The following is a 104,172-nucleotide window of genomic DNA, read 5'->3' as shown; positions in this document are numbered from 1 at the left end:
TTGCTTCCACTGTTGAATCGTTTCCTCATCAATCCAGAATGTCAGTGAGCCACGATTGATTAGGGCTTGGTTATATTGTTTCCAGTTAGTTGTTCTGTAGCGAGGCTTTGGCATTGCTCTAAGTATGTGAGTGAACTTAGATGATCTGATCGTAGCTTTAAGCATTAGTTCCCTGATTTAGGAAACAAAGCCGTGTACATCTGCAATCGTGGAACTCTAGAAACAAGCTGACCTTCACGAAGAATAAAGTTAGTCACAAAGCCATCAGCGGGTGCATAAATCTTGGTGCTATCAAGATCCCATTTTGCTTTATTCACCTTCTGAATTGTTTCGTTAAAGTCTGACTGACGGGATTCAACCGAGAGTTCCGCTTTGGTTATTTGTAGCTTGGCTTTCTCTACATCAGATTTCTTTTTGCTCAGCTGTGACTCAAGCTTGGCCACAGTGTACACAGCAGAATCGGCGACCGTTTGCTGGTTATCAATCATGCTTTCAGTGATCGTATTACGCACGACTCGGTTTTGTTCAAGATAACGCTTCAACGTTCTTTTCTGTAAGTCTCTATTTGACTGAGCAGCTGAAAGCTCACTTTGTGTCATTTCAAAATCATGTAACGCTGCCTGATAGCTGGATTCAGCGATTTTTACTTCTTCAGCCGCAGTGCTAACCGCTACGTTTGCCGAGTCGCGCGAAATCTTCGCTTGTTCATAAGCAATTTGATAAGGCTCGTTTTCAATCTCATAGATTAACTGCCCTTTCTCAATGCGTTGGTTCGGGGTGATATAAATCTGGTCGACCTTGCCCGAGACATTGGTTGAGGTTGGGCGAAGCTGAATGTGAGGAGACTGCACCACAGAGCCTCCCGACAAATCCATTGGTGTATAGTTAATTAATCCTACCCACACAAATAACAACCAACCACTGCCTCCTAGATAAGCGAATGCTTTAGTCCCTGTGTTCCAAGGCATGCCAACAAGCCTTAATAAATAGATGAACAAACACCAAACCGCTAAACCTTCTAACATTTAGACATCCTCTGATTGATTAACTTGAGCCGGAGAATTCCATAAATCACGCAGTCGGATAATGGCTTTTTCAAAATCTACAAACGCAATGATAATGGCGAGCACCCACACCCAGTGCCAAATGAAGCCAATCCAAGTGAGCGCGGTAATCAACCCTATCTGATGGTGGTCAGTCTTATGAGCCTTTTGAATAGGGATCTCGTGAAGCTTCCAAAAACCGAACAGGCCAGCCGCTATGGTGCTGATCAGCACGATAGCGGCTGCTATATGTAAAACGGTATCTGCAGAGGTTTCTACATAAGGGATACTGATTAAACTCATTGCTCATACTCTTGTAAATTAAGACCAACACAGGATATATGCCACCCACTTACAACGGCAATTTTAGATAAATTACGTCATATAAAATAACATGATGATATAAATCACCAGATAAGGTGTGCGATATATCAAAGTAGCAAGGTATTAAGTTCAGTAGCCTGACGCTATTAAGGAGAGCTGATGAGATTCACAGCTAACGCTGCTTAAGTAGGTGGGAATGCCGATAGAAAGATTAGATAACGACAAAACATGGCAAGTCATGCACCAACGTAGATTAAGCAAAGTAGGTGATGTCTATGATGTCTGTTGAAGTGGCTTTTTTACCTATACAAGTTTAGGCAGCTATTTCCGAACACAATGTTTTTATCAGTAATGGTTTACACACCATAAATACTAGAACATTAAGCCAATGGAACATTATTCAGCAGACTTATACCTCAACAAAAACACAAAAATTTAACATTTAGCTCTAAAAACACCACGCAGCGCAAACAATCACCCTAAAAGTAAACTATTCCTAGACACCCTCTTAGATCCCGCTAATATGACCGCCCATTCCACTAGTGTATAGTTGGATTTGGTACAACTTTATAAAAAAATACATCACTATAATAAATTAACAATTGCAGGTATTTTATGCAAAATCACAACATGCTCGCCCGCATCGCTCGTGGAAATCTCGTTCTACAGATCCTTGCTGGTATTGTTTTCGGTGTCGTTCTCGCCATGGTTTCTCCTTCAGCAGCTCAAGATGCAGGCCTATTAGGTAGTCTGTTTGTTGGTGCTCTGAAAGCTGTTGCCCCAATTTTAGTATTCATTCTTGTTGCAGCTTCTATCGCAAACCAAAAGAAAGGTCAGCATACTCATATGCGTCCAATCATTGTGCTTTACCTGATTGGTACGTTCTCTGCAGCACTGACTGCTGTAGTACTGAGCTTCATGTTCCCAACCACTTTGACACTGGTTGCTGGCGCTGAAGGTGCTAACCCTCCTCAAGGTATCGCGGAAGTTCTTCATACGCTTCTATTCAAGCTTGTAGATAACCCAGTTAGCGCACTAATGAACGCTAACTACATCGGTATTCTTGCTTGGGCAATCGGTCTTGGTCTTGCTCTGCACCACGCATCAGCAACAACAAAAGCGGTTTTCGAAGACCTTAGCCACAGTGTTTCACACATTGTTCGCTTCATTATTCGTCTTGCGCCATTTGGTATCTTCGGCCTTGTTTCGACTACATTCGCAACAACGGGCTTCGATGCACTAGCAAGCTACGGTCAACTGCTAGCGGTTCTACTAAGCTCAATGCTGATCATTGCTCTTGTCGTTAACCCACTGCTTGTCTTTGTAAAGACAAAACAGAACCCATACCCACTTGTGCTGCAATGTATTCGTGAGTCTGGTGTAACGGCATTCTTCACTCGTTCAAGCGCTGCAAACATCCCAGTGAACATGAACCTTTGTAAGAAGCTAGAGCTAGATGAAGATACTTACTCTGTATCAATCCCTCTAGGCGCAACCATCAACATGGCGGGTGCTGCAATCACCATCACTGTGTTAACGCTTGCCGCTGTACACACAATGGGTATTGAGATTGATATCTTCACTGCGATTCTACTAAGCCTTGTTGCTGCAATTTCAGCATGTGGCGCATCAGGCGTTGCCGGTGGTTCACTGCTACTGATTCCTCTAGCTTGTGGCCTATTCGGTATCTCAAACGATGTAGCGATGCAGGTTGTAGCGGTTGGTTTCATCATTGGTGTGATTCAAGATTCGGCTGAAACAGCGCTTAACAGCTCAACTGACGTAGTGTTCACTGCGGCTGTATGTAAAGCTGAGCAAAACAAAGCTTAACAGCTCTTAGTATTAGGCTTTAGCTCTAAGCTCTAAGCTCTAAGCTCTAAAAGCAAATAGCACACAAATAAAAAGGGAAGCATTCGCTTCCCTTTTTTGTTGTCTTGGTTTTCTAGATTACGGCTAGAAGCTATATAGATTTATAGATTTATAGCTTCAGTCATTCTTGTCTAACTCATCAAAGCTAACCAACACGTTTTAGTGGTTGCTTTTCCAGCTCGGATCCACTGTTGCCTGACTGAAGTCTAGAGAGTTAGGGCTTGCTTCTTTGTTATGCGTTGCTTGATCGCTGGATGACCCTTGATTCGCAGCACCGCTTGGCGTCGCCTGCTGGCTGTAATCGACGTTAGAACCTTGCTCACTCGACGCTTTGGTCTCTAAATGACTACCATCGACATTTAACTCCTCACCTTCTTCATCGGACGCTTCTTTAACCTTCTTAGGGACAGGGACATTGCGTTTGTAGAGCTTGTTGAGCGCCTTAATGATTGAGTGCTTAGTGATCGCTTCTTGAGTCAACTTAGTCATGATCGGCTTAGTCAGAGCTTGTAAGCCCACGACGGCATCGACACCCAGTTCACCACCAACTTTATCCCGCAAATGCTTCGCTTCTGAGTAGCCAAAATGAGCAGACAAAAATAGCCAGATATAAGCAATCGCGTTGCCGTGTTCACCATGGTCAATCCAAGCTTCGCCAGCTCTAAACATGGCTTCTGCACTGTTCTTTTCTGCGGCAGTTTCAAACCAGTACACCGCTTCGCCGTGATTCGGTTCAACACCAACACCGTTCAAATAGCTCATACCCAGTTTGATCTTGCCGTCTAGGTTGTTTTTTTCAGCGGCCTTTTGGTACCACTCGACAGAGCTTTCAGCCGAGTAATCTGGATTCTCTTTATCTAGACACCAGTCACCGATAAACAGCATCGCTTCGGTATTACCACCAGCCGCAGACTCTTCAATATAGGTATAACCCTTAGGGATGTTCTTATCGGTTCCACGACCAAAGACGAGCGCTTTGCCCACCTCGAATTTCGCCGATACGTCATTGTCTAAAGCAGAGATTGCTAGCTGCCAAAAGTTGGCTTTCTCTCTTAAAATGAGGTCTTCTTTACGCTTCATGCTTAGGCGCACAATGCCGTACATGCCATTGATATTATCGAGTTGCGCCGCTTTGTCGTACCAATACAGAGCTTCCTTTATATTGTTACGTTCAGCTTCTTTTGCCAAATACAGAATCGACGGTACATGACCGGTTTCGGCTTTGAAGTGACGCTCTTTTTGCTCTTGTATGCGCGCTTTTTCAATCGCTTTTCGATAAGCGACAGCACGAGCCTTACGTTCTTGTTCCAAGCGCTGCTTTCTTAGCGATAAAGAGATCAGCCACACGGCGACAAGTATTAACGAAAGAGCCGTCGCACCAATTGCGATTCCCATTGTACTCATAAAATATTTAACCTAACTCGGCAGATACAAGACTCGACGTTGAGAGTGTGTTCTACCCATAGTGAATGTTATGTTTCGAATTACAGGGAAAAGTGCAGTTACTGGCACGTTCCGCCTTAAAATGAACTTAGTTCAGTATCTCAGGAATACATAGCGATAAAAAGTCTACTAAGACCTATCCTTATGCACTCCATAAATGGTGTGATCTTGCTTCAATAGAGTTCGATAATGAAGACCACCTTTGAGCAAAATAATCTTAAAAAACGACAACGAAATTGATGAATACCTATCAGCAATTTCATGTCGCTGTAGTTAGTTCAGTTGGCCGTATATGTAAGCCAGTTCAGCAACCGTTCTAGCAGAAAATTTCTTCATTAAACTCGCTCGGTGTACTTCTACCGTTCTCATTGCAATGCACAATTCATCGGCTATTTTCTGGTTACGCTTACCGTCGATAATTTGTTTGAGGATGTCTATCTCACGCTCGGTTAACGACGCGTACGCTTGGCGATACACATTCATGTGTAAGTGCTTTTCTGAAGCGTCCAAACCTTGCTTGATCGCCTCAGCTAACTCATTGCCTTTAACTGGCTTTTGAAAGAAATTCACCGCGCCGGCTTGTAAGGCTTCAACCGCCATTGGCACATCACCGTGCCCCGTCAGGTAAATCACCGACAGTGGGCTCTGCGCTTTTACCATCAACTCATGAACTTGCTGCCCTCTCATCTCTGGCATTCGGCTGTCTAAAACCACACAACCCGGCGCACTCAAGTCCACTGAGTCTAAAAAACTGGGGCCATCTTCAAAAGCTGACACAGTGAAATCATGCTCTTCTAATAAGAACACCAACGAATCGCGCATCGACTCATCGTCATCAACCACATAGACAGGAAGCCTTTGATGAAGTTCAGACATAACAAGATTCCTTATGAATCATTTGAAAGAGAGAAAGGCAGTGTCACCGCAACATGACATCCATGTGGGGTGAGTGACGTGATCGTCATTTGACCACTGTGATCTTCAATAACATCTTGGCAAATCGCGAGCCCAAGCCCCAAGCCATTTTCTTTGCTGCTCACAAAGGCTTGAGTCACTTCTTGTTCAGTGAAATCTAAACCGGTGCCGTTATCGATAATCGACAACATTATTTTATCCGGTTGATACTCGGTAATCACTTTAATTGTCGATGGTTCGTTGTTTTTGTTACCAATATCAGACGTAGCGCTTTGTTCGCGATGCATCTGAGCATTACACGCATCAGTCGCATTGTTGATCAAATTTACAACCACCTGCTGCAATCCGACGGGGTCAACATGTAGCGTGATAGGTTTACCCACGACATAACGTTCAATGGTTATCTTGTGTTTCTGTAATCGAAATTGCAGTAGCTCGATGGTATCTGTAAGAAGAGCTTCTATATCAGTTTGAGATTTATCTGATGAGCGTTTTTTGATCATGTTTCTTAAGCGCTGGATGATCGCATCAGCACGGTCCACTTGCGACTGGATCTTCTCAAATACAGGCTCTATGTCAGTCAGCGGTTTGTTCTTCGAAATCCGCAGTAAACCACCTTCGCTATAATTCCGAATAGCTGCCAAAGGCTGATTAATCTCGTGTGCCAAGCTACTTCCCAGTTCACCAACTACCGCGATTCGTTGTGAGTGCTCTAGCTGTTCACTCTTACTTTTCAGCTTATAAAGCGTCGCTTCTAGTTGCTTTTTGCTGCGACTGAATTTGTATTCTAGCCAGAAGTGGTAAGCATTCAGAGACACGACAAGAATAAAGAACGCCCATGCCCACTGTTGATTGTACTTGAGCCAGATTAACGCTTCTTTCCACCAAGGTTGTTGCAGTGGATGCATGTCGAGTTGTTGATATAGCTTGTCGATCGACAGCAAGCTTGTCGGTGAAGTCCAGCCCGATGCATTCGCTGCAATGGCTGGTGCACTGCTCTTTGGCATCGAAAACAGCACCTGACTCATTTGTTTAGCCAGTGCCGAAGAGGCTCGTTCTGTTTTGGCAAACGACCAATTAGAATACAGAGGTGTAGACACTTGGCATCGGAAGCCTTCAGGCGCTTGATTACCGATGATTCGATATTGCCCAGCCACCAGCAAACCTTCGCTGATCATGTTTTCAACCAAACAAGCAGGGACGACTGCCGCCTCAATGTGTCCTTCTCGCAGTTGGTACAAACTGGCATCAATAGGGAAACCCAAGAACTGAGTATTAGAGAAAAAGTGATTAGGGTTCAGCCCTTGTTGCATTACTTGGTAACGCATAGTCAAGTAACCGCCAAACGCATTTTCAGAGACAGCAGCAATCGGCTTTCCACTAAGTTGCTCAAACGAGATATACGGTGACATTCTTCTGACCACTAATGCAGAACCGATACTGCGCGTGCTGCTCACACCTTGATCGTCGTAATTGTGACTGGTCATGGTCGCCATCCAAGAGAGCGCGTATTGACGTCCTAATCGAACCGCCTGACCGGGGTTGGTGACAACAAAATCGACCGTGACATCTTTCACCGCTTCCGCCATCTCTTCTAAGTTGAAAGGCTTGAGAACAAAGTGTTTGCCGGGAATGCGCTCCGACAACCAATCCATCGTCGGCTGCCAACGCTGCTGCGCGGAAAGCTTGCCTCGAATAGCCAGCACACCGACCTCAATCACCTGTTCCGACTTAACAGTGTTTGATGTTGTAATCTCTTGCTCCGCTTGAGCGGCTAAACAGATTCCTGCAGTTAGACTCAACCAACAAAGGCTAACGATTGATATTAGGTTTCGGACTGTCACTAGAATCTCTTTCTCCACACTGATGGCATGTTCACACTCGAATAACGCATTGACGACACGTTAAATAGAGCCTTTAAACAAAGCATAACAGCTAGATTGGTAAAACCACATTTGTTCTAGATCAACTTTGATCTGGGTATGTGGAAATCCACAATACCTCGTGAACGGTCAAAAACTGACAATGAGCCTAACAGATCGAATACCCATTTATAGGTACCTCTATGGACTCATTGAAAAGACGGTTTCTCAGCCAATTCGGTAAAGTTTCCGCCGGCGCTGCGCTCATTCCCATTGCCGGAATCAACACCGCAGTCGCCAGCACAGCCATTCGCAATAACAACCAGCCTGACCGCAAGGGCGAAGTAGGTAAACGCTACGCCATGGCGATTGATTTGCGTAAGTGCGTTGGCTGTCAGGCATGCACTGTTGGCTGCAGCGTTGAAAACCAAGCACCAATTGGCCAATTCAGAACCACCGTAAAACAGTATGAAGTCTCCCTTGATGATGGTTCGACTGCTCAACAAGACGTGAAATCTTTCATGTTACCTCGTCTCTGTAATCACTGTGACAACGCTCCCTGCATCAAGGTTTGTCCAGTTCAAGCGACCTTCCAACGCGAAGACGGTATTGTCATGGTCGACAACGAACGCTGCGTAGCCTGTGCTTACTGTGTTCAAGCTTGTCCTTACGATGCTCGTTTCATTAATAACGACACCCTTACCGCAGACAAATGCACCTTCTGTGCACACCGCCTTGAAGACGGCTTACTGCCTGCTTGTGTAGAAACCTGTGTCGGTGGCGCGCGTGTCATTGGCGACCTTAAAGATTCAAACAGCGAGATCAACCGTCTGCTCAATGAAAACCAAGACGACATCAAGGTGCTTAAGCCAGAGCAGAATACCAACCCCCATGTTTTCTATATCGGCATGAACGAGCGATTCGTTAGTCACATTGAAGGCCAACCTGCGATTTATGAACCAGCCGCCATCGATAACTCATCCTCTAGCAAACAAGAATTGGCAATCGCGACACAAGGCAAACAAGGAGAGACAGCATGAATATCACTGAGGTGTTAGTCCCCGCTCAAGAGATCGCTTGGCTACCGTGGGCGGTTCAATATTTCTTCTACATAGGTTCAGCCTACGCGGCCGCTATTTTGTTCTTGATTGCACTGATCTTTAAAAACTCAACCAGTCACCAATTCCGTTCTGCCCTTGTGCTTGTGATGGCCATTGGCGCGATTGTTGGACCATTAGCATTAACCGGTGACTTGCACCAACCCGGACGTGCGTGGCACTTCTATGCTCATATTACGCCTTGGTCATGGATGTCATTGGGCTCTCTGTTTCTACCTTTATTTTCTGGTCTGGCTGTCACGACGGCTTGGGTTTACCTGCGTGACGACATCGCACAGCTTAAACAAAGTGAAAACCCATTTCTAAAACGTTTGTCTTGGCTGACGCTAGGTAAATGGCAAATATCATCAAAGCTGATGATTGCACTCGCTGCTGTGACGGCTATTTCGGGCCTAAGCATCGCGCTTTATACAGGCGCAGAGATTGCGATTTTGGCGAGCCGACCGCTTTGGCATCAACCGGCTTCTCCATTGCTTTGGTTCACGACTGCATTCTTTGCCGCAACGGGTTTAACTCTGTTGATTTGGGCTCTGCTGCCTTCAAGCAAACCAAGCTTAAAACCAACAGACCTAGCTCTGATACAAAGAACCATTACCTTAACAGGTGGCCTTGCCATCATTCTCACGTCGATTTGGGCATCTAACCATGGTCACTTCAATCTCTATGAGAACGACGCTTGGGGCATCAATTTAGGCATCATGACCACCAGCATTTTGGTGTGCATGATCTTGGTTCTTCCGCTGCAACGTTTATCTCAAAGCAAGTTAGGAATTGTCTGTGTTGCACTTGCGACCATCGTTTCAGCATGGGCGGTACGTTGGGTTACCATGATGGAAGTTCAAACCATTCCCCGTTTTGATGTGGGTGCATTCCCTTATGAACTGCCTATGGGTAGTGCAGGATTACTCGGCATCGTTGGTATGTGTGGTCTTTGGTTAGCACTTGCGTTGTTCGCCTCTGAGATCGTGTCTACTGGTTCTACACGAACAACTGGTTCTGCACCAAAGACAACATCGAAGCCAATCCAAAATACACCTTCACCACTTAACCGCTCACATAGCTTGTAGTCTGAGGAATCATCATGGATAACAAACGTCGTCAATTTTTGAAAACAGGCCTTGCTGCCGGTGGTGTTGGAGCTTTTGCTGCAGGTTATGCGACAACCACAAAACACATGGTTCACGGTGCTATCGATGGCACCGCGGGTAAGAAAACCAATCACATCCATCACGGTAATTCGCTAGAGACAGAATACAGTGTCGATGAGCAAGGTAAGATTTCGCCGAATCCAAACCAACGCGTGGCACCATCAATGTGTTTCGGCTGCTGGACACTGTGTGGCTTGCGTGTACGTATCGATAATCGCAATGACGAGATCTTGCGTATCTCAGGTAACCCGTACCACCCGCTATCAAGTGATCAGCAAATCCCGTTCAAAACGCCTGTAAAAGACGCCTACATTGGCTTGTCTGGTGAATCTGGTATCAACAATCGTTCGACAGCCTGCGCCCGTGGTAATGGCATGTTAGAGATCCAAAACAGCCCATACCGAATCACTCAACCCTTAAAACGTGTTGGTAAACGAGGTGAAGGCAAGTGGGAGCCGATCAGCTACGAGCAACTTATCTCTGAGATCACCGAAGGTGGTGACTTGTTCGGTGAAGGCAAAGTTGAAGGCTTGCGATCGATTCGCGACATCGAAACACCACTCGATCCAAATAATCCTGAATACGGACCGAAAGCGAACCAGTTATTGGTGACCAATGCAGGTAATGAAGGTCGTGACGACATCTTGAAGCGCTTTGCATTTAACAGCTACGGCACACGCAACTTTGGTCACCACGGCTCTTACTGTGGTTACGCGTTCCGTGCGGGTTCAGGTGCGATCATGAACGATCTAGACAAGTTCTCGCACTTAAAACCCGACTTCAACAACGCAGAGTTCATTCTTTTCATCGGTATGTCTCCGGCTCAAGCGGGTAACCCGTTCAAGCGTCAAGCAAGACAATTGGCTGAGGCTCGTACCAACGGAAAACTCAGCTACACCATAGTGACACCAAGCCTTCCAGCAGGATCGTCAAGCCTTGCGGCGGGCGATCGCAATAACTGGCTACCGATCAAACCGGGCACCGATTCAGCATTAGTTCTTGGCATGATCCAATGGATCATCGAAAACCAACGCTACAATCACGACTTCTTGTCTCGCCCAAGTGCGCAAGCGATGCAAAAAGCAGGCACCACCCACTGGTGCAATGCATCTCACCTCGTGATCAGTGACGAGTCGCACCCACAAAATGGGCGTATGCTTCGTGCATCGGATATGGGTTTGCTAGAAACAGGCGAACCGATGTCTGACGATGACGGATTTATCGCCCTAGATGTGACAACGTCACTATTAGCGTCACATATTCAGGTGAATGAAGCGGCGCTGTTCGTCGATCAAGACGTAGAAGTTGATGGTCAGACTGTTCGTGTTAAGTCTTCTCTACAAAGATTGAAGGAAGAAGCCTTCAAATATGACCTTGCATACTACAGTGAGCAGTGTGAAATCCCACAAGACCAGATTATTGCGTTGGCAAAACGCTTCACCAGCTATGGTACAAAAGCAGTCGTGGATACTCACGGTGGCAACATGCACACCAACGGCTTCTACAACTCGTTCTCTATTCTGATGCTAAACGCGCTGATCGGTAACATCAACGCGAAAGGTGGCGCGATGGCGAAAGCGGGCGGCTACCCAACTTCGGTTGCAGGTCCACGTTACGACTTTACCAAGTTCAAGGGTAAGACTAAGCCTCAAGGTGTATTCTTGTCCCGCAGCAAGTTCCCGTATCAAAAAACCAGCGAATACAAACGTCGCGTTGCCGCAGGTGAGTCACCTTACCCGACACGCGCTCCGTGGTACCCAATCTCTGCGCCGCTGTTAACCGAGCACTTATCAGCTGCGATTGATGGCTATCCTTACCGCGCAAAGGCATGGATCAACCACATGGCGAACCCACTTTATGGTGTTCCGGGTTTAGACAACTTGCTGGGTGAAAAACTTAAAGATCCCAAACAGCTTGGCTTGATCGTATCTATCGATGCCTTTATCAATGAAACGACTGCCTTATCGGATTACCTAGTGCCAGACACAGTGACCTACGAGAGCTGGGGCATGGCAACACCTTGGCATGGTGTCGCGACCAAAGCGATCACCGCTCGTTGGCCGATTGTTGAGCCTAAAACTTCCCGCACTCAAGACGGACGTGCCATCAACCTAGAGAACTTCTTTATTGATCTAGCGAAAACGCTTGGCCTAGGTGGCTTCGGCGACAACGTAATCAAAGACAATCAAGGTAACTGGCACGGTATTCATAGCGCTGAAGACTTCTACCTGCGCTCGGCTGCTAACTTAGCGTTCGTAAAAGGTGGCGTGCCGAATGTCGATGCGGAAGATATTGTTTGGTCTGGTCTAGAACGCCTAGTCCCTGTGATGAACAAAACGCTCAAGCCTGAAGAGATGCTCAAAGTAGCGTACATTTTTGCGCGTGGCGGCCGTTTTGAAGACGCAACCAATGCGTATACCAATGAAACCATGAAGTACAAATGGACCAAACCATTGGCTATCTGGAATGAAAAGCTCGGTACTTCTCGCAACACCATCAGTGGCGAGCAATACATGGGTTGCCCTACATGGTATCCACAAAAACTCGCGGACGGAACGCCACTAGCAGAGCAGTTCCCAGCAAAAGAGTGGCCGTTCACCCTAACCAACTTTAAATCCAACATTCACAGTGCGGTCTCTAATTTGTCACCACGCTTGGAATCGATTAAAGGAGTAAACCCTGTTTACATCCACCCGCAAGACGCCTCTTCTGTGGGTATCAAAACCGGTGACGTGTTTGCTATTGAAACACCGAGTTCAACCACACATGCGTTGGCGATGGTGATTGATGGCATCAAACCGGGCACATTAGGCTTTGAACACGGCTTTGGTCATAAAGAACTCGGTGAGCGTGCGCACTGGATCGGTAATACACAACAACCGGTGAAGATGAAGTCGAACGATGGCGTTAACATTAATGATATAGGCTTGATCGACCCGACGAGAGAAGGCAAAGGCGTGATGTTGGATTGGGTTGTGGGGGCAGCAGCAAGGCAAGCGCTTCCGGCTAAGATCTACAAGGTCTAGCTTAAACTCAGCAAGCTATAACTTAATCACTCATTCAAAACACTTCCTTATCTGATTTGCAGATGAGAACACAACAGGGCAACTTCGTCATTCGAGGTTGCTCTGCTTTTTCGTCCCCTTGATCTAGAAAAGCAGGCTATTTGGATAAACGTCCAATCTACATAAAGTACCCAATCTAGATAAAGCATCCGCTCTAGATAGAGTAATCAACCCAAAGCCATTAGGTAATCTTCATTTCACCACAACTTTTTTAGCCCGCATCCATAAAGCAGCTATGCTTATACAATCGGTGCCATAAAAGAGCCTTAACAAGCAGTTATACCGAGGCGAACATGGCAGTTCCCTTGCATTTCATAAACGGCAGTTGGATCAACCTATAGAAGTTCACATCAATACCATTATGGTGATTGAGGTTATTAATGTGAGACTCACCTCAAGTTCCAAGTGAATTAATGTGGAAATCCACAATAGCGCGAACAACCAATTATGTCGAAAATGCATGCATTACAACCAATAGCGACGCCTCATGACTAAGCTGACAATTAAAACTCAAACTCTAACGCTTTGCATCGCTGCTCTAGGAAGCCTTTCTTTATCCGCTTTTGCACAAGCAGCACCTAATCCAATGCCAGAAGCCGCAGAAACTTGTAGCGGCTGCCATCAAGCCGACGGTAAAGGCATGCCCAACATTGCCCCTATGCTTGCAGGGCTCAATGCTGACTATCTAGAACATCAACTGGTTCTGTTCTCAAGTGGTGAGCGTCAAAGCGCGATCATGAAGGGAATGGCTGACGGTGTATCTGATCCCGCAGTTCGTCGTGAGGTCGCAGAATACTTTGCATCACTACCTTCATACGAATTTACCGATTTAGAGCAGCGCGGCTCACAGGCTGATATCGATAACCCCTATCGTAAACTTGTATTCCAAGGCGATTGGGATAGAAACATTCCAGCCTGTGCAACCTGTCATGGGCCAAGCGGTATGGGCGTAGACAAATTCCCGCGCCTAGCAAGCCAGCATGCCGACTACATTCAGACTCAGCTCAATGCTTGGAAAAACGGCACTCGTAAGGGTGATGATTTAAACATGATGGGCAATATCGCCGGCAAGTTGACCGACGATGAGATCAAAAACCTCTCTTACTATTTCGCATCTTTCCGATACTAAAGGGCTCGCATGAAAACATTACTTCTAATTACCGCAACCCTTGCCTCTGGAATCACTTATGCCGAAGGTGAGTTGCCCGATCGCCAAACCGAACTGCCCGCCGTTGAAAAACCACAAGATAATAAATATCTGGTGCCACGCGACTTGGTAGATATTCCTGATGGGGAATTTGGTGACAAAGTAAAACTGGGCTATTCCCTGTTTGTCGATTCACAACAGATGCGTGGTACGTTCGTCGGCAATGAACAAAACTGTGTCAACTGCCACATGCAAGCGGGCATGAAGCCTAACGCTGCCCCTCTTTGGGGTGCGTACATGGCCTACCCTGCGTATCGTTCTAAGAATGACAAGGTAAACAGCTACGCAGAACGTATCCAAGGTTGCTTCACCTACTCAATGAATGGTCTGCCACCGGCTGAGGGTTCAAAAGAGATGGTCGCACTGACGGCGTATTCATACTGGCTGGCGATGGGCGGCATCTTAGACAAGAACGGCATGCAAGATACACCCGTTCCTGAGATTAGCGATGCCGACTTACAAGTCGGTGGTAAAGCGGAAAGCTTCCCTCTCCCTGAAGAGCTGTTAAGCAAATACCCAATCGATGGCCGCAGTAAGTTGGCAGGGCGTGGCTATCCTAAGATTGATAATCCTGAACAAGAGCCATCGATAGCGCGTGGTGAAAAGGTTTACCAAACCAACTGCCAAACCTGTCATGGTCAAAATGGTGAAGGTATTAAAGGGGCTGACGGACGTTCATACTTTCCACCATTGTGGGGCGAAAACGCGTATAACTGGGGCGCGGGTATGCACCGGGTGAACACCGCTGCCTATTTCATCTATGAAAACATGCCGCTTGGAAAGAGCCAGCAACTTTCGATTCAAGATGCATGGGATGTGGCTGCATTTGTGAATAGTCATGAACGCCCACAAGATCCTCGATACAAGGGTGATGTTGCTAGCAATGCTAAGCGCTACCACAATCACCAAGGTTACTATGGCAAAGAAGTTGATGGTCATGTACTAGGTACCAAAGCTTATCCGAGTGGTAAAGAAGTGATTCATGAGCATTAATAGGTATTAGTGAATATGAGCCGTTCACGCCAGCTATAGCTAAGCTTTACATTGTAAATCAGTGATAGCCGGAACAATTAAAAAGGAGCCAGATCGTGTGACGATCTGGCTCCTTTTTAGTTTGAACTATTAGAAACACAACTAACCTTGCTGCATCTTCTCCCAAATCGTCGGAGAGCCAATATAGTCTTGAACCGTAGTGATGAATTCTTTGACTAGTTTGGTTTGCTTACGGTGCGGATAGACAGCGTAGATTGCGGTATCAATCGTAGAGATCGGATAATCCGGCAGTAAAGTGACCAAGCCAAGTTCTTTCATTGAGGCATACAGGTTTGATTGATCAAGGAAGCCATAACCTAGACCATCTTTCACACAAGACACCATAGTACGAACATCACTCACCTTATAGTTGCCACGAATCGTTAGGCTCTGGAAGGTATTACCTCCCGGCTCTTCACTAATGAGCAGATGGTCGACCGTCATATCACCATTGGTATAAATCACCGCAGGTAGAGCGAGTAGATCTTGTGGCGTTTTCGGTTCACCGTGCTGCTTCACAAAATCGTTTGACGCGACCAACATGAAATTACTGTCGGCAATCTTCTTCGCAATCAAATTCGATTCAACAAGCTTACTGAAGCGAAACGCGATATCAAACTGCCCTGCAATGATATTGGCGATCTTATCGTCTAGTGAAAGTACGATCTGAACATCTGGGTACTTTCTCATGAACTGAGTGATGATAGGTTGCAAATATTGCTGCCCAAAATAGATCGGTGAAGTAATTCGTAGCACGCCTTTTGGCTCTGACTGGTATGAATCTGCAATGCCTTGAATCTGATTGATGGTGTCTTTCAGTACATAGGTTTGTGCGAGAATATCTTCCCCTGCCGACGTCAACGAAAACGAGCGTGTAGAGCGGTTCAGCAGCTGAACACCTAAATCTTGCTCGAGCTTTTTGATCTGTTTAGAGAGTGATGAGTTGTCCATATCATGTAAGGTTGCCGCTTTGGTAAACGACCCTTGTTGAACCACATCTAAGAACAATAACAACTGATTGGTATTTGGCACTGCGCCTCTCCTGAAATAAAACTCGACTAGCGTTCGTCTTTAGGGGTGTCCATCACAACCATAGTCGTAATAGATTTCACCTGAGCACATTCCCCAAGCACATCGGCATGAAACTTCTTATAGCCCGGTAGGTCTTTGGTTTCTACCCTTAGCAAGTACTCGTTGGCACCGGTAATGTTGTGACACTCCACCACCTCTTTTTCCATACTGACGTGCTGTTCAAACTCCAGCTGAGCCGCTTTGCTGTGGCTTGATAAACCAATCGAAACATAAGCAATAAAACCTACCCCCATCAGCCCATTATCCAGAACCGCACGGTAACCTTGAATGATACCTTTACGCTCAAGATCCTGGACGCGCCTTAAGGTCGCAGAAGCCGACAAGCCAATCCGTTCTGAAAGCTCAATGTTGGAGATTCTGCCGTCCAATTTAAGCTCTTGCAATATCCTTTCGTCAAATCTATCCATAAGTACTTATTATTGTGCATTTAGTGATAATAGAGGAAATAAAAGCACATAATTGCCTCACTTTCCACCTACTATGTTTCTCAACACGTGAAAGTCATGACCGGTCAGTCACTTCGTTCATTTTTTGCTGGAGAACCATAATGCCTTTAGAACAACTTAGCGCACTTGCCTTGTTTGCGTTCGTCTCGACCTTCACACCAGGTCCAAATAACATCATGCTCATGACATCAGGAGCAAATGTTGGCTTTGCCCGTACTATTCCGCACATGCTTGGCATTGCTCTAGGGTTTGCAGCCATGTTGCTGCTGGTTGGCTTCGGTTTAATGGGCATTTTCAACGCTTATCCGGTTACTCACCAAATCTTGAAATACCTAAGCCTTGCTTACCTCGTGTACCTTGCAATTAAGATAGCATTGAGCGGCAAAGCCAAAAGCACCGAGGCTTATAAGCCAATGACCTTCATCGGCGCGGCAAGTTTTCAGTGGGTGAACCCGAAAGGTTGGTCGATGGCGCTGACGGCAATTTCAGTCTATAGCAGCGGCAGTTCATGGTGGGAGCTTGCGATCATCGCAGGTATCTTCACGCTCGCCAACTTACCATCCGTGACATTCTGGACAGCGGCAGGTAAACAACTGCAACACTGGTTAACCACACCCGTCCGTATCAAAAGCTTCAACTACGGTATGGCAGGCTTGCTGTTAGCCTCAACGATTCCGATGTTATAACAAAATAGCTTTCCTATGATGGTTAGTAAGTGATTACTAGCCATCAATTTCATTACAAGTATCCAATAACCTCGCTAAGCCAACGTCCAAACGTCGCCTGCCCGCTCGGGGTTAGTGTCCACACAAACGCCGCAACATTCACTGCCACTGTCACCCAATATATGGCTCTGAACGGCTGCTTCTGCGTTTTATGACGCAGCTTATCTTGAGCAATCAACGCCCCTAGCCAGCCACCAGCAACAGAAAAAATATGCAGAGTTTTCTCTGGCACACGCCAATTGCCATTGATCGCTGCTCGCTTGTCCTTCGCGTACACAAAAAACGTCACGAAACCGATAACCAAATACCACACCAACAGCGCTTTAGAACTTTCCGCAAACAACACAGACACCGCCACCAGAACCAAATAGGTGATAACGATTTGAATAGATGAAGACAACATGACTCCTTTTGAGCAACAGCTCACATACTGTAGCAATTACGCCCTGTAGATTTTGATAAGGATGAGCAAGGCATATTGTAATTCGGTTAGCCTGCAAAGAATAAACAAGCCCTTTCATCCCTACATAACATGATGGAAGTTAAAGGAATTATAAATATGTACAACCAAAAGTACGCCATCTACCAAGTTTTTACGCGTTTATTTGGCAATAAAAACACCCAACATGTTCCATGGGGCACAATCGAGCAAAATGGCGTCGGTAAGTTCAGTGATTTTACCGACAAAGCGCTGTCTGAAATCCGCAAACTCGGTATGACTCATATTTGGTATACCGGAGTGCCACATCACGCCATCATCAATGATTACAAACACATCGGGATTTCAGACGATCACCCGAGCGTGGTAAAAGGCCGTGCAGGATCACCTTATGCGGTAAAAGATTACTACTCAGTCAATCCAGACCTCGCTGAGAATCCTGATCGCCGTTTGGAAGAGTTCGAGGCACTCATCAAAAGAAGTCACGACAATGGTTTAAAAGTGATTATCGATATCGTACCGAATCACGTTGCGCGTCATTATAAAGGCTTAAACAACCCAGAAGGTGTCAGTGACTTCGGCGCTCAAGATGACACAACGCTGGAATACCACAAAGACAATAACTTCTACTACATTCCCAACAGCACCTTTGAATTGCCAGACATAGAGCCCGCCTTTACGCCGCTAGGTGGTGAACAGCATCCCAACCTAAACTCCCCGTTTATAGAGACGCCCGCCAAATGGACAGGTAACGGCTCACGTTTAGCCAAGCCTAGTTTCGATGATTGGTATGAAACGGTGAAAATCAATTATGGCATGCGACCAGACGGTTCAAAAGACTTCCCTGAACTACCGAGTGACTATGCTCAACGCAATTACATGGATCATTTCCGTTTCTGGGAATCTGTTTATGTGCCTAACTCTTGGGCTAAATTCCGTGATATCGCCTTGTTTTGGTTGAATAAAGGTGTTGATGGGTTTCGCTACGATATGGCTGAGATGGTTCCAGTCGAATTTTGGAGCTACCTTAATTCATCTATAAAGATGAAAAACCAAGATGCCTTTTTAATGGCTGAGGTGTACCAACCGGACTTATATCGCGACTATATCCACTTAGGCAAAATGGACTACCTCTATGACAAAGTAGATCTGTACGACGGTCTAAAAGACATCATGCTAGGCAATACTTCCACGGCTATCATCCCCAAAATCCAACATCAAATGATGGATATTGAACATCACATGCTGCACTTCTTGGATAACCATGATGAACAACGCATCGCGTCTCCTGAATTTGTAGGTGACCCAAATATAGCGAAGCCTGCAATGCTAGTCAGCGCGTTATTGAGTAGTTCTCCAACCATGATCTACTTTGGGCAAGAAGTCGGCGAACCGGGCGCGGAGAATGCAGGCTTTGGACAGCCCTCACGAACTTCCATATTTGACTACATCGGAGTCCCACAACACCAAAAGTGGATGAACCACGGCGCATTCGATGGCGGGCTATTAGACGAAAACGAAAAGCAGCTGCGTCACTTCTATCAAAAGGTAATGAACTTTTCGCTAGAGCACTCATCGATAACAGGTGATTACCAAGACTTACACCAGTGCTGTAACTTAAGTGATTCAGTCTACGCATTTCTGCGCTCTGACCACCAAGAGCTAACCATTGTTGCAGCTAATTTCAGCCAACATACCACTGAAAATATTCACTTAAAGATTCCAAGTGATGTAATCCAAAAACTCAAATTAGTTGATGGTCGTTACATACTCAATGAATATATTGAAGGCATAGCGCAACAAGTGCTCGACATTGAGAACAGTGTTGGCAGTTTTAATATTGAATTGAAACCGCTGGCGTCTTTGGCTTGGGTGTTATCCTTAAATGGATGATATACCTATCAATATAAATTACCGAACAGCTCGCTTTTAGCTAATTGATAAATAACTTAATTTCCACATTAAATTAACACTCTCTCAATTCGATATATTACTCACAATAATAAGGATGAGCTCTCATCCTTATTAACTACGCCTAGCCTCTACGCCTTACATTATTGATATTATGCAAATGAGTCATTGATCCAATTAATTTAACAATAACCAAATACAAAGCGTGATATTGACACTAGGTTTCCTATATTTACGAATTTAAAATAACTTTATACATTGCCATCACAAATAGTTGACCTTGGTTAAAGCTAGGATATTCATCTTCATAAAAAGTGAAATATGGATATCAAAACGTGAACAACATAAATATTAATAAAATTATCTCTCTACGAAATACCTTCAACAATACCAAAAAGAAGAGCTTCAAACGCTCTACATTGGCCAAAGCAATGTTACCGCTCTTCACCGCTACTTTGATCGCGGGTTGTGGTAGTGATAATGATAGCGACAACGGTACAGCCCCTGGCAACAGTGGTTTATACCCTGCAGCTGAAAACGAAGTCGTTATTTACTACAAACGCGATGTTGCCGCTGCCAGCTCATCTGGCTCAACTTACGACGGTTGGGGGCTTCACCTTTGGAATGGTGAAGGCTGTACCAGCACAGACTTAGTCGGCATGGGGTTGAGTGAAACCGGAACCGATTGGAACAGCCCTTACGAATACGATGGTATCAGCGATACTTACGGTGCCTATTATGTGTTGAAAGTTGACCCAGATGCCTCTGACCCACACAAATGCATGAACTTCATCTTGCACAATGGTGATGAGAAAGCATTTGGCAGTGCGAACTCAAAAGTCGAGTTAACTAAGCTTGGCGATTCACAAGGCGTATTTGGTTTCCATGGCAGCAGCGAGTTGTACTACGACCCTATTTCAGAGCGACCAGTCAATATTGATGGTCAAAAAGCACACTGGCTAGATGCAACCACAATTGGTTGGGAAGCGGCTAGCAATGCAGACTCTGTGAAGCTTTTCTATGCACTAGACAACAGCATCACAATGAACGATGACAAAGAGATTGTCGGTGGAACTGCAATTGAACTAAGCAAAGACGGAGAGCTGTCTTCTGAATTGAAAGAGCGTTTCCGCCACCTTGCAAGCTTACCTGCCATGGCTATCGACGTTGACGACAGCACACTTCGCACTATTTTAAAATCTCAGATAATTCTTGTTGCTTACAATGCCAATGGCGATGTTACCTCTTCAACTGAGGTTCAAAAACCTGGAGTGCTTGATGCAGTATTTGCTAGCGAAGATGCTGGTAATGCAATGAGAGAAGAATTAGGTGCGATTGTTGAAGGCAGTGCCGCTACCTTCAAGCTTTGGGCACCAACAGCTCAAGATGTAGAACTCGTCCTGTACAGCGAAGATCTCCAGACCTCACAAGTCATCCCGATGACGGAAAACACTGAGACAGGTATTTGGGCGACTGATGCCGTGTCTAATGCAGTCAACAGTTACTATCGCTACCAAGTGAAGGTTTACCATCCAACCACTGGCAATATAGAAACTCGCCTAGTGACAGACCCATACTCTCTCAGCTTATCGAAGAATTCGGCATACTCTCAAGTCATCGACCTGAATGATTCAACGTTGAAACCAACGAACTGGGACGACTACGTACGACCAACCGTTAAAAAAGACGAAGATCATGTACTTTACGAATCACACCTTCGTGACTTTAGCTTCAGCGATAAGCTCGGCACAGCAAGTCTGAACGGCAAGTACCTCGCTCTCACAGAAGCCGATCGTGAGTCGGTCAAGCACCTACAAGCTCTGCAAGAAGCAGGTTTAACCACGCTGCATATCTTACCGGCATTTGATATCGCTACCGTTGATGAAGATACCGCCAGCCGTGTTGATATCACCGACACCGTTGGCAAACTGTGTGATGTAAAACCGACTGCTACCTTATGTGGAAACGAAGACGAAAATAAAGTCATCGAAGATGTACTCGATGGTTATGATCCTTCAACAGGCGATGCGCAAGCGCTAATGAACGACCTGCGTATGCTCGACAGTTTCAACTGGGGCTACGACCCATTCCATTACACGGTTCCTGAAGGAAGTTACGCGACCGATCCTAATGGTTCTCAGCGTATTCTCGAATTCCGTCAGATGGTCAAAGCCACGCACGACATGGATCTTAAGCTGATCATGGACGTGGTATACAACCACACCAACGCGTCTGGTGTGAACGATAAGTCGGTACTGGATAAGATTGTCCCTGGGTACTATCACCGTCTTAACGTCAACACTGGTGGCGTAGAAAACTCGACTTGTTGTGACAACACTGCGACCGAAAACCTGATGATGGGTAAATTGATGGTCGACTCACTTAAGGTGTGGGCTGACGACTACAAAGTGGATGGTTTCCGTTTTGACTTGATGGGCCACCAGCCAAAAGATGTAATGGTCGAAGCATTGGAAGAAGTGCGCAAAATCGACCCGAATACTCTGTTCTACGGGGAAGGCTGGGACTTTGGTGAAGTCGCCAACAACGCCCGCTTCGATCAAGCAAACCAAATCAATATGGCAGGTACTGAGATCGGTACATTCTCAGACCGTTTGCGTGACGCCGTTCGTGGTGGTAGTCCGTTCGACGGTGGCGTCGATTCAGCAGGCAACCACCCACTTCGCTTTAACCAAGGCTTTGGTAACGCAGCGATTGCCAATGAAGAAACCAAAGTTGATCAAGATTCGATCAATGGTCGTTTACATAACCAAGACCTTGTTCGTTTGGGGATGGCAGGTAACCTCGCAGAATACGTACTGATTGATTACAAAGGCGATACCAAATTGGGTAAAAACGTTGATTACAACGGCGCGCCAGCTGGTTACACCAAGATGCCTTCAGAGAACATTTCTTACGTATCGAAGCATGATAACCAAACGCTTTGGGATAACAACGCTTACAAAATCGCCACTGGTACTAGCTCTGCAGAGCGTGCTCGCATGCAGTCTGTATCACTCTCTACCGTGATGTTAGGCCAAGGCATACCATTCATCCATATGGGTTCTGAACTGCTACGATCTAAGTCTATGCAGCGCGATTCTTACGATTCTGGTGACTGGTACAACCGCGTCATGTTTGATGGGACGGACAACAACTGGAATGTTGGCTTACCTCGTGAAGATAAAGATGGTGCCAACTGGGATCTGATCAAAACAATCATTGCTGACAGCGCGGCTAAACCAGACTCAGACGACATTGAGCTGACTAAGCAGCAATTCCTAGAGCTATTAAAGATCCGTAGCTCAAGCGAACTGTTCCGCTTAGATACAGCTGACGAAGTTATGAAGCGTGTCGACTTCCGTAACGTTGGCGAAGATCAAGTCGAAGGCCTGATTGTCATGTCGATCGATGATGGCGTGTCTGCGGGCGACGATCTTGACCCTGCAAATGATGCGATTGTGGCAGTTGTAAACTCAACTAATAAATCTCAATCATTCAAAATCACAGGAGCAACCGGCTTTACACTTCATGACGTTCAACAAAACTCGGCTGACGACACAGTGAAAGGTGCAAGCTTCGCCGCTGAAACCTTCACAGTCCCTGCACTAACGACAGCTGTGTTTGTACAAGCACAAAACGGTGCTCAAGGCGCTGGTTTGCCGGTTGATAACTCAGACAAGGATGTATCTAGCATTCCTCCGTACGGTCAAACAACCGTCTACGTTAAAGGTGACATGAATGGATGGGGCGCAACGGATGATTGGGCAATGAGCTTTGTCGCTAATGGTGTTTATTCTGTGACAGGCAACTTGGAAGCGGGTAACTATGGCTTCAAGTTTGCTGATGCTGATTGGGTATCACCTAACTTTGGTTGCGATTCTGTAGAGCTTGCAAGCGGGTCAATCGATATTGGCACAGGTGGCAATTGCCAATTGAGCGTAACGGAAGCGGGCAGCTACACCTTCACCTTGAATGCCATTCACGAGCTTGACGACGATGTAGACAAAGCTGTGGTATCTGTCACTAAGAATTAAGCTCCAAGCTTAGGTTCAAGTAACAGATAATAAAACAAGCGAAAGCTAGCCTTTGGGAGACGTCAGTCTCCCTTTTTTACAACTATTGAACCCAGCAGATTTAAGCAAATAATAAACAACTGCATCGCCCATTAAAATTCGGGGCATTTCCAACCATACTTTATAGCCCCTACATTCGATTACATGGCTGAAAACTTAGAACTAAAGGGAAAGGATATTCCTTAGAACCGTTAAAACCAAATCTTAACGATATATCATAGTAGGAATGCCGCTCTCCCTTAAGTGAACAGAATTAATCCTGGCAGCCTTTTTTGAAGGGTTACGCCCTACAATTACGATTAAAATACATTCAATTCTCGATGTAATATTCTATCAACAGCAAAACACCGCAGTTGTTTGCGGTGTCGTTAAATTTTGATTAGGAAAACTTCCATGAACCGTAAACATATCATCAAAACCATCCAAATGGGCATCGTGACTACAGCATTGATGGGCGGGATGGCTTTGGCTAATACCACTGATCTTGTAGAATCTACCGACGCTGCTCGCGCCCTGGCACATACTCCTAGCACTGCAACAACGCAACAAATACAAGCTGAAAATGCCGCGCACAAACAGGCACTGCAAACACTTGAAAGCAACGGTAATGTTGATCAATATATGGAAACGGATAAAGCAGGGGAAACGACTACTGGTCACGTATCAAAATGCGAAAATACAGAAGTCCCTTTAGGCGAGAAAGTTGCTGAACATTGCAAATAAAAAGCATATACATTAAAGCGGTATTCGATAGGGTTCCTTAGAAGATGCTAACCGATGCTTAACTTACAAGCATTGCACTTTTAAAGGAACCCTTTATCTATATTACTTGGCGTTGACGGCTCGCACAAAGGCTTCTTGTGCACCTTCAATACCAAGGGCTTTTGCTTCATCTAATAAGCTAAGAGCTTTAGGAATATTGTCTTCAGTTACAGCTGTTTGAATCGCATTGTGATAGTAGGTTTGCGTTTCAGGTTGAATAGTATCGATTTTAGCAACAGCAGGTTTAGCATTAGATTCACTGTTTGATGAACCAATTGAGAAGAAGCTCGCTTTATCGATTGTAACTTCTATCTTACCAACGTTAGCATTTGGAATCGGGATATCTTTTACTTCAGGTAAATAATTACCACGGCCTTCCGCGTCCAAGCGAGCAGGATGGATCACATCAGTAAAACCACCAAGATCAGCTTGATCTGTATAGATAACTAAATAAACTGATTTTGCTGTTGTCGGTGGGTAAAAATCGTTCTCAGCAACGAGGCGGTTTCCTAAGTGTAGTCTTGGTTTTGCGTATTCGAAGCTCTCTTTACCATAACGCTCTAGCTCACGACCGTTTTCGTCATAGATGACCGCATTTGGAACAAACGCTGTGTCGCCGATAATGCTCGTGATATTAATCGAGTACTCACCGCGATCTGCAGGCAGTTCAACCGCGACTACAGGGCTGTTTATTCCTTGGTAATTTAATACTTGGCTATTTGGTGTCACATCAAAAATTGCCGAACTTGGTAGCTTCATAGGAGCAAATTGAAGACCAGCAATAGAGTTAACTTGTTCAGCTTGTGCAACTTGCACTTGCTCTACTACTTGCGCAGATTGGCAACCAGCCAATGCAACACAACCACTCAACATCAGAGCGCGAAAATACATAGTTCTTCCTTATTTTTATTTTTTTAAGAAATTTACTTAGTTAATTACCATAACGAAAATAATTAACCTAGGAAACCTTTTTACTAATCGTACATTCCTTAAAAAAATAGCCGACGTAAGCCGGCTATGAATTAGGACAGTTTAGGATTTTAAGCTAAGTGGCTTACCACCAAGCTTCAACTTGGATACCAACAACGAAATCGTTGTCAGCACCTTTAGCCTTTACAACACCATTTTCTTTAACTTCACCGAATGAATCGTTTTCTAGATCCATCAGGTAGCTACCGTATACGCGGATTTCAGGACGAGCCCAGAAGCTGTCACCCATTGCCCATGCTTGAGCAACAGTAAATTTAGCGCCACCAAAATCTTCTACACCAGTGCCAGCTTGATTAATCTGCTCACCCGCATTGTAGCCAGCTTCAAAAATAGTACGCATAGTGTTGTTCCACTTGTACATTGGACGAACAACTACAGAATATTGGTTGATGTCTTGCTTTGAAGCACCGATATCAGAACCAGCTAAGTAGGCAAGTTGGTGACCCATTTCCCAAGACTCGCCAAGGTTCATTACACCCCAGTTAAGGATTCGGTAACCGAAACCATCATCCTGGTCTCCAGAGCGGTCATAATAAGCACCAGAGCCCCACAAATTAGCCATTTGAACACCGTAACCAGCCGTACCTACTTGAACGACCGTTTGGTTAAAGCCATTGCTCATACCTTGGTGGATGATACCTGTAGCAAGTAGGCCGTCATCGCCATCGTATTTGCCATTCTTGTTTTCAGTACCGAAGTTGTATACAACTCCAAGCTCTAAGCTAGCATCTTCCCACAGACCGATATTCGCTAGGCGAGCATCAGCCATGTAACCAGCACCGTTCTCATCTTCGCCATCTTGAATAATTGCTAGAGAAAGTTTTTGATTACCAACTGAAATATTTTCAATACCACCACCAGTACCTGATGTATTTAGAAAGTAGAAGTCAGTGATGTGAATATCTTTACGTTGGTAGTATGTTTTACCAGCCCAAAGTGTCGCTTCTTCATCAAAAGATAAGACGCCAGTTGCTTTAACAGCAAACTGAGCAACGTTAAAGTCACCGTCTTCCCAACCATTTGCGCCATCAGCACCAGAAGCAATCATTGACTCTAAACGCCAAGTTTGCTCACCAGTTTTTAGTTCTTCAGCCAGACCAAACTCAGAATAGTTGTCGTTTTCATTACCTAGACGGCCAATACCATTCTTCATGAATGAAACGTCACCACCATCATTTCCGCTAATACCAGTACCAGCACGCATGTAGCCATTAAAATCTACAGCGAACGCAGAGCCAGCAGCTAATGTAGTTGCCACTGCAGCAGCAATCAAACTTACTTTTTTCATTCTTAACTCCATTAAGGACGATTTATTTTAGGTTTTTATATTTTTGCTCTCTTGCGGCAACCAAAGGCAGTAATGGTAGTCGTAAGATAGAGAGGTTTAGGGTTTCCCCTGATTCGTTTCAACGGGGTCAATATTAAGAGGGGATGACAAGTTTGACTTCCTCCGCCCCTAAGTTAATTAAGGGGGACTAGAGGGGAGTAGAAAATATACAGAATGGTGTTTTAAAGAGGTAGATCACTTAATATAGGAGGAGTAGACAGCACACAGATCTAATTATTCAACATAAGTGAGATCTAGCTCAAATATATAATTTGAACTTCATCGATGAATTATTTTTTTTACCGTAATTAATCTGTGAAGTTGCTTGACCTTATTGTGACAAAGCTTTTTACTTATAGTTCACTGATGTCGATAAACGAACAAGAAATCAAGCAATGACTAGAACGCTCGCTCGCCCTTATCCGCTAGGCGCAACGCTAGGTAACACTGGCTGCAACTTCTCTATTTATTCTCCTGACTGTAAATCTCTTTCACTCGCTCTTTTTGACGAGAACGACGAATTCACCACTTATAAATTGGAAAATGAATACGCTGATATCAGATATGTCTTTATTGATGGTATTAAAGCGGGGCAAAAATACGGCTTCATTGCCGAAACGGACAATGGCCCTATCCTGCTTTCAGACCCGTATGCCAAAGCAATAAGCGAACCGCTCGATTACGTCACGCCATATACCAATGAAAAAAGCTTTGCTATGGCGAAATGTGTCGTTGTTGATGACACCTTCGATTGGCAAGATGTAGAAAAGCCACGCATTAGCCGCGAAGATACCGTTCTTTTTGAAACGCATGTAAAAGGTCTATCTCAACTGCACCCAGAAGTGGCTGCCAATACTAAAGGACGCTACTTAGGGTTAGTGAGCCCTGAAATGCTTGCGTTCTACAAACAGCAAAATATCAACTCTCTACAGCTTCTACCCGTTGCTGCGTGCATGCATGAGCCTCATCTCTTGGACATGGATAAAGTGAACTATTGGGGATACAACCCATACTTGTTCATGGTGCCAGACCCACGCTACGCAGAAAAAGACGCCGTTAATGAACTCAAAACCGCCATTCGTGAACTTCACCGCAATGGCATCGAAGTCATTCTAGACGTGGTGTACAACCACACGGCAGAGGGTGGCGAAGGTGGTACCACCTTCAACCTCAAAGCGCTAGATAGCCGCTACTACATTAAACATGGCTGCCATTACGCGAACTTCACTGGCTGTGGAAACACCGTCGACCTTACCCACCAGCCAGCACTCAACTTAGTAATGGATACGCTTCGTTACTGGGTAAGCGAATTCCAAGTCGACGGCTTCCGTTTTGACTTGGCAGCGACACTGGGGCGCGAAGGTGACAACTACAACCCTGAGGCTGCTTTCTTTAAAGCCGTAGCTCAAGACCCTGTACTTAAAGAAACTAAGTTAATCGCAGAGCCGTGGGATATTGGTCCTAATGGTTATCAAGTGGGTAATTTCCCGCTTGGTTGGAATGAATGCAATGACAAGCTGAGAGACATCACACGTAGCTTCTGGCGCGGTGATCAGGGTTACCTAAAAGAGTTTGCTACACGCCTAATGGGCTCTCGTGATATCTACAGTGCAGCGCACTGGCCTTACAAACTCACCGTCAACTACATCACTTACCATGATGGCTTCACCATGCAGGACCTTGTCTCGTACAAGCACAAGCACAATGAAGAAAATGGTGAGAATAACCGCGATGGGCATGGTGATAACCGTTCTGAAAACTACGGTGTTGAAGGTGAAACCGAAAACCTGTTAGTTATCGCAACACGTGAAAAGCAGAAACGCAACTTCATGGCGAGCCTGCTGTTTGCTTTTGGTATTCCTCATATTTTGACGGCCGATGTGTTATCTCATACTCAAAAAGGTAACAACAACGCTTACTGCCAAGATGGCGTGACCAGCTGGCTTAACTGGGAAGATTCAGAGCGCAAGACTTACTTCAAGACTTGGTTATCTGAAATGATCTCTGCTCGTCAGCAATACATGGTGCCGTTTATTAAGGCATTCAGTGGCGAAAAGCGTAACTCTAACCGCATCTTCTGGAGCCGTGTCGATGGCACACTTATGGAGCATGACGACTGGAACCGCTTAAGCTCAGTCGCTTTGCATTTAGGTATTGGTAAAGATGGCGACGAGTTAATTTATCTTATCAACCAAACCAATGCGCCAGCACGTTTCTCGTTACCGAATGACCGTGAACAAAACTGGGTAACCATCTGTGATACCAACTCGCGAAACGTCAAACCCGGTCATGCAGAAGGTGAAATGTTGTTATCTCCAGCTTCAATGGCGATTCTGCACTATTCGCCAGACAAGACTGATTTAAGTTAAGTTAAGTTAAAAGCTAAGCCAGCTTAATAAAACACCGAAAATCATAGAAGCCAGTTATATTTACAGCTGGCTTTTTTGTTAGCTGAATATCACAAAAATCATTCATCCATATGGAATCATTTGCATTGATGTGGTTAATGAAACTGTTTAGTATTGCCGTACTATAAAAATGAATCTATAACGTCTTTGGATATCATGGCTTTACCTAAAACATTAATTCGGCTTTTTAAACCATACATTATTTTATTAACTGGAGGGATGCTCTATCTTGCTATGACTCAGCTTGAAAAAGTAGAAACAGCAGCAACAGAACAATCATCATCAAACATTCGTATCGCAAGCTCTACCATTCGTTCCAACATCGAAGCCACATTCGGCAAACTCTATTTTTTAGAAACCAGTCTAGGCTTGCCTAAAACGGCTCCAATCGGTGATAAAAAATTCAGAGAATTGAGTGATAATATTCTAAGAAGAACACCAAATTTCTCCGATATCGTTCGATACCAACCTAACTCCCAACATTATGTCTCCACTCGTGGCCTTCCTCTTTCCAATGAACAAATCGCCACAATACAATGGCATTCAATAGACGGTGTTGTAGAAGATTTTTACATCTCTTCCGTTTACCAAAAAGCCGATGGACGATGGGTTTTCGCCGTTAAACACACTGCAGAAAAGCTCAACGAAGAAATATGGATTGAGTTTGATTTAATGCATACCACGCAAGGTTTAAGAGATTTAAAAACGCTTAATAATGGCTATGTATTTGTTGTAGACAGAGCAACAGAGCGACTGGTATTCCACCCGGATCCACAGCGTATCGGTTCTAAATCCATCAGCTTCCATGCAGGGATCAGCCACCAACTCTCACAAGGTGAAACCGTTGGTAAGCACGAATATTACTATCAAGATAACTTCAAAATATCGGTATTTGACGCAGACAACAGCTTAAATTGGGTGTTCATTGCGGGCACTGACCGCCATGACATCTTAACCAGCTCACACCAATTTACGCTAACTGGCTTGGTACTTGGTTCACTGCTTCTATTGTGGATTGGCGCAAACTATTTGGCTTATCGTTTGAACGTGTCCTTGTCACAACTGAATAAAGTCGATGACCTTGTAAGCTTTAAACGAGAATTAAAATCCATACTGGATAGTTTCACCTACCAAAAAGGCATTCAATTCTGTCTCTATCAGCCTGAGAACCACGCATTCAGTACCATCGACTATCACGGAAACAAATCAACGGTACATTGTGACAAAGCCCTTGCCGAACGATTTACACCGGACACCATGGCTTACCGAAGCGGAAAGTACGCAGACCCATTAGCGTGTAAACTCAAAATAAACCAACGCCATTACTGTATTCCTTTGCACTCTCGCAAGCAGTTGATCGCAGTGTTGTACGTAAACGCAAACTTACCGATCAGCCAGAGTATTCTGCGTATGATCAGAGATTACACGGAAGTCTCACTGTCCAACTTACTGCTTCAGCACCAGTTGAGTAGCAAGGACTTGATGACGCAATTAGACAACAAAAGTAGCTTTAATATTGCACTGGAAAACTACGCCAACCAGCCTGAAACCTATATAGCTCTACTCGATATCGATAATTTTGACCACGTGAACCGTGCTTATGGTGAAGCTGTGGGTGACAAGATGATCAAGCTGACAGCAGAAGCACTACGCTCGTACTTTCCGAAGCCTAAAGGACTATGCCTTGCTCGTATTGGAGGCAAAGAGTTCGCAGTATTATTTAAAGCAAACGACGGCAACGACGCCAAGTTCCAACTAGACCAGTGCCGAATTGGCGTAGCAGAGAAAACTATTGTGACGCCAGACATCAGCCTCTCTTTAGGCGTGAGTGTCGGTTTTTCACAAATAGAGGGAGAGCCAGATACAGCTCTAGCACTGGCGGAGCAAGCAAAGTTGATTGCTCAACAGCTTGGAAAAAATCGAGTTGAAGGCCACATCAGGGCTGTTGCCAAAGCATCGTAAACCTATACTAACAATTCTGTAGCCACTACAAAGCACCTAGGATTCACACCCTAGATGCTTTTGTTTTTCTAGAAAGTCATTACAATGCGCCTTCGATAAGACAACACCCCTTTTCTAACGACGCGAACCTTATGAAGCTAAGTAACCGACTGCAAACTCTCCACTCCCTTGTCAGCAATGACTACCAGCATATTTGGGACTGTTGCTGTGATCATGGCTTTTTGGGTGTTCAACTGTTATCGGATAATAAAGCGCCTCAGCTTCACTTTGTCGATATTGTCCCGTCTCTTATGAGCGATTTGGAAAGCAAACTTACGCGTTACTTTCCGCAAGGTGCAATAGCAGAACAGAAAGTGACTAGCCAATGGCAAGTCTACTGTATGGATGTCGCCGCTATCCCGCTTGAGAAACATACTGGCAAACACCTGGTGATTATTGCGGGCGTCGGTGGCGATCTTACTCAAAAGCTCGTCGATGATATTCATCGTCAACACCCAGACAAAGCGATCGATTTCTTGCTTTGTCCGGTGCATCAGCAATTCGAGTTGAGAAGCCATTTAAAGGCGATCCATTTTGGTCTTATTGATGAAGTGTTGATTGAAGAGAACCGTCGTTACTACGAGATTTTATTGGTGAGTAATAGTCGCGGTGATTCAGAAAAGAGCCAAACCGTTAGCGAGATATCAAACGTCGGTGACAAGATCTGGACACCAAGTTGTGATGAACAAGTGAAGGTATCACAGCAATACAAAGCCAAAACATTGCAGCACTACTTACGTATCCATCAAGGACAAGAGAAGCAAGGCAAACCTAGCCAAGTAAAGCATATTATTGATGCTTACCAGGCGGTTAAGCCATAGTAAGTACTAACTTAATGGTTTGAATATTAAGAAAGTCAAATTAATAAAAAAGCCGATAGTTCAATGAGCTATCGGCTTTATTAATGCTATCGATTCAGTTTTAGCTTACTGTTCTTGTTTCTTATAAGCCACATCAGGCTCGTCAACTGTCTCTACCTCAGAAGGCTTATCAACCCCATAAACCGTATCAAGGTAGACGTCTTTCTCTTTCCACGTGCTGTTCAACCAATTGTGGAAGCGACGTTTAAAAGCCTTATCTTCAAAGTAATTACCGTTCACGTTCTCATCCATTGGATGCAATTTAATACGCACAACGACCTTAGTCATTTTGCCCTTCAGCATATCTTCAAACGGAGAGGTTTGGTTTTCAGGGTAAGCTAAGGTCACATCCACGATGCCATCCAAAATTGGGCCCATTGCAGATAAAGCAAATGCCACGCCCCCAGTTTTCGGCTTCAATAAGTGGCGATAAGGGGTCTTTGCTGACGCCAGTTTCTCGTGGTTTGCACGAGTCCCTTCAACAAAATTAACCAATGTTGTCGGTGCTAATTTGAACTTAGTACACGCTTTATTGATTGCATTAAAATCATCATTACGGCGTTCTGGGTTGCGTAATAGGAACTCACGAGAGTGGCGTCTCATGAATGGCATATCTAAGCCCCAGCAGGCCAAGCCAACAAATGGTACGTACAACAATTCATGTTTCAAGAAGTACTTCGTCATCGGCATTTTGTCTTTTAGGATTGAAGACAAAATCACAATATCTGCCCAGCTTAGGTGGTTAGACATCATCAAATACCACTGCTTGGTCGAAATATCTTCCCCCCCTTCCACTTGCCATTCGATATCGTTATTGGCGTTCAACATCCATAAATTAAGAGAAGCCCAACACCAGAATGTGAAGTTAGCGAGACGAGTACATGACTTCTGCACAACAGGGATTGGAAGAATTAGTTTAATGAGGCCAAAGAAGCTTACGGTAAACGCAGTCATTGCAGTATTGATGGTCACGAACAACACGTTCAAGGCCATACGAAGATTATCAAGCATAAAACACGGCTATATTGAGATCGAAAGCCGCCATTATACGCATCTATAAATTATTCTCTTCAGTAATTGATTGAATATCCTAGGGGTCAAACCACTCAACCTATGTTAACGATGTTCAACCAGCTAAAGTCTATTAAAACGAAACCAAAAACACATGTACGAGTCATTTGGACTCAAATAGTATATTGTCTTTTTGACAACATTCGACCCAATAATTAACCTCCAATCAGTATTGATAAGCATTCTCATTATTGGCGTGGTACATGCAACTCTAAAGTGTAAATAGTTGAGTATCCTTAATGAGATAACTTCTCTTCTTAAAGGTGGATGATATGACAGATATTCCTCATGGTTTAGTTACAGGCAAAGTCCTAAACAAAACAGAATGGACAGATCAATTGTTCTCACTCCAGGTTAGTGCACCTGTCTCTTCTTATCAGGCAGGTCAGTTCACGAAACTTGGCTTACTTAACAGTGAGGATGAGTTCGTAAGACGCGCCTATTCGATGGTGAACGCGCCAGAGCATGAGCAAGGACATCAGCATCTAGAGTTTTTGATTATTAAGGATCAGAACGGTCAGCTCTCGCCTCAACTTCACGAATTGCAAGCTGGTGATGACATCTTTGTCGGGAAAGACCCAAGTGGCTTTATGACATTAGATGAGATCCCAGAGATCGCCGACGATCTATGGATGCTTTCAACCGGAACCGCGGTAGGCCCATTTATCTCAATACTTGAGAGCATGCAGATACAGCAAAATGAGTTGGCTTCAGACAAAGCCTCTTCATTCAAGAATCTGGTTCTAGTGCATGCTGTAAGAACAGAGCAAGACCTGACTTATCGAGATCGTATCACTCAACTCGTTAATCACTTTCAAGGGAGACTTAAATATGTGCCAATTATTTCTAGAGAATCAGTTACCGGAACTTTGCGCGGACGAATCCCAAATTTGTTACTTGGAGGCGACCTCGAGCAAGCCGCGTCTGTCGCTTTCAATCAAACCCGCAGTTTTTTCTACCTTTGCGGCAATCCGCAAATGGTTCGTGACACAAGCGAAGCGCTAACTAGCTTAGGTTTCGAAAAGCACTTACGCAGAAAACCCGGTCAATTCAGCAGTGAGAACTACTGGTAAATAACAACCGCCACTCGTTAGACAGAAGCACAACTTTCAAAGAACAGTTAGAGAAGAGGTTTTATATGAGTCATTTACGTATTCCGTCACACTGGAAAATTCAACGTTCCACACCCGAAAGTAAGATTCATTCAATATTGATGAACTTATAAGCAAGCAACCTCGTAATGTGATTTTTAATGTTCAATAAGTGAAGACAAAAGATCAAATAACCATAGCAATTACAATGACTAATGGTGATAGACAAGAGAAAAAAACTCTAGCACACTGAACAGAGTTGTAGGGCATGTTGACCTATCGAGCTGATTTTTGCAGCCGTTTGTGGGTTATTTATACAAGGCAGAGAATTCGACGTGTAGCTCGCCTACATGAGAATTCGATAACGCTGTAGAAAGGAACCACAAACACTGCCCGAAGGGTTCGGCTAAAATCGTTTTACTCTTTGTTGAGAGGGTTTTGCTTAGAATGACTAGGCGGCAAACCTCTCGTCGCGATTAAAACGATTTTATCTCGAACAAAACTTAACCGCGAAAGGTCAACATGCCCTTGTTTTAATCCCGTTTCAGAGAATGAATCAGTGGGTTATTTATATTTTAGGTAAGAGAGGAAGCCATGCTCAACATTGCTTTTTTTAGCTCCAAATCATACGACGAAAAATCATTCGAACTGGCAAAAGGCGAACTCAACGCTGAGTTTCATTTTCACGATTTTCGACTCACCACAACAACAGCAAAAATGGCGCACGACAACGAAGTGGTTTGTGCGTTTGTAAACGATGACCTATCGCGAGACGTGTTAGAGATTCTTGCTCAAGGCGGCACCAAGTTAATCGCGATGCGCTGTGCGGGCTTTGACAAGGTCGACCTAGACGCAGCCAAAGAGTTTGGTCTGCAAGTGGTTCGCGTTCCGGCTTACTCACCAGAATCGGTAGCAGAACACACGGTTGGCATGATGATGTGTTTGAACCGTAAACTACACAAGGCATACCAACGCACTCGTGATGCGAACTTCTCTCTTGAGGGGTTAGTTGGCTTTAACTTCCACGGTAAAACGGTCGGTATGATTGGCTCGGGTAAGATTGGCCTAGCGACGATGCGAATTTTGAAGGGTTTAGGCATGAATATCCTATGCTATGACCCATATCCAAACCCGTTAGCTGTTGAGTTAGGCGCTAAATACGTTGAACTCGACGAACTTTACCAAGAGTCTGATGTGATTTCTCTACACTGCCCAATGAGTAAAGAGAACTACCACCTATTAGATGCGACTGCGTTTGAGAAGATGAAAGACGGCGTGATGATTGTCAACACCAGCCGTGGTGAACTACTGGATTCCACAGCTGCTATCGAAGCGCTTAAACAGAGTAAGATTGGCGCACTTGGTCTTGATGTGTATGACAACGAGAAAGAGCTGTTCTTCCAAGACAAATCAAATGACGTGATTGTCGATGATGTGTTCCGCCGTCTATCTGCTTGTCACAACGTGCTGTTCACAGGTCACCAAGCTTTCTTAACCAAAGATGCTCTGTTCAATATCGCGAACACAACACTCACCAGTGTTGATGCTTTCTTTGCTGGCAACACCAGCGGCAACGAACTCGTTTAATAACAGATTGAGTTAACAGCAGGCTGAGTTAAAAACAAACTAGGTCTACAGATACAAAGCCACGCTATTCTGAAGTGAACAGCGTGGCTTCGTCGTTTATTCAGTATTCTAAAACCGTTCCTAGACGCAGAAATGACAATCTTCAGTGTCTAAACCATAAACGCCTTTTCTAATAGCAAGGTGCTCTTCACCGGCTTTGACGCCCATCTCGTAACCTGTATTAAGAGTACTTTGATCCATAGTTAAACGCTTAACCGCGAAGGCTTCAGGTGGCGCTATCACTTTAATAGTCGCATCTTTGGGTGGGTTACGAATGAACTCCAGAGACTGGTTGTAGTTTTCAGCACGTACCGCCATCGACTCAGCAATATTCGGGAATTTCTTTAATAGTTTCTTCAGCATCCATTGGTGCTTTTGAGGCTTCATTCGGTAGCTCAATGGGTGAGACAGAATCACGGTAATATCGCGTGCGCCACGGCGATATGCTTCACGAACCGGAATCGAATCGGCTACACCGCCATCGGTATAACAGCCACCAGAGAAACACGGAGTTTCACGGTAAGCGATAGGTAAAGCCGTTGTTGCTTCAACAACATTAGAAAGGTTTTCTGGCTTAATATGGTAGTAGTCTGCACTGCCCGTATCGACATTTGTGACAGCAGCAATGAGTGGGATACTTGAAAACAACTCACCACAATCGAGCGGATAACGTTGATTGGATTCGTTCCATAACCATTTAACATCTACCAAGTTACCGCCTTTGGCAAAGCGAGCAGGATTAAAGAAAGTTTTATCCGTCGCCATCGTGGTGATCACATCATAACTGCGTTTTGGTGCATGAGATAAGTAGCCAACCAGATTCGACACACCTGCAGATACGCCGATGGCAAAATCATAAGGACGGAAATCGTCTTGCATGAAGGCGTCTAAAACTCCAGCAGCAAAAATACCTCTCATTGCTCCACCTTCAACGATTAATGCGCTCTTATTCATCTCAAACTCTTCTACTTTATAAACTGATAGTCGTAGAATAATCCCATCACTCTTACAAAGATAATGGGATAGATTTATCAATTCGATAGGTAAAAACTATCAATGTGGATTATTAAATTTTTCAATGATTTAGGGTTGCTTAATAAACAGCGAGATCAAAAAAGGCCGTTGAGTGATTCACTCAACGGCCTTTCAATTAACGAATCAAGATGATTTATTACGACTTAAATTCGCTCACGTCGATTTCAAGCAGTTTACCAATGCCTTCACCGTATGCAGGGTCAGCTTTGTAACAGTGTCTTAGGTGACGCAATTGAATCTCTTTTGGCACGCCGCCTAGGTTGCGAGCAGTGTTATCAAAAAGAATCGCTTGCTTCTCTGGTGTCATTAGGCGGAACAAGTCACCCGGTTGCGAGAAGTAATCTTCATCTTCGCGGTGATCCCAGTGTGCTGCTGCGCCATCTAGGTTCAGTGCTGGTTCAGCGAAATCTGGTTGCTCAGCCCATTGACCTTCGTTGTTTGGCTCATAACCTAATGTGCCACCGAAGTTACCATCGACACGCATCGCGCCATCACGGTGGTAGCTGTGTACTGGGCAACGAGGCGCATTCACTGGAATGTGCTGATGGTTTACACCCAAACGGTAACGTTGTGCATCACCGTAAGCAAACAGACGACCTTGCAGCATCTTGTCTGGCGAGAAGCTGATACCTGGAACTACGTTCGCTGGGTTGAATGCTGACTGCTCTACTTCTGCGAAGAAGTTTTGCGGGTTACGATTTAGCTCAAATTCGCCCACTTCGATCAACGGGTAATCTGCATGAGGCCAGATCTTAGTCAAATCGAACGGGTTGTATGGAACCTTCGCTGCATCCGCTTCTGGCATCACTTGTACTTTCAACGTCCATTTCGGGAAATCTTGGTTATCGATGCTGTCTAGCAAATCACGTTGGTGGCTTTCGCGATCATCACCGATCACTTGTGCCGCTTCTGCATCAGAAAGGTTCTTAATACCTTGCTGAGATTTGAAGTGGAATTTCACCCAGAAACGTTCGTTATCAGCGTTGATGAAGCTGAACGTGTGGCTACCAAAGCCGTGCATGTGACGGTAAGTCGCAGGGATACCACGGTCACTCATTACGATAGTAATTTGGTGCAGAGCTTCCGGCAAAGAAGTCCAGAAATCCCAGTTGTTTTTCGCGCTACGCATGTTGGTGCGTGGGTCACGTTTCACCGCGTGGTTTAAGTCAGGGAACTTAAGAGGATCACGAAGGAAGAATACTGGCGTGTTGTTGCCCACCATATCCCAGTTGCCTTCTTCAGTATAAAACTTCAATGCAAAGCCACGAATATCACGTTCAGCATCGGCAGCACCGCGCTCACCCGCAACTGTAGTGAAACGTGCAAACAAGTCGGTTTTTTTACCTATTTCAGAGAACAATTTTGCCTTGGTGTATTTTGTGATGTCGTGTGTAACGGTAAATGTGCCGTAAGCACCTGAGCCTTTCGCGTGCATACGACGCTCTGGAATCACTTCACGATCAAAATGGGCCAATTTCTCCAAAAACCAAACGTCTTGAAGAAGTTGTGGACCACGTTTGCCCGCCGTTTGAACATTCTGGTTATGAGCGACAGGACAACCTGCTGCTGTAGTTAGTTTTTTACTCATGATCGATTCCTTAGAGGGTAAATGTGCACAATCGTTGTGACACCGTAAATTTAAGTAGACCCAGCATTTAAACCATTGAATTAGTGTGGATAAAGAATAGGTCGGCATTAAAAATAAACATAATCGTTTCTATTTATCTTTGTTATAGATAAAACCTATCAAGTTGACTGTTCATTTCTTCACACGAGACTGAACAACAACATCCCCGCCAAAGTTGGCATAATCCCATAAGAAAGACCATGGTATCAGTTTGCGATCAAATTTCACTACTTGCATATTGAAATCATAGTTTGAGGGCATCGTTCAAAACTTTGGGCTTAGCAGAGTGGCGTTGAATTAATCGATGATGATATAGTCCACCATAATAAAATATATTGGATATTATCATGCACTCTAGCGACATTATGAAACTGGCAAATTTGGGCGTTAATATCGAAATTTCAAAAGATTCTTCATTGCATCCTTCTGATGCGTTAGAGGTCGTGAAGATTGTTGCTGAAATCGGTAGCCAAATCGTCATCAAGAAGAAATACCATACGGACTACCTAATTAAGATGGCTGAAGTAGGCCGTGATCATGTGACTATTGCTGTTTAAGAACAGCCACTATTTCGAAATTGACATAACCTCAGCTTCAACAGTTTAGAGCGACATGTTGATATAAAAATGCAGCATATTGGGGGGCAATATGCTGCATTTTCTCTTTTCGTTAGGAGCATTGAGAACGCAAAGAGAAACGGGTTAATCATTCTAAGTAGAGCTAGTGGTCAAACAACATCGGAACACCCGTTTGCACACATACCTCGTTCAAACGCTTTTGTGCCGTCAGAATATTCTCTTTCCAACGCTCATCTTGAGCCCACATCTCAATCACGAGTGGTACGACGCACTCAGTCTCTTTCAACGTTTCAAAAATGGCATTAAAGTCGACTTCACCATCACCAATCACTAAGTCTCGAAATTGACCTTTGTATTCGTCAGTCACTTTATAAGTGTCTTTGAGGTGGATCTGAGTGATATGAGGCTTGCTCAACTTTAGTTCCGTCACTATGTCGTAATTCCAACCGGAGATATTACCCACATCTGGATACGCCGTGAAATACGGTGAATTGACTTCACGACTCAGCACTTCAAACTTGCTCAAAGAGTTCAAGTAATCGGTATCCATGATCTCCACAGCGAGCATAACGCCCGACCTTTCCGCCAACTGCGCAGAAAGCTTCATGCCTTCAATGAACCTCTGGTGAGTCACCTTATCCGCAGGCTCGTAGTAAACGTCATACCCAGCCAATTGGATGGTACGAATACCCAATTTGTAAGCGAGTGAGATCGCTTTTTCCATATGGATAGCCGCTTGTTCACGAATCACCGGATCTGCAGATCCAAATGGGAACTTGCGATGCGCGCTTAAACACATGGATTGCAGCGGTACACCATGCTTTTCACACAGGCGACGTAAGACATACACTTCATCGTCATTCCAATCCAAACGGCTACGGCGCTCGTCTGATTCATCTACCGATATCTCAAGAAAATCAAAGCCGAGCTCTTTGGTTGTTGCCAGTTTGTCTTCCCAGCTGAGTTCGTTAGGTAGGGCCTTCTCATAAAGCCCTACTCGGTGGCGTAATAAGTTTTGGTACATAACGCCTCCTAATTCCAGTAACGGTCGATCTGAGCTTTTAGTGCTTCTGCTGTTTCTTTACCTTTTTCACCCGCAAGTGCGCGACCTGCAATAAAGGTTTTCGCTTTAATGCCTTCAAATAGGTAAAGGTCTTCAGGCACGATGCCACCTGTGATAGAAAGCTCGATGCCCATTTCAGACAATGCACGCATCTTCACAAGATCTTCTTCAGTCCAGCCCACACCAGCTAATTCAGCGTCACGAGAACGGTGATAGATAGCTTGAGAGATACCTAGGTCGACCCAAGATTGAGCATCGTCCATTGTCCAATTGCCGTAAATTTCGATTTGTATTTCACCGTTAAATTCGTCAGCGACTTTCTTACACGCACCAATGGTTGCGATGTGTGCAGCCGCAGAAACGGTTATCCAATCAGCACCCGCTTCGAATGCCATTCGAGCCAAAATTGCGCCGCCATCGGTGGTTTTCATATCGCACACAAGGATATGGTCTGGGTGGTTTTTACGAAGGGTAGAAACCGCTGTCATACCTTCAGCAAAAGCCAAAATAGTGCCCACTTCAATCACATCAACAAAGCTTTCAACGTTGTTTGCCACTTCAATTGCGGCAGGAAGATTTGTTTGGTCTAGGGCGATCTGAATCATTGGTTTAGTCATGTTGTTATCCTTTAATTTGTTCACGTATTAGACGGGCTAAGCCATCATGGTTGTTATCTGTTGAGCACACGCGTTGAACGTGTGATTTGACGATGTCATCAGCATTGAGCATCGCTACACCGAATCCGGCGTACTTAATCATGGATATGTCGTTGTGGTTATCACCGACGGCAATGACGTCATCGGCGTGATAACCGAGTTCTGCGATGTATTCAGCAAGGCGTAGGCCCTTACTGTTACCTTTTGCAGCAAAGTCGATTCGGTTTGACCAAGAACGCTCACCGTTGAAGTTCTCTCCTATCCATGGGTGTTGCATTAAACGGTCGACGGAATCTTGGCTCCCCTCTACCACAAACTTCCAAACGTGTTCAGCTTGTTGAGCTGTTTCTATGAATGATTCCACTTGGTAAATTTGTGGGCGATGTTGCTCTGGTGCCGTTTCAGCCCAGCTTTCCAATGCCAACATGTAGGCAAATGGGTTGTACTGTGAGTACGTCATGGCATGAGTTATATACATCACCATCTTGAGCTGAAACTCGTCAGCCATGTTAATGAAAGTAAGTGCCTTATCTTTCTCTATGGCGTTTTGAGTCAATACCGTTTCAGTTTGATAGTCATAAACATAAGTGCCGTTACAGCAGATGATTGGAGTATCTAGCCCCAATTCGTAATAGTAAGGTCGTGCTGCTGTGTGGTGTCGGCCAGTAACAATCATGACGTGACAACTTTGTTTGGCTTCTTGAATCGCCTTTTTTACTTCTGGATGAATCGTGTGATCATCCTTTAACACGGTTCCATCGAGATCTAACGCCAGCACTTTATACATAGAGTCCTCTACTTATTCCCTGAAGTCGGGCCTAATCAATATTGAAGCTACTTCGAATAGAAACGACTTACTTAAACGAAATCCGATTTACTGTTGGCCGTAATAAGCATTTTCACCGTGCTTACGTAAGTAGTGTTTGTCGGATAGTTCTGGCTGAATTTTGATGCCGCTATTCAAGGTGCGCGTTGCCAACGCCATTGCCGACACTTCTTCTAATACCACCGCGTTATGAACGGCGTCGTTGGCATCTTTGCCCCAAGAGAACGGCGCATGTCCTGCAACAATCACACTTGGAACGGCCATTGGATCGATTCGACGTTGCTTGAACTCTTCAATAATCACCAAGCCAGTATTTTTCTCGTACTCTTCAGAAATTTCAGAGTGAGACAATCGACGTGTACATGGGATGTCACCGTAGAAATAATCAGCGTGAGTGGTGCCTAAGGCTGGGATGTCGATACCCGCTTGTGCCCAAATGGTGGCACTGCGTGAATGCGTGTGAACAATGCCACTCACTTCAGGGAAAGCTTTATAGAGCTCTAAGTGCGTTGCGGTATCGCTTGAAGGATTGAGTTTCCCTTCAACAACCTTGCCTTCGAGATCGACGACCACCATGTCTTCAGCCGTCATATCACTGTATTCGACACCTGATGGTTTAATCGCTATCACTCCGTTAACACGGTCAAACTCAGAGACATTACCCCAAGTAAATGTCACCAAACCGTATTTCGGAAGTTGCAAATTGGCTTCTAAAACACGTTGTTTCAATTGGCTATATTTAGACATCGTTGCCTCCTTACGCCGCTTCCGCTTGAAGCAATGCAGCATCAATTAAACGCGCCACTTCTTCTGGGCTTTTGCACGCGCGAAGTTTTGAGAAGTCTTCATCGAATTCAATCAAGTTCGCCACTTGCATGGTGCCTTCGATGTGCTCTTCTGAGTCCTTACCCGCTAGTGTTATCAGCACATCTACAGGCTCATCAACACCTTCAAACGTAATTGGCGTTTCAAGCACGGTTAGCGCAAACCCAGTACGAATAACACCGTCTTCAGGGCGGCAATGAGGCAGTGCGAACGCATCGTGAATACAGATATAAGGGCCTTCTTCGCCAATCGCTTTAGTAATCGCGTCGTAGTAACGCTCTTCAGCCACGCCCGCTTTCACCAATGCGTCAGTACCTAGCTTAATCGCCGCTTTCCAGTCAGCTGCTTTTGCGTTCAGTAGGATAGAGTTATTCTTGATAAGAGATTCTTTTAAGTTCATGTTATTACTCACTTATATAATTGTTTTTATTGGCTCAGCAGTGCGACACCACTGAGCCGTTTTTAATTATTTATGGAAGTTGTTCTCGATGATGGAAACAAGTTCGTCGCCGAAAGTTTTCACCATAATCATGTTCTTAACCGCTAACTGTTGCTTACCTTCCGGCAGACCCGTGATCTTCGCTGCAAGAGCAACCGAAGTAACGATGATGTCGAATGAACCAAGGTGTGATTTGTAATCAGTGATGGCGCTGTTAAAGGTCGAGCTTGGGATGCCTTTCTTGTCCAAATACTCTTTGATTTTCTTAGAGCACATCATTGAAGAACCTTGTCCTGAGCCACAGCACACTAAGACACGAACCGGTTTCTGGTCAGCGGCTGGTGAGATTCGAGTTTCTGATGTTGTAGAAGCTGCCGTTGTTGAAACAGATGGTGCTTCAGCGGTTGCTGTCGATTGTTGTGGAACCGCGACTTCAACCTCAATACCTTCAGGCGTTACTGCGGTCATTGTTTCAGCAGCAGCTTCTGCGTCTTCTTCAGCTCGTAGTTGCTTAGAAGCGAAGTACATGTAGATGCCAGCCAAAGCCAAAATCACAAAGAAGAACATGCTAGAGCTTGAGATACCTTGCATGATTGGTGGGAATACCAGAGCCCAGTCAGCCATGCCCATCCAGCCATTAAACTCAGTACCTGATTGAGCGAAGATATGGATTGCCCACGCAGAGCCAACCACTTCGATGATGCCCATCACGAAACAGATCTTCATCACCGCTTTCCAGCCACCAAAGTGGTTAGCAAACACACCGATAGTGGCGTTCGAGAAGAACATTGGGATAAAGCCAGGAATGATCATGATTGGTGCGTCAAACGCTAGCATTGCAAGAACAGCGGTGAATTGACCCACTGCGCCCCACATGAAACCAAATACCATTGCGTTAGGAGAGTAGGCGTAAATAGCAGCACAATCGATTGCTAAAACAGCGTTAGGAATAAGGCGTTGAGAAATACCGTTAAATGCCTCGGACAGTTCCGCAACGAACATGCGAACACCAGTAACGATGACTTGAATGGCAACAGCGAATTTCAAACCAGTTTCAAAAATGTAGATAAACCAGTGCGTTTTACCTGCCATGTCCTGAAGGTTATCAAGACCGAACGAAAGAAGAATAATGCCGAAGAAGCCAGTCATTACTAACGTTGTTGCAGCGATACTGTCGTGGAAAATGTGTAACCACTTAGGCAGTTTGATGTGGTCAACACTGTCGTTCTTGTCGCCAAGCTTCGGTGCAACCTTGGTGGCTACCCATGAAGCAAACTGTTGTTGGTGACCAATCGAGAAACCCGCACCACCAGTGACTTCTTGAGTCGGCTTGAACATGATGTTTGAGGAGATACCCCAGTACAACGCCATCAATATTGCTGAATAAATAATGGTTTCCCACATACCTGCACCAAGCACGAAGTAGAAAACAGCAATGAGGCCAGCTTGCTGGAACATGATATGCCCAGTCAGCATGATGGTTCTGATACCCGTAATACGTCGGAAGGCAACAAGTAGAATGTTTAGCCCAAGAGCCAGTAATACTGCATACCCAACCCAAGAGTAGTTGTCGCCCATGGTTTCCATGGTGGACATCATGGAGGTGTACGGGTCAATTACCGATCCCGTTAATCCATGTATTTCACTCATTTTTTCAATAACCGGTTTAAAACCCGCTACCAATGTTCCTGCACCTACCTGCACTATCATGAAACCAACGATGGTTTTAATAGAGCCGGAGATAACAGTTGTTGCGTCACGTTTTAGAAGGATGTAGCCGAGACAAGTAACAAGACCGAGTAGCAACGGTGCTTTGGTCATTACCTGACTGTAAAAAATATAGAAAATATCGTATAAGAATTCCATATCTTTACCCCTGATTGATTTTTAATTTTAATGATTTGTAGGATGTGATGATTCTAGTTTTGCTCACGAACTAGACTTTACCAATCAAAAGTAATCATTCAATGCTCACTTGTGATTACTTTGATTTATATCAATTAACCACACCCAGAATGTGCTTAATTGAGCTTTAGATCACACATAAAAATTATAAATACAATAAAATCAACCACTTATAAAACATTGTGATTAATGTCTGGTTTTTATAGCGATGTGGTTTGACAATCATGATGGTGATTATTAGAATCAAAACAAATCAAAAGTAATCATTAAATTGTCACAACGACAAAAAGAGTGATAAATATGAATGAAGTACAAAGACATAACGGCATCTTGTCGCTGTTAGAAGATATGCAGACAATCAACGTCTCTCATATTATTGATAAATTTAGCGTTTCTCCTGCTACTGCTAGGCGCGATATCGCTAAGTTAGATGAAGTTGGCCGACTTAGAAAAATTCGAAATGGTGCGGAACGAGTAGAAACTCAGAAGAGAAAGTGGTCACCACTGAATATCAACAGCACTGAGTTCTATGAAGAGAAATCAGAGATTGCTCAAGCAGCTGCAGGGCTTTGTCAGGCTGGCGATACAGTCGTGATCAACTGTGGTTCGACGGCTTTCCTACTCGGTCAGCAATTATGTGGCGATGACGTTCAAATCGTAACGAACTACTTTCCACTCGCAAGCTACTTGATCAACGAAGATCATGACGATGTCATCATCATTGGTGGTCAATACAACAAAGCGCAGAACATCTTTCTAAACCCTGCCCCTAATTCATTAGGCGGCTATGCGGGAAACTGGATGTTCACCTCAGGTAAAGGCTTAACCGATGCCGGGCTGTACAAAGCCGACATGTTAACGGCCGTAGCCGAACAACAAATGCTCGAACAGGTCGATAAGCTTGTCGTCGTGGTCGATAGCTCAAAAGTTGGACAACGTACCGGAATGCTCTTTTGCAGCACCAAGCAAATAGACATTGTCATCACCGGTAAAGACGCCAATCCCGAAGTCGTAAAACTGATTGAAGCTCAAGGGACGCAAGTCATCCTAGTTTAAATCGCAGGGCTAACTAGCCCACCAATAATAATAAATTTAGCTCAGTGCCTTAATCCAAATTAAGGCGCTCGGCTCCCTACATCCAAAATTAATCAAATTATTGAAATAAAAGGTATTATCATGAGCAATGTAAACGAAATCACTCGCGAGTCTTGGATCCTAAATACATTCCCTGAGTGGGGCACATGGTTAAATGAAGAGATTGAACAAACAGTTGTGCAACCGGGTACGTTTTCTATGTGGTGGCTAGGTTGTACAGGTATTTGGCTAAAATCAGAAGAAGGTGCAAACCTATCAATGGACTTCTGGTGTGGTACTGGTAAAAAAACACAAGCCGTTCAAAAAATGAAAAACCAGCACCAAATGATGCGTATGGGCGGTGTGGAAGCACTTCAACCAAACCTACGTACCGCGATCTTCCCATTGGACCCTTTCGCTATCAAAGAGATCGATGCAGTTATGGCATCTCATGACCACGGCGACCACATTGATATCAACGTTGCAGCGGCAGTTCTACAAAACTGCGGCGACCACGTTAAATTCATTGGCCCTAAAGCGTGTGTTGATTTATGGATGAAATGGGGTGTGCCAGAAGATCGGTGTGTTATTGCTAAAGTTGGCGACGAGATCAAAATCAAAGACGTGAACATCAAGGTTCTTGACGCATTCGACCGTACAGCTCTAGTGACACTTCCTGAAGGAACATCTTCCCTAGACAAAGAAATTCTAGACGGAATGGACGACCGTGCAGTGAACTACCTAGTAGAAACAACAGGCGGTTCAGTTTACCACTCTGGTGATTCTCACTACTCAAACTACTATGCTAAACACGGTAATGACCACAAGATCGACGTTGCACTGCTTTCTTACGGTGAGAACCCACGTGGCGTAACAGACAAAATGACATCTTCAGACATTCTTCGTGCTGCTGAGTCTTTGAACTGTGAAGTAGTTGTTCCGTTCCACCACGACATTTGGGCTAACTTCCAAAATGACCCGCGTGAAATCGAAATGCTGTGGAACATGAAGAAAGAACGTCTTCAATACGGCTTCGCACCTTTCTTCTGGCAAGTTGGTGGTAAATACACATACCCAACAGATAAAGGCCGCATGCACTACCAGCACTTCCGTGGCTTTGCAGACATCTTCACAAATGACCCAGAACTGCCATACCGCGCATTCTTGTAAACATTAAGAAAAGCACTAACTAGGGAGCAATGCGCTCCCTTTTTTTATCATCGAATAAGGATGTTGATATGGTATTACGTGAGTTCAAAAAACATTTCAGTCGTGGCGACCTGAAAGCAGCAATTGGTGTCGTGTCCCCTGGAGCTAATGGTTATTACTTAATGGTCAAAAGTCATAAGTGGGGAGTAAACAGCTTTCTTGAATCCGACAGAAAAATGCAACCCAGGGTATTCAAGACTCAACAAGCTTTGTTGAACGCCGCTAAAGCGATCGGCTTTCCTTACCACTCGATCGATATCCAACATCTCTAACCGCTCATATTCCGATTAAATTAAGATCGGAGAGAGCCGTTATTCCAGCGGAACAAGCAAACCATTCGCCTAGCGAATAAAAGAAAACAGAAAGCATTTATTAATCCACTCGATAAAAATAATTCTTACAATTAAGCGTTTATATTCATTAATAATATTGGCGGCGGGCGGCATAATAGCCGCGAATCCTTCTAACGAGTTTGGTTATGTTCTACAAGCGTCTTTTGGTATTGGCTTTACCGCTTACTTTTGTGTTTCCCATCCATGCTGAAACGTTTGGTGAGCGAATGGCGCGCATCGAACAAGAGAATGTACTGGCGAAAACCATGAGTGAAGAACAAGTTGAATTGATACAAAAAGTCGTACAGACCAACCACTGCGCTAAAGTGGCGTTAACCCATCACCAACGCATTTTGGGGCAATATAAGGTTGAGACGTCTTCTTCTGAGTTATTCGTAAAATGGCGTCAACTCGGTAAGCAGTTAGACGCTCAATACGAGACAGATTACCCCGGCTACCCTAAGCACGCTTTTCAAGAATATCCAGCAGCTTCAAGCAAAGTCGATGGCTACCTTTTTGCTTTAATCGACAATGGTTTAAACGAGCAATCGTGGATCGCCAAAGAGTTTAAGCAGTGTAAAAAGAATAAGCTAATATCCCGAACCTAAGCTCAAGTCTGCTCTGGTTCGAGAGTACTCACTCACATTGGTTCTAATAAAGTAAGAACAGCCCTTCATAACCGCCAATTTCGATTTCACTCACATAGTCACCAACGTTACCGTTGGCATCAACAGGTTTCATTGGAACATCCAGCGCGATGGTGAGTTTTGCCGCGTCATAAAAGCTCGGATTCTTACCGTGGAAATCCGTGCGATACAACACACGACCATTGCTGAACTCTCTCGCTAACACCATGTCCTCAGGGCCACCAGCAACCACCTGATTTTCAGATTGATACATAAAGTACGTGAACGTCGGTAGAACGTGAGTGATACCATTGGGCAGATCAGCATGCACCATTTCGTTCATCGAGGAATCGCCAACGATGGTGTAGTCAGCAGGCTGAGGTGTCGTTGTCGAAAGCATCAAAGGAATCGGCGCAAAGCCATGTGGGATTTGATGACTCGGCTCTCCCAAGTCAACGGCCAATAACGAACTGGGTTGGTAGGCGATGTTTTTAGGGACACCACTTTGCCAGAAAGTGTCAGCCGTCGTATTGCCACTTCCATAGACGTAACCATTGTTCCACTGATTAAAGTAGCTATGTTGAGCGTGTCGATTGAGGTGGTAGATCGCTAGGGTCGAGTATTGGTCTTGCTTCCAATTATCTTCACTATTTCCAAGATACTGAACTCGCCCATAACGCGTTGTCGCCTGAAAAATAACACTTTGCCCATTGTAGGCGAGCGCAGAATTATCCCAGAATTTTGAGAGCCCCGAGTAACCACTAAACCCAGTAGACGGAAAAATGTAGTGCTCGCGTAAATACAGAGAGCCCGCCTCGCTAAGATGAGACTGTCCATTTCGACCCAGTAAGTTCGCGGTTCCGATATTCAACCCAATCGACGCATCACTTTCTAAAGCAGAAAGATTTTTGAGAAACGCTGAAAATTGTTGCTTGTAGAGATCATCCGCTTGATTCAAACCCGCAACAGCTCCTAACTCTTGAACATGCCCGCCAGAGTGAACATAGAACTGGTTCGAGCCAATGAGTTTATTTGTGTCGTCGTTGTACGCACCATTCAAACCTTGTCTTGCCCAGCTTTGCTTGTAGTAGCGATGAATAGCAGATAGATAATCCGCGTTTGCGACGTTCGTTAGCGACCAAGATGAGTTAGCGCTCCACATTCGACCAAATGGCACCACTCTTGATTCCCAACGAAAACGTGCTGTCGCGTTCTTATTGGTTCGATTTCGATACTCGCTTGGCGACAAGTAGTTATCACCATCTAGATCTGCAGACACATCAAAACCACGGATTTTTCGCCATTGGCTGATAGCATTGCCGTCCGGGGTTGAAGTCGGAGCATCGGTTAACTTGACGGTTGGAAAACTGTTTTTGAGTTTTACTTCTTTTAAACGCGGCCTGTCGTCGGCATTCTCACTTTGCCAACGAACTCTCACAACGTATAAGCGCCCACCATCTCTCAAAAAGGTTGAACCAAAATACTGGCCGCCGCCATAACTCGCACCGCTCCCATCATGAGTTGTAGCTCTTAACCAGTTATCCGGAAGGTTCCAGATCACCGATTGGTTTTTGGTCATATTGAGCGTTTTGTCTTTCTTTACATCAAGCCTTTCCCATTGTGAAACCCTACCCTGAGAATCAATAGCAGTTGGGTATTCAATCCAAAATTCACCGCTGCCAGCAAACTGTGAGAACTTAAAGGTCAGCCGTTCGAACTGTTCAGCATGATAGACATACAAAGCCCCACCCTGTTCGAAATTCTCAAACACATCGGCATCCCACGGAGGCTCTTGATACAACCAAAAACCAGCATGGTCTTCACTGGCTGTATAACCCAAGATCATAGGTTTTCGGTTTAAAAGGGTCTTTTCGCCATGAGTTTTATCAACTTCGGCAATGACAGTATCTTCAGAAAAGTGCAGGAAATAGTCTTCGAAATTGAGGCCTTCTAACTCAGCTTGGTTACGGAGATCGTTCTCCAACCAACCCGAGTTCATCGCCATGACTTGGTTGTACATATAACCAATTGTCGTGGCCCGCTCATTGTCGGCTTTGTCGGCATAAGCTCCGAACACAATATCACTGTTGGAAATTTCCCAATCAATGACGGCATTCGTAGATAGTGGGGAGCCCGAAAGATCAACACCCGCTTCATGTTGCCCAGGTAATACTACCGCTGTACCAACGGCAAATGAGTGACTAGCAACCAAGTATGATGGTATGAGCGCTAGTACCCAAAGAATGTAGGTTTTCATTATCAAAAGTTCCTAATCGATACTGTCATGCCTTAAATCACAAAACGAAAAGTCAGCCAACTTACGTGTCAATTTAGGAATCAAAATACGAAAAAAGTATCGACTACATGGCTCTATTGTTCAAGTGCTCGTCTGTCTTGTTTCATCGGTGGCAAGTAAGACGAGCAAATGCCGATTCAAAATCAATGCATTAAGGAAAATATAAGTTTTTGTGATTTTAATTTTATTTGGAAACCAAGTATCTCCGGCTAACGAGAAATCAGCTCAGATTTTCTCAAAATGAGAATAATACGGTTTGGAAGATGAGAAGTTATCAGAGCCTAGAACTCAGAATAGGACTTGGATTTGCTGTATCGAATCTCAGTTTGAGCGCCACACTATTGAAACTCAATTTGGATAGGCTGTCTAAACAAGAACGATGACAACGCTCCTTAAAGCCTCTTGTTCCACTTCCCTTGATGGTCGCGATCGCAATTTTCTTGCGTATCGTAGCTAACATGCTTATCGATATTCTTCAGTTGAATTCCAACTTGATTGAACGCTTGTTGAATAGCCCCTGAGACACTCTGTTGACCTTCGCCACTTAAGAAGTTCGTTCTATCCTGATTGGTATCGAATACACAGACAATTTTCAAACTTTGCGGAAAAGAGGAAAAGTTGACCGAGTGAGTCACCCACAAAAAACCATCGAAGCCTTTCAGCGTGTCTTCACAAACGTCAGTTAACACGTCTCTGATTTGATTCTCGATTTTCTTATCTGATTTACGCATGCGGCAAAGGTCCTATTTAACACCTTAAAAAATAAGGTTTTTCGGTCAGTTTCGTACTACCTGATATTGGACACTGTGGCGGTTTCAAATGCAAAGTATTTATTGGGGAGAGTCGACTGGAAGATATAGAGGAAACGCCTCATGTTTGATAGCTTACGAGGCGATCAAACATGAGACGAGTATAGAATTTACTAAAACATTAGCTCGCCGCTTGTTCCCAATCAGTTAATAACTTCATGATTACGCGAGAGTCTTGGTGGGTTGCCATTGGCTCATCAAGCGCTTGCCAAGATCAGAGGGCGTGGTGTTATGGACGATCATCTCATCACATTGGTTGAACACCATGAAGTGTTTAAGCTCATCGCATAAGGCGTGAATTAATGATTCATGGTTTTTAATTCGCTCTTCCACAACCAAGTTACGGATATTGAGCAAACCACTCTTCCTGTCGACCTTGCAATCCATTCGTGCCACCAGCTCACCTTGCCACAGAATCGGTAAGCTAAAATAACCAAACTGACGCTTGGCCTCTGGAACATAGCATTCTAGGAGGTAATCAAAGTTGAACAATGATTGCATTCGCTTTCGTTGAATCAGCAGGTTATCAAACGGAGACAGTATCTTAAGCTTGGTTCTGGAAAGAGGTTGATTCAGCAGTTCAAAAGCACCTGGCAGGACATAGTAATCAGAGCCTTGAATATCTACTTTCAGAACCTGCTTATCTTCAAGCATCTGTTGGAGTGCTCTCTGAATCAAAGGCTTTGTGTTCTTGAGTAGGTAGCTCATTTCCGACGCTATTCCAACTCCGTTAGCCTCTAAATAACGTGTTATCAGATGCTCGATGTACTTTTGTTCTGTCGGCTCAGAGGTATCAATTCCGCTCGGTAAAACTCGCTCGGTTAGGTCATACACCTTATGAAAGTTAACTCGGCTTGGCACCATTAAGTCGCCTTGCATGAACAATGTTTCTAATGCTTGCTTGGCCGGTTTACCGCCCCAACCGCCGGGGTTTGGCCTATCCCCTTCAAAATCTTTCGCCATCAACGGCCCTTCATTCTCAATACGTTTGAGAACATGAGCCATCAGTGCGTCATCCTTTTTATACCAATGCTTGAGCTTACCGCTCGCAAAGCCATTCTTGCGGTGTAGGCTGAATCGGAAGTCACGCATGGGTAAATACGCGGCGGCATGCGACCAATACTCAAATACTTCTCGACGCTCTAACAGCTTATCAAGATGGTTCAGTTGGTAATCTTGATTGCGATTCCAAAGCGTGTGGTGGTGAGCTCGCTGAATCACAGAGATGGTATCAATTTGCACATAGCCAAGGTTTTCAATCGCAGACAACGTGTTCGCCAAAGCGCCCCCATTGCGTTGCTTTTTAGGTGGCAACTTCTTAGGCGGCAGCTTTTGCGAAAGCAATACCAGTTTTTGAGCTTGAGCGAGTGACAGTGATTCCATGAAATTCAGACTCTAATTGATAGCAATGATCCGTTTATGATTCAGCAATAAGCTCTTGAAGAATCTGCTTGTAGGTTTCTACCGTCTGCGCGCCCGTTACTGCACTCTTACGGTTGAACACCACAGTAGGAACCGCAGAGATCCCCATGCGTTGCCATTCAAACTCTTGCGCTTCAATTTGCTTCAAGTTGTCGGTGTTCTTTAGGCGCTTCAGTGCCTTCGTTGAGTCTAAGCCAACCGCTTCAAGCTCTTGTGCAATGACTTCAAGATCGGACAGGTCTTTTTGCTCTGTGAAGTGAGCAGCAAAGAAGCGTAGCTTTAACTCAGTCTGTTTGCCGTGCGCTAGTGCAAAATCGAGAAGTACATGTAGATGACGTGAATTGACCATTCTCATACTGTCATAGAAATTGAAATCGAAACCAACCGCTTGGCCGCGAGCCGAAAGCTGTTCTCGTGAACGTTGGCTCTCTTCTGCGCTAGAACCGTATTTTCTCATGATATGGGCACGCAGGTTTTCGCCCTCTTGCGGCATGTCAGGGTTAAGCTCAAACGGCTGCCATTCAAGTTCAATCTGGTCTTCTAAACCAAGTTCCGCAACGGCTAGCTCTAAGTTTTTGTAACCGACTACGCACCACGGGCACATTACGTCAGAAATAATATCAAGTTGAAGTTTCTTGCTCATAATCATTCCAAATATCGTTACTAAGGCGTATCCAATTCAAAGTGAATACCCATCTTTCTGGTTAGACTACAACAAGCTGAACACTCGTTCAAATTTAACTCAATACAACAGCAGCCAACAAAAAAGCCAACTCATTTTCACGAGTTGGCTTTGATAAAAATCGAATCTAGCTTAAGAGCGTTACGCTAGCAACTTCTCAAGTACTTGGAACACACCCGCGTCAACGTTACTTGGCGCGCCAAAACGCGCGATCTCTTTTAACTTTGGATGCGCGTTTTCCATCGCGTAAGAGTGGTAGCTCTCTTTAAGCATTTCCAAGTCATTTAGGTAATCACCAAAGCTCATGGTCTGCGCGTAAGTGAAACCTAATGTGTTCTGTAGATGTTTAATCGCCGCACCTTTTGACGCTTCAGCGTTCATCACATCTAACCAAATTTTTGCGCTTACAACCACTTGGTAGTTCTCACCGAATTTGGCATCAATAGTTGGGTTCACTTTCTCTTGTGAACCGTCGAAGTGACAGATAGCCACCTTGATGAAATCGTCTTCTACCGCCAGTAAGTCTTCTACTTGCTCACGGCGATGGTAGTACTTAGAGATCTCCGCCAGAGCACGCTCATCTTTGGTTTCGATGTATGCCGATTTCTTACCGCATAGCACCACATGCGCGCCTTCAATAGCTCGAGCTTCTTTAATGATCTCTTTAATGGCATCGGTATCAAGCAAGCAGCTGTAAAGTTCTTGGCCTTTGTGCATCACTAATGTGCCGTTTTCAGCAATAAACATCATGCGATCTTTAAGCGGGGAAAATGTTTCTAGCAAGCTGTAATACTGGCGGCCAGACGCGGCAGCAAAAATAATATCTTGCGCTTCTAAGCGCTCATAAAGATTGAAAAACTCAGGGTCGAGCTTTCCATGCTCATCGAGTAAGGTGCCATCCATATCAGTCGCGATAAATTTGATGTTTTGTTGGGGCATGTCGGGCGTACCTATTATTGGATTATGATCATTCGTTATCTTGAGTAACGGTTCTGGGTTCGATTATATCGCTAGAGTCGCTGGTGAATACAATGCTTATTTTACCGCCTGTCAGTCACTGTTTCACATCTTTCCAAGGCAAACGCTAACAGAAGCGCATTCCAGTTTGAAGGGTTAAGTCCTACATACAAGATGTGCGTTAGATCACACTCCACTATATTCTTTCCCGTCTCTCCATCACTTTATTCCGACCACAGTCATTATGATTTTAGCTATTATTACGACCTTGCTTTGCATCGTTACCGTCAAGTTTCTAATCACACTTGCGAACTTAGAGCGCCATCGTATTCACATTGAACCTAAAATATCGTTCAAAAGAACTGAGTGGCCGACTGTTTCCGTCATTATTCCTGCGCGAAATGAAGAAGACAATATTGAAATCAGCCTTGGCTCTCTATTGAAGCAGAGCTACCCAAAAGACAAGTTTGAAGTCATTGTTGTTGATGACTTTTCTACTGACTCAACCCGTGCAAAAGTAGAAGCATTGATCAGTAAGTTCGACGTTAACGCGCGCTGTATTTCAGGTAGAACGTTACCGACCGGATGGCTTGGTAAGAGCAATGCATGTATGGCTGGCGCACTCAACGCGAGCGGTGAATATGTGTATTTCATTGATGCAGATACCGATTCAGCACCCGCGATGCTACAGAGCGTTATCGACTTTGCTATCCAACAAAAAACTGATCTCTTATCGTTTAATCCAAAACAAACTTTTGCGTCTGTGGCAGAAAAAGCGACCTTGCCGGGCATCTTTCTATCGATCGCATCTTATATGAACTTTAAAAACTCGAACGACATGACTAAGGAAGAAGCGATTGCTAACGGTCAGGCGATGTTGTTTACCCGAAAATCCTACGACGCAGTCGGTGGACACGCCGCAGTAGCAAACGCGATATCGGAAGACATCGCCTTTGCAAAAGTCATGAAGGTCAATGGATTTAAGATTTTCTGGGCATTTGCAGACAAACTAATGAGTACGCACATGTATTCAGACTTCAACTCAATCTGGGCTGGCTTTTCCAAAAACATGAATCTTATTGTGAATTGTCAATCGCAAGCACAAGCTTTAAAAGTCTTCATCAAAGCCAACATCATCGCATGGGCGGGACCGCTTTTGATGCTGGTATCGGCGAACGCCTTCATCAGTGACATGTCTGCCATTCATGCTTATTCGCTCATTGTCAGCTCTGTGATGCTCTTGGTGTCGATCGTCACCTACTTCATTTTGGTTAAGGAACTGTTTGTTCCCGCAAAATTTGCGTTAACCGTACCCTTCGGTATTTGTGTTCAAAGCCTACTCGTGCTGAACAGTTACCGCTTATCTAAAACCAATAAAATCAGCTGGAAAGGGCGCTCATTAACATGATGAATAAGATTATTACTTTGCTTCTTCTTGCTTGTTCAGTTTCGGTGTTTGCATCAGACACCGATGGCTGGTCACTGGCACGCGATAAAAAAGGCATCGAGGTTTATAACCGTAAAATTGAAGGCAGTCACTTTAAAGAATTTCGAGCAGAAGGCGACATCAACGCGTCCCTCACTTCTATTATCGCACTCTTTATCGATACCTCTGTTGGCACGCAATGGGTAGAAAACATCGATGACATGGAAGAAATAGAGCATTTTAGTGCGGCGCACACGATCACCAAAACCTATACCAAGGCACCTTGGCCAGTTGCCGATCGTGAAGCTATCGTAGAGAACGTCATCACTCAAGATCCAGAGACGATGGTTGTCACCATTGATCAGCATGGTAGGCCTGATTACCTGCCAAACAATAATAAAAAAATCATCAGAGTGGCTGAATTAGAGGCGAGTTGGATCCTGACACCAATCGACGAAAACACCACCCATATCTCTTATCGAGTATTGAGTGATCCAGGTGGCGATATTCCGTATTGGCTCATTAACATGGTGGCCGTTTCTCAGCCTTACAACACGCTTCGCGGGTTATCTAAGATGTTGGATTCTGGTGAGTACACCGATCGTCGCCTTGATTTCATCGAGAACTACACGTCACTTTAACAATGCAATGAATACTCTAGAGGTCTATATTGTGAAATTTCCATTCTCTCCAATCGCAGCGATATTGCTTGTAGCATCAAGTTCAGTATTTGCTAATCAAATTATTGTCGATACTAAAGGTGTTGATGAAACACAGTATCACGCCGATCTGTATGAATGTGAGCAATACGCTCAACAAGTGAAGCCTGAAGAGGTCGATTCTCTTGGCAGCGATATTGTCGGTTCAACCGCTAAGGGTGCAGCGCTGGGTGCGGTTGGTGGAGCCGTCTCTGGCGGGAGTGGTCATGATGGTGCAAAAATTGGTGCTGGCATCGGTATTATCAGCGGCGCTTTAAAGCACGGTGCTCAAAAAAGACAATCCGCCGAGCTATCTGAGCAGCAGAAGTTTCAAGTGAATCGTAACTGTATGATCAACCGAGGCTATACCGTTCTTAACTAGCGGATAACCGAGCAAAATGGCGTTTAATCGATGTTCACGCCATTTTGCGTAGCTGAGTCAAAGCAGAGTTCAACCATAGTTCCTGAATCGCCACCTTAAAGTTCGTTCAAATAGACAGTGAGCATTGACCCCTATTTAAAATAGGCTTATCATTAATCGTCTTTTAACGATTAATGAAAGTGAGACGTCAATATGAACTCAACTTGCTCGACATCTGGTGGCTGTTCTCTGCCCATCGAACACGGTGATGCTAAAGCAGAAAAGCAAATGGCCGCACTGGCGAAAGCACTCGCTCACCCAGCAAGAATACGTATATTGAGTATCCTTTCCACGTTAGAAAAATCGGGCGGCTGCTTGAACAGTGATCTGGTGAGTGAATTGGGTTTAGCTCAATCAACGGTATCAGAGCACTTAAGAATATTGAAAGCCTCAGGTTTTATTACGGCTGAGTCGATTCCGCCGAAGATGTGTTACCGCATCGACCGCGACAATATTCAACGCTTCGAATCGATATTTAACAGCATTTTAAAATAGAAGTTCACGCTTGAATGATCGGCTTTGATAGCCTTTACTTTTAAGCGTGTTTTTTTGCCACAACCAATCGTTTTTCGACGATTCACGATATCAACTAAGAGAGATTATCATGAAACCAAAGTTAGGTTTTCTAGATCGCTACTTAACACTGTGGATTTTTATTGCCATGGGCCTTGGTGTACTACTCGGCACCCTATTCCCACAGATCGAACAGTGGAACGATTCAATGTCTGTTGGCACCACTAACATTCCGCTTGCGATTGGCCTTATCTTAATGATGTACCCACCTCTGGCTAAGGTTAACTACAACCTGCTAGGCACTGTGGTAAAAGATAAGAAAGCCATTAAGCTCTCTTTGATCATGAACTGGATCGTTGGTCCAATTCTGATGTTTGTATTGGCACTAACTTTCTTGGGAGACCACCCAGGTTACATGGTTGGGGTGATTCTGATTGGTCTTGCTCGTTGTGTGGCGATGGTTCTGGTTTGGAACGACATCGGCGGCGGTAACAAAGAGTACGGCGCGGCATTGGTTGCTCTAAACAGTGCATTCCAAGTGGTGAGCTACAGCTTTATGGCGTGGTTGTTCATCAGCGTTCTTCCACCAGTATTTGGTTACGAAGGCATGTTGGTTGATATCTCGATGATCGACATTGCACACAGTGTACTTATCTACCTAGGTATCCCATTCCTAGCGGGCTTCCTAAGCCGTAAGATCCTTGTGTCGATGAAAGGCGAGCAGTGGTACAACGACGTATTTATTCCACGCATCTCTCCAATCACACTGATTGCACTACTGGCAACCATCGTTCTGATGTTCAGCCTGAAAGGTGAAATGATTGTTGAACTGCCAATGGACGTTCTATTAATTGCGGTTCCACTGACTATCTACTTCACTGCGATGTTCTTCATCAGTTTCTTCATCGGTAAAAAGATGGGCATCGAGTACGACAAGAACGCATCAATTGCATTTACAGCAACAGGTAACAACTTCGAGCTAGCGATTGCCGTGGCTATCTCAGTATTCGGTATCAACTCAGACCAAGCGTTTGCAGGCGTTATCGGTCCACTGATTGAAGTCCCTGTGCTGATTTACCTTGTGAACGTGGCGCTTAAGATGAAAGACAAGTACTACAACGGTCAGACGGTTAAACCTAGCGTATAGCATCTACGTCTACACCTAGAACTAGAACTAACAAAAAGCAGCATCACTTTGAACAGAAAGGCTCACACGTTAAACGGTGAGCCTTTTCTTTATTCAGTTTCGTCTAATAGGCCTTTCAATGCTTGTTCAAGCCAAAGTAATGCAGGACCTTTTGAGCGTGTTTTAGACAGAACAAGATCAACCGGAGGCGACCAAGTTTTATGGTCAAATGACACATTCACCTCTACCAAGCGCTGTTTAATAAGCTCTTCTTCAACAAGGTGTTTCGGTAAGTATGCCCAACCGATATCGCTACCAAGAATCATCTCTTTAATGACGATAAAGCTGTTTGACCACCATACCTTTCCGGCAATCAGCGGAAACTGATCCATCACCTTACCTTTGTCTCCCCTCAACATTAACTGACGATGCGGGAGTAAGTCAGAGAGTTTCGCCACACCTGTTTTTGCGAGCGCATGACTTGGATGACACACAGCAATAAACGGTAAGTGACCGATAAAGCAAGGCTCAGAACCGACATCAAAAGCCAAGTTAGTAAACATTAATCCAATGTCGGCCCTCTCTTCGATAATTAACGGATTGACCTCTGTCGTGGTACACGCAACCAGTTCCACTTCAGTCGCAGGGAATTGTTGACTGAACTGACTAAGGATCTTAGATAGATTCGGGACCAATAGTGAATCATCTAATGCAATTTTGATGAGCCCCTCTTCACCACTGCCCATCGCACTAACCGTCACATTCAGATCTTCAACCTGAAGCACGATCGCTTTCACCTGTTTAAATAACTGCTCGCCCGCTTTGGTTAGTGAAGGCTTTCGAGTCGAACGATCAAAAAGCTCAACATTAAAATCTATTTCAAGATTACTGATGCCTTGGCTCACCGCCGACTGCACCTTCCCCAAATGACGAGCACTGGCAGAAAATGACCCTAATTCAACGGCATACACAAACATTTTCAGTTGTTCAATGTTGTACATTCGGTGTCTCCCAAAACTTACTATCACTATATGTGATGCTAACTATCTTTATATTATCACTTAAGTAGATATTATTTAGCCAAGTCATTAGCCCATCGGCGGCTATTTAATCGTAAAGAGAGTTAGAAAAATGTCACATAAAGAACGCATGTTGCACATGGTGCTATTTGAATTGGTTGCTTTGGTTTTGATGGCAGGGCTTGCAACCTATATTACAGGAAACGGCGCAGGTGAAATGGCAGGCTTAGCGCTCGCAATATCATTGATAGCGATGGCTTGGAACTACGTTTACAACTATGGCTACGACAAAATTTACGGAGCAGACCGAAGCAAAAGAACCACGAAAACACGTATCCTGCACGGATTAGGTTTTGAGCTTGGCTTAATGACAGTGACTCTACCTGTCTTGATGTGGGTTCTACAACTCGACTTCCTAACCGTACTGATCATGGACATCGGCCTAGTTATCTTCTTCGTACTTTACGCGATTGCGTTCAACTGGGCGTATGACTCAGTTCGAGATCAATTGGTTGCGAAAGGAAAAGTTGCAGCTCTGGTTTAGAGCGGTAAGTTCGTCTCGTATAACAAGAACATACACCCAAATTAAAACTGCCAAACTACAACATAGTTGGCAGTTTATTCATTTATGCATACAAGCTCATTTGTTAACGCCCTTGTTACATAGCAAAAACATCACACAGCCCTCCCTAATTAAGTCTAATAATCCGCCACTCACGAAGTAGCATCACAAATCCAAACATAAACTCCTCGTACCAGTTGCGCATTCATTTACATATAGGTAGTTTGAGCGGCTTCGCAACCTATCAATTCGAGCAATGACGTTCATGCGAGCATCTTTTTCGAGCAAAAGTGTTCGGATTAACATTTCAAGTGACTTTAATTAACAATTTTATGCTCAAACGCTCACTTTTGATGTTCGTTTATTTTCGAGTTCGCAAATATATGCACAATACACGTGCTAGATAAGCAAAACTAAAAAGGACTCGAACATGACAACAAACAAACACCCTTCTTTATTTGGGCAATGCTTGGCTGAATTTATCGGTACAGGATTACTCATATTCTTTGGCGTTGGCTGTGTGGCCGCTCTGGTATTAACTGGTGCGACATTCGGACAATGGGAAATCAGCATCATCTGGGGCTTCGGTGTTGCGATTGCAATTTACTGTACTGCCGGCGTTTCAGGCGCACACATCAACCCAGCCGTAACGATTGCACTGGCCATGTTCCATGGCTTTGATAAAGCGAAAGTGGTGCCTTACATCATTTCGCAACTGCTTGGTGCTTTCTGCTCTGCAGCATTGGTTTACAGCCTGTACAGCAACCTATTTACTGACTACGAAATCGCACATAACTTCGTTCGTAGCAGCCAAGACGCACTATCAACTGCTGGTATCTTCTCGACTTACCCACATGCTTCACTTTCTTTCTTCGGCGCTTTTGCTGTGGAATTCGTGATTACTGCAGTGTTGATGTTTGCCATTTTAGCGTTAGGTGATGAGAACAACGGCGCATCTCGCGGTGCAATGAACCCTCTACTGATCGGTATTCTTATCGCGGTTATCGGTGGTTCTTTAGGTCCACTGACGGGCTTTGCAATGAACCCTGCTCGTGACTTCGGACCAAAACTGTTCGCTTACTTTGCAGGTTGGGATTTCGCACTAAGCGGTGCTCGTGATATTCCTTACTTCATCGTTCCAATTCTTGCTCCAATTGCTGGTGCGTGTTTTGGTGGTTGGTTGTACCCACGTGTTATCGGTGCTTACCTACCAGTAGAAGGCCAAGGCTGCACAATTCCAAACCAATGTGAAACAGAAGAAGAAGCTGAACAAGCTCAAGCTTAATCCCTAAGCGACCTTACATTTACTAAAATATAAATAACGAAAGAAAAAGGATTCTTACCATGACCGAGCAAAAATACATTGTTGCCCTAGACCAAGGCACCACAAGTTCTCGCGCTGTAATCCTCGACCACGATGCAAACATCGTTAGCTCTTCTCAAAGAGAATTCACTCAGATTTACCCGAAAGCAAGTTGGGTTGAGCACGATCCAATGGAAATCTGGGCAACTCAAAGCTCTACATTGGTTGAAGCTCTTGCTAAAGCAGGCATCCGCAGCGATGAGCTAGCGGGCATTGGTATCACGAACCAACGTGAAACCACCATTGTTTGGAACAAAGAGACAGGCAAGCCTGTTTATAACGCAATCGTATGGCAGTGTCGCCGTACTGCAGACATCTGTGAAGACCTTAAAGCACGTGGCCTAGAAGACTACGTACGTGACAATACAGGCTTAGTCCTTGACCCGTATTTCTCAGGTACAAAAGTAAAATGGATTCTAGACAACGTTGAAGGCGCTCGCGAAGACGCTGAAGCTGGCAAATTACTGTTCGGTACCGTTGATACTTGGTTGGTTTGGAAGATGACTCAAGGACGTGTTCACGTTACGGATTACACTAACGCGTCACGTACTATGTTGTTCAACATCAACGACCTATGCTGGGACCAGAAGCTACTTGATGAAATGGGCATTCCAGCAGTCATGATGCCTGAAGTGAAGCGCTCTTCAGAGGTTTACGGTCAAACGAACCTTGGTGGTAAAGGCGGTACGCGTATCCCAATCGCGGGTATTGCGGGTGACCAACAAGCTGCACTTTACGGTCAAATGTGTGTAGAAGCAGGCCAAGCTAAGAATACTTACGGCACAGGTTGTTTCCTTCTAATGAACACAGGCCAAGAGAAAGTAACATCAAAGAACGGCCTACTAACAACGCTAGCATGTGGTCCTAAAGGTGAGCCTGCATACGCACTTGAAGGTGCAGTATTCATGGGCGGCGCATCAATCCAATGGCTACGTGATGAAATGAAGCTACTGGCTGGCGCAGAAGACTCTGAGTACTTCGCAACGAAAGTGGATTCTTCAAACGGCGTTTACGTAGTCCCTGCGTTTACTGGTTTAGGCGCACCATACTGGGATGCTTACGCTCGCGGTACGATTGTTGGCCTGACTCGTGGTGTTAACTCTAACCACATCATCCGTGCAACACTGGAAGGTATTGCTTACCAAACTCGTGACGTACTAGACGCGATGCAAGCTGACTCTGGCATCAAGCTAGCAAACCTACGTGTTGATGGCGGCGCAGTAGCGAATAACTTCCTAATGCAATTCCAATCAGACGTGCTGGATACTGAAGTTCACCGCCCTGAAGTAACGGAAGTAACGGCTCTTGGTGCCGCTTACCTTGCCGGCCTAGCGGTTGGTTTCTGGGACAGCATTGATGAGCTTCAAGACAAAGCCGTTCTTGACCGCACATTCATGCCGCACCACGACGAAGAGAAGCGTAACCGCCGTTACAAAGGTTGGAAACGTGCTATCAAGTGTGCACAGGTTTGGTCTGAGCTACACGATGACGATGACAACGAGTAATACTAAGTACTCAGCTAATCGTTAATCATTAGCCGCTGATCTAGGAACTCGAGTAATCTAATCGACTAGATTGTTCGAACCTCAGCAAACGAAACTAAAAAGAGCACTATTTTGTGCTCTTTTTTGCGTTTCAGGCTCAAATTCCACTTTTTGACCAGCGTTTTTGCGGTTTAGACATAATTCCTTACTATCATTACTTCTCTCTTTTCATCAATTCGAGCACAATAGCGTGAGTTTATATTTTCGATTTTGACGCGCTAGAGCCCTTTGCGCGCAGGGAGTGGTAAGTTAAGTGAAGCAGATACCAAGACACCAGCAGATTGTAGATCTGGTAAAAACACAAGGATATGTGAGCACCGAAGAGCTCGTTGAAAAGTTCGATGTCAGCCCACAAACCATCAGACGAGACCTCAATGAACTTGCCGATAGAAACAAAATTCGTCGCTATCATGGTGGTGCAACCATTCCTCTTAGCTCAGAAAACACCTCTTACAACACGCGTAAAGCGCTTAACTTCAATGAAAAAGATGTGATTGCCGACGAGCTGGTTAAACACATTCCAGATGGTGCAACCTTGTTCGTTGATATCGGCACCACACCAGAATCGGTGGCACGCGCGCTGAACAAAAACCACAAACAACTCAGAGTCGTGACTAACAACATCAACGTTGCCAGTATCCTGCTACCAAACCCAGAGATAAAGGTTATCTTGGCAGGTGGCGAAGTGAGAAACCGTGATGGCGGTATCGTGGGTGAAGCAACACTCGATTTCGTGAAGCAGTTCCGCCTCGATTTCGGCATTCTAGGGATCAGCGGCATCGACTTTGACGGCTCACTGCTTGATTTTGACTACCATGAAGTTCGAGTGAAGCAAGCTATCATCGAAAACAGCCGCAGCATCTTCCTGGCAGTCGACCACAGTAAGTTTGGTCGCAACGCAATGGTTAAGCTGGGTAACATCTCTCAAGCACACATGGTGTTCACCAATAAACAGCCACCAGAAGAGATCCTGAACATCCTCAAGGATTCATCGATCCCATTGGAAGTGATCGAGACCGCGTCTCAACCACTAGCGTCGGACGAATAAAAAAACGCTCAGAAATCATGTTCATTAAAAGAGCCCATTATTGATAGATCACTTTATCGATAATGGGCTTTTTTGTTACTTGGAAAGTCGCACTTGAACATGATTAATATCACTTCTATGCTCGAATGAGAGTTATTTGGAACCTTCGCTGTCATAAGCGAAGGTTTTTTTATGCGCAAATCACATAAAACGCGCATAAACGAAAATAATAAATGACCGCAAACGAAAGTTCATATAGGATTCAATTATGTTCTAAAATGCTCGTTCGCTCAGAAAGAGGTCAAAACCATGAGTGCTCAACAAAATAATTCAAACAACAGTACATCTTCCACTTTAGACTTGATCGTGATTGGCGGCGGCATCAATGGTGCAGGCATCGCGGCAGATGCAGCAGGTCGTGGTCTAAACGTTGGCTTATACGAAGCAAATGATTTCGCGTCTGCGACGTCTTCCGCTAGCTCAAAGCTTATCCACGGTGGCCTACGCTACCTTGAACATTACGAATTTCGTTTGGTTTCGGAAGCACTCGCTGAACGTGAAGTCTTGTTAAGAAAAGCGCCTCACGTTGCTCAGCCAATGCGTTTCCGTTTACCTCATCGACCATTTTTACGCCCAGCTTGGATGATTCGCTGTGGCCTATTCCTTTACGATAACTTAGGTAAACGTACGACTCTTCCTGGAAGTAAAACGGTGAACTTGGCTCAATCAGGTTTGCTTAAACCAGAAATGAAAACAGGTTTCGAATACTCAGACTGCTGGGTAGATGATGCGCGTATGGTATTGCTGAACGTGTTGGCGGCGAAAGAAAACAACGCAGAAGTACGCAACTACTGCCGAGTTGAAAAAGCACACCGCGAAGGCGACATTTGGCACGTAACGATTCTTGATGTGATGACAAACCAACGTTTCGAGCGCAAAGCGAAAGCATTGGTCAACGCAGCTGGCCCTTGGGTGAAACAGTTCTTTGATGATGGTTTAGAGCAGGCTTCGCCTCGTAATATTCGTCTGATCAAAGGCTCGCACATTGTTGTGCCACGCATTCACGACGAACCACAAGCGTACATTCTGCAAAACAAAGACAATCGTATTGTGTTCATGATCCCTTACCTAGATAAGTTCTCGATCATCGGCACTACCGACCTTGAATACAAAGGCGATCCTCGCGAAGTAGCTATCGACGATGTAGAAGTTGATTACTTGATTGATATCGTTAACCAGCATTTTGTTAAGCAACTAGAGCGTGACGATGTTGTGTGGACATACAGTGGCGTAAGACCGCTTTGTGATGATGAATCTGACTCGCCACAAGCGATCACTCGTGACTACACACTGGAGCTGGATGCAGAAATGGATCAAGCACCACTGCTATCTATCTTTGGTGGCAAGTTAACGACTTATCGTAAACTCGGCGAAGCGGCACTGAACAAGCTAGAACCTTACCTGAAACACATGGGCGCACCTTGGACAGCTAACGACACACTACCGGGTGGTAACTTCAGCTGCAGCAGAGAACAGCTCGCTAAGATGATCCACACCAAGTACCCTTGGATATCAGAAGCACTGTTACTACGTTATGTGACTCAATTTGGTACTTACACTTGGAAGCTGCTGGAAGGTGCAACGAGCGAAGCTGATCTTGGTACCCAATTCTCAAGCGAAGCACACGGCGTTTATCAAGCTGAGATCGATTACTTGATCAATGAAGAGATGGCGATGACTGACGAAGACATCTTGTGGCGCAGAACCAAGCTTGGCCTGTACTTAAGTGAAACAGAGCAGCATGCAGTTTCTAGCTACTTAAAAGAGAATCTTGAAAGCACTGTGGTGAACTTTTCTCAAGTCGGTTAGTTCTTCTAGCAAAACCATCCGCTCCTGAATATAAATAATGACAAAGCTTAGCGCTCCCCACGCTAAGCTTTTTTATTGTCTACTATTCCGCTCAGCCTGAGACTTTATTCACACCTCTATTTTCAACAAAAACTAAATAGTGTTTTATTAATCCGGTTGATTATCAACTTCACAAAAGGTTGCTATTCTTTATCTCAACGAAACAACACATTTAAAAACGCTCACCATGTCAGCGCTTTAATAACGTTTGTCTCTATGTTTTCTCCCAATACGGCGGATTACCATAATATTCAGAGAAGTAGTCAATGAAGGCTCTCACCTTTGGTGCAAGTAACCTTGTGCTTGGGTACACAGCCCAAATTGCAGGCTCTGATGTTAATGGGTAATCTTCTAATATTTGAACCAGCTGACCGCTTTTCAGTTGTTCATAGGCACACCAATTCGATGTCACCGTGATCCCCATACCACCTGAGGCTGCGTCACGCAGTGCTTCCCCGTTATCTGCCCTGAACGACCCAGATGCCTTAATCGTCTTAGGCCCGCTTTCAGTATTGAAGGTCCAGTTTTCTAAACCAATTAAGCTAATACATTGATGATCGTTAAGATCTCGAGGTTTGGCTGGCTTACCATATTTGATTAAGTAATCAGGCGATGCACACACAATACGCTTGTCTGTCGCAAGTTTTCGGGCAATCAGTGTCGAGTCTTTCAGCTCCGAGATACGAATCGCGATATCAAAGCCACCCTCAACAACATCCACCATCGAATCTGATAGCCTGAGATCGACTTTTAACCCAGAGTAGCGCTCTAAGAATCCAGGTAAGGCAGGAACAAGATGCAAACGTCCAAAAGACGCAGATGCGGTAACTCGCAACGTTCCGGTTGGAGAATCACAACCCACACCGACCGCCGATTTGGCAGCATCCACGCTCGATAACACTTCTTCAGCATGAGGTAAGAATGCTTCCCCCTCTTCGGTTAAAGAGACCTTACGAGTGGTTCGGTGGACCAAGCGAACGCCTAAATTGTCTTCCAGTTTACTGATGTGCGAGCTTGCAACAGCAGGAGACAAACCAAGCTCTTGCCCAGCCATGCTGATGTTATGTGTGGAAGCTAAACGAACAAACAATTTGAGGTGTTCAATATTCATGAGATTACCAATAAAATCTTAAAAATCGTGTACCAGTAACCCTCATTATGCGTCATTCACATAACAATACAACGTATTAACTCAGTTGAATTGTGAAGAAGTGATTGAGCCAAAACGAAAAAAACTCCCGAAGGAGTTTTTGTCTAAGTCTGTAATTCGCCATTTAGCTAGTCAGAAAAATTGCCAACTCACTAGCCCGTTAAACGAGCATGCAGTGAATCTTTAAGCTCAGAACGATCATGTTTCAATTGGTGCATCGAGCCGTCATCAATGGGTGAATCTTTCAGCTCTAGTTTACGAATCTCTTTATCAAGGTTGTCGTATGTCTTCATATCTTCTGCAAAGCCATCGTCAGTTTTAGCAAGCTCAGCAATTTTGTCTTTCATTTCAGGAAATTCGTGAACAAGAGAGTGATTTTCACCTAGCATAGAAACCTCTTAAGTTGAGTAAAGTGATTGGTATTACGCATTCATTATTAACCTTAGCAAGGGAGTCAAATAACAAATGAGATCCAGTACACAGCATAGAATATAGACAATTCAGATTCACAAATTTACAACATCCACCAAGAAAATGGCTTTGCTGATTTTGAATTGTCTCAGTAACGGAAGTAGGCTTATGGCGATTATCCCGCCTCGAAAACAATACTTCTTTCGATTTTTACTTAGCCTGCAAGTATCGTTTTTAACTAAACGCTACCAAGCAAACGTCTGAATAACACTGTCTTTAGCCATTGGGTTTGATGCTATCGCATGGTTCACCTTAGCCAAAAATTGCTCTCTTGAATCAAGCAGGAAACCTTTCTGAGTCACGATGTTATTACCATGGTCGCCCCAATAGAAAGTGTCGATGTTTAGATTCTCAAGCAGATACTTTTCTTCTTCTAAGATCTGAAGTTGCGTCGGCATAACGAACTTGCCACCTTTTACTTCTTGTTCCATCACGGTTCCTGGCTGAATCGCTAACGCCATTGGCGCTATCTGCTCAGGCTTCATGATATTCAGTAATCTTGTGGTCTCGACAATATGTTCACGTGATCGATCACGACCGCCAAGGCCGAAGATAAACGAAAGTAAGGTTTCAATGCCGGCTTCTTTGGCTAATTCCATGCCTTCGATCGCTTGTTCTGGTGTCATGCGCTTTTTGATGTTGTCGAGTACAACCGCATCGCCTGACTCCAACCCCGCATAAGACATAGTGAGACCGGCACTTTTAAGCTCTTTAAGTTCGCTCAAGCTTTTACGACGGAAATCGTTCAAACCACTATAGAGCGATACTTTTCTGCTTTCTGGAAAGGTATGACGAAGCTTATCCAAAATCTTAAGGAGATAATCCGTGCGGGCGGCCATCACGTTGCCATCGATAAGGAAAATTGATTCAACATAAGGATAAATCAGGCGAGCTTCTTCGATATCTTTAAACACATCCTCAATATCACAAACCTTGAATCGTTTATCGCTGAACATATTACAGAACGTGCACGTGTTGATACTGCAACCTAAAGTGGTTTGAATCAGAATGCTCTTCGCCTCTGTCCATGGACGATATACTTTTCCCTCGTAATTCATATTGGTTTCTCCGGTCTATAAGCACGAGAGCGTGCTTTAATAAAACAGAGTTTATCAACACCAGTATTCATTGATAATTCGCGATATAGTCGAATCAGTTTTTAGATTTTGTATAAAATAAAAGCCTTGTGACAACACAAGGCTTTGTAGGGATAACTCTCTACCGGAGCAGCTGAAAATGTGTTTCCACAAAAGAAGATTAGCTGCTGCACCCTTGGGTATGAACTCGATTCATGTCGTCACCGACTTGTGCTTCTTGAGACCCCGTCGATTGGCATCCTGCCACGAATAACAGCGTTACAGATAAGATAAGCCATTTCATAATAAATCCTCTTTCGGTCATGACTAAAGCATAGTGCTTAAAAGCGCGGATACCTCAGTCATTAACTAAAACCTTACCTACCGATAAGGCCTTGGTTAATGAACAAAGCATCGCTTCTTTAACTAACGACCTGCTTTTGTACAAAAAACTTTCACTTCAACGAATGAAAATCGTACAAGAGCGAAAATAGGACAGCTATAGAACTAAGAATAAGAACTAGAAGTTAGTCACTCGTCGCCAAACGTACAGCCGCTTCTGCATGAATGGCTGTGGTATCAAACAAGGGAACATCAGTGTGTTGCTGCTGAATCAGGAGGGCGATTTCAGTACAGCCCAGAATAACGGCTTCTGCACCTTGTTGGCCTAGCTTCTCAATGATTTGACGGTATACATCTCGAGATTCTTCTTTTACTTGGCCTCGACACAGCTCTTGATAAATGATGTTGTGGACTTTCTCTCGGTCACTCTCATCAGGAATCACCACATCGATACCGAATTTGTTAGTCAGACGGCCTTTTGCATGGTGAAAGCGGTACCGAGTAATCCAACTTTCTTTACACCCTGTTCAAGCAACTTCTGCGCTGTGGTATCAGCGATGTGCAAGATAGGAATCGTGACCTTCTCTTCGATCTCAGGAACGACCTTATGCATGGTATTGGTACAAATCAGAATGAAATCAGCCCCGCCCTTCTCTACCGATAAAGCCGCGTCCGATAAGATATCCGCCGTCTCAGCCCAGCGACCTTGATGTTGAAGCTTTTCTATCTCATCGAAGTTCACGCTGTACATACAAACCTTTGCAGAATTGAGCCCGCCGAGTGTGGCTTTAACGCCCTCGTTGATGGATTTGTAGTAGCTCACTGTCGACTCCCAACTCATACCGCCGAGCAAACCGATCGTTTTCATTTTTCTATTCCTTTAATTTCCGACTAACTCGATTAAACCGTCATGCATTGAAAATTTATAGTACGTTCTTGCTTAAAGCGAACCCATAACACCTTATTCCTTTCAAACGATTGCTTTCAAACCGTTCATTCCCAAAACCTCCGCTCACAAAAAAGCTCGAATTTAAAATCCGAGCCTTTGAAGTTTTGACCAAGGGTATACTTGGCGTTAGTACACCTCACACCAATCGGATTTCATGTCGATCAGTGTCCAATCCTCTCTGGAATTCGCCTCATCTAGCGCTTTATCAAGCTTGCCAACGTGAGACTCACGATCGTACTGCCACTCGCGCTCAGCATCAGTGTGATGAACAATCATCGCCATTGAATTGGGTTGGCTCGTTGCCCATTGCATCATCGCTTGGTCACCGTCTGAGTTGCCGACCGCTAGAATAGGTTTCTTGCCGATAATATGCTGAATGTTAGTGACCTTTCCGGCTTTGTCATCAATGGTCAAAATCAACGAATCTTTGGTCACCGTTGGTTTGCCATCGTTGTAGCTGTAGTTGTATTTAAGCGCACTACCGATGATTTGCTCTGTAGGAATATTGTAAGCTTGTGGAGCCCACGCCCTCATGAAATCAACGCCTCCGCCCGACACAATATAAGTCTTAAAGTCATGCTCTTGCAGGTAAGTCAGCATCTCTTTCATTGGCTGATAAGTAAGGTCTGTGTAGGCTTTGTTGAAACGTTTATCTTTTGCTACCGTCAGCCATTGCTCAACGTCTTGCTGGTATTGCTCAACAGTCATACCAGAATGTGTCGCCATGATGATTTTCAATAGCCCTTCTTCACCGCTGCCCAGAACGCTCTCAATATCATCTTCGAGTACAAACTTAAACGGTGCTTCGGTTTTCCATTCAGGGTGATCAGGCGCCATCTCTTTTACACGATCTAGTGCAAAGGCTAATTGGAAGTAATAAGGCTTTTCCGACCAAAGCGTACCGTCGTTATCGAACACGGCAATGCGATCTTCAATTGCCACGAACGTATCAGACTCAGCTTTAGTGGCTTGCCCAACAAAGTCGACGATAGCGGATTTACTCTCGCTGTCCTTCCAAGAAGGCAGCAAGTTGGGATCACAATCTTTAGCAAAAGATGAGAAAGAGAGACTGGATAAGATCGCGACAGATAAGAGGGTTATTTTCTTCATAGCAACTACCATGTTGTTGAATTAATTGTAGGGTTTAATTCAATTCATCCTAGTTGGTCTACTCTGATTTGCCACTTATGAACACTATAACCAATGCTCATGTTGGTATTAGATTAGTACCACAGCTAAGCTGGCTGAGGGTGCTCTGCGATGTATTTATCGAGAACTTAAAAGGAGACAAACAAAAAAGCAGAACTTCAATTCCTCAAAGTTCTGCTTTAACAATCCACGACTGCTTACGCTCTGCGCTTTTTGAAAGCGTGCCAGCCGGCGCTGAAAATTGTTTTTAACACCACACCGAGTGCGCTTAGTTTTGGGTCGGCTTTCTTGCCAGAGGCAATGCGCCACATCTGATGTTCATACCAAACCAGCCCGACCATCGCCATCTTGTCTAATGCGGGTTTTCCTGTGGTTGGCACCGTTAGTGGCATGCCGTGGCTAGGGTTTTCAATTAACTTGTTAGGGAAATCAGGATCAACCGCCATTGTTCGCGCAATACCAATAAAATCGGTCGCCGAGGTGTTTAATGCTTCATTCATTGCTTGCGCGGTTCGAAAACCACCCGTGACCACCAGCGGTGTACTCACGAGTTTTCTCGCCTTAACCATGTAATCCATAAAATACGCTTCACGTTTTACTGTGCTGGACTTGATTGATTCAGCTTTGCTCTTTGAACCCATCATTGATGGACTTTCATAGGTGCCGCCAGAGATCTCAATCAGGTCGATACCGTTATCACTCAGTGTTTGCACAACCTGCATCGACTCTTCTTCAGTGAAGCCACCTTTCATGAAGTCGGCGCTGTTGAGCTTAATTCCGACAGGGAAATCTTCACCAACCTCTTTTCGAATCGCGCGATAAACCTCAAGCACGAAACGAAGTCTGTTTTCGAGTGACCCACCCCATTTGTCTTGGCGTTGATTGTGTCTAGAAGACAAAAACTGACTGACAAGATAACCATGAGCACCGTGAATCTGTACACCAGTAAAACCCGCTTGTTTTGCAAGCTTTGCACTCAGCGCGAATTTATCAATGATTGCGATTATTTCCTTCTCAGTCAGAGCTCGTGGCGTATTAAAGCCTTTTTCTAATCCACGCTCTAAAGAGATAGCTGAAGGGGCAACCGGGCTATCACATAAGAATTTAGGGATTTGCTTTCCTGGGTGGTTCAATTGCATCCATATCTGCGAACCATTTTGTGTTCCAGACTTCGCCCACTCACGAAATACGCTTAAGTCACTGTGCTCATCCAACACAACGTTTTTAGGTTCACCAAGCGCACCTCTATCGACCATCACGTTACCCGTCATGGATAGACCAATTCCTCCTTGAGCCCAACGCTGGTAAAGCGTGACTAAACCTTGCTTAGGGTTATGATGTTTATCACCTAGCTGTTCACTCATTGCCGATTTGAACAGGCGATTTTTGATCACTTGGCCATTAGGAAGAGAAAAAGGGTCGTTGAGGCAGATTGGATTCATGCGCGTGGTTACTTTCTTGGGTTTATATATTGAGTCCAGTATGCCCTATTTTATCCGACAGTTCTGAGCATTTGGTGCCTATTTCGAAGCAAGTTTCACTCAATAATAAAATGCCAGCGGCATAGCAGCTGGCATTAATCGATTATAAATAGAATCTCAAAAACTGGGCTGACGCTGCTGAAATATGTCAACCAGAAAGGCTCTAATGCCCTTTACGCTCATGGTAATTGTCGTTATTGTGATTCTCTACGCCATCATCACAAGGACTGTCTGAGAGTTATGAACAGCACGATTGAAACTATTCTGGGGCACCGCTCCATTCGTCAATATACAAATCAACCGATTGAAAAAGCACAACTTGATGTGATTATTCAGGCTGGTCTCGCGGCTTCGTCATCGAGCTTACTGCAGGCTGTTTCTATCGTGAGAGTGACAAACAAAGAGAAGCGTAAACTGCTAGCCGAATACGCAGGCAATCAAGCTTACGTGGAGAACGCGGCTGAGTTTTTGGTGTTCTGTATCGACTATCAACGCCACGCTCAAATCAACCCTGAAGTGAAAACCGACTTTACTGAACTGACCCTGATTGGCGCTGTCGATTCTGGCATCATGGCGCAAAACTGCATGTTGGCTGCTGAGTCTCTAGGTTTAGGTGGCGTGTACATTGGCGGGCTGCGTAACAGCGCACAACAAGTCGATGAACTGTTAGAACTGCCACAGCACACCGCCGTGTTGTTCGGGATGTGCTTAGGTCACCCGGCACAACAACCAGAGGTGAAACCTCGCCTCCCTGCTCACGTAGTAATGCACGAAAACCAATACCAACCGCTGAGCCTAGATGAAATTGCCAGCTACGATGATTCGATGCAAAGCTACTACGCAAGCCGTTCAAGCAACCAAAAGCAGAGCAGTTGGTCACAGCAGATCACACAGAAACTCTCTGGTGAATCTCGCCCACATATCCTGCCTTACTTAAACAGCAAGCAGCTGACCAAGCGTTAAGCCGTTAAGCCGTTAAGCCGTTAAGCCGTTAAGCGATTAGAGCTAGCAGCAAACAGCAGTACAAACAAAAATGTCAGCGTAATATACGCTGACATTTTTATTTATCCGGAGGCGGCTAGCTTACAGATATTTCTCAATCGGTAACAATTGTAGGAAGCCAGACTGCATTCGTTCCCATTGACCAGTGTCAGGTTCGCTGTCCCAACGTTGATCGCCTGAATACCAATACACATCGCCGTCTTCCAGTTCCAAGCGCCAGCTATTATCTTCACTCATCGCTTGCTCAATGGTGTCAGCTAACGTTTCAGCAATCTCTTTGTTCTCGATGATCAAAACCGATTCCGTATTGAGGTAGGTAGAACGCAGGTTGAAGTTAAATGAACCGATGCTCGCGATGCTGCGGTCGAATACGACTGATTTAGCGTGCAAGCCATAGGCTGTCTCAGGCGCACATTTAGACACGTCTTGAGTCGATGCTTCACACAACTTAGATTCTGGTTTTAGCTCAAACAGATCGATGCCATGCTCCAACATATCGTAACGTCTGCCCGCATAAGCAGAATGATTAGTCACCAGATCATTAGAGGCCATAGAGTTAGTTAGCGCTTTTATCTCAACGCCCTTATTGTTCAACACTTGCCACTCTTCAAGCTGACCATCATCGAATACAAGGTAAGCCGATTCCAATAAGATCTCTTGTTTCGATTCACTCGCTAACTTACCTAGAAGAATCGCGGTCGCTTTCGGTTCATCGGTATTGTCTGAATCATCAGGAACAGGTTGATCATAAACAAAACGCGCATTCACCCAAGTCATCTCACCAACCACCTCTTTCAGTAAACTATCAGCAGCCTTACGATCTAATGGTAATTCAGGATAATTTTGATAATGCGGAACGACAATATTATCTATCTTCGAGAGATCAGGTTGTTCGTCATCACCCAGCATATCGACAGGGTAAGACCAACGGCTGTTCCAGTATTCAACAAAACTGGTTTGGATGGTGTTAACTACCGAGCCCATAACTAATACATCGCGGTCTCGGAAATTGATTTCATCAGAAAGGTCAAAGTATTCATCACCGATATTACGGCCACCCACCACAGACAAGGTACCATCTACGGTAAACGATTTATTGTGCATACGGCGATTTAAACGAGAAAAGTCGCCGACAAAGCTCAGCCATTTACTGAAACCGCGGCGTGTTGGTGTTGGATTGAAGATACGAATCTCGACGTTCGGGTGTGCATCCAGTGCCGACAGCAACCCTTCACGTTCGTTGAGGTTGATATCATCCAGCATTACGCGAACCTTCACACCGCGCTCGGCCGCTGCTAATAAACGGCTAGCGAGATAGCTGCCCGATTCGTCAGAGTTCCAGATGTAATATTGAATGTCGATGGTGTGCTCGGCACTTTCGACCAGCGCTAATCGCTGTGCCAAGGCATCCCAACCAGACTCTTGCAGACGAACCGCAGTGGTGCCTTGCTCTAAAGCTTCAGGCTGAAATTCATTGGTTAGAACCGATAAAGAACTAGGTGCAGGAGAGGTTGGCGGTTCTGTTGGATGATCGATGCCTTCAGGAAGTGAAGAACACCCACCTAAAACGGCGATTAAGATTAACGTTAAACTGATGCGTTGGAGCACAGGCATGTATCTGACTTCCTTTTCACGATGGCGTCTTTAGAAACTTTCCGTACAGCTTTTCAATGAACAAGCTATTCCGATCTATTCATTGATTATTACTGCTAAAGCCTGAAATTTATAGGTAATTATCCAGTATAAATTTAAAGGTCGGTAAATTGGCCCACAAATCACTTAAGTTGGGTGAGTGCCAAACAGTATAAACTCAGCGGCTTTTCGACCATGTCAATGGTGAGCTCTATTCGGTCTGGGTGATGCTTCACCATTGTTTGGAGATCTAGTTTCACCGCTTGATTTCACACTAACAGGCGTGTCGACTTACTTATATGAGATTGTGCAAACGCATTACTTACGTAAGCGCTAAAGCTGTTGTTCATCTAAGGGGCATGTAAGGATCAACACCGAAAACATTGTTCACGCTACATAACGTTTATCGTCCCTACACAAGCCTTCCCTACAAGCTCAAACGGGGCTGAATAAAGTCGATAAACGCCGAGATACGTTTAGAGACCGATGACGACTTGTAGTAAACCGCATTCACTCGCTCTCGGTCTGTGTTGGCAAGTTTGTCTTGTTCCAGAATAGGGATTAGGCGACCCGCAGCCATATCTTCCTGCACCATAAACCCCGATAAACAAGCAATCCCATTTCCAGCTAAGACTAGTTGACGCACGGTTTCACCATTACTGGCTGTCACAGTAGGCGCGACATCACTTTGGTTTGGTAAAGGCCAATGGTTAAGCACTTTGTTACCCGCAAACCCCACAATTTGATGCGAACTCAAATCTTCAGGTTTGGTGGGCAGCCCACGCTTAGCGAGATAATCAGGTGACGCCACAATATGGAGTAAACTTTTTCCTAACGGGCGAGCGTGCAGTGTTGAATCGGACAACTTACCGATTCGAATCGCAACATCAGTTCTCTTTTCGAGAAGATCAACGAAGCCTTCGTTGGAAGTGAGTTCCAACTCAATGTCTGGGTAAGCCTCTTTGAATGACTGCACCAACGGCACTAGCTGATGGAATACGAATGGACTGGCGGCATCGACTCTTAAACGACCTTTTGGCAACTCTCCGCGCGACACGATTTCTTCTTCCGCGCTCTGAATCATCTGTAATCCCACCCTGACTGAATCGACAAACTGCCGTCCTTCCTCCGTCAATTCCACGCGTCTCGTTGTTCGGTTGAATATTGAGACGCCGAGTTGCGACTCAACCTTACTCACCGAACGAGACACCTTGGCGACCTGCACATCCAGCCCCTCTGCCGCCGCAGAAAAACCACCAGCATCGACAACGGTGAGTACCATTTCTAAATCATCTGAACGGGTTAACATGAGGCTCCTTCGCTATCTTCATTTTGTTTAATGTCATCTCGCTTGTGCTCATCACAGCTCAAATCATCTGAGTCTTTTCGATCTCATCAGCTTAACCCAATGATCGGCTAACTCTTTAATTATTGCAAATTTCACAAAGGTTATTTGTGAATAGCGGCATTTTTCACAAATATATTTTGCTAGATAATCCTCGCCATCAAACGAAGCGCTCCTATTGCAGTCACAAGCTGCCCCATTTTATCGCGCTCGGTATTTAACAAAGAACAGTAAGAGAGATGATTATGCCATTAGCATTACTTGCATTGACGCTCAGCGCCTTTGCCATCGGAACCACAGAATTTGTCATCGTAGGCTTGATTCCTACCATGGCGAGCGACTTGAATGTATCTCTGCCATCGGCAGGCCTATTAGTCAGTTTATACGCGCTTGGCGTTGCTATTGGCGCACCAGTATTAACGGCATTAACCGGCAAATGGAATCGTAAAGCGGTGCTGCTAACCGTGATGGCATTGTTTGTCATTGGTAACTTATTGGCGTGGCAAGCTCCGGGTTATAACACGCTGATCGCCGCACGAATTTTGACTGGCCTTGCCCATGGCGTGTTCTTCTCGATTGGATCGACCATCGCGACAGGTTTGGTTTCAAAAGATAAAGCAGCCAGTGCCATTGCGATCATGTTTACAGGTTTAACGGTTGCATTGGTAACCGGCGTACCACTGGGCACTTATATCGGGCAAACCTTTGGCTGGCAAGCGACCTTCTTGATCGTGGCTCTGCTTGGTCTTATTGCTCTTATCGGTAGCGCTATCTTGGTTCCAAGCAACCTTAAGCAACCACCAGCGGCGAAGATTTCGGCACAACTAAAGGTTCTAACTCAACCACGCTTACTGTTGGTTTACGCTATCACAGCACTAGGTTATGGCGGTACGTTCACAGCGTTTACGTTCCTTGCTCCAATACTGGAAAATGTATCAGGGTTTGATTCGAGCTCTATCAGTCTCATCATGTTGGTTTACGGTGTGTCAGTGGCGGTAGGTAACATCTGGGGCGGAAAAATGGCCGACAAGATGGGCCCGATTAAAGCGTTGACCGTTATCTTCTCTGGTTTAGCCGCAGTACTGGTGGTATTCAACTTTACCGCAGTAAACCCTTACGCAGCTGTTGCTACCATTTTGGTTTGGGGTGCATTCGCATTCGGTAACGTTCCGGGGCTACAAGTGTATGTTGTGAAACTGGCTGAGAAATACACACCAGACGCAGTCGATGTCGCTTCTGGATTGAACATTGCAGCCTTCAACGTCGGTATTGCATTGGGCTCATGGGGCGGTGGTTTGATTGTCGCGAAATCTGGATTAATGAACACCCCTTGGGTAGGTGCTGTGATCGTTCTGATCGCTCTTGTTCTGACTCGATTCAGTGGTGCGTTAGATAAGAAGCAAGCACAACAAGCTGTTCCATCTAGCATCTAGCATCTAGCATCTAGCAAGAATAGAAAAAACAAAGCCCGAACCTAGGTTCGGGCTTTATCAATTCAATCTGATTATTACTCGTTATCGATCGCTTTCAGCACTTTACATGGATTACCGACTGCAACCACATTGGCTGGGATGTCTTTGGTTACGACACTGCCCGCGCCAATCACGCTGTTTTCGCCAATGGTGACACCGGGGCAGATAATTACACCACCGCCAAGCCAAACATTGTTGCCAACATTAATCGGTGTGCCAAACTCAACGCCTTCTTCTACACGGCCTTTCACATCGAGTGGGTGACCTGCAGTCAGGATTTGAACGTTCGGACCAAGCAGCACATTGTCGCCAATAGTCACTTCAGCCACATCCAAAATCACGCAGTTAAAGTTAGCGTAGAAGTTCTTGCCTAGCTTGATGTTCGAGCCGTAGTCACAACGAAATGGAGGTTCTAAATGCGCATTTTCACAGTCCGGAATGAGCTCTTGCGTTGCTGCTTCCCATTCAGATGTGCCAGGAATACTGTTATTGAGTTTTTGAAGCACCTTGCGACATTCGATACGAGCTGCATAAAGCTCTTTATCCCAAGCCTGATAAGGTTCACCTGCTAGCATTTTTTGTTTTTCTGTTTTTCTGTTTTCACGTTACTTACCTGTTCTCACATCAATTAGCTATTTTCATATTACTTATCTAGCTTCACATTACTTAACTAATGGTGGTCAATTCATCGACCAAAAACGCAATATCGCACATCTAAATAACAGTGAATAATGAGTGTTTGAGCTTGGTTTAAGAGATGCGCAGCTCGTCACTTTTTGTAGGTAAAATATGAAATTCGAACAGTGCTAATTTAGCTTCGCTATCGAATCACGTAACACCAAACTACCAGTGGTATTGATGGTGGTCGCTTGCTCTGTTTCACCGACAATTTGCAGGATCGCCTTTTGCGTCATTTGCTCTAATGGCACACTCACAGACGTTAAGCTTGGCGTTAAAAACGCCCCCACTTTGCTGTTATCAAAGCCGACGATCGAAACATCTTGAGGCAATGAGTACCCAAGTTCGGTTAACGCCTTAATCGCACCAATCGCCATATCATCGTTTTCAGACAAGATAGCAGTGAATGTGGTTCTGCTTTTTGCCAAAGCCTGAGCCGCGTGATAACCGCTCTCCATCGTCCAATCACCTTGAACAACGTTGGACTCATCCAATGCAACACCATGTTTAGTTAACACATCTTGATAGGCTTGGTAACGCAGCTCATCGGTCGAAGAACCGGCTTTACCACGAATCACTGCAATATCGGTATGACCCTGCTCGATGATGTGTTCAACCATCAAACAAGCGCTCTGATAATGGTCGGTGGTAATAGCATGATTGGGCTTCGACGGCATTTCTCGGTTGAGTACCAGAATCGGAGTGTCAGTGCTTTCGATGATCTGAGCTATCTCGCTTTCGGTTAAACATTGCGGATAGATGATGATGCCCGCGCACTTCATATCCAGCAGGAAATTGATCGCCTTTCTTTCGTCTTCAGCGCTGTGTTTGCCATCGGTGATCACCAATTGGTGATTCGACTTTTCGCTATAAGAAGCCGCGTGATACATCAAGGAAGAGAAGTAAGGGCCATTGAACAACTCATTGGTAATTACAAAGCCGATGAAATTGGTCTTCTTGGTCGCCAATTGCTGAGCCAACAAGTTCGGTCGATAACCTGTTTCTTGAATCGCATCAAATACCTTTTTCACCACATCTGGGCGCACGATGTTCTTGCCATTTAAGACACGAGAAACGGTCGATTTAGATACGCCTGCGCGGTTTGCGACATCAAGCATGGTTACCATTCGCTTCTTTTCCTTTATAAAAAATTAGCCGACATAGGCCGACTAATTCATTGCAAAATGACAGCTCACAGTTCACATAACTGCGCTGGGGAATGCATTCTAAATAGTGGCACCGTTAGATGCAATCACACCTTTATACCACTCGAAAGACTTCTTGCGCTTGCGTTCTAGTGAGCCAGATTGATCGTTGTGCTTATCTACGTAAATGAATCCGTAGCGTTTTTTCATCTCGCCCGTGGTGAACGAAACTAAATCGATACAGCCCCAAGGGGTATAGCCCATCAAATCAACACCATCAATCGAAACGGCTTTTTTCATCTCTTTGATGTGGTCGCCAAGGTAAGCAATGCGGTAATCGTCATTAATGCTGCCATCTTCTTCAATGGTATCAACCGCGCCAAAACCGTTCTCAACGATGAACAATGGCACTTCATAACGTTCATACAGAGACGATAAACAGAAACGCAAACCCGTCGGATCAATTGGCCAGCCCCAATCGCTAGACTGGATGAACGGATTATCGACCGAATTTTCATGACCGCCGTCCATCGCTTCTTCTGTAGATTGGTGAGAAGAAGAATCCAAGGTATTAGACATGTAGTAGCTAAAGCCTAAGTAATCAGCCTTGCCTTCTTTTAGGATCTGCTCATCTTCGGGCTGCATCTCAATATTGAAGCCTTTGATTGCCCAGTCATGCTTAGCGTAATTTGGGTAATGACCACGCACCATTACATCCGAGAAGAAATAACGGTCACGCATCGCTTGTTGTGCCACCATAATGTCTTCCGGTTTAGAAGAACGAGGATAGAAAGGCACCATCGCACACATTGCGCCGATTTGAAGATCTGGATTGATCTCGTGACCTTTCTTAACCACCAAAGCACTTGCAACAAACTGATGGTGAACCGCTTGATACATCGCCTCTTGCGGCTTTTCGCATTGTGGAAACTTCACGCCTGAGCATAACCAACCGAAAATATCTGCCGAGGTGTTCATCTGGTTGTTGATCTCGTTAAACGTCATCCAGTATTTCACTTTGTGTTGGTATCGTTCCATCACTGCAGTTGAATACTTAACGAAGAAGTCGATCACTTTGCGGTTCATCCAGCCGCCATATTCCTTAGCTAGATGGTAAGGCATTTCAAAGTGGCTCAGTGTTACCACAGGCTGAATGTCGTATTTCAACAGCTCGTCAAACAGATCATCGTAAAACGCTAAACCCGCTTCACACGGTTCAGCTTCATCGCCATTTGGGAAGATACGCGTCCACGCGATACTGGTACGGAAACACTTAAAGCCCATCTCAGCGAATAACTTAATGTCTTCTTTGTAGCGATGGTAGAAATCCACTGCGACTTGGTTAGGATAGTTTTCGCCATCAATCACGCCATCGGTGATTCGACGTTGTACACCATGAGCGCCCGCTGTTAATACATCAACAACACTGACACCTTTACCATTCGCATCCCAGCCGCCTTCTAGTTGATGCGCTGCTACTGCACCGCCCCATAAAAAATCGTTCGAAAATTCGTTGTTCATACCATTACTCACTACAAGTTATTCGTGAAAAAGATCAGAATTTGAGCTGCAATTACAACTCTGAAATCGATTTCAATAAAAGCAAAGATACAGATTGAAACCGGTTTCAGCAACAGTTAAAAGATCTTTTTTGATCGATCTAAAGACTAATCAACAGTCAGCATTACGATCAATGCTGTTCAAAATACTGATCATGCAGTGATTTGCCAGATTGGTCTTGAGTGCCAGGGTAGAACTGAACGAGTGTCTGATCGGCTAGTGTGAGGTGAATCCAACCCTCTTTGACTTTCAGCCAATTGGTACCGTTGGTCTCATAGACGGCAGGAAACTTGCCCCAGCCAGACTCTGATACCTGCAGCTCTTGAAATAGGTTAATCGGGGCTAGCTTATTGCTGTCGAAGTTTGCGTCGGCATAGACAGATAAAGGCTCGATGGCATCGTTTGGCTTAAACGTATAACAGCTCACAGAGGCTGAAGTGCGATCAAACCACTGGTAAGGTTGTGCACCGATTAAATCGTAGACCGTGCAATCATTGAATTGAATCGCCCACTCTTGGTGAGCTTTAAAACCGAGGTAACCTATGGGTTGTGATGGTTCAGGCTTTGAGTCCGCCTCCTGCTCATACACCGGTTCTGAGGTAGCACATCCCATAAGCCCAAGACTAAAAAGGAAAGTCACAGCAAGCTTCATCATTGTCATACCTCAGTTCCGTTAGTAGATGAGTAACTCAATTAAGTCTCTACATTAAACGGTAAGTTCCAAACGATTACCATCCTGATCGAGTACACAGCTCTCATAATAGCCATCGCCTGTTCTTCTTGGGCCATCTAAGCGCTCATAGCCGTCTTCGACCAAGTGTTGAGTCAGTTGATCGACCGCCTGTTCCGAACCTATGATATCGCCATGTGAATGAAGCCTGTGAACTGGTCATAGATGTCGTCTTTCGATTCAGGGACAGAGTCCATTTCCATAATCTCTAAACGACTTCCCGTATCAAACGAGAGGAAGTATGAAGAAAACCCTTTAGTTGGGTTGTGATATTTTGAGTTCAATGTCGCGCCGAAATAATCTTCATAAAATCGCTTCAGTACTTCGAGTTGTTTGGTCCAAATTGCGATGTGTTCAATCTTCATTTTGTTTGCCTAAGTTTGATGTCTAACGCTAGATTTCTCATCAAATAAGGAACAATAAACAGAACGAAATTCATCGAAATTGTTCCTGATTAACGGGCTCGATTTTATGTCCATAACTGCACAGTATTGGCATCTATGTTTGTGTAATAGTTATCTTTCCTCCATAGTCAGGTTTTACACAATCTGAGATTCAAACTGTGAGCTTTTTAAAACTGATACTACTTGCGGCTATATGGGGAGGCTCGTTTCTTTTCATGAGAATGGCCGCCAATCCATTAGGGCCCGCAGTCTTAATTGAAGCGCGAGTTCTGTTTGCAGCACTTACTCTGCTTTTAGTTTCTTTCTATTTAAAAAAGAAGCTCTCTTTTCATGATCACGCAAAACACTTCTTCATTCTCGGCCTGTTTAACACCACACTTCCTTTTTTGCTTTTCGCTTATGCCGCGCAGACACTTAACGCCTCGACACTCGCCATCTTGAACTCTACCGCGCCAATATGGGCGGCAATCATTGGTGCAATATGGACCAAAACAGCACTCGAGGCGAAAGTTCTATTGGGACTTGGGATTGGGGTAACAGGAGTTGGCGTGTTAGTCGGTTGGGATGCGATGAACATTGGCCGTGAGGCTATGCTTCCTATCTTTGCAGCAGTGATGGCGGCCTTTAGCTACGGAATAGCGTCAAACTATACCAAACAAGCCCCTAAAGTTGAGGCATTCAACAATGCTCATGGCAGCATGTGGACTGCGGTATTGCTGGTTTTGCCGTTTGTATTCTTTATTCCGATGAGAGAAACACCCGACGTTACGATCACTACATCAGTTGTCTTATTAGGCGCGGTATGTACTGGGTTAGCGTATCTACTTTACTTCAATCTCGTCTCTGAACTCGGCGCACCTTCAGCCCTGTCCGTGACCTTCATCATTCCGGTATTTGGTATTCTATGGGGTAACTTATTCTTAGATGAAGCAATTGGCATCAATACGATTGTTGGTTCAATTCTGGTTATCACCGGCACCATGTGGGTGACAGGAATGACGCCTTCTAAGATGATAGAGAGCGCCAAACAGAAACGAGCAGCAAGAGCGGCTCGTTAATCAGCCATATATTGCTGAATCTTGTTTCTCAGCCACTGATGAGCAGGGTTCAAATCGGTTCTTTTATGCCAAATCATGTATTGCTGCATAGGTAAGATTTCAAACGGCTGATCAAGGACTTGAAGCTGGAAGGATTCGGAAAATTGATTGGCAAAATCACGCGATGTACTGCCGACACAATCTGAGCCCGATACCAGCACACACATGGTCATCAGCGAGTCACACTCGGCACTCACTTTTCTCTGTTTCAGTGGCGACTTGGTAAAATAATCTGCCGTGTATAAACGGGTTCGACGCATTCTAAAAGTAACATGCTTTTCGTTGTAATATTGCTCTTGCGTCACAGAGCCATTGATTCTCGGATGCCCCTTTCGAGCTATCAGCACCAACTCATCTTCAATCATCGGCTGCTTCATGTAGCCGTTAACTTGCGGGTAATGGATATCAATCGCTAAATCAGCTTGTTGCATGCTCAAGCCTTGCAATAATTCTTCTTCGTTGTTCGGCACCATATTGAATTCAATCGAGATATTGCCCAACGTCTCATCTTGCTCGACGAGAGGTTGAAGCTTGGTTAATCCAATCTCATTCACCAGGATACGAAACACATGATGCTGCTGATTATCAAATGTCTTTAAAGTGCTTACTGCGCTGCTTATCCCTTCTAGAGCAGGCTCTACTCGGTCTGCCAATTGCACCGCAGCGTTAGTCGGAATAATCCCACGCCCTTCACGAATAAACAGGTCGGTATCAAGCTGAGATTGCAATCGCTTCAATGCCCCACTAACCCCAGGCTGAGTCATACCAAGCGATTCTGATGCAAGCGTGATCGACTTTAATCGATACACTTCTAAGAACACGCTCAATAGATTTAAATCCAACTTTTCCACGTCGCTCACCGTTACTCTCCCTGTCAATGTGGTCTTAATCAATCATAGGTCAGGATTCGTCTTCGTCGCCCAACCATTGCATGATTCAATACATAGCCAATCGTGATGTATTAAATAAAGCTTACTTTATTTTTTGCTATATGTCTTATTCCTATAATCGCCTCAACGAAACAAAATTCTGAAATGAAGAGGCTCTTATGACAACTTCTCGCACGTTCAAAAATGCATCACTGTTCCTGGCTATCTCGCTCGCATTCCCGGCAATTGCAGCTAACCATGACCACGCACACTTCAGCGAAATTGGCGACCAAGGTGGCAAAAGCGCAACCGAGATGACGACTAAGGCAAACCAAGAGTTCGCAAAAACACTTAACTTTGCCGACACTCGCGCTTTCGACAATAACAACAAGGGCCTTATTGCTAGCTTCGACCAAGAGACGGGCGACATCATTCGCAATAGCTTTAACTTTATCGACCCAAGTGTGACGAATGCAGACCAAGCACCAGATTCAGTAAACCCTTCACTGTGGCGCCAAGCGGTATTGAACCAAGCAGCAGAAGGCTTATATGAAGTTGTTCCGGGTAAAGTTTACCAAGTTCGAGGCGCGGATTTAGCGTCTATCTCTTTCATTCGTAGTGACAACGGTTGGATCGCTTATGACGTACTTCTTACCAAAGAAGCGGCCGCTAAATCTCTAAAATTCTTCAAAAACAATGTGCCTGATGGCGGCGAACTGCCAGTCGTAGCAATGATTTACTCTCACTCGCACGCTGATCACTTTGGTGGCGCAAGAGCAATCAAAGACGCATACCCAGATGTAAAAGTGTACGGTTCGAAAAACATTACTAAAGAGATCGTCGACGAAAACGTATTGGCGGGTAATGCAATGTCTCGTCGTACCGCTTATCAATATGGCGCAACGCTGAACCGACATGAACACGGTATTGTGGATGCAGCACTGTCGAAAGGCCTATCAACCGGTAGCATTACTTACGTCCTGCCAGACTACGAGCTGAACCATAACGAAGAAATTGAAACTCTGGTTATCGACGGCCTAGAAATGCAATTCATGGATGCTTCAGGTACCGAAGCGGCCTCTGAAATGGTGACGTATATTCCCAGCATGAAAGCACTTTGGACTGGCGAACTGACCTACCAAGGCATGCACAACCTGTACACGCTGCGTGGCGCTAAAGTACGTGACGGCTTGAAATGGTCTAAGAAGATCAACGAGATGTTAGTCACTTGGGGCGAAGAAACAGAGGTGTTGTTTGCGTCTCACTCATCGCCAATTTGGGGTGAACAAGAGATCTCTGATTACCTAAAAATGCAGCGTGACGCTTACGGTTTTACTCATAACCAAACGCTTCGCTTAGCCAATAACGGTGTGGTTCTACAAGACATCGGGGACGAGATTTACAAGGTAATGCCAGACAGTATTCAACAGTCTTGGCACACCAACGGTTACCACGGTACTTACTCTCACAACGCTCGCGCTGTGTACAACATGTACCTTGGTTACTTCGACATGAACCCAGCTAACCTAAACCCATTACCAATCAAGCCAGAGTCAGTGAAGTTTGTTGAGTACATGGGCGGCAGCGACGCTGTGATTGAAAAAGCGCAGCAAGATTTCCAAGAAGGTGAATACCGCTTCGTTGCAACTGCACTGAATAAGGTGATTCAAGCTGAACCAGAGAACAAAGTTGCACGCGGCTTATTGGCTGATACTTACGAGCAGTTGGGTTATCAATCAGAAGGTGCAGGTTGGAGAAACATCTATCTAACCGGCGCTCAAGAGCTTCGCATTGGAACACAACCGGGCGCACCAAAGACTGCATCTCCGGATGTGTTAGCGAACATGACCATTGAGAACTTGTTGGATTACTTAGCAGTTAAAGTGGATTCGCTAAAAGCACAAGAAACACCATTTACGTTGAATATTCAGCTACCAGACGTGCAAGAGTTCTACTACGTTGAAATGTCTAACGGTAACCTGAACAATATTCAAGTGAGCGAGCTACAAGACGCCGATACAACACTGATCATCAATAAGTCTGACGTGTCTGACATCGTGCTTAAGAAAACAAGCCTTGGAAAACTGTTAGAAGACGGACAAGCAGGCGTGAAAGGTGATAAGACATCACTTAACAAACTGCTGTCTTCACTGACAGAAGCTGACACCTCTTTTGAGATTGTACCGCGTCCAAACAAAGGCGAAGAAGTTGATGCAGAGCTATACCAAGATTCAGCGGTACACGCTCATTAAACGCCAGATACACTAAATAAAAACAACAGCAGTTAGCTAGAAAAACGTTCTATAAAGAACATAAAAACAAGCCCCTACCTTTTGGTCGGGGCTTTCTTATTTGTTATCAATGAGTGCTTCTTGAACGCTACTGCGTTTGCTCTATTACTGAGACTGAGAGCTTAATAAAACTGATAATTTGTTGAAGCTGATAGATTACTGAGTTTGCCCGTTTACGTCGCAATCCCAATAAGAAGGTGAACCATAATATTGAACAAAGTAATCGATAAATACGCGCACCTTTGGTGCAAGTAACTGAGCACTCGGGTATACCGCCCAGATAGCCGCCTCATCCTTTAAAGGGTAATCCGGCAACACCTCAACCAGCGAACCTTCCGCGAGCTGCTTGTATGCTATCCAACTCGCGCACATGGCAATGCCCAAGCCATCGACACATACATCCCTTACCGCTTCACCGTGATCGACGCGGATAGCACCTAGGCTCTCTTCGAGTTTTCCGATATGAATACTGGCTACCGGAGGTGACAACCCAAGCTCTTGTCCTGCTTGACCTATATTGTGCGTAGACGCGAGTCGCACAAACAATTTTAGATGTTCAATGTTCATCAATAATGGCTAGCCTGCGCTGAGTACACGCTGCTTATTGGCCGCAGCGGCACGGGGAATAATGTGAGTTTTAATATAGGCATTAAGCTTAAACCATGCAAAAGCGCCCGCTAAAACATTGGCGACTGTCGCAGCAATAACCGCATTGACCATGTCTCCGGTTATCGAGCCGATCCATAAAGCGGGAATGTAGAAAACAAACAAGCGTAGGAAAGAGACATTCAAAGCTTTACGCGGCACACCCAAGGCATTAAAGACCGACGCAACCAACATGCAAAGCCCAAGCGGCCCATAGCTGAACGGTATCAATAACAAGGTCACTTCAAACCAGCTGCGTATGCTTTGTTCTTCCGAGATAACAGGAATAATCCAGCCACTAAACAGCGCCAACAATGTTGCCATCACGGTGTGGAAAACCAATAAGAACTTCGCTGTTGTATTCAATAGCTCTGGGATTTTGCATCGCTGCTGCGCCCCTAGGTAACGACCAATCATAGGCGGGATAGACATCGTCAGAGCAAGAGAAAACACCAGCATAAAACTTTCAACACGGGCGAGTAAGCTCCAAAAAGCCATCTCATCGGTTCCGATTCTCGCAATCAATAGCATTGAGAAGAACGCGCTGACCGCAGGTAATATCTGATTCGCAGTGGTTGGCATTACCGTCTTGAATAACTCAAAACTGTAGCCTTTGATTCGGTTACTGCACGCGCCATTGAAGCCAAACCAACCTTTGCCGCGAGACTTGATTAGCATGTAGATTGCGCCGAAAGCGTAGCCAATGCTCGATGCGATCGCCGCCCCTGCGATGCCCATATCCAATCCAAAGATCAGAATAGGGTCGAGAATTAGGTTAATCACGCTAGCAGCCAAGAACATGCTTCCGGTTGTTTTGGTATCGCCATTGGCACGATAAACGCAGGTGGCCAGATAAAGCACCGCCACCATCAATGCACTGAACAACCACAGTGGCCAGTACACATTAAAAATAGACAGCATGGATTGGTATTGAGCGTCAGAGACATCATTCACAAACGACGCAAAAACAGAATCGCTAAAAACAATCAGCCCTATGCAGATCAAAGCAATCACCAACACTCCAAATCCAACCGACAGCGTCGCAATTGAAGTAGATTTACGTTGTTCTTTTGCCCCTACCGCTTGAGAAATAATGGACGTTGCCGCCACACCGATGCCCACTTGAACCCCGGTAAACGCTGCTTGAAATGGCAAGGTGATACCGTGAACCGCCAATTCATTCACCCCTAGCTGACCAATAAAGATCGAATCGACCAATTGAACCATCATGATCGCAAACACACCCAGCGTCAGTGGCAGCGTTTTCTCAATAATGGTTTTCAAAGTCGCGGATCTCATCTGCATAAGTCGGTTCACTCTTGTCTGTACCTTGGGGCTAATTACCTAGTTGAGCAGTATACGAAGCTAAATGAAAAGGATAAGAGCGCCAGACAAGGAATGAGTTTTTAGATTTCGTTGACAATCGAATTAGCAAGATACCTTCAACGTTAAAATATCCATCTAAGACACTGAATAAATTGAAATTATCAAACGCGCCAACACTCTTAATAATTCGTTAATAGTGTTTCGTTTAATGGTTAATTGTTGGTTCGAACATTCCTCGCTAGCCTGAATTTAGGTCGCATTCACACTGAATAGGCTGAAATGAAATCTCTCAGAAGGAATATGGAAATGGTATATCAAGGTTATACAACGTTTAAAGCTCAAGCCGAGGATGGGATTCTTACCGTCACTTTTGACTTCGGTACTGTGAATGTTCAAGGGCAAGAGACTTTGATGCTGACGAAGCCGAAGCACTCAAAGCGGAAGCTTATTGGTTGTATCAAGCTACGAGCAAAACCCCTGCGGTTAAGCGCTTCCAAATTGCCGATGAGCAAGGCCTAGAGCACGATATGGAAAACCAACGTAACTGGGAAACTCTGGTTATGAACGTTCAAGACATCAAGTAACTCGGTCACTTCTCTTAATTTGGGTCAGTCACAAACTGACCCATTGTCTTACTTAATCGTTAAACGCCAACGGTTAACCACCAAGTGTTAAAATGGTCATTATTTGCCCCATAGACTCACATTTGAGTCTTCAGCTTGTGAGCCAAATGCAACTATGTGTCATTAATCTTTGTTATAACGTTGTTCAAACTATTTTTTGAAGGACGGAATATGCAAAAAATAATTCTGATCACAGGTGCCACGGATGGCATTGGTTTAGAGACCGCAAAAGCACTAACGCAGCAAGGGCACCATGTTCTAATTCATGGCCGCAACCCAGCTAAGGTCAATAAAGTCGTGACCGCTCTGTCTCGCCTGTCTAAGAATGCAATCATCGAAAGCTACATCGCAGACCTATCGACGCTCTCCGAAGTTGAGGCGCTCGCAACCCAAATCAAAAGCGATCACAAACGACTCGATATACTCATTAACAACGCAGGTGTGTATAAAGTGTCGGACATCACCACTCCAGACAATCTTGATGTGCGTTTTGTCGTAAACACCATTGCGCCGTATCTCCTGACACAAAAGCTGCTTCCTCTTTTTGATGCGACAGGTCGTATCGTCAACCTATCTTCAGCAGCCCAAGCACCCGTAGATTTAGATGCATTAATCAGTCCGAATGCAGGTGAACTGGATGGTCCGGTTTACGCACAAAGTAAGCTCGCGCTAACGATGTGGTCCATCGAATTAGCCAATACTCTTTTAGACAAAGGCACTGCAATTATCCCTGTAAACCCAGCCTCTTTCCTTGGCAGTAAATTAGTAAAAGATGCTTATGGCGTTGATGGCAACGACCTTGCGATTGGAGCCGATATTCTTTGTCGTGCTGCGCTCAGTGATGAGTTTGCCAACGCTTCTGGTCAATATTTTGATAATGATTCTGGGTTGTTCAAAGACCCGCACGCCGACGCATTAGACAACACCAAGAACCACAAGCTGGTGACCGTGCTTGATCAATTGCTCGAAGAAAAGCTGTGCGTTACGCACTGATCATTCATTAGTAAAAAACGACCACTAACACTCCCCCCCACCACCACACACACAATCCAAGCCGCAGTTCTATCCATACAGACAAAGAACTGCGCGCTCTTTCGATTATTAAGATTTCTTTAATACTGATTCCCCGCTTTGCCCAATTATCACCCAAGATGCAGATTGCTAAACTTGCCCCCGTCGAAACAACACAGGCTACGGCCGAGGAGCATTTATGCGTTTTGAAGGTAAAGTTTATCGTCCTTGGATGGAAGCAGAGAGCGTACTCATCCAGACAACATTGGGGTGCAGTAATAACCAGTGTACCTTCTGCACGATGTTTGATGATAAGCGTTTCAAAGTAAGAGACATCAAAGACATCTTTGAAGATATTGATGCGGCGAGAAAAATCTACCCGCATGTTGAATCTATCTTTTTGGTCGATGGTAACGTGATGGCTATTAGAACCGAGATGCTGATTTCGATTCTGGATTACATCAAGATCACCTTCCCAGAGAGCAAGAACATTTCTCTGTATTCGGGGTTCAATGACTTCCGTCGTAAGAGCTTGTCTGAATTAAAAGAGATTAAGTCGGCAGGTTTAAGCATGGCCTATTCTGGCTTGGAGTCCGGTGACCCAATTGTGCTTGAACGCATTCAAAAGCGCATGACGCGTGAGCATGCGATTGAAGGAATGAACCTAGCCCGTGAAGCAGACATCAAGGTACTGGCTTCTTTCATCTTTGGCCTTGGCGGCAAAGAGCGTTCTATAGAGCATGCGATTAATACCACCAGCTTGTTGAACATCATGCAGCCAGATGCGATTGCACCGATGGCTTTAGCCGTTCAACCGGGATCGGTATTGGAAAAAGAAGTAAACCGTGGCGAGTTTGTTTTACCAACGCCATTGCAGATTCTGGAAGAAGAAAAATACTTGCTCGAAAACCTAGAAGATTTCGATTGCTACTACTGGGGTGACCACGGCAATAACATCTCACCAATGCGTGGCATGTTGCCTCAGGCTCGTAAGCCGTTTCTTGATAAGATTAATCAAGACATCGCGCATAACCCAATCACTAAGCAAAACGTCATTAAAACCTTTGCTTGGTAACGAGTAACCTCTACATCGTTTGAAGCAGCCACAAAAAGGGCCAGTGTCAGCTGGCCCTTTCATTTTCTAGCTATGTATCTCTCTATCGAACTATCTGGAGCCGACCGCTCGGACTAATTCTGCGATTCCATCCCAATCACCCTTGTCCATTTTGTCTGTCGGTACCATCCAAGTTCCACCGCAGGCAACGACTGATTTCAGTGCTAAGTAAGACTCAACGTTCGCTGGGCTTACACCGCCTGTAGGCATAAAGTTAACCGGGTAAACAGCCGTCAACGCTTTCAACATTGCGACACCGCCAGATGGCTCTGCTGGGAAGAACTTTAGTGTCTTAAGCCCCATTTCCATTGCTTGTTCAACCAAGCTTGGGTTATTCACTCCAGGAACAATCGTAACCCCTCTTTGCTGACAGTATTTGACTGTGGTTGGATTCAAACCTGGGCTAACAATGAAATCAACACCCGCATCAATGGCAGTATCCACCTGATCTGTAGTCAGCACAGTACCTGCGCCAATCAGTAACTCAGGGTAGGCTTCACGCATCAAACGAATCGACTCTGCTGCCGCTTCTGTACGAAATGTCACTTCAGCACAAGGCAAACCATTTTCAACCAGCACTTTCGCCAGTGGTACAGCCTGAGCAACGTCATTAATGGCGATCACCGGAACGATGCGAATATCTCTGAGTCGCTGTTCAATTGTTTTCATTGTTCATTTCTCTCATTATCAAACAGACAAATTAAGCCAAGTCGCTGCCGTTGCTTGCGATCACTTTTTTGTACCAGTGGAATGACTTTTTAGGAATACGATTTAACGTACCATTGCCTAGGTTGTCTCTGTCCACGTAGATAAACCCATAGCGCTTGCTCATCTCTCCGGTCGACGCCGCAACAAGATCGATACAACCCCAAGGTGTGTAACCCATCAATGGTACACCGTCTTCCATTGCTTCATGCATCGCAACAATGTGCTGACGAAGGTAATCAATGCGGTAATCATCGTTCACTTCTCCATTGTCATCCAAGGTATCACGAGCACCTAAGCCATTTTCTACCAAGAAAAGTGGTTTCTGGTAACGGTCATAGAGTGTGTTCATCGTAATTCGAAGACCTGTAGGGTCAATGACCCAGCCCCAATCACTTGCTGGAAGATGAGGGTTTTTGATGGACTTAACGACGTTCGCTGCACTCGTATTTCCTGCATTCATATCAGCGGAAGCACAGCGTGAAGCGTAATAACTGAAAGAAATGAAATCGACGGTGTTCTTTAGAATCTCGAAATCTTCATCTTGTGTTTCAAGCACCACACCTTTGTTATCAAACACTTTTTGAGCATAAGATGGGTAGTAACCACGCGATTGAACATCGATAAAGAACAGGTTCTCGCGGTCTTTTTCCATAGCCATCAGCACATCTTCTGGCTTACATGAATATGGATAGAAGTTACCGCCCGCCAGCATACAACCCACTTGGTTTTGCTCATCAACTTCATGGGCAATCTTGGTTACCAAAGCGCTTGCTACTAGCTCATGGTGAGCTGCTTGGTACTTCACTTGATCGTGATTTTCGCCTTCCTGAAACAACAATCCAGCACCAGAAAACGGGCTCGCTAGTAAAATATTGATTTCGTTGAAAGTTAACCAGTATTTCACCAAGCCTTTGTAGTTTTCGAAACAGGTTCTCGCGTAACGGCTAAAGAACTCAATCATCTTACGATTACGCCACGAACCATACTCGTTGACCAAGTGCATAGGCACATCGAAATGGCACAAGGTAACGAGCGGCTCAATACCGTATTTCTTACACTCTTCAAAAACATCACGGTAAAAATCTAAGCCAGCTTGGTTCGGCTCTAGCTCGTCACCTTTTGGAAAGATTCGGCTCCAAGCGATGGATACGCGGAAGACTTTAAATCCCATCTCTGCCAGCAAGGCGATGTCTTCTTTGTAACGGTGATAAAAGTCTATCGCGTTATGGCTTGGGTAGAACTCGTCTTCGCTGAGCGTCACCTTATCAACCTGACCAAGCTTAATTGGCATGCGGTTCTCACCATAAGGGATCATATCTACGGTTGTTAGGCCTTTACCACCCGCTAAGTGAGCGCCTTCAGACTGGTTTGCAGCAATAGCGCCGCCCCATAAGAAATCTTCGGGAAATTGAATGTTTGACATCGAATACCTCGGAAACAATAAAAGTCACCTTACGCTGAAGTAAGGTGACTGAATAAATTAATCAATTCTAATTAAGACGCGGACACTACTGTCGGCTTGTCTTCTGCCTTACCAGCTTCTTTGTTTGCTGACTCTGAAGTTGCTTTCTCATCGGCATCATCTTCTGGAACATCTTCAAAGCCTAAAACTAGGGTTAGAACAAATGACAGAACAATAGACAATGCGATCAGACCGAACACCCAAACGATACTCATTGGGTCATTCACATCGAAGAACTGAACACTCGTAAACAAGCTTGGTGCTGCCATCGAGTGACTCGCAAGGCCACCCATGCCCGCTAATGCACCTACGATAAAACCAGTAATCATTGTTGCGATAAGTGGACGTTTCAGACGAACAAGCACGCCGTACAATGCAGGCTCAGAGATACCGGCGAAGATAGCTGAAGCACCTGCGGCTAATGATGTCTGCTTTAGTGCGCTGTTTTTGGTTTTGTAAGCAACAGCCAGACACGCACCACCCATACCGAGGTTGGCACCGATTTCTGAAGGCATAACCATACCTTCACGACCCGTCTCAGCAATGGTTTGAATAATCGTTGGAGTAAATACACGGTGCATACCAGTAAGAACAAGTAGAGGCCACAGTGCGCCCATGATAGCAACCGACAACCAACCTAATGTGTCATGAATTGTGTAAACAAGCGCTGAAAGTGCAGTACCAACCCAAATACCAAATGGACCGATAAGTACGATAGCAACCGGAGCTGCAATCAATACGATAAGCATAGGTTTCAGGAAGTTTTTAGTCACAGCAGGGGTAATGCTATCTACCCAACGTTCTATGTAAGAAAGAGCCCAAGTCATCACAAGTACAGGAATAACCGTGTAGGTGTATTTCACTGACGTGATTGGGATACCGAAGAAATCAACGTGCTTGCCTTCTGCTGCTTGCGCCATCAATTCCATAAAGTTCGGGTGGATTAAGACACCGGCAATCGCAATGGAAAGAGACATATTGGTCTTGAATTTGATCGATGCGGAAGCGGCAACCATAACCGGTAGGAAGAAGAAGGCGCCATCGCCAATCGCTTTCAAGATAATCAAGGTAGGTGCATTTGGCTCAACCCAGCCCAGCATCTCAAGTACCATGGCGAGCAGTTTGACCATTGAAGCGCCAATGATTGCTGGGATAAGAGGCGACATGGTACCAACCAGTGCGTCCAACATTTTCGCACCAATTGACTTAGCCGTTAGCTTCTCTTTTTTAGCAGGAACCTCTGACTCAGATACAGTGGATAGCTCACAAAGCGCCATCACTTCTTTGTATGCATACGATACCTCGTTACCAATGATAACTTGTACTTTGTCTCCATTATCAACAACACCCATCACACCTTTCAGTGCTTTTAGCTTGTTAATATCGACGCCATCTTGGCTGTGTAAAACGAATCGTAGTCGAGTCATACAGTGTGTTAGGGCAGCCACATTTGTCTTGCCCCCAAGATGCTCAACAACAGATTTCGCAATTGCGCGGTAATCGTTGGCCATTTTATCCCCCAAAGATCTCTTTCCAGTGATTTTTAAACGCGAATATAGTGAGATGTGACTAATTTTCCGTCAGTAGGATGCAAAAACAATCACAATTGTTGTGAATTGTTGTTTTGTGTCCTTCATCACACTTCCTTAAGTTACCGGTAACATGTTACCGGTAACGCTTATAAGATAAAGCCATATTTACAAGCGATGTTCAAAATTGAGATCACGCGCAAATTTGTTAAGAGGATTGAGTTATGGCTGGTAGTAGTGTCATCGTCATGGGTGTCAGTGCTTGTGGGAAAAGCACGATAGGCGAGCAGTTGGCAAAAAAACTTGGGCGTAAGTTCATTGATGGTGACGACCTTCATCCTCGAGCAAACATTCAAAAAATGGCGTCAGGCCAACCTCTTAATGATGATGATCGCATTCCATGGCTGGAACGCGTTCGTGATGCAGCGTACAGCCTAGAAAGTAAAAATGAGCACGGCATTATTGTGTGTTCTGCGTTGAAGAAGAAGTACCGCGACCAAATTCGCGAAGGGAACAAAAACCTCACCTTTCTCTTTTTAGATGGCAACATTGACCTGATCTTGCATCGAATGCGTCAGCGCCAAGGCCACTTCATGAAAGAGAACATGATTAAAAGCCAGTTCGAAACATTAGAAAGACCCGATCACGAGCCAGATACGGTTGTCATCAGCATTGATGGCGATATTGATGACGTTGTGGACTGTGCTGCGATTGTGCTTTCAATGACTGATGAGGCAGAAACAGCATGACCCTTCCAACCATCCAAGCGGTGACTCAACGATTAATTGAACGAAGCAAAGAGACTCATGAAGCGTTTCTAAACCGAACCCAACACCAAGCCTCTGCTGGCAAAGGTGGTAAAGGGCTTTCTTGCGGCAACTTGGCTCATGCTGTCGCAGCTTCTTGCTCCGATGAGAAACGCTCGATTCTTGATCTCACTAAATCCAATGTGGCGTTAATCAGCTCTTACAACGATATGTTAAGCGCTCACCAGCCGTATCAACACTATCCAGATCAGATCAAAAAGGCGTTAGCTAAGTTCGGCCACACCTCTCAAGTAGCGGGCTGTGTTCCCGCGATGTGCGATGGGGTAACTCAAGGCCAACCAGGCATGGATATGTCTTTGTTTTCAAGGGACTTGATTGCTCAATCGACCGCTCTTTCACTGAGTCACAACGTGTTTGATTCAACCCTATTACTTGGTATTTGCGACAAGATAGCTCCAGGACAACTGATGGGCGCGCTCTCTTTTGCACATCTACCCACCGCTTTTGTTCCGGCGGGCTTGATGGCAACGGGCATCAGCAATGATGAGAAAGTACATATTCGCCAAGAATACGCGGCTGGTAAGGTAGGAAAAAGTGCCTTACTGGATATGGAGTGCAACGCTTATCACTCAGCGGGCACCTGCACTTTTTACGGCACAGCCAATACCAATCAGCTGGTATTTGAAGCGATGGGGCTGATGCTTCCGGGCTCAGCGTTTATTCACCCTGACTCTGAATTGCGCGCATCACTCACTCAGCATGCCGCCATTGAAATTGCTTCAATGACACCACAAGCCGCAAACTTCCGCCCACTTTCTGAAGTCTTTACCGCTAAAAGCTTAATCAATGGCATTGTTGCCCTACTCGCATCAGGTGGCAGTACCAACCACAGCATTCACATGGTCGCGGTAGCACGCGCAGCAGGATTTATTCTGACTTGGCAAGACATCAGCGATCTATCCTATGTGGTGCCTTTACTTGCTCGAGTTTATCCCAACGGTCCAGCAGATATGAATGCGTTCCAAGCGGCAGGAGGAGTTCCCGCGCTGTTACGCCGTTTAGATCAAGCCAACTTACTGCACCGAGATGTCACACCTACCTTTGGCTCGTTTGAAGATCAAATGAGTATTCCAGAACTTGAAAATGGAAAGCTAACGTGGAAAAAGTGCAAACAGTCGGCAGATGCAGAGGTAATTGCAGGCCAAGAACAGGTATTCCAAAGCACAGGCGGAACGCGAGTCCTTTCAGGGAACCTTGGCAACGCAGTGATTAAAGTGTCAGCGGTTGCAGAAGAGCAACGTGTAATAGAAGCACCTGCGGTAGTTTTTGATTGCCAACATAAGGTAGAAGCTGCGTATCAACGAGGTGAACTCAACAAAGATTGCATTGTTGTGGTAATAAACAATGGCCCAGCTGCGAACGGTATGCCTGAACTGCACAAGCTTATGCCGATTCTAGGTAATGTTCAGAAACAAGGGTTTAAAGTGGCTCTGGTTACTGATGGGCGCCTTTCTGGAGCCTCAGGAAAGATCCCATCCGCGATTCATGTCTCACCAGAGGCCATTCGAGGAGGAACTATTGGGCTTGTTCGCGAAGGCGATATCCTGCGCTTAGATTGCGCGAGTGGCGAACTCAATAACCTCAACGACATGCAGTCTCGCCAAGCGAAGGTGTTTGAGGTAGACGCTAACCAGCAAACCATGGGGCGCAACCTATTTAGCGTGATGCGCCAAAGCGTTTCGAGTGCAGAACAAGGGGCGAGTTTTATCGTCTAACTGTGTCATCGCTTAAATGTAAAAGCAAAAGGGGCATCATTTCGATGCCCCTTTCCGTTTCCACCATACTTGGTTAAACGCTTTCGCCATCCGTGATGCGATAGCCCATATCCACTACCGTTTCCGTGACTGGCTCACCTTTCAATCGGGCAAGCAGTAGCTCGGCACTTTTCTTACCTATTTCATAACGTGGCGTATCCACGCTAGTCAGTTTTGGGCGTATGGTTTGACCGATATCTAACGCGTTATAGCCCACCACAGATAGCTGTTGCGGCACTTGGATTCCACGTTGCTGGGCAATGAGCAAGGTACCTATCGCGATGTCATCATTGGTGCAGAACACGCCATCTAGATCTGGGTAATCCGCAAGAGCGCGATCAAGCAGATCTTCAGCCAAAGAGAAGTTAGAGTGCTGTTCAGTCAACACGTGTTTAGGCTCTAATCCAGCCTCATACATCGCTTTGTCATAGCCTTGCAAACGCAACTTGGTTCGCGCATCCAATCGAGCGCCAAAGTAAGCAATAGAGCGTTTACCAGCTTCAATCATTCGCTTCACGACATGGTAAGAAGCATCAATATGGTCCAAGCCAACAACCATATCGATCGGATTGGTTGGGAGTTCCATCGTTTCAACAACAGAAACACCTGAATTCTTGATCATCTGTAACGTGCGGGGGGTGTGGTGGCTTTCCGTCAATATCAACCCATCAACTTGATACGAAAGCAGCGAAGCAATCTTTTCCTCTTCTTCCACAGCATCATAGCTAAAGTGAGCAAGCAACGTCTCGTAGCCATTCTCTTTAGTAACCGTTTCGATACCTTGAACAAACGCGGCAAAGATTTGGTTTGATAACGAAGGGAGCAAGATACCGATCGCTTTACTCGACGATTTAGAGAGCATAGCTGGCGCTTTGTTTTCGATGTATCCCATCTCTTCAATAACCGCTGCAATTTTAACACGAGTTTTGGCTGCGACTGAATCGGGATTGCGCATGTAACGAGAGACGGTCATCTTTGTGACCCCCACTTTGTCTGCAACATCTTGAAGTGTGGTTCGAGTTTTCTTCTGCTGTTCTGTCATAACTATTTGAACTCTTTATTATGTTACAAGTAACATTATAAAGTTCTCACCGCCTTAAGTTCAACCCATTCGTTCTCATCGACACATAGTATTGAAATCGTTCTACCATCGGCAAATTAGTTTGGCGTTAACGAAAGGTTGGTATCACGCATGCTTGATGAAAGCTTGGCTTAACTGCCGAAAGAGTGAGTCTACGTTGGGTAGAGTTGTCAGATGTGCGGACAACGGAGTATGAACTTGCGCGTCCACCACGGTTGGATTTCCACAAACTTGATTATAAAAATTTACGGGTGCAACGATGTTCTCTAGGTCGACATCCAACAAGATACAAGCTTGCGAAAGTACGATTTGGCCGCCCCCTTGTTTAAGCAAAACACGCTGCGCCGTGCCCACTATTTTTTGTTTATTGATATTGAGGTTGTAGTCACCATCACAATAAGAACCGGGAGTCGCGTGTACATCCACATCGATGCCCAGTTCTTTAAAAAACAGGGTTAAGACATTGCACAGATGTAGATACGCTTTTTGGATGTTGTAGGCTTCATCACGAGGCCAATGGTAAATATGCGATAAGTTAATGATCCCCGGCAGTTGGGGAACGGGAGCACCACCCGTTTTACGTGAGGTGAGTTGCCAGCCTTGTGCCGCGAGTTGCTTTCTAGACTCGACCGTCACTGGCCACTTCTTACCTGCGGGCAAAACGAGTGTCGGCGTTTTTGCTTGCCACAGCATTAAGGCTTGTCCAATCTCACCCGCCTGAATTTGCTGCAATAATTCAGCTTCTTTTTCAAACGCACGATCAACATCAATGTGCGGGTAACGTACGAGTTTATTGGTTAACTTCAATGCACTTTCCTCTACAGATTGTGGTGACCTATCATTTAACGTTCTGCAATGGTTGATGAGATATGGGACTATGTGCGATGAAACATAGCACCAAAAGTTAGTTATTGGCGCCATAGTAGCTTGTCAGTTGCCCATCTCAAAGGTGAGTGCTAACATTTGTACACACACCAATAAAGGAATACATCATGGACACTAGAATTCAATTTCGTGTTGATGAAGAAACAAAACGCCTAGCTCAACAGATGGCTGAGAGCCAAGGTCGCACACTGAGTGGTGCTTGCCGTGAGCTTACTGAGCAACTCGCTGAGCAACAAAGACAAACATTATCTCACGATGCATGGCTAACTGAACAAGTAAACCTAGCATTTGAGAAGTTTGACTCAGGAGAATCCGTTTTCGTTGAACACCAAACTGCTAAATCTCGAATGGAAGAACGCAAAGCCAGAATACGTAATCGAGGTAAGCAATGATTTTATGGGAAGAAGAATCACTCAATGATCGTGAAAGGATCTTTGAGTTTATCTATGACTTCAACCCTGATGCGGCAGAAAACGCTGACAACCTCATTGAAACAAAAGTAGAAAACTTGCTTGAGCAGCCTCTAATGGGTGTACAGAGAGACGGCATTCGTGGGCGATTACTTATAATTCCTGAGATTTCAATGATCGTCTCCTATTGGATCGAAGGCGACATTATCCGAATTATGCGCGTACTCCACCAGAAACAAAAGTTCCCAATGGATTGATTACTTCCTCTGGGCAACTAACTAGCCCAATTAAGGGGTGAACAACGCCTCCACCCAACCTAAAGCATTGTGCCATAAACACTAAATTTGAAGTAGAAGCAAAAATGCCAAGCGTTGGGAATCCCTCTTAAATTGATTGTTATAACACAATTGCTACACGTCACTTTCCGTTAGTATCTGACGACAATTTCGTACTGTGAGGACGCGAATTTCATGGCTAAGGCTATATATGATGCGATAGTGACCAAACAAAATTTCACGGTAATTGGTATGAGGCAGCTCAGGAACCATTCGCCCCATGTCAGGCATACTTGAGAGTAAATCAGTTTTATCAAAAACCTCATTAACCCAGTTTTCTGCCGCCACTGGATTATCCAGTGAAATAAACTCGGCTGCATCACCTAACTTTTGTAATGCTAGTGGTGACCAGACTACTTTCATTTATTAAGACGCCCCAGCACTTGAGCACGAGCGTCTTCATTGGAAACACCTAAACCTGAAGCTAATTGTGCTTCAGCAGTACGCATTTCTTCCAGTAACTCGATCTTCTCTTGCATTGCTTCATATTCTGCAACATCAAGGACAACCGCAACACCCTTACCACGTTGTGTGATAACTAGTGGTCTGCGAGTTTCGTTAATCTGTTTAATAAATGACGTCACGCCAGCACGAAATTCAGACAAAGGCTGAATATCTTGATCAAAATGGATGCGGCTCATGTTGAACTCCCTATGGTACAATTTAATGTACAAATAATAGTTCAAATAGCAATTTTGAGCAATAGCCTGATTTTGTGTTACGCCGCAATAACACGTTTACTACGACATTGACCAAACTGAATTTTACAGCCTTAACCACTGAAACTAAAGACAAACCCAGAATGGCGAATGTAGTAAATCGTGTTGATTACTTTGTTATGCCATGTATTTTGAAAACCCCCCAAAGTAAGGTTTCAGTGCTCTTTTCACATCTGCCACTAAACCACTTTTTGCCATTCTAATGACAAACTCTGGCAATTCATCATTCTTTAAGCCTACTTTTTGGGCTATTTGCTTAGGTAGTGACTTTCTATTATAAATTTTCAAGAGTAATTTATAATCTGATGTCGATATTATCTGTTCAAATAACGATTCATTTTGCTTATAAATAAACGGAACATCTATTGATGAAGTTAAACCAACCAGAGCTGTTTCTAAGCCATCAATACCCTTTGCTTTATCATCAAACAAGTTCAAACGAAACTTTATTTCACTTACTGTTCTTAACGAAATCTGATTTTCTAGCTCAGATTTCAAGCGTGATATGATAAATGTACGAATCTCTGAAAAGTCATCCTCTTTATTTCGTACTAAACGCTCACTTATTATTGCCAATATTTCTTCTGTACAAAATAAATTTTCCACTTCTGCAACTTTTAGAGTATAAACACCGTACTCTTCTAAAGAAGCAATTTCATCGTCAACCCTTCTGTCACGGTCGATGATGCCATAAGCTGATAAATGGTGGAGTTGCTGACTGTTTCTTAAAGCCTTAGTCGACTCTATAACTTGAGAGCACGAACCTCTTGGTATGACTAAATAGTCATCTAATAACATTCGATATAATGTCGTATCATGACTACCCGTTTCTCCTTCAACAAATACAATAGGTTTTCTACTTCCAAGAATCTCGATCAATAATTCTTCAGGTAAATTATCTATTTCTTGTACTATATCCCAGTCCCAGGTATTTCCATCATATGATTTTAGCCAAACTTTTTTAGCATCTTTAAAAGATGCAGCAAAATCAACATCATGTGTTAGATATACAAACAAACAATCAGGCCTTTGCCGCTCAATTTCAGCCCACAATGGCGCTTGTACCGATTTATGTAAATGTAATTCTGGCTCATCAATAACAATAATGCCATCAGTAGGGGCCGATAAACATTGCCCAATCAAATAAAAAATGACTCGTTCTCCATCACTCATTTCCGATGAGTTATAAACTGATGCTGCATCATTCTTCACTTTAGTCTGAATTCTTAAACCACCTAGGACTAGTTCTCTATGAGGTAAAATTTTCTCCCATACTTCTTTAACTCTATCCAATTTAGTAGTCGGAGGTGCTACTCGTTCATTCGATGACCTTGACTCAGCAAGATACTTAGCGCTTTCCTCAGTATGATCTGAGAACAAGTAGACCATTAGTTTTTGAAAGTCATTTAGCATTGTATTTGCAGGTTTTCTTTGCCAACGGTTAGAATGTTTATAAGACGAAGGACTAGATTGATTAATCGCATCTGGATAACCAAATAAAAGGTCGGAAACAGCTTCATCAATAGAACGCGGAGTTGTACTATCTGGCATAGCTAATGATTTTTGAGCTGATATACGATGTACTTTTTCTTTTTGTGGGGAATTAAATTCAACCCATGTTCCTAATCGAGTTTTCCCTGAACCATTGGCACCAATAAATAGTAGACTATTCAACGTTTCTATTTCAGATAAACCATTCACATTATTAGGCAAACTTAATGTGAATTTATTGTTTTTTCCCATTTCAAACTTCACCTTTGTAGTTGAAAATTTTAGTGTGGCATAACGCCTTGCTAAGGTGTGAGTAACGCAATATAAGAGTTACCGCACAGCGCCTTAACCACAAAAGCCACCGCACAGTAAAAATGCCACGCGTTACGAATCGCTCTTAAGCAATTTGTTAGGGCTTAATTCCGTATTACTTACAAGCAGTTTGCCATCGATTAAAAATACATCTATTTCATCTTGTTCCATTAGATGAGCTAAAATATTAAAGCCATCTAGTTTCGCTTCTAACAAACCAGATACTTTGTTTTCTATTCGATCAACAAAGCCAATATGCTCCACTAATTGATCATTTAGTTCTTTGCGATCATAACCAGACAAACTCAAATCTTCTTCAATTTTTCTTTTTTGATCTTCCGTAAATCTATGAAATGCATTAAGGCGATATTCCATGATTTTTTCTAGTTCAGTCTGAACCCGACTTATGAAGTCTTTATGCCTTTGAATATTGCTATCTGAATAATTACCACTTAGAACTATTTCGCAAATTCTCCCAGCTACCAAACGTTCAAAAACTGAAAATACAGGGTGAGCTAAAACTTTACTCTCGAAGAACTGATCCGGATAAAACCGCTGACCATTATGCATTGTGTAATAATAGCGGAATCCCGTAGAATACTCTCGTGGCTCTGACTCAATAAGGTCATTAAATCCCTGTCTTTGAGAAATATACATCTCATAACAATCGTCATTATTTTTTACTATGCGAGATAAGTATACATCTCGCATTGACCTGTCTAGTGCTATGTCAGGAATACTTTTAAAACTATCTACTATAGTTTCTGAAATCCTTTCAAACCGTGCCTGCTCCTCAATAATCTGGTGATTTCTAATATCAACACATAAGTGAGAAATATAAGACAAATTATTTTGAATAGAGCCATAAAGGCTAATACCTAACAAAGTCGGCATTAGATCTGATTGGTTATCTAGTTCTACCTTTTCTAGCCCTGCAACATCACTGATTTTCCCTTTCTCAATACATGTAGATGTAAGCAACCCTTTCAACTCCCCACTATTAATTGTCATTAATTCTCTGGAAGAGTTTTTCTTAAAGACAACTTTATAAAAGCATTCCCCCTCTTCAACTACAGACGAACGCCCTAGCTTTTGACTAAAAGCAGATACGAATGATGAATCTGACACCAAAGTAGGATTGGGTATTAACTCCTTGAGCTGGGGGTTATTTTCAAAAATAACTTGAATACTTTTTGGTAAATCTGACATGTATATTCCTTTTATTATCCGGAGAGCCCTAACGAATGACATGGATTCCCCATACCGAGGATCTGCCACACT

The 104,172-nt window shown here is 44.6% G+C and carries 88 protein-coding genes and 5 pseudogenes; 41 read left to right on the top strand and 52 right to left on the bottom strand.

The window, feature by feature from the left end:
- The 3 genes and pseudogenes from AB4185_RS01540 to AB4185_RS01530 form a co-directional block, all read right to left on the bottom strand.
- A pseudogene (locus AB4185_RS01540) lies at positions 1–114 on the bottom strand (IS5/IS1182 family transposase); the annotation flags it as partial.
- Between the two features lie 77 nt (positions 115–191).
- Positions 192–1,025 (bottom strand): annotated as a pseudogene (locus AB4185_RS01535) (HlyD family secretion protein); the annotation flags it as partial.
- Positions 1,026–1,346 carry a hypothetical protein gene (locus AB4185_RS01530; RefSeq protein WP_017072398.1) on the bottom strand — a complete coding sequence of 107 codons (321 nt, stop codon included), beginning with the start codon at positions 1,344–1,346 and terminating at the stop codon, positions 1,026–1,028. It lies immediately after the preceding pseudogene.
- A gap of 636 nt (positions 1,347–1,982) precedes the next feature.
- Between AB4185_RS01530 and sstT the strand changes: the two genes are divergently transcribed.
- Positions 1,983–3,197 (top strand): serine/threonine transporter SstT, encoded by a 1,215-nt coding sequence (sstT, locus tag AB4185_RS01525; RefSeq protein ID WP_004732110.1) that lies wholly within the window; start codon positions 1,983–1,985, stop codon positions 3,195–3,197.
- 198 nt (positions 3,198–3,395) lie between these two features.
- Here sstT and AB4185_RS01520 read toward each other — a convergent pair whose 3' ends face one another.
- From AB4185_RS01520 to AB4185_RS01510, 3 genes are all read right to left on the bottom strand, one after another.
- Positions 3,396–4,631, bottom strand: a complete 1,236-nt coding sequence (locus tag AB4185_RS01520) for a tetratricopeptide repeat protein (RefSeq protein WP_372134728.1) — start codon at positions 4,629–4,631, stop codon at positions 3,396–3,398.
- A 321-nt stretch (positions 4,632–4,952) separates the two neighbouring features.
- Positions 4,953–5,555 carry a response regulator transcription factor gene (locus tag AB4185_RS01515; protein ID WP_372134726.1) on the bottom strand — a complete coding sequence of 201 codons (603 nt, stop codon included), beginning with the start codon at positions 5,553–5,555 and terminating at the stop codon, positions 4,953–4,955.
- Between the two features lie 11 nt (positions 5,556–5,566).
- Complete coding sequence (locus tag AB4185_RS01510; RefSeq protein WP_372134724.1) at positions 5,567–7,438, bottom strand: PhnD/SsuA/transferrin family substrate-binding protein; 1,872 nt, start codon at positions 7,436–7,438, stop codon at positions 5,567–5,569.
- A 221-nt stretch (positions 7,439–7,659) separates the two neighbouring features.
- Between AB4185_RS01510 and dsrO the strand changes: the two genes are divergently transcribed.
- The 5 genes from dsrO to AB4185_RS01485 all read left to right on the top strand — a co-directional run bounded on the left by dsrO (position 7,660) and on the right by AB4185_RS01485 (position 14,987).
- Complete coding sequence (gene dsrO, locus AB4185_RS01505; RefSeq protein ID WP_372134722.1) at positions 7,660–8,496, top strand: sulfate reduction electron transfer complex DsrMKJOP subunit DsrO; 837 nt, start codon at positions 7,660–7,662, stop codon at positions 8,494–8,496.
- Entirely contained in the window at positions 8,493–9,641 is a 1,149-nt protein-coding gene (nrfD, locus tag AB4185_RS01500; protein ID WP_229648271.1) for an NrfD/PsrC family molybdoenzyme membrane anchor subunit, read from the top strand. Before dsrO ends, nrfD begins: the two co-directional genes overlap by 4 nt.
- A gap of 14 nt (positions 9,642–9,655) precedes the next feature.
- Positions 9,656–12,748 (top strand): tetrathionate reductase subunit A, encoded by a 3,093-nt coding sequence (locus AB4185_RS01495; protein WP_372134720.1) that lies wholly within the window; start codon positions 9,656–9,658, stop codon positions 12,746–12,748.
- Between the two features lie 526 nt (positions 12,749–13,274).
- Entirely contained in the window at positions 13,275–13,916 is a 642-nt protein-coding gene (locus AB4185_RS01490) for a c-type cytochrome (protein WP_017064226.1), read from the top strand.
- A 9-nt stretch (positions 13,917–13,925) separates the two neighbouring features.
- Positions 13,926–14,987, top strand: coding sequence for a c-type cytochrome (locus tag AB4185_RS01485; protein WP_372134718.1), 1,062 nt, complete (start codon positions 13,926–13,928; stop codon positions 14,985–14,987).
- Positions 14,988–15,128: 141 nt separating this feature from the next.
- Here the strand turns inward: AB4185_RS01485 and AB4185_RS01480 are convergent, their stop codons facing one another.
- Together AB4185_RS01480 and AB4185_RS01475 are read right to left on the bottom strand one after the other, a co-directional pair.
- Positions 15,129–16,058 (bottom strand): LysR family transcriptional regulator, encoded by a 930-nt coding sequence (locus AB4185_RS01480; protein WP_372134716.1) that lies wholly within the window; start codon positions 16,056–16,058, stop codon positions 15,129–15,131.
- A gap of 26 nt (positions 16,059–16,084) precedes the next feature.
- Positions 16,085–16,525, bottom strand: a complete 441-nt coding sequence (locus AB4185_RS01475; RefSeq protein WP_065583777.1) for an Lrp/AsnC family transcriptional regulator — start codon at positions 16,523–16,525, stop codon at positions 16,085–16,087.
- Between the two features lie 140 nt (positions 16,526–16,665).
- Between AB4185_RS01475 and AB4185_RS01470 the strand changes: the two genes are divergently transcribed.
- The gene (locus tag AB4185_RS01470; RefSeq protein ID WP_017058847.1) at positions 16,666–17,250 is read left to right on the top strand and encodes a LysE family translocator; all 585 of its coding nucleotides are present in this window, start codon (positions 16,666–16,668) and stop codon (positions 17,248–17,250) included.
- Positions 17,251–17,302: 52 nt separating this feature from the next.
- On the opposite strand, the gene AB4185_RS01465 is transcribed toward AB4185_RS01470, so the two are convergent.
- The gene (locus AB4185_RS01465) at positions 17,303–17,692 is read right to left on the bottom strand and encodes a DUF1294 domain-containing protein (protein ID WP_017066606.1); all 390 of its coding nucleotides are present in this window, start codon (positions 17,690–17,692) and stop codon (positions 17,303–17,305) included.
- Between the two features lie 156 nt (positions 17,693–17,848).
- Here AB4185_RS01465 and AB4185_RS01460 point away from each other — a divergent pair, with 156 nt between their 5' ends.
- From AB4185_RS01460 to AB4185_RS01450, 3 genes are all read left to right on the top strand, one after another.
- Positions 17,849–19,621 carry an alpha-amylase family glycosyl hydrolase gene (locus AB4185_RS01460; RefSeq protein ID WP_372124032.1) on the top strand — a complete coding sequence of 591 codons (1,773 nt, stop codon included), beginning with the start codon at positions 17,849–17,851 and terminating at the stop codon, positions 19,619–19,621.
- A 353-nt stretch (positions 19,622–19,974) separates the two neighbouring features.
- Positions 19,975–23,673, top strand: coding sequence for a pullulanase-type alpha-1,6-glucosidase (gene pulA / locus AB4185_RS01455; protein ID WP_372134714.1), 3,699 nt, complete (start codon positions 19,975–19,977; stop codon positions 23,671–23,673).
- A gap of 432 nt (positions 23,674–24,105) precedes the next feature.
- Complete coding sequence (locus AB4185_RS01450; protein WP_017058851.1) at positions 24,106–24,435, top strand: hypothetical protein; 330 nt, start codon at positions 24,106–24,108, stop codon at positions 24,433–24,435.
- A 102-nt stretch (positions 24,436–24,537) separates the two neighbouring features.
- Here AB4185_RS01450 and AB4185_RS01445 read toward each other — a convergent pair whose 3' ends face one another.
- Positions 24,538–25,365, bottom strand: coding sequence for a MalM family protein (locus tag AB4185_RS01445; RefSeq protein WP_065583774.1), 828 nt, complete (start codon positions 25,363–25,365; stop codon positions 24,538–24,540).
- 163 nt (positions 25,366–25,528) lie between these two features.
- Positions 25,529–26,752, bottom strand: a complete 1,224-nt coding sequence (lamB, locus tag AB4185_RS01440; RefSeq protein WP_065583773.1) for a maltoporin LamB — start codon at positions 26,750–26,752, stop codon at positions 25,529–25,531.
- Between the two features lie 434 nt (positions 26,753–27,186).
- On the opposite strand from lamB, the gene glgX reads away from it, so the two are divergent.
- The 3 genes from glgX (at position 27,187) to AB4185_RS01425 (ending at position 32,021) form a co-directional block, all read left to right on the top strand.
- A complete protein-coding gene (glgX, locus tag AB4185_RS01435; protein ID WP_372134712.1) occupies positions 27,187–29,160 on the top strand; it encodes a glycogen debranching protein GlgX in 1,974 nt (657 codons plus the stop codon).
- Between the two features lie 258 nt (positions 29,161–29,418).
- The gene (locus tag AB4185_RS01430; RefSeq protein ID WP_372134710.1) at positions 29,419–31,161 is read left to right on the top strand and encodes a diguanylate cyclase domain-containing protein; all 1,743 of its coding nucleotides are present in this window, start codon (positions 29,419–29,421) and stop codon (positions 31,159–31,161) included.
- 131 nt (positions 31,162–31,292) lie between these two features.
- Complete coding sequence (locus AB4185_RS01425; protein ID WP_017069730.1) at positions 31,293–32,021, top strand: tRNA (adenine(22)-N(1))-methyltransferase TrmK; 729 nt, start codon at positions 31,293–31,295, stop codon at positions 32,019–32,021.
- Between the two features lie 105 nt (positions 32,022–32,126).
- On the opposite strand, the gene AB4185_RS01420 is transcribed toward AB4185_RS01425, so the two are convergent.
- Entirely contained in the window at positions 32,127–33,071 is a 945-nt protein-coding gene (locus AB4185_RS01420; protein WP_229648081.1) for an acyltransferase, read from the bottom strand.
- A gap of 332 nt (positions 33,072–33,403) precedes the next feature.
- Between AB4185_RS01420 and AB4185_RS01415 the strand changes: the two genes are divergently transcribed.
- Positions 33,404–34,204, top strand: a complete 801-nt coding sequence (locus AB4185_RS01415) for a ferredoxin--NADP reductase (RefSeq protein WP_372134708.1) — start codon at positions 33,404–33,406, stop codon at positions 34,202–34,204.
- 612 nt (positions 34,205–34,816) lie between these two features.
- Positions 34,817–35,809 carry a 2-hydroxyacid dehydrogenase gene (locus AB4185_RS01410; protein WP_065583768.1) on the top strand — a complete coding sequence of 331 codons (993 nt, stop codon included), beginning with the start codon at positions 34,817–34,819 and terminating at the stop codon, positions 35,807–35,809.
- A 120-nt stretch (positions 35,810–35,929) separates the two neighbouring features.
- Here AB4185_RS01410 and AB4185_RS01405 read toward each other — a convergent pair whose 3' ends face one another.
- Positions 35,930–36,802 carry a patatin family protein gene (locus AB4185_RS01405; RefSeq protein ID WP_065583767.1) on the bottom strand — a complete coding sequence of 291 codons (873 nt, stop codon included), beginning with the start codon at positions 36,800–36,802 and terminating at the stop codon, positions 35,930–35,932.
- A 217-nt stretch (positions 36,803–37,019) separates the two neighbouring features.
- The gene (locus AB4185_RS01400) at positions 37,020–38,471 is read right to left on the bottom strand and encodes a catalase (protein ID WP_017066332.1); all 1,452 of its coding nucleotides are present in this window, start codon (positions 38,469–38,471) and stop codon (positions 37,020–37,022) included.
- Between the two features lie 386 nt (positions 38,472–38,857).
- Between AB4185_RS01400 and AB4185_RS01395 the strand changes: the two genes are divergently transcribed.
- On the top strand, positions 38,858–39,067 hold the full coding sequence (locus AB4185_RS01395) for a hypothetical protein (RefSeq protein ID WP_065583766.1): 210 nt from the start codon (positions 38,858–38,860) through the stop codon (positions 39,065–39,067).
- 163 nt (positions 39,068–39,230) lie between these two features.
- Here AB4185_RS01395 and AB4185_RS01390 read toward each other — a convergent pair whose 3' ends face one another.
- The 6 genes from AB4185_RS01390 to AB4185_RS01365 form a co-directional block, all read right to left on the bottom strand.
- Positions 39,231–40,112: an L-ribulose-5-phosphate 3-epimerase gene (locus AB4185_RS01390; protein ID WP_065583765.1), complete on the bottom strand. Its 882-nt coding sequence runs from the start codon at positions 40,110–40,112 to the stop codon at positions 39,231–39,233.
- Positions 40,113–40,120: 8 nt separating this feature from the next.
- Positions 40,121–40,768 carry a 3-keto-L-gulonate-6-phosphate decarboxylase UlaD gene (locus AB4185_RS01385; RefSeq protein WP_017064001.1) on the bottom strand — a complete coding sequence of 216 codons (648 nt, stop codon included), beginning with the start codon at positions 40,766–40,768 and terminating at the stop codon, positions 40,121–40,123.
- 4 nt (positions 40,769–40,772) lie between these two features.
- On the bottom strand, positions 40,773–41,594 hold the full coding sequence (locus tag AB4185_RS01380; protein ID WP_017064002.1) for a pyridoxal phosphatase: 822 nt from the start codon (positions 41,592–41,594) through the stop codon (positions 40,773–40,775).
- A gap of 87 nt (positions 41,595–41,681) precedes the next feature.
- The gene (locus tag AB4185_RS01375) at positions 41,682–42,380 is read right to left on the bottom strand and encodes an L-ribulose-5-phosphate 4-epimerase (protein WP_017064003.1); all 699 of its coding nucleotides are present in this window, start codon (positions 42,378–42,380) and stop codon (positions 41,682–41,684) included.
- A 10-nt stretch (positions 42,381–42,390) separates the two neighbouring features.
- Positions 42,391–42,858, bottom strand: a complete 468-nt coding sequence (locus tag AB4185_RS01370) for a PTS sugar transporter subunit IIA (protein ID WP_017069724.1) — start codon at positions 42,856–42,858, stop codon at positions 42,391–42,393.
- 66 nt (positions 42,859–42,924) lie between these two features.
- Positions 42,925–44,763, bottom strand: coding sequence for a PTS ascorbate-specific subunit IIBC (locus AB4185_RS01365; protein WP_017060920.1), 1,839 nt, complete (start codon positions 44,761–44,763; stop codon positions 42,925–42,927).
- Between the two features lie 339 nt (positions 44,764–45,102).
- Between AB4185_RS01365 and ulaR the strand changes: the two genes are divergently transcribed.
- The 4 genes from ulaR to AB4185_RS01345 all read left to right on the top strand — a co-directional run bounded on the left by ulaR (position 45,103) and on the right by AB4185_RS01345 (position 48,025).
- Positions 45,103–45,858, top strand: a complete 756-nt coding sequence (ulaR, locus tag AB4185_RS01360) for an HTH-type transcriptional regulator UlaR (RefSeq protein ID WP_017064005.1) — start codon at positions 45,103–45,105, stop codon at positions 45,856–45,858.
- 120 nt (positions 45,859–45,978) lie between these two features.
- Positions 45,979–47,046: an L-ascorbate 6-phosphate lactonase gene (gene ulaG, locus AB4185_RS01355; protein WP_017060922.1), complete on the top strand. Its 1,068-nt coding sequence runs from the start codon at positions 45,979–45,981 to the stop codon at positions 47,044–47,046.
- Between the two features lie 68 nt (positions 47,047–47,114).
- A complete protein-coding gene (locus tag AB4185_RS01350) occupies positions 47,115–47,357 on the top strand; it encodes a hypothetical protein (RefSeq protein WP_017065673.1) in 243 nt (80 codons plus the stop codon).
- A 206-nt stretch (positions 47,358–47,563) separates the two neighbouring features.
- Positions 47,564–48,025 carry a hypothetical protein gene (locus tag AB4185_RS01345; protein WP_017060924.1) on the top strand — a complete coding sequence of 154 codons (462 nt, stop codon included), beginning with the start codon at positions 47,564–47,566 and terminating at the stop codon, positions 48,023–48,025.
- Positions 48,026–48,068: 43 nt separating this feature from the next.
- Here the strand turns inward: AB4185_RS01345 and AB4185_RS01340 are convergent, their stop codons facing one another.
- The 5 genes from AB4185_RS01340 to AB4185_RS01320 all read right to left on the bottom strand — a co-directional run bounded on the left by AB4185_RS01340 (position 48,069) and on the right by AB4185_RS01320 (position 54,191).
- The gene (locus AB4185_RS01340; RefSeq protein WP_372134706.1) at positions 48,069–50,300 is read right to left on the bottom strand and encodes a hypothetical protein; all 2,232 of its coding nucleotides are present in this window, start codon (positions 50,298–50,300) and stop codon (positions 48,069–48,071) included.
- Positions 50,301–50,731: 431 nt separating this feature from the next.
- Positions 50,732–51,070 carry a hypothetical protein gene (locus AB4185_RS01335; RefSeq protein WP_017060926.1) on the bottom strand — a complete coding sequence of 113 codons (339 nt, stop codon included), beginning with the start codon at positions 51,068–51,070 and terminating at the stop codon, positions 50,732–50,734.
- Positions 51,071–51,310: 240 nt separating this feature from the next.
- On the bottom strand, positions 51,311–52,531 hold the full coding sequence (locus AB4185_RS01330) for a winged helix-turn-helix domain-containing protein (RefSeq protein ID WP_372134704.1): 1,221 nt from the start codon (positions 52,529–52,531) through the stop codon (positions 51,311–51,313).
- Positions 52,532–52,565: 34 nt separating this feature from the next.
- Positions 52,566–53,213, bottom strand: coding sequence for a DsbA family oxidoreductase (locus AB4185_RS01325; protein ID WP_017060931.1), 648 nt, complete (start codon positions 53,211–53,213; stop codon positions 52,566–52,568).
- A gap of 180 nt (positions 53,214–53,393) precedes the next feature.
- Complete coding sequence (locus AB4185_RS01320) at positions 53,394–54,191, bottom strand: Cof-type HAD-IIB family hydrolase (RefSeq protein ID WP_372134702.1); 798 nt, start codon at positions 54,189–54,191, stop codon at positions 53,394–53,396.
- A gap of 262 nt (positions 54,192–54,453) precedes the next feature.
- On the opposite strand from AB4185_RS01320, the gene AB4185_RS01315 reads away from it, so the two are divergent.
- From AB4185_RS01315 to arsB, 5 genes are all read left to right on the top strand, one after another.
- Positions 54,454–55,617 (top strand): glycosyltransferase family 2 protein, encoded by a 1,164-nt coding sequence (locus AB4185_RS01315; RefSeq protein WP_017064013.1) that lies wholly within the window; start codon positions 54,454–54,456, stop codon positions 55,615–55,617.
- A complete protein-coding gene (locus AB4185_RS01310; RefSeq protein ID WP_065583761.1) occupies positions 55,614–56,276 on the top strand; it encodes an START domain-containing protein in 663 nt (220 codons plus the stop codon). Before AB4185_RS01315 ends, AB4185_RS01310 begins: the two co-directional genes overlap by 4 nt.
- A 31-nt stretch (positions 56,277–56,307) precedes the next feature.
- On the top strand, positions 56,308–56,715 hold the full coding sequence (locus tag AB4185_RS01305; RefSeq protein ID WP_029235181.1) for a glycine zipper family protein: 408 nt from the start codon (positions 56,308–56,310) through the stop codon (positions 56,713–56,715).
- Between the two features lie 192 nt (positions 56,716–56,907).
- A complete protein-coding gene (locus tag AB4185_RS01300) occupies positions 56,908–57,249 on the top strand; it encodes a helix-turn-helix transcriptional regulator (RefSeq protein ID WP_017064015.1) in 342 nt (113 codons plus the stop codon).
- Positions 57,250–57,358: 109 nt separating this feature from the next.
- Positions 57,359–58,414, top strand: a complete 1,056-nt coding sequence (arsB, locus tag AB4185_RS01295) for an ACR3 family arsenite efflux transporter (protein ID WP_017065681.1) — start codon at positions 57,359–57,361, stop codon at positions 58,412–58,414.
- Between the two features lie 89 nt (positions 58,415–58,503).
- On the opposite strand, the gene AB4185_RS01290 is transcribed toward arsB, so the two are convergent.
- A complete protein-coding gene (locus AB4185_RS01290; protein ID WP_017066099.1) occupies positions 58,504–59,394 on the bottom strand; it encodes a LysR family transcriptional regulator in 891 nt (296 codons plus the stop codon).
- A gap of 130 nt (positions 59,395–59,524) precedes the next feature.
- On the opposite strand from AB4185_RS01290, the gene AB4185_RS01285 reads away from it, so the two are divergent.
- From AB4185_RS01285 to glpD, 5 genes are all read left to right on the top strand, one after another.
- The gene (locus AB4185_RS01285; RefSeq protein ID WP_017064018.1) at positions 59,525–59,956 is read left to right on the top strand and encodes a PACE efflux transporter; all 432 of its coding nucleotides are present in this window, start codon (positions 59,525–59,527) and stop codon (positions 59,954–59,956) included.
- A 448-nt stretch (positions 59,957–60,404) separates the two neighbouring features.
- Positions 60,405–61,259, top strand: a complete 855-nt coding sequence (locus AB4185_RS01280; protein ID WP_004732234.1) for an MIP/aquaporin family protein — start codon at positions 60,405–60,407, stop codon at positions 61,257–61,259.
- Positions 61,260–61,318: 59 nt separating this feature from the next.
- Positions 61,319–62,842: a glycerol kinase GlpK gene (gene glpK, locus AB4185_RS01275; protein WP_372134700.1), complete on the top strand. Its 1,524-nt coding sequence runs from the start codon at positions 61,319–61,321 to the stop codon at positions 62,840–62,842.
- Between the two features lie 292 nt (positions 62,843–63,134).
- On the top strand, positions 63,135–63,929 hold the full coding sequence (locus AB4185_RS01270) for a DeoR/GlpR family transcriptional regulator (RefSeq protein ID WP_372134698.1): 795 nt from the start codon (positions 63,135–63,137) through the stop codon (positions 63,927–63,929).
- A gap of 288 nt (positions 63,930–64,217) precedes the next feature.
- Entirely contained in the window at positions 64,218–65,777 is a 1,560-nt protein-coding gene (glpD, locus tag AB4185_RS01265; protein ID WP_102332361.1) for a glycerol-3-phosphate dehydrogenase, read from the top strand.
- A 253-nt stretch (positions 65,778–66,030) separates the two neighbouring features.
- On the opposite strand, the gene AB4185_RS01260 is transcribed toward glpD, so the two are convergent.
- From AB4185_RS01260 to AB4185_RS01230, 7 genes and pseudogenes are all read right to left on the bottom strand, one after another.
- Positions 66,031–66,927 carry a LysR family transcriptional regulator gene (locus tag AB4185_RS01260; RefSeq protein ID WP_017069708.1) on the bottom strand — a complete coding sequence of 299 codons (897 nt, stop codon included), beginning with the start codon at positions 66,925–66,927 and terminating at the stop codon, positions 66,031–66,033.
- Positions 66,928–67,118: 191 nt separating this feature from the next.
- Positions 67,119–67,355 carry a YdcH family protein gene (locus AB4185_RS01255; RefSeq protein ID WP_065606862.1) on the bottom strand — a complete coding sequence of 79 codons (237 nt, stop codon included), beginning with the start codon at positions 67,353–67,355 and terminating at the stop codon, positions 67,119–67,121.
- A 267-nt stretch (positions 67,356–67,622) separates the two neighbouring features.
- Entirely contained in the window at positions 67,623–68,495 is an 873-nt protein-coding gene (locus AB4185_RS01250; protein ID WP_102428072.1) for a radical SAM protein, read from the bottom strand.
- A gap of 199 nt (positions 68,496–68,694) precedes the next feature.
- The gene (locus AB4185_RS01245; RefSeq protein ID WP_258182976.1) at positions 68,695–68,817 is read right to left on the bottom strand and encodes a hypothetical protein; all 123 of its coding nucleotides are present in this window, start codon (positions 68,815–68,817) and stop codon (positions 68,695–68,697) included.
- 223 nt (positions 68,818–69,040) lie between these two features.
- A pseudogene (locus AB4185_RS01240) lies at positions 69,041–69,723 on the bottom strand (aspartate/glutamate racemase family protein).
- 207 nt (positions 69,724–69,930) lie between these two features.
- Positions 69,931–70,914, bottom strand: coding sequence for an HAD family phosphatase (locus tag AB4185_RS01235; RefSeq protein ID WP_029235499.1), 984 nt, complete (start codon positions 70,912–70,914; stop codon positions 69,931–69,933).
- Positions 70,915–71,150: 236 nt separating this feature from the next.
- Positions 71,151–72,395, bottom strand: coding sequence for an NADH:flavin oxidoreductase/NADH oxidase family protein (locus tag AB4185_RS01230; protein WP_372134696.1), 1,245 nt, complete (start codon positions 72,393–72,395; stop codon positions 71,151–71,153).
- Between the two features lie 279 nt (positions 72,396–72,674).
- Between AB4185_RS01230 and nfsA the strand changes: the two genes are divergently transcribed.
- On the top strand, positions 72,675–73,397 hold the full coding sequence (gene nfsA, locus AB4185_RS01225) for an oxygen-insensitive NADPH nitroreductase (protein ID WP_017094836.1): 723 nt from the start codon (positions 72,675–72,677) through the stop codon (positions 73,395–73,397).
- Positions 73,398–73,517: 120 nt separating this feature from the next.
- On the opposite strand, the gene AB4185_RS01220 is transcribed toward nfsA, so the two are convergent.
- Both AB4185_RS01220 and AB4185_RS01215 read right to left on the bottom strand, forming a co-directional pair.
- Complete coding sequence (locus AB4185_RS01220; RefSeq protein WP_372134694.1) at positions 73,518–75,050, bottom strand: phospholipase D family protein; 1,533 nt, start codon at positions 75,048–75,050, stop codon at positions 73,518–73,520.
- A gap of 445 nt (positions 75,051–75,495) precedes the next feature.
- Positions 75,496–76,377, bottom strand: coding sequence for a LysR substrate-binding domain-containing protein (locus AB4185_RS01215; protein ID WP_372134692.1), 882 nt, complete (start codon positions 76,375–76,377; stop codon positions 75,496–75,498).
- A 281-nt stretch (positions 76,378–76,658) separates the two neighbouring features.
- Here AB4185_RS01215 and AB4185_RS01210 point away from each other — a divergent pair, with 281 nt between their 5' ends.
- The gene (locus tag AB4185_RS01210; RefSeq protein ID WP_017062388.1) at positions 76,659–77,846 is read left to right on the top strand and encodes an MFS transporter; all 1,188 of its coding nucleotides are present in this window, start codon (positions 76,659–76,661) and stop codon (positions 77,844–77,846) included.
- Positions 77,847–77,920: 74 nt separating this feature from the next.
- Here AB4185_RS01210 and AB4185_RS01205 read toward each other — a convergent pair whose 3' ends face one another.
- The 5 genes and pseudogenes from AB4185_RS01205 to AB4185_RS01185 form a co-directional block, all read right to left on the bottom strand.
- Complete coding sequence (locus tag AB4185_RS01205) at positions 77,921–78,460, bottom strand: sugar O-acetyltransferase (RefSeq protein ID WP_267869007.1); 540 nt, start codon at positions 78,458–78,460, stop codon at positions 77,921–77,923.
- A 231-nt stretch (positions 78,461–78,691) separates the two neighbouring features.
- The gene (locus tag AB4185_RS01200; protein WP_017064029.1) at positions 78,692–79,690 is read right to left on the bottom strand and encodes a LacI family DNA-binding transcriptional regulator; all 999 of its coding nucleotides are present in this window, start codon (positions 79,688–79,690) and stop codon (positions 78,692–78,694) included.
- 99 nt (positions 79,691–79,789) lie between these two features.
- Entirely contained in the window at positions 79,790–81,229 is a 1,440-nt protein-coding gene (locus AB4185_RS01195; protein WP_372134690.1) for a 6-phospho-beta-glucosidase, read from the bottom strand.
- A 169-nt stretch (positions 81,230–81,398) separates the two neighbouring features.
- Positions 81,399–81,923 carry a hypothetical protein gene (locus AB4185_RS01190; RefSeq protein WP_029235182.1) on the bottom strand — a complete coding sequence of 175 codons (525 nt, stop codon included), beginning with the start codon at positions 81,921–81,923 and terminating at the stop codon, positions 81,399–81,401.
- A gap of 51 nt (positions 81,924–81,974) precedes the next feature.
- A pseudogene (locus tag AB4185_RS01185) lies at positions 81,975–82,363 on the bottom strand (VOC family protein).
- 197 nt (positions 82,364–82,560) lie between these two features.
- Between AB4185_RS01185 and AB4185_RS01180 the strand changes: the two are divergent.
- Entirely contained in the window at positions 82,561–83,460 is a 900-nt protein-coding gene (locus tag AB4185_RS01180) for a DMT family transporter (protein WP_372123460.1), read from the top strand.
- Here the strand turns inward: AB4185_RS01180 and AB4185_RS01175 are convergent.
- Positions 83,457–84,359: a LysR family transcriptional regulator gene (locus tag AB4185_RS01175; RefSeq protein WP_017059462.1), complete on the bottom strand. Its 903-nt coding sequence runs from the start codon at positions 84,357–84,359 to the stop codon at positions 83,457–83,459. The genes AB4185_RS01180 and AB4185_RS01175 overlap by 4 nt on opposite strands.
- Positions 84,360–84,547: 188 nt before the next feature.
- On the opposite strand from AB4185_RS01175, the gene AB4185_RS01170 reads away from it, so the two are divergent.
- Positions 84,548–86,620 (top strand): alkyl/aryl-sulfatase, encoded by a 2,073-nt coding sequence (locus tag AB4185_RS01170; RefSeq protein WP_372134688.1) that lies wholly within the window; start codon positions 84,548–84,550, stop codon positions 86,618–86,620.
- 195 nt (positions 86,621–86,815) lie between these two features.
- Here AB4185_RS01170 and AB4185_RS01165 read toward each other — a convergent pair whose 3' ends face one another.
- Together AB4185_RS01165 and AB4185_RS01160 are read right to left on the bottom strand one after the other, a co-directional pair.
- Positions 86,816–87,226 carry a LysR family transcriptional regulator gene (locus AB4185_RS01165; RefSeq protein WP_017059460.1) on the bottom strand — a complete coding sequence of 137 codons (411 nt, stop codon included), beginning with the start codon at positions 87,224–87,226 and terminating at the stop codon, positions 86,816–86,818.
- 9 nt (positions 87,227–87,235) lie between these two features.
- Positions 87,236–88,609: an MATE family efflux transporter gene (locus AB4185_RS01160; RefSeq protein WP_372134686.1), complete on the bottom strand. Its 1,374-nt coding sequence runs from the start codon at positions 88,607–88,609 to the stop codon at positions 87,236–87,238.
- Positions 88,610–89,055: 446 nt separating this feature from the next.
- Here AB4185_RS01160 and AB4185_RS01155 point away from each other — a divergent pair.
- The 3 genes and pseudogenes from AB4185_RS01155 to AB4185_RS01145 form a co-directional block, all read left to right on the top strand.
- Positions 89,056–89,214 (top strand): annotated as a pseudogene (locus tag AB4185_RS01155) (enoyl-CoA hydratase/isomerase family protein); the annotation flags it as partial.
- Between the two features lie 210 nt (positions 89,215–89,424).
- The gene (locus AB4185_RS01150; protein WP_102428080.1) at positions 89,425–90,246 is read left to right on the top strand and encodes an SDR family NAD(P)-dependent oxidoreductase; all 822 of its coding nucleotides are present in this window, start codon (positions 89,425–89,427) and stop codon (positions 90,244–90,246) included.
- A gap of 217 nt (positions 90,247–90,463) precedes the next feature.
- The gene (locus AB4185_RS01145; RefSeq protein WP_102320417.1) at positions 90,464–91,339 is read left to right on the top strand and encodes a radical SAM protein; all 876 of its coding nucleotides are present in this window, start codon (positions 90,464–90,466) and stop codon (positions 91,337–91,339) included.
- Between the two features lie 90 nt (positions 91,340–91,429).
- Here AB4185_RS01145 and AB4185_RS01140 read toward each other — a convergent pair whose 3' ends face one another.
- The 3 genes from AB4185_RS01140 to ascF all read right to left on the bottom strand — a co-directional run bounded on the left by AB4185_RS01140 (position 91,430) and on the right by ascF (position 95,059).
- Complete coding sequence (locus AB4185_RS01140; RefSeq protein ID WP_102398561.1) at positions 91,430–92,047, bottom strand: bifunctional 4-hydroxy-2-oxoglutarate aldolase/2-dehydro-3-deoxy-phosphogluconate aldolase; 618 nt, start codon at positions 92,045–92,047, stop codon at positions 91,430–91,432.
- Positions 92,048–92,078: 31 nt separating this feature from the next.
- Positions 92,079–93,509, bottom strand: a complete 1,431-nt coding sequence (locus AB4185_RS01135) for a 6-phospho-beta-glucosidase (RefSeq protein ID WP_017067568.1) — start codon at positions 93,507–93,509, stop codon at positions 92,079–92,081.
- Between the two features lie 71 nt (positions 93,510–93,580).
- Positions 93,581–95,059, bottom strand: coding sequence for a PTS cellobiose/arbutin/salicin transporter subunit IIBC (gene ascF / locus AB4185_RS01130; protein WP_017064040.1), 1,479 nt, complete (start codon positions 95,057–95,059; stop codon positions 93,581–93,583).
- 242 nt (positions 95,060–95,301) lie between these two features.
- Here ascF and AB4185_RS01125 point away from each other — a divergent pair, with 242 nt between their 5' ends.
- On the top strand, positions 95,302–95,826 hold the full coding sequence (locus tag AB4185_RS01125; protein WP_017059452.1) for a gluconokinase: 525 nt from the start codon (positions 95,302–95,304) through the stop codon (positions 95,824–95,826).
- Complete coding sequence (gene edd / locus AB4185_RS01120; protein WP_372116333.1) at positions 95,823–97,619, top strand: phosphogluconate dehydratase; 1,797 nt, start codon at positions 95,823–95,825, stop codon at positions 97,617–97,619. Before AB4185_RS01125 ends, edd begins: the two co-directional genes overlap by 4 nt.
- 73 nt (positions 97,620–97,692) lie before the next feature.
- On the opposite strand, the gene AB4185_RS01115 is transcribed toward edd, so the two are convergent.
- The gene (locus tag AB4185_RS01115) at positions 97,693–98,700 is read right to left on the bottom strand and encodes a LacI family DNA-binding transcriptional regulator (protein WP_017059450.1); all 1,008 of its coding nucleotides are present in this window, start codon (positions 98,698–98,700) and stop codon (positions 97,693–97,695) included.
- A gap of 144 nt (positions 98,701–98,844) precedes the next feature.
- Entirely contained in the window at positions 98,845–99,546 is a 702-nt protein-coding gene (locus AB4185_RS01110) for a biotin/lipoate A/B protein ligase family protein (protein ID WP_372134683.1), read from the bottom strand.
- 185 nt (positions 99,547–99,731) lie between these two features.
- Here AB4185_RS01110 and AB4185_RS01105 point away from each other — a divergent pair, with 185 nt between their 5' ends.
- Together AB4185_RS01105 and AB4185_RS01100 are read left to right on the top strand one after the other, a co-directional pair.
- Entirely contained in the window at positions 99,732–100,016 is a 285-nt protein-coding gene (locus tag AB4185_RS01105; protein WP_017059448.1) for a hypothetical protein, read from the top strand.
- Complete coding sequence (locus tag AB4185_RS01100; protein WP_017059447.1) at positions 100,013–100,291, top strand: type II toxin-antitoxin system mRNA interferase toxin, RelE/StbE family; 279 nt, start codon at positions 100,013–100,015, stop codon at positions 100,289–100,291. The genes AB4185_RS01105 and AB4185_RS01100 overlap by 4 nt, the downstream gene beginning before the upstream one ends.
- 153 nt (positions 100,292–100,444) lie before the next feature.
- On the opposite strand, the gene AB4185_RS01095 is transcribed toward AB4185_RS01100, so the two are convergent.
- The 4 genes from AB4185_RS01095 to AB4185_RS01080 all read right to left on the bottom strand — a co-directional run bounded on the left by AB4185_RS01095 (position 100,445) and on the right by AB4185_RS01080 (position 104,100).
- Positions 100,445–100,732, bottom strand: coding sequence for a type II toxin-antitoxin system RelE/ParE family toxin (locus tag AB4185_RS01095; RefSeq protein ID WP_017064044.1), 288 nt, complete (start codon positions 100,730–100,732; stop codon positions 100,445–100,447).
- Positions 100,729–101,010 (bottom strand): type II toxin-antitoxin system Phd/YefM family antitoxin, encoded by a 282-nt coding sequence (locus tag AB4185_RS01090; RefSeq protein WP_017046278.1) that lies wholly within the window; start codon positions 101,008–101,010, stop codon positions 100,729–100,731. The genes AB4185_RS01095 and AB4185_RS01090 overlap by 4 nt, the downstream gene beginning before the upstream one ends.
- Before the next feature lie 195 nt (positions 101,011–101,205).
- Positions 101,206–102,831, bottom strand: coding sequence for a DUF4435 domain-containing protein (locus AB4185_RS01085; protein WP_372134681.1), 1,626 nt, complete (start codon positions 102,829–102,831; stop codon positions 101,206–101,208).
- A 132-nt stretch (positions 102,832–102,963) separates the two neighbouring features.
- Positions 102,964–104,100, bottom strand: coding sequence for a hypothetical protein (locus AB4185_RS01080; RefSeq protein ID WP_102332346.1), 1,137 nt, complete (start codon positions 104,098–104,100; stop codon positions 102,964–102,966).
- Positions 104,101–104,172 lie beyond the last annotated feature (72 nt).

It is taken from the genome of Vibrio sp. 10N.286.48.F5 (genome assembly GCF_041469785.1).
Classification (GTDB): domain Bacteria; phylum Pseudomonadota; class Gammaproteobacteria; order Enterobacterales; family Vibrionaceae; genus Vibrio; species Vibrio crassostreae_C.
This window is presented reverse-complemented; position numbering and strand designations above follow the sequence as displayed.

Coding starts and splice junctions, on each gene's coding strand:
- AB4185_RS01385 (WP_017064001.1), bottom strand. CDS start 40,768: ATGACTAAACCAATGATTCAGATCGCCCTAGACCAAACAAATCTTCCT.
- sstT (WP_004732110.1), top strand. CDS start 1,983: ATGCAAAATCACAACATGCTCGCCCGCATCGCTCGTGGAAATCTCGTT.
- AB4185_RS01115 (WP_017059450.1), bottom strand. CDS start 98,700: ATGACAGAACAGCAGAAGAAAACTCGAACCACACTTCAAGATGTTGCA.
- edd (WP_372116333.1), top strand. CDS start 95,823: ATGACCCTTCCAACCATCCAAGCGGTGACTCAACGATTAATTGAACGA.
- AB4185_RS01430 (WP_372134710.1), top strand. CDS start 29,419: ATGCTCTATCTTGCTATGACTCAGCTTGAAAAAGTAGAAACAGCAGCA.
- AB4185_RS01335 (WP_017060926.1), bottom strand. CDS start 51,070: ATGCGTAAATCAGATAAGAAAATCGAGAATCAAATCAGAGACGTGTTA.
- AB4185_RS01470 (WP_017058847.1), top strand. CDS start 16,666: ATGCCTTTAGAACAACTTAGCGCACTTGCCTTGTTTGCGTTCGTCTCG.
- ascF (WP_017064040.1), bottom strand. CDS start 95,059: ATGGCCAACGATTACCGCGCAATTGCGAAATCTGTTGTTGAGCATCTT.
- AB4185_RS01160 (WP_372134686.1), bottom strand. CDS start 88,609: ATGCAGATGAGATCCGCGACTTTGAAAACCATTATTGAGAAAACGCTG.
- AB4185_RS01515 (WP_372134726.1), bottom strand. CDS start 5,555: ATGTCTGAACTTCATCAAAGGCTTCCTGTCTATGTGGTTGATGACGAT.
- AB4185_RS01420 (WP_229648081.1), bottom strand. CDS start 33,071: ATGCTTGATAATCTTCGTATGGCCTTGAACGTGTTGTTCGTGACCATC.
- AB4185_RS01300 (WP_017064015.1), top strand. CDS start 56,908: ATGAACTCAACTTGCTCGACATCTGGTGGCTGTTCTCTGCCCATCGAA.
- AB4185_RS01290 (WP_017066099.1), bottom strand. CDS start 59,394: ATGTACAACATTGAACAACTGAAAATGTTTGTGTATGCCGTTGAATTA.
- AB4185_RS01105 (WP_017059448.1), top strand. CDS start 99,732: ATGGACACTAGAATTCAATTTCGTGTTGATGAAGAAACAAAACGCCTA.
- AB4185_RS01165 (WP_017059460.1), bottom strand. CDS start 87,226: ATGAACATTGAACATCTAAAATTGTTTGTGCGACTCGCGTCTACGCAC.
- AB4185_RS01100 (WP_017059447.1), top strand. CDS start 100,013: ATGATTTTATGGGAAGAAGAATCACTCAATGATCGTGAAAGGATCTTT.
- arsB (WP_017065681.1), top strand. CDS start 57,359: ATGAAACCAAAGTTAGGTTTTCTAGATCGCTACTTAACACTGTGGATT.
- AB4185_RS01400 (WP_017066332.1), bottom strand. CDS start 38,471: ATGAGTAAAAAACTAACTACAGCAGCAGGTTGTCCTGTCGCTCATAAC.
- AB4185_RS01090 (WP_017046278.1), bottom strand. CDS start 101,010: ATGAGCCGCATCCATTTTGATCAAGATATTCAGCCTTTGTCTGAATTT.
- AB4185_RS01220 (WP_372134694.1), bottom strand. CDS start 75,050: ATGCCTGTGCTCCAACGCATCAGTTTAACGTTAATCTTAATCGCCGTT.
- nrfD (WP_229648271.1), top strand. CDS start 8,493: ATGAATATCACTGAGGTGTTAGTCCCCGCTCAAGAGATCGCTTGGCTA.
- AB4185_RS01495 (WP_372134720.1), top strand. CDS start 9,656: ATGGATAACAAACGTCGTCAATTTTTGAAAACAGGCCTTGCTGCCGGT.
- AB4185_RS01415 (WP_372134708.1), top strand. CDS start 33,404: ATGACAGATATTCCTCATGGTTTAGTTACAGGCAAAGTCCTAAACAAA.
- AB4185_RS01230 (WP_372134696.1), bottom strand. CDS start 72,395: ATGAATCCAATCTGCCTCAACGACCCTTTTTCTCTTCCTAATGGCCAA.
- dsrO (WP_372134722.1), top strand. CDS start 7,660: ATGGACTCATTGAAAAGACGGTTTCTCAGCCAATTCGGTAAAGTTTCC.
- AB4185_RS01450 (WP_017058851.1), top strand. CDS start 24,106: ATGAACCGTAAACATATCATCAAAACCATCCAAATGGGCATCGTGACT.
- AB4185_RS01260 (WP_017069708.1), bottom strand. CDS start 66,927: ATGAATATTGAACACCTCAAATTGTTTGTTCGTTTAGCTTCCACACAT.
- AB4185_RS01125 (WP_017059452.1), top strand. CDS start 95,302: ATGGCTGGTAGTAGTGTCATCGTCATGGGTGTCAGTGCTTGTGGGAAA.
- AB4185_RS01370 (WP_017069724.1), bottom strand. CDS start 42,858: ATGAACTTAAAAGAATCTCTTATCAAGAATAACTCTATCCTACTGAAC.
- AB4185_RS01140 (WP_102398561.1), bottom strand. CDS start 92,047: ATGAAAACAATTGAACAGCGACTCAGAGATATTCGCATCGTTCCGGTG.
- AB4185_RS01530 (WP_017072398.1), bottom strand. CDS start 1,346: ATGAGTTTAATCAGTATCCCTTATGTAGAAACCTCTGCAGATACCGTT.
- AB4185_RS01170 (WP_372134688.1), top strand. CDS start 84,548: ATGACAACTTCTCGCACGTTCAAAAATGCATCACTGTTCCTGGCTATC.
- AB4185_RS01375 (WP_017064003.1), bottom strand. CDS start 42,380: ATGTCTAAATATAGCCAATTGAAACAACGTGTTTTAGAAGCCAATTTG.
- AB4185_RS01350 (WP_017065673.1), top strand. CDS start 47,115: ATGGTATTACGTGAGTTCAAAAAACATTTCAGTCGTGGCGACCTGAAA.
- AB4185_RS01365 (WP_017060920.1), bottom strand. CDS start 44,763: ATGGAATTCTTATACGATATTTTCTATATTTTTTACAGTCAGGTAATG.
- AB4185_RS01145 (WP_102320417.1), top strand. CDS start 90,464: ATGCGTTTTGAAGGTAAAGTTTATCGTCCTTGGATGGAAGCAGAGAGC.
- AB4185_RS01215 (WP_372134692.1), bottom strand. CDS start 76,377: ATGTTAACCCGTTCAGATGATTTAGAAATGGTACTCACCGTTGTCGAT.
- AB4185_RS01445 (WP_065583774.1), bottom strand. CDS start 25,365: ATGTATTTTCGCGCTCTGATGTTGAGTGGTTGTGTTGCATTGGCTGGT.
- AB4185_RS01245 (WP_258182976.1), bottom strand. CDS start 68,817: ATGAAATGGCTTATCTTATCTGTAACGCTGTTATTCGTGGCAGGATGC.
- AB4185_RS01330 (WP_372134704.1), bottom strand. CDS start 52,531: ATGGAATCACTGTCACTCGCTCAAGCTCAAAAACTGGTATTGCTTTCG.
- AB4185_RS01095 (WP_017064044.1), bottom strand. CDS start 100,732: ATGAAAGTAGTCTGGTCACCACTAGCATTACAAAAGTTAGGTGATGCA.
- AB4185_RS01200 (WP_017064029.1), bottom strand. CDS start 79,690: ATGGTAACCATGCTTGATGTCGCAAACCGCGCAGGCGTATCTAAATCG.
- AB4185_RS01285 (WP_017064018.1), top strand. CDS start 59,525: ATGTCACATAAAGAACGCATGTTGCACATGGTGCTATTTGAATTGGTT.
- AB4185_RS01465 (WP_017066606.1), bottom strand. CDS start 17,692: ATGTTGTCTTCATCTATTCAAATCGTTATCACCTATTTGGTTCTGGTG.
- AB4185_RS01315 (WP_017064013.1), top strand. CDS start 54,454: ATGATTTTAGCTATTATTACGACCTTGCTTTGCATCGTTACCGTCAAG.
- AB4185_RS01150 (WP_102428080.1), top strand. CDS start 89,425: ATGCAAAAAATAATTCTGATCACAGGTGCCACGGATGGCATTGGTTTA.
- AB4185_RS01425 (WP_017069730.1), top strand. CDS start 31,293: ATGAAGCTAAGTAACCGACTGCAAACTCTCCACTCCCTTGTCAGCAAT.
- AB4185_RS01280 (WP_004732234.1), top strand. CDS start 60,405: ATGACAACAAACAAACACCCTTCTTTATTTGGGCAATGCTTGGCTGAA.
- AB4185_RS01390 (WP_065583765.1), bottom strand. CDS start 40,112: ATGTACCAAAACTTATTACGCCACCGAGTAGGGCTTTATGAGAAGGCC.
- AB4185_RS01080 (WP_102332346.1), bottom strand. CDS start 104,100: ATGTCAGATTTACCAAAAAGTATTCAAGTTATTTTTGAAAATAACCCC.
- AB4185_RS01085 (WP_372134681.1), bottom strand. CDS start 102,831: ATGGGAAAAAACAATAAATTCACATTAAGTTTGCCTAATAATGTGAAT.
- AB4185_RS01405 (WP_065583767.1), bottom strand. CDS start 36,802: ATGAATAAGAGCGCATTAATCGTTGAAGGTGGAGCAATGAGAGGTATT.
- AB4185_RS01190 (WP_029235182.1), bottom strand. CDS start 81,923: ATGATGAAGCTTGCTGTGACTTTCCTTTTTAGTCTTGGGCTTATGGGA.
- AB4185_RS01210 (WP_017062388.1), top strand. CDS start 76,659: ATGCCATTAGCATTACTTGCATTGACGCTCAGCGCCTTTGCCATCGGA.
- AB4185_RS01250 (WP_102428072.1), bottom strand. CDS start 68,495: ATGAATTACGAGGGAAAAGTATATCGTCCATGGACAGAGGCGAAGAGC.
- AB4185_RS01235 (WP_029235499.1), bottom strand. CDS start 70,914: ATGAAGAAAATAACCCTCTTATCTGTCGCGATCTTATCCAGTCTCTCT.
- AB4185_RS01340 (WP_372134706.1), bottom strand. CDS start 50,300: ATGAAAACCTACATTCTTTGGGTACTAGCGCTCATACCATCATACTTG.
- glpD (WP_102332361.1), top strand. CDS start 64,218: ATGAGTGCTCAACAAAATAATTCAAACAACAGTACATCTTCCACTTTA.
- AB4185_RS01345 (WP_017060924.1), top strand. CDS start 47,564: ATGTTCTACAAGCGTCTTTTGGTATTGGCTTTACCGCTTACTTTTGTG.
- AB4185_RS01460 (WP_372124032.1), top strand. CDS start 17,849: ATGTACAACCAAAAGTACGCCATCTACCAAGTTTTTACGCGTTTATTT.
- ulaG (WP_017060922.1), top strand. CDS start 45,979: ATGAGCAATGTAAACGAAATCACTCGCGAGTCTTGGATCCTAAATACA.
- AB4185_RS01195 (WP_372134690.1), bottom strand. CDS start 81,229: ATGAACAACGAATTTTCGAACGATTTTTTATGGGGCGGTGCAGTAGCA.
- AB4185_RS01410 (WP_065583768.1), top strand. CDS start 34,817: ATGCTCAACATTGCTTTTTTTAGCTCCAAATCATACGACGAAAAATCA.
- AB4185_RS01320 (WP_372134702.1), bottom strand. CDS start 54,191: ATGCCCCAACAAAACATCAAATTTATCGCGACTGATATGGATGGCACC.
- AB4185_RS01380 (WP_017064002.1), bottom strand. CDS start 41,594: ATGTATAAAGTGCTGGCGTTAGATCTCGATGGAACCGTGTTAAAGGAT.
- AB4185_RS01255 (WP_065606862.1), bottom strand. CDS start 67,355: ATGCTAGGTGAAAATCACTCTCTTGTTCACGAATTTCCTGAAATGAAA.
- lamB (WP_065583773.1), bottom strand. CDS start 26,752: ATGAAAAAAGTAAGTTTGATTGCTGCTGCAGTGGCAACTACATTAGCT.
- AB4185_RS01205 (WP_267869007.1), bottom strand. CDS start 78,460: ATGCTAGCAGGTGAACCTTATCAGGCTTGGGATAAAGAGCTTTATGCA.
- glpK (WP_372134700.1), top strand. CDS start 61,319: ATGACCGAGCAAAAATACATTGTTGCCCTAGACCAAGGCACCACAAGT.
- AB4185_RS01310 (WP_065583761.1), top strand. CDS start 55,614: ATGATGAATAAGATTATTACTTTGCTTCTTCTTGCTTGTTCAGTTTCG.
- AB4185_RS01520 (WP_372134728.1), bottom strand. CDS start 4,631: ATGGGAATCGCAATTGGTGCGACGGCTCTTTCGTTAATACTTGTCGCC.
- AB4185_RS01395 (WP_065583766.1), top strand. CDS start 38,858: ATGCACTCTAGCGACATTATGAAACTGGCAAATTTGGGCGTTAATATC.
- AB4185_RS01485 (WP_372134718.1), top strand. CDS start 13,926: ATGAAAACATTACTTCTAATTACCGCAACCCTTGCCTCTGGAATCACT.
- nfsA (WP_017094836.1), top strand. CDS start 72,675: ATGAACAGCACGATTGAAACTATTCTGGGGCACCGCTCCATTCGTCAA.
- glgX (WP_372134712.1), top strand. CDS start 27,187: ATGACTAGAACGCTCGCTCGCCCTTATCCGCTAGGCGCAACGCTAGGT.
- ulaR (WP_017064005.1), top strand. CDS start 45,103: ATGAATGAAGTACAAAGACATAACGGCATCTTGTCGCTGTTAGAAGAT.
- AB4185_RS01325 (WP_017060931.1), bottom strand. CDS start 53,213: ATGAGCAAGAAACTTCAACTTGATATTATTTCTGACGTAATGTGCCCG.
- AB4185_RS01490 (WP_017064226.1), top strand. CDS start 13,275: ATGACTAAGCTGACAATTAAAACTCAAACTCTAACGCTTTGCATCGCT.
- AB4185_RS01135 (WP_017067568.1), bottom strand. CDS start 93,509: ATGTCAAACATTCAATTTCCCGAAGATTTCTTATGGGGCGGCGCTATT.
- AB4185_RS01475 (WP_065583777.1), bottom strand. CDS start 16,525: ATGGATAGATTTGACGAAAGGATATTGCAAGAGCTTAAATTGGACGGC.